This window comes from Pseudomonas fluorescens (genome assembly GCF_000802965.1).
Taxonomy (GTDB): domain Bacteria; phylum Pseudomonadota; class Gammaproteobacteria; order Pseudomonadales; family Pseudomonadaceae; genus Aquipseudomonas; species Aquipseudomonas fluorescens_A.
Genome location: NZ_JSAK01000010.1, coordinates 1 through 113,063, shown reverse-complemented (window position 1 = coordinate 113,063; position 113,063 = coordinate 1). Strand labels below are relative to the sequence as shown.

The following is a 113,063-nucleotide window of genomic DNA, read 5'->3' as shown; positions in this document are numbered from 1 at the left end:
GGAGTGATCTTACGGACGCCGGTCTGCCTGATCCGGGCGACAAGCGCGCTGAAGAGCTAGTTGAGGCCCAGTACTCGGATATTGCCAGTTTCAGAAAACTCAACGGTGGTGCATTGCAAGTACCAGTGATGATTAACGGCGATATAACCGCTTTTGGTCATGGCTCTGAACGCTCTTATATGAAGTCGGTCTTTGAGGAGAAGCTGGAAGGGGTTTATGACTACGGATTGGGTAATCATGATTACGAAAATAATATAGATGATTGCAAGTTTCCGGAAAACAGTTGTGCGGCCGGCAGCATCATGGAGTTGAAGGAACGGTACTGGGGGAAAGTCGATATGGATCTGTTCGCGCGCATCGAGGGTGGGGTGAAGATCTTTTATGGCAGTCTTGCTTACTCTAAAACGGTGGGCGATGTTCATCTCATTCAATTGAATAATGAACCGACTTACTCGGTAAATTTTTCTTCAGGTTTCCCGTTGAACAGGATCGCATTCGAAATTGCCGACGCGCTGGACTGGCTGGAACGCGATCTGCGGCGTGCGCATAGCCAGGGCAAAATCATCATTTTGAACATGCACAAGCCCGAGCGATGGAAGGGTAGTGACGAGCAGATAGCCCGCTTCAGGGCAATGATCGAGCGATACAAGGTCAGTGCGATATTTGCCGGTCATTTTCACACGGAGCCGGGTCTTTACCAGGGTTGGAACCGCCGCGACTACTTCGGTGACGTGCCGGTGTTTCTCAGTGGCGGTGCTTCCAATCAGACTTACCTGATTGCTGACATTGCTCTGGATCGCAAGACGCTGAAGGTGCACCAGGTTAATGGCAATAATTGGCCGAATCGTCGGGAAATCGCCAGCCTCGCTGTTCGATGACCTTTTTTCAATGTGTAAAAAGGCCCTGTCAGGTGACAGAGCCTTTTTCGTTGTCATCCGCATGCCGCTAAGCACAGGATTCTGCTCCCAGGAATTCAGACCAGTCGAGAAAGGCCTTTCACCTGTTTCCAGACCTCGTCATCGCCTATGCGTGATCGGTACGACAGACCAAAGACTGGCACGTCTATCATCACTTTGTTACCCGGCGCCCCGGTATTGTAAGTTTGCACCTCGAAGTTACCGCCATAGAGCAGTGCTTGCTGCAGCAGTCGCTGGTGGTCATCTGTCAGCGGACTGCCGGGAGCAAGCTCGCTGTTTTGATGCAAAGCTACCGCCTCGCGTTTCAACTCAACATCCAGCATGCCGGTTCTATCCTTGCCGCTCTTGCAGTTCCAGCAAGGCACTGCGCCAATTTCGAACGCCAGCATCGCTACACGCTGCGCTGCTTTGTAAGGTTCGCCACCATCACGGTTATATGTCTTGGCAGCCCAGATATCCTTCAACTGGCGGCTCAGCAACTCCACTCGATTGGCGTTCATGGGACTCGGATCGCGTTGCAAATACTCTCCCACCCAGCCCCCCGGCGCGGCAGAACGCCTCAGATCACACCCAAGTAGTTTTCGAAATGCAGTGACGTTGTAACCATCAGATTGTGTGCTGCCGACGGGAAACTTAAGCGCAAATTCATTGACTCCAAAATTAAATGCCGCGACCTCCAGGTTGACGCGGACATCGCATTGCTTGTCATCACCCGTAATCAGGGGCAAGACCAACGGCCGCGTCTGACAAAGCTCCCGCCACGCCCTTATTTGATCGTTCAGCATTTCACCTTCCCCACATAGCCCGCCGGTCAACAGCGATGTTGATACCAGCTGCAGCGGGATCACATCCCCCGCTAGCGCCAACTGTAGTAAGTCGGGACGCGCAAACAGCGATGCAGTCACCACCTCGAGCGCCCGCGACTGCGCGCCTAAGCGCCGCTGCTCACTTCTTTCCTCCAGCCCAAAGGGCGATAGAGTGCCGTGACGGACGCCCTTGAAAAGTGTTTGTTCCTGACCGTCGTGCCCCTGCGCCCGGATTTCCGACGTCCACAAATTGGTGGCGTGTGTAATCTCGCGGGTGGATTTCGAAGTAACGCCACAGCCACGGTAGGAAACCGGAAAAATATCCTTGTCACCCAGCTTCATCTGCGCCGCAGGCGTCATCGTGCAGGCATAGTGTTGGGTATTGTGTTGGAAACCGGTTTCCACCTTGTTCCATGCTTTGCCGTTTAGCACCGCTTGCCTGGCGCTGATAAACGCCGTCTTTGCCTCCCGCATCACCGTTTTGGAAGTTATGCCCGGCCGCTGCAAGTGGCTTGCGATGAACGCAATCATGTCCTTGTCCAGACGCTCGGTCGCCTTCAGTTCAGCCTTGGTTGCCGCTCTGTTGTCTTTGAAGGAAGAGGCTTCCAGCTGGTCAGAAATATGTTTGAGTACCGTTGTGTCTTTGCCCTGTTGGCTGAGTGCGAGCGCTGCCGCTTCCACACTGTATTTTTGAAGTACGAACAAGGTTTGAATAGAAAGCGGGGACGTCGAAGAAGGCTTTGCCAACCTGGACTGCAACGTCATTTCATCGCCAGGTAAACTCTTGACGTTGATCGGAGCCTTAGCCAGCGTCAGTGGCACATTACCGCAATGCTTGATTGCGGTTGCAACGCGGCCACAAGATACTTCCCCAGGGCGCGGGGTGGTCACGTGATGCGTTGTCGTAATCGAGAAGGGCATCCTTGCTTCTTGTTTGAATATGAGTGAATGACGAGCAGGGTATGAGCTTTTTATCTGGACAGCTTGTAGAAACCTATCATTGCAACTGATCCCGGCGGCAATGAGGTCGTAACAATCGATGTCCCGTAGGGCTAAACAAAAACGGCCCCGTCGAATGACGGAGCCGTTTTTTATTGCATAAAGCGTTTGCCTTACTGGGCGTCTGCCGTCGGAGCTTTCTCGCCGTGAGACAAGCTGTAGACGTAGGCGGCCAGCAGGTGAACCTTGTCGTTACCCTGCATGGCTTCTTGCGCAGGCATCTGCCCCTGACGGCCGTAACGGATGGTCTGCTGCAGTTGCGCGAAGCTTGAACCGTAGATGAACGCGGCCGGGTGAGTCAGGTTAGGGGCGCCCATCGCTGGTGTGCCTTTACCATCCGGGCCGTGGCAAGCCACGCAGTTGGCGGCGAACAGTTTTTGCCCGGCAACCGGGTCAGCCTTGGTGCCTTCCGGCAGCTTGCGGCCATCGAGGTTGGTCAGGACGAATGCAGCAACGTCCGCCACGCCTTGCTCGCCGATCACTTCAGCCCACGCCGGCATGACCGCGTGACGGCCGCCCATGATGGTGGTCTTGATGGTTTCCGCTTCGCCGCCCCAGCGCCAGTCGGCGTCGGTCAGGTTAGGGAAGCCATAAGCGCCTTTGGCGTCGGAACCGTGGCAAACCGAGCAGTTGGAGGCGAACAGGCGGCCGCCCATCTTCAGGGCTTGCGGGTCCTTGGCGACTTCTTCGATCGGCATGGAAGCAAACTTGGCGAAGATCGGGCCGAACTTGGCGTCCGAACGGGCCATTTCCTTTTCCCACTCGTGAACGCCGGTCCAGCCGGTCTGGCCGTTGGCGAACGCGGTCTGCTTTTCGTTATCCAGGTAGTTGTAACCTGGCAGCAGGCCTTTCCAGTTGCCCAGGCCCGGGTACAGCACCAGGTAACCCAGGGCGAAAATGATGGTGCCCACGAACAGCATGAACCACCATTTCGGCAGCGGGTTGTCGTACTCCTCGATCCCGTCGAAGGAGTGCCCTACAGTCTCTTCGGTGGCTTCGCTGCGCTGGCCCTTGCGGGTCGACAGCAACAGCCAGGTCAGGGAAAAGATCGTACCGAGACTGAGGACTGTGACGTACAGACTCCAGAATGTAGTCATTCTTTGTTACTCCTAGAAGCTTGCTCGACGTGCTTGATGGCTTCGGGATCATCCGCGAAAGGCAGCAAGGTTGCGTCTTCAAACTCCGACTTGCGCTTGGGGCTGAATACCCACAACGCCAAACCGATGAAGGCCACCATCACGACAACAGTGCCCAGGCCACGAATCATCCCGATATCCATCTAGATCACCGTTTGCTTTTGATGATGGTGCCCAGGCCTTGCAGATAGGCCACCAGCGCGTCCATTTCGGTTTTGCCCTTCACAGCATCCTTGGCGCCGGCGATGTCTTCGTCGGTGTAAGGGACGCCGAGCGTGCGCAAGACTTCCATTTTCTTGGCGGTGTCTTTGCCGTCGAGCTTGTTTTCCACGAGGAACGGGTAGGCCGGCATTTTCGACTCGGGCACTACGTTGCGCGGGTTGTACAAGTGCGCACGCTGCCAGTCATCGGAGTAACGACCGCCGACACGGGCCAGGTCCGGACCGGTACGCTTGGAACCCCACAGGAACGGGTGATCCCAGACGCTTTCACCGGCGACCGAGTAGTGGCCGTAGCGTTCGGTTTCAGCACGGAACGGGCGGATCATCTGCGAGTGGCAGCTGACGCATCCGTTGGCGATGTAGATATCGCGGCCTTCCAGTTCAAGGGCGGAGCGAGGCTTCATGCCTTCGACCGGCTTGTTGGTAACGTCCTGGAAAAACAGCGGAACGATCTGGGTCAGGCCGCCGACGCTGACGGCGATAACCATGAAGAAGGCCAGCAGGCCAATGTTCTTCTCGACTGCTTCATGCTTCATCAGTGAGCTCCAACTACAGCGATCTGTTCGGCGGCTTTGGCTTCTACCGGGTTCGAGGCGCGTACGGTACGGAATACGTTGTAGGCCATGAACAGCATGCCGGCGGCGAAGAATGCACCGCCCAGGGCGCGAACGATAAAGCCCGGGTGGCTGGCTTGCAGCGCTTCGACGAACGAGTAGGTGAGGGTGCCGTCATCGTTGATGGCACGCCACATCAGACCCTGGGTGATGCCGTTGACCCACATCGAAGCGATGTACAGAACGGTACCGATGGTCGCGAGCCAGAAGTGCGCGTTGATCAGGCCGATGCTGTGCATCTGCGCACGACCGAACAGTTTCGGGATCATGTGGTAGATCGCGCCGATCGAGATCATCGCCACCCAGCCAAGCGCGCCGGCGTGTACGTGGCCGATGGTCCAGTCGGTGTAGTGAGACAGCGAGTTCACGGTCTTGATGGCCATCATCGGGCCTTCGAAGGTGGACATGCCGTAGAACGCCAGGGACACGACCAGGAAACGCAGGATCGGGTCGGTGCGCAGCTTATGCCAGGCGCCCGACAGGGTCATCATGCCGTTGATCATGCCGCCCCAGCTCGGAGCCAGCAGGATGATCGACATCGCCATGCCCAGGGACTGGGCCCAGTCCGGCAGTGCGGTGTAGTGCAAGTGGTGCGGACCGGCCCAGATGTACAGGGTGATCAGCGCCCAGAAGTGCACGATCGACAGGCGATAGGAGTAGATCGGACGCTCGGCCTGTTTCGGCACGAAGTAGTACATCATGCCCAGGAAGCCGGTGGTCAGGAAGAAACCTACGGCGTTGTGGCCGTACCACCACTGGATCATCGCGTCCGTCGCGCCCGAGTAGGCCGAGTAGGACTTGAATAAGTTCACCGGCAGGGAAGCGTGGTTGACGATGTGCAGCATCGCGGTCACGACGATGAAGGCACCGTAGAACCAGTTGCCCACATAGATGTGCTTGGTTTTGCGCTTGACGATGGTGCCGAAGAACACCAGACCGTAGGTGACCCAGACAATGGCCAGCAGAATAGCGATCGGCCATTCGAGCTCAGCGTATTCCTTGGTGGTGGTGTAACCCAGCGGCAAGGTAACGATGGCGCCGACGATCACCGCTTGCCAACCCCAGAAGGTGAAGGCCGCAAGGCTGTCGGAAATCAGTCGCGTTTGGCAGGTTCGCTGCACGACGTAATAAGAAGTGGCAAACAGTGCACATCCACCGAAGGCGAAAATCACCAGGTTGGTGTGCAACGGGCGCAAGCGTCCAAAGCTCGTCCAGGGCAGACCGAAATTCAATTCCGGCCAGACCAGTTGCGAGGCGATGAAGACACCGAGCCCCATGCCAAGGATCCCCCAGACCACCGTCATGATGGCGAACTGGCGGACTACCTTATAGTTATAAGCAGTCGGACTGATTGCTGTGCTCATTCTAAGGTTCCACGGTTTGGGTGTTTTATTAGGATTAAAAATCGGCCGCAAGTATGTAGAAAGCGGGGGGTCATTGCAACGCGCCATGACCTGGGTCAATGCTTTCAAATGCTGATTCTGCGGCCTTTCCATGCGCCGCGTAAGGGTAAAATTACCCATGGACAAATCGTCCCGGCGGAGAGATCAAGCGAGGGGGTCAGGTCGGGTGTAACAGGGTGTGTTCAAACGCAACGAATGAGTGACCGAAGGCAATTGGCGCGACAGCCGGTATCTACCAGCCTTTGCGGCTTGTCATCGGGCAGATTCGTCGAACACATCGTTCAGGGTCGACCTGGAACCAGCACTGGCCAGTCCGCATCGGGGGAAGCTTAGACCCGAATCTGGCGATCCGAAAGGAAGACTGAAGGAGGGTGCGACAATGGGTCGCAAAGGGGCAGGGAACTGCCGCATTCCGGAGAGTGCGGCAGTAGAGCGCTCAAGATTTATTTGCCTTTGCTTTCGGCCTGCAAACGCTCGGCGCCGGCAGAGTGCGACAGACTGTACACATAAGCGGCCAGCAGCTGAACCTTATCGTTGCCGAGCAGTTCGTTCTGCGCCGGCATATGCCCCTGGCGACCATGGCGGATGGTTTGTTGCAGTTGCGCCAGGCTTGTACCGTAGATAAAACCGGCCGGGTGCGTCAGGTTCGGCGCGCCCATGGCTTCAGTGCCCTGGCCGTTTGCCCCGTGACAAGCAGTGCAGGTCGTGCTGAACGCTTGTTGGCCGGCTTGCAGGTCGGCATCGCTGTCGGCAGGCAGTGGCAGGCCGGCCAGTTCATGGCGCACATAGGCCGCGACGTTCTTCACGCCGGCGTCGCCGAGGATTTCGCCCCAGGCCGGCATCGCCGCCATACGCCCGCCCATGATGGTGGTCTTGATGGTTTCGGCATGGCCGCCCCAGCGCCAGTCGCTGTCCGCCAGGTTGGGGAAGCCGAACGCGCCCTTGGCATCCGAGCCGTGGCACACCGAGCAATTGGAGGCAAACAGGCGACCGCCCATTTTCAACGCTTGCGGGTCCTTGGCCACTTCTTCCACCGGCATCGCAGCGAATTTGGCGAAGATCGGTCCGAACTTGGCATCAGCCTTGTCCATCTCCTTTTCCCACTCGTGCACGCCGGTCCAACCGTTGGTGTAACCGGGCAGGATGCCTTTCCAGTTGCCCAGGCCCGGATAAAGGATCAAGTAGCCGACGGCAAACACCAGGGTGCCGGCGAACAACATGAACCACCATTGCGGCAACGGGTTGTCGTACTCCTCGATGCCGTCGAAGCTGTGGCCCATGGTCTGGTCGACACTGCCCTTGGTTTCACCCTTGCGGGTGCCGATCAGCAGCCAGGTCAGGCCGATCAGGCTGCCGATGGTCAGTACGCAGATCCACGTACTCCAGAAGGTGGTCATGGCCGGGTACTCCTTGTTGCGGGTTCTTGGGTGATGTCGGATTGTGATTCGTCGGCGAACGGCAGCAGGCGCGCCTCGGCGAACTCAGGATTGCGCTTGCTGTTGAACACCCACAGCGTCAGGCCGACGAAGGCCACGAACACCACGACCGTGCCCAGGCCGCGGATCATTCCACTGCTCATTTCAAAGACCATGGCTCACCTCTTGCTCTTGATCGCAGTGCCGAGCACTTGCAGGTAGGCGACCAGTGCGTCCATTTCGGTCTTGCCCTTGAGCGACTCGACGCTGCTGGCGATGTCGTCGTCGGTGTACGGCACGCCGAGCGTGCGCATCGCCTTGACCTTGCTTTCGGTGTGACTGCTGTCGAGCTGGTTGGCCACCAGCCACGGGTACGCCGGCATTTTCGATTCCGGCACGACGTTGCGCGGGTTGTACAAGTGCGCGCGATGCCAATCATCCGAATAGCGCGCGCCGACCCGGGCCAGGTCCGGCCCGGTGCGTTTCGAGCCCCACAGGAACGGGTGATCCCAGACGCTTTCACCGGCCACCGAGTAGTGCCCGTAGCGCTCGGTCTCGGCGCGGAACGGGCGGATCATCTGCGAGTGGCAGCCGACACATCCTTCGCGGATATAAATGTCACGGCCTTCGAGTTGCAGCGCGGTGTAGGGCTTCATGCCTTCCACCGGTTTGTTGGTCACATCCTGGAAGAACAGCGGGACGATTTGGGTCAGGCCGCCGATGCTCACGGCCAGGATCATCAGCAGCAGCAACAGGCCGACGTTTTTCTCGATTGTTTCGTGTTTCATGGCGGACTCCTCAGGCCATCTGCGCGGCAGCGGCGGCTTCGGCAGGCTGTGAGGCCCGCACGGTGCGCCAGGTGTTGTAAGCCATCAGGAACATGCCGCTGAGGAAGATCGCACCACCCACCAACCGCACGACGAAGCCTGGGTGGCTGGCCACCAGGGTTTCGACGAAGGAGTAGGTCAGCGTGCCGTCCTCGTTTACCGCACGCCACATCAGGCCCTGGGCGATGCCGTTGACCCACATCGAGGCGATGTACAAAACGGTGCCGATGGTGGCAAGCCAGAAGTGCGCGTTGATCAGGCCGATGCTGTGCATCTGCTCGCGTCCGAAGACTTTCGGGATCATGTGGTACAGCGCGCCGATGGAAATCATCGCCACCCAGCCGAGCGCGCCGGCGTGGACGTGGCCGATGGTCCAGTCGGTGTAGTGGGAGAGGGCGTTGACGGTCTTGATCGCCATCATCGGCCCTTCGAAGGTCGACATGCCATAGAACGCCAGCGACACCACCAGGAAACGCAGGATCGGGTCGCTGCGCAACTTATGCCAGGCGCCCGACAGGGTCATCATGCCGTTGATCATCCCGCCCCAACTCGGCGCCAGCAGGATCAGCGACATCACCATGCCCAGCGACTGCGCCCAGTCCGGCAATGCGGTGTAGTGCAAGTGGTGCGGACCGGCCCAGATGTACAGGGTGATCAGCGCCCAGAAGTGCACGATCGACAGGCGATAGGAATACACCGGACGCTCGGCCTGTTTCGGCACGAAGTAATACATCATCCCGAGAAAACCGGCGGTGAGGAAAAAGCCCACGGCGTTGTGCCCGTACCACCACTGCACCATCGCGTCTGTTGCGCCGGAGTACAGCGAGTAGGACTTGGTGAAACTCACCGGCAGCTCAAGGTTGTTGACGATGTGCAGAATCGCCACAGTGATGATGAACGCACCGAAGAACCAGTTACCGACATAAATGTGCTTGGTCTTGCGCTGCATGATCGTGCCGAAAAACACCACGGCGTAGGCGACCCAGACAATGGTGATCAGGATGTCGATCGGCCATTCCAGCTCGGCGTATTCCTTGGAGCTGGTGTAGCCCAGCGGCAGGCTGATGGCCGCCAACAGGATCACCAGCTGCCAGCCCCAGAAGCAGAACGCGGCGATTTTCGGTGCGAACAATTGCGCCTGGCAGGTGCGTTGCACCGAGTAAAACGAACTGGCGAACAAGGCGCAGCCGCCGAAGGCGAAGATCACCGCGTTGGTGTGCAGCGGGCGCAAGCGGCCGAAGCTGGTCCACGGCAAATTGAAGTTGAGTTCGGGCCAGACCAACTGGGCGGCGAGAAAAACCCCGAGCCCCATACCGACGATGCCCCACACCACCGTCATAATGGCGAATTGGCGGACCACCTTGTAGTTGTAGGCGGTACTGATAGAAGTGTTCATGGTTCCCCATCCACGGTTCAGCCGAAGGAAGCGCAAGCGGCGCGCCCTTCGGCCGGAGTTATAGGCAGACTAAAAGCGAGGCAAGCATGGACAAAGGGCACAAGGCCGGTATTGACGGGGATCAATGGGCGCAGTGTGTGCGGGAACATGGATGGTTGTGGGACGCCGCCGTGGCGCCGGCATCGACGACGCTGATCCTGGCCCACGGCGCCGGCGCGCCGATGGACAGCGACTGGATGAACAACATGGCTGCGCGCCTTGCCGCACGTGGCGTCAACGTGTTGCGCTTCGAATTTCCGTACATGGCGCAACGGCGTGTCGACGGCGGCAAGCGGCCGCCCAATCCAGCGCCGAAGCTGCTGGAATGCTGGCGCGAGGTGTATGCCGTAGTGCGACGCCATGTCGCTGGGTCGCTGGCCATTGGCGGCAAGTCCATGGGCGGGCGGATGGCGAGTTTATTGGCGGATGAGTTGGGTGCGGATGCGTTGGTGTGTCTGGGCTATCCGTTTTATGCCGTGGGCAAACCGGAGAAGCCGCGGGTCGAGCATTTGGCGGCGTTGAAGACGCGGACGTTGATCGTGCAGGGCGAGCGGGATGCGTTGGGTAATCGCGAGGCGGTCGAGGGCTATGCCTTGTCACCGAATATCGAGGTGTTCTGGCTGGTGGCGGGGGATCATGATTTGAAACCGTTGAAGGCTTCGGGGTTTAGTCATGAGCAGCATTTGGCGGTTGCGGCAGATAAGGTAGCGGGGTTTTTGTGAGGAGCAAGATCAAAAGATCGCAGCCTTCGGCAGCTCCTACAGGGGAATGTGATCCCTGTAGGAGCTGGCGCAGCCTGCGATCTTTTTAGCGGTTAAACCGCTCCACCAACGAATACTGGGTATTCGCCGTCTTGGTCAGCTCTTTACTCAGCAACGCCGAGTTCTGCGCCTGTTCCGAAGTCTGGTCAGCCAGGTGCGAGATGTTGCTGATGTTGCGGCTGATCTCTTCGGCGACCGCGCTTTGCTCTTCGGTCGCAGCGGCGATCTGGGTGGTCATGTCGGTGATGTTGGCCACCGCTTCGCTGATCCCCACCAGCGCCTGGTCCGCTTCCAGCACCCGCGCCACGCCTTCTTCTGCCTGGCGATGCCCGGCTTCCATGGTTTGCACCGCCGTGCCTGCAGTCTGCTGGAGCTTGGCGATCAGGGCGTGAATCTGCCCGGTGGATTCGCTGGTGCGTTGCGCCAGTTGCCGCACTTCATCGGCCACCACCGCAAAGCCACGGCCCATCTCGCCGGCACGGGCCGCTTCGATGGCCGCGTTCAGTGCCAACAGGTTGGTCTGGTCGGCGATGCCTTTGATCACATCGACCACACCGCCAATTTCATCGCTGTCCTTGGCCAATTGAGTCACGGTCAGGCCGGTTTCGCCAACCACCACCGACAGGCGTTGAATGGCTTCGCGGGTTTCCCCGGCGATTTCGCGCCCGCGACCGGTCAGCAAATTGGCTTGCTGGGTAGCGTCGGCAGTGCGCTGCACGTGGCTGGCGACTTCCTGCGTGGTGGCAGCCATCTGGTTGACGGCGGTGGCCACTTGCTCGGTTTCGACGCGCTGACGTTCCAGGCCGGTAGAGCTGCTGTGGGCCAGGTTGTCGGACTGCTTCGCTTGATCGGTCAGGTGCTCGGCGGTGTCCTGCAGACGGGTCAGGCAGGTTTTCAGGCGCGCTTCCTGGCTGAGGATCGACATCTCCAGGCGTGCCTGGGCGCCACGGCTGTCGGTGTACATCTGGGCGATCAGCGGGTCGGAGGTGGTCTGCTCGGCCAGGCGCAGCAAGCGCTTGAGCCCGCGTTGTTGCCAGCTCAGGCCCATCAAGCCCAACGGCACCGAAAGCCCGGCAGCCAGGGCAAAGCCCCAGTGGGAGTTGAGCGAGGCGCCGATCATGAAGCTCAGCTGGCTGACCAGAATGAAAGGCAGCCAGTCCTGCAGGACCGGTAGCCATTTATCGGTCGAAGGAATGGCCGACTTGCCCTGATTGATGCGTTGGTAGAGCGCTTCGGCGCGGCGGATCTGCTCGGCGGTGGGCTTGACCCGCACCGACTCGTAACCGATCACCTGATTGCCTTCGAAGATCGGCGTCACATAGGCGTTGACCCAATAGTGATCACCGCTCTTGCAGCGATTCTTGACAATGCCCATCCATGGCAAGCCTTGTTTCAATGTCGCCCACATGTGCGCGAAAACCGCGGCCGGAACGTCTGGGTGACGCACCAGGTTGTGCGGCGCGCGGATCAGTTCTTCACGAGAAAACCCGCTGATCTCGACGAAGTCGTCGTTGCAGTAGGTGATCATGCCCTTGGCATCGGTGGTGGAAATCAACCGTTGCTGAGCCGGAAAGGTCCGTTCGCGTTGTGTAATTGGCTGGTTGTTACGCATGGCTTATTAATCCGCAAGGCTATCAAGTGCTGTATCGGCGTCGGCGGGGATTTGTTGAGGTTATTTTTTGATAATCAGTGGTGCGTCGCAAAATGAGCCTTGCGTCAGCTGGGAGGTATCGGATACGTGAACAACTCAAAGCGAATCTGCGGGTAGCCTCAGTCCTTGTGGGAGCGGGCTTGCCCGCGATGGGGCCGGCACATTCAACATATGTGCTGCTAGACACTCCGCTATCGCGGGCAAGCCCGCTCCCACAGAAAAAAGTTTGACCAGAGGCAGGCGATTGTATTGGTGGCGTCCCAAATAAAAACACCGCCCGAAGGCGGTGTCTGTGTCAGCAAGCGCTTACGACGCAATCAACTGTCGCAACACGTAATGCAAAATCCCTCCGGACTTGAAGTACTCCACCTCATTCAATGTATCGATCCGGCACAACACCTCGATTTTCTCGCGGCTGCCGTTTTCACGGGTGATGACCAGGGTCAGGTTCATTCGCGGGGTCAGCTCTACGCCGGTCAGGCCAAGAATATCCAAGGTTTCCTTGCCGGTCAGGTTCAGGCTCTTGCGGTTCTGATCGAGCTTGAACTGCAACGGCAGCACACCCATGCCCACCAGGTTGGAACGGTGAATCCGTTCAAAGCTCTCGGCGATGACTGCTTTCACTCCGAGCAAATTAGTGCCCTTGGCGGCCCAGTCACGGCTCGATCCGGTGCCGTATTCCTGGCCGGCGATCACCACCAACGGCGTGCCCGCGGCTTGATAACGCATGGCTGCGTCGTAGATCGGCATTTTCTCCATGGTCGGAATGTAGAACGTGTTGCCGCCTTCCTCACCGCTGAGCATCTCGTTACGGATGCGGATGTTGGCAAAGGTGCCGCGCATCATCACTTCATGGTTGCCGCGCCGGGAGCCGTAGGAGTTGAAGTCCCGCGGTTCCACACCTTTGTCGCGCAGATACTGGCCTGCCGGACTGTCAGCCTTGATGTTGCCGGCCGGGGAGATGTGGTCGGTGGTCACCGAGTCGCCGAGCAGCGCAAGGATTCTGGCCCCCGCCACGTCCTTGACCACCGGTGGCGGACCGCCGATGTCATCGAAAAATGGTGGATGCTGGATGTAGGTCGAATCCGCTTGCCAGACATAGGTAGCCGCTTGCGGGACCTGGATCGCCTGCCACTGCTCGTCGCCGGCAAAAACCTCGGCGTATTCCTTGTGGAACATCGCGGTGTTGACCTGACTCACTGCGTCAGCGATTTCCTTGCTGCTCGGCCAGATATCCCGCAGGTACACGGGATTGCCATCGCGGTCTTCGCCCAGAGGCTCGCTGCTGATATCGATGCGCACCGTACCGGCTAGCGCAAACGCGACCACCAGCGGAGGCGAGGCCAGCCAGTTGGTTTTCACCAGCGGATGGACCCGGCCTTCGAAGTTGCGGTTGCCCGACAGCACCGAAGCCACGGTCAGGTCGGCTTTCTGAATGGCTTTTTCGATCGGTTCCGGCAACGGCCCTGAGTTGCCGATGCAAGTAGTGCAGCCATACCCGACCAACGCAAAACCCAATTCATCGAGGTACTGGGTGAGGCCCGCCGCTTCGTAATAGTCGGTGACGACTTTCGAGCCGGGCGCCAGCGAGCTTTTCACCCACGGCTTGCGCTTCAAGCCTTTTTCCACAGCCTTTTTCGCCACCAGCCCGGCGGCCATCATCACGCTCGGGTTGGAAGTGTTGGTGCACGAGGTGATCGCAGCAATCACCACGGCGCCGTTTTTCAGCCGATAGGTCTGACCTTCGGACTCGTAGTCCGCTTCGCCGGCCAGATCGGCATTGCCGACCGCGACGCCGCCACCGCCTTCACTTTCCAGTCGACCTTCTTCCTTGCTGGTGGGTTTGAATTGCAGGTCGGTGAAGTCACTGAACGCTTGCGCGACGTTGGGCAGCGAGACCCGATCCTGTGGACGCTTCGGTCCGGCGAGGCTGGCTTCGACGGTGGCCATGTCCAGCGCCAGGCTGTCAGTGAACACCGGCTCCTGACCGGGCAGGCGCCACAAGCCCTGAGCCTTGCTGTAGGCCTCGACCAGTTTCACGGTCTCAACGGGGCGGCCGGACAGGCGCAGGTAATCCAGCGTCACGTCATCCACCGGGAAAAAGCCGCAGGTGGCGCCGTATTCCGGGGCCATGTTGGCGATGGTCGCGCGGTCGGCCAGCGGTAGATCGGCGAGGCCATCACCGTAAAACTCGACGAATTTGCCGACCACGCCTTTCTTGCGCAGCATCTGGGTGACGGTCAGCACCAGGTCGGTGGCGGTGATGCCTTCGCGGAGTTTGCCGGTGAGTTTGAAGCCGATGACTTCCGGGATCAGCATCGACACCGGTTGCCCGAGCATCGCCGCTTCTGCTTCGATGCCGCCAACACCCCAGCCGAGCACACCGAGGCCATTGATCATGGTGGTGTGGGAATCGGTGCCGACCAGCGTGTCGGGGAAGGCGTAGGTGCGGCCGTCCTCGTCCTTGGTCCAGACGGTGCGGCCGAGGTATTCCAGGTTCACCTGGTGGCAGATGCCGGTGCCCGGTGGCACCACGCTGAAGTTGTCGAAGGCGCTCTGGCCCCAGCGCAGGAACGCGTAGCGCTCACCATTGCGCTGCATTTCGATGTCGACGTTCTGTTCGAAGGCGTTGCTGGTGGCGAACTTGTCGACCATCACCGAGTGGTCGATCACCAGATCCACCGGCGACAACGGGTTGATTCGCTGCGGATCGCCGCCGGCCTTGGCCATCGCCGCCCGCATGGCAGCAAGGTCAACCACGGCGGGCACGCCGGTGAAATCCTGCATCAATACCCGCGCCGGGCGGTACTGGATTTCACGGTCGGAGCGGCGCTCCTTGAGCCAGGCGGCAATCGCCTTGAGGTCGGCGCCGGTGACGGTTTTTTCGTCTTCCCAGCGCAGCAGGTTTTCCAGCAGCACCTTCAGCGACATCGGCAGCTTATCCAGATCGCCCAGGCTCTTGGCGGCTTCCGGCAGGCTGAAATAGTGGTAGGTCTTGTCATCGACTTGCAGGGTTTTGAGGGTGTTCAAGCTATCAAGGGACGGCATTACGATCACTCCTTTGAGTCCGCACGGCTACGGACTGAGGGGACGGGCAGAGCATTAAACCTAGCCCTGTTTTCAGTAGCTGGCTAATAACTGGACTCTATGGGCAAGTCCGAGGTTCCGAAGTCAGCTATCATGCGCCGGTTTTCGTGACAGGCTTTGCTACAGGGCAAGTTTGCGCATTAATTCCTTGCCGATTGCCCAGGAGATTCAATGAACACCCTCTTTATGCATTGCCGGCCGGGCTTCGAAGGTGAAGTCTGTTCCGAGATTTCCGACCTCGCCGCACGGCTGAATGTGGCTGGTTATGCCAAGGCCAAGACCGCCAGCGCCTGCGCCGAATTTGTCTGCACCGAAGAAGACGGCGCCGAGCGCCTGATGCGCGGTCAGCGTTTCGATCAACTGATTTTCCCGCGCCAATGGGCCCGCGGGATTTTCATTGATTTGCCGGAAACCGACCGCATCAGCGTGATCCTCGCCCACATGGCGGACTTTCCGCTGTGCGGCAGCCTGTGGCTGGAGATGGTCGATACCAACGACGGCAAGGAGCTGTCGAACTTCTGCAAGAAATTCGAAGTTCACTTGCGCAAGGCGCTGATGGCCGCCGGCAAGCTGGTGGAAGACGCCCACAAGCCGCGCTTGCTGCTGACCTTCAAGAGCGGCCGTGAAGTATTCATGGGCCTGGCGGAGTCGAACAACTCGGCGATGTGGCCGATGGGCATCCCGCGTTTGAAGTTCCCCCGTGAGGCACCCAGCCGTTCGACCCTGAAACTGGAAGAGGCGTGGCACCACTTCATCCCCCGCGACCAATGGGACGAGCGCCTGCATGGCGATATGACCGGCGTCGACCTGGGCGCCGCACCCGGCGGCTGGACCTGGCAACTGGTCAATCGCGGCATGCTGGTGACCGCCATCGACAACGGCCCGATGGCCGAAAGCTTGATGGACACGGGGCTGGTGCAGCACTTGATGGCCGACGGTTTCACCTTCAAGCCCAAGCAACCGGTGGACTGGATGGTTTGCGACATCGTCGAGAAACCGGCGCGCAACGCCGCGATGCTGGAAGAGTGGATTGGCGAGGGCCATTGCCGCGAAGCCGTGGTCAACCTCAAGTTGCCGATGAAACAGCGTTACGCGGAAGTGAAGCGCCTGTTGGAACGCATCGCCGACGGCTTCAAAGCGCGGGGCATCAAGGTCGAGATCGGCTGCAAACAGCTGTACCACGACCGTGAAGAAGTAACCTGCCACCTGCGCCGGCTCGACGTGAAAAAAACAAAATCCCGTTAAGTTACACGGCCCCTGTAGGAGCTGCCGAAGGCTGCGATCTTTTGACTTGGCTTTTCAAGATCAACATCAAAAGATCGCAGCCTGCGGCAGCTCCTACAGGGGGGCGGCGTAATGTCACAGATGACCGAACACCCGGCAATGCGCGACAATGCCGGCAAGTTTCAGGAGCCAATCATGAGTGAAATGATCGATACGCCGGTAGACGGCACCCTCGACGCCACCGGCCTCAACTGCCCGGAACCGGTGATGATGCTGCACCAGCACATCCGCGACCTGGTGCCTGGCGGCCTGCTGAAAGTGATCGCCACCGACCCGTCGACCCGTCGCGACATCCCTAAATTCTGCGTGTTTCTCGACCACGAATTGGTCGGTCAACACGAAGACGCCGGTACCTATTTGTACTGGATCCGCAAAAAACTCGATTAACCAACAACGGTTATCCCTGTAGGAGCTGGCTTGCCAGCGATAGCGATTTGGCAGGCGACAACGATGTTGATCAATCCGCCGCCATCGCCAGCAAGCCGGCTCCTACAGGTTCGAATTACCTCGCTGAATGGCTCAAACGCGATTAACACCGAGCCCTGTAGGAGCTGGCTTGCCAGCGATAGCGATTTGGCAGGCGAGACCGATGTTGATCAATCTGCCGCCATCGCCGGCAAGCCGGCTCCTACAGGTTCGAATTACCCCGCCGAATGGCTCAAACGCGATTAACACCGAGCCCTGTAGGAGCTGGCTTGCCAGCGATGGCGATATGGCAGGCGACAACGATGTTGATCAATCCGCCGCCATCGCCAGCAAGCCGGCTCCTGCAGGTTCGAATTACCCTGCCGAATGGCTCAAACGCGATTAACACCGAGCCCTGTAGGAGTTGGCTCGCCAGCGATAGCGATATGGCAGGCGACAACGATGTTGATCGATTTGCCGCCATCGCCAGCAAGCCGGCTCCTACAGGTTCGAATTACCCTGCCGAATGGCTGATACGGATCCGCTTGCGCGCGCTGCGCGTAAGGCGGATCGACAACATCAGTGCCGCGCAACTCAGGCCGACGATCAATCCTTGCCACAGACCGCTCGGGCCACGCGGCTCGCCGAGCCAGTCTGTCAGGCCGAGGGCGTAACCCACCGGCAAGCCGATGCCCCAGTAGGCAAACAGGGTCAGGATCATCGTCACCCGAGTGTCCTGATAACCGCGCAACGCGCCGGCCGCCGTGACCTGGATCGCGTCGGAAAACTGGAACAGCGCCGAATACACAATCAGCATCGCCGCGATATGGATCACTGACGGGTCTGCGGTGTAGATCGCAGCGATGGGCTCGCGCAGCAGCAACATCATGCTCGCCGAAAGGCAGGCGTATGCCAGTGCAGTACCCATGCCGACTCCCGCGGCAAAACGCGCTTCGCGCGGCTCCTCACGGCCCAGCGCCTGACCGACGCGCACCGTGACGGCCATGCCCAGGGAGTAGGGGATCATGAACACCAGCGAACTGACGTTCAGGGCAATCTGATGCCCGGCCACCACCGTGGCGCCGAGGCTGCCGATCAGCAGGGCGATCACGGCAAAGATGCTCGACTCGGCGAACACCGCGATCCCGATCGGCAAACCGATGCCCAGCAAGCGCTTTATCACTGACCATTGTGGCCAGTCGAAACGGCTGAACAACTCGCTCGACCGATAAGCCGGCGCCCAACGCTCCCAACCGGCCATGCCCAGCGCCATCACCCACATCACGATCGCCGTGGCCCAGCCGCAGCCAACACCGCCCATGGCCGGCACGCCGAAGTGGCCATAAATGAACACGTAGTTCAGCGGGATGTTCAGCGCCAGGCCGCACAGCCCCAGCACCATCGCCGGACGGGTACGCCCGATGCCGTCACTGAAGCAACGCAGCACATGGTAGAAAGCCACGGCGGGCAATCCGCTGGCGATGCCGTGCAGATACTGCATGCACGGGCCGATCAGTTCGGGGTCGACCTTCATCAGGTGCAAGATCGGCTCGGCGCTGAACAGCATGCCGGTCGCGATCAATCCGACCACCAGTGCCAGCCACAACGCCTGACGCACGATCGGCCCGATTTCGCTGTGGGTGCCGGCGCCGAAGCGCTGGGCGACTTTCGGCGTGGTGGCCAGCAGGGTGCCGGTCATCAGCAGAAACACCGGGACCCAGATCGAGTTGCCCAGCGCCACCGCTGCCAGATCGCGCGGCCCGACCCGGCCGGCCATCACCGCATCGACGAAGCCCATCGCGGTGGTCGCCAGTTGCGCGATCATGATCGGTAGCGCCAGGGCGAGCAGATTTTTCAGCTCCAGGCGAACCCGGGCCGGGCGGGTGAGGGAGATAGCAGCGGGGCGGTCAGTCACGGAATTCAAGGGCAAAACGTCCAAAAGATTTTGATGCGCAGGCGCGCATTCTACGCGTTGACGCATCGGTCAGGAAAAGACCTGTGTTGGGGATTTGTAATCACCGGTTCTTTTGTAGGAGCTGCCGAAGGCTGCGATCTTTTGACTTTGCTTTTTAAAAACAAGATCAAAAGATCGTAGCCTTCGGCAGCTCCTACAGGGGTATAGGCGGTGGAGGTCATCTGCGCCTACACTGCCGATCCGCCAAAGGAGCCTGCCATGCTGATTGTTGCCGACGAAAATATCCCCCTGCTTGACGCCTTCTTCGAAGGCTTCGGTGAAATCCGCCGGGTTCCGGGGCGTTCCATCGACCGCGCCACCGTCGAACAGGCCGATGTGTTGCTGGTGCGTTCGGTGACGAACGTCAACCGCGCGTTACTTGAGGGCAGCAAGGTGCGCTTTGTCGGCACCTGCACCATCGGCACCGATCACCTGGACCTGGATTACTTTCAACAGGCCGGCATCACCTGGTCCAGCGCGCCGGGTTGCAATGCCCGGGGCGTGGTTGACTACGTGCTCGGCAGCTTGCTGACCCTCGCCGAAATCGAAGGCGCGGACCTGACCCAGCGCACTTACGGCGTGATCGGTGCGGGCGAAGTCGGCGGACGGCTGGTCAAGGTCCTGCAAGGGTTGGGCTGGAACGTGCTGGTCTGCGATCCACCGCGACAAGCCGCTGAAGGTGGCGACTACGTCAGCCTTGAGCAGATCATCGAGCAGTGCGACGTCATCAGCCTGCACACGCCGCTGACTAAACAGGGCGCTCAGTCAACCTGGCACCTGTTCGACAAAAAACACCTGAACCAACTCACGCCGGGCACATGGCTGATCAATGCCAGTCGCGGTCCGGTGGTGAACAACGCCGCACTGCGCGATGTGTTGCTGGAGCGTGAGGACCTGCAAGCGGTGCTTGACGTCTGGGAAGGCGAGCCGGAAGTCGACGTGGCGCTGGCCGAACTCTGCGTGCTGGCAACCCCGCACATTGCCGGTTACAGCCTGGACGGCAAACAACGCGGGACGGCGCAGATCTATCAGGCGTTCTGCGATTTCCTCGGTCAACCGGCCCGCGTCAGCTTGAGCGATTTGCTGCCGGCCCCGTGGCTGTCGCAAGTGACCTTGAGTGCCCAGACGGACCCGGCCTGGGCGCTGGCGATGTTGTGCCGTGGCGTATACGACCCGCGCCGTGACGACGCGGATTTCCGCCGCAGCCTTGTAGGCAGCGTGAGCGAGCAGCGTGGGGCGTTCGATGTGTTGCGCAAGAACTACCCATCGCGGCGTGAAATCGACGGGTTGCAGGTGCGGATCGACGGCGATGCGCCTGAGTTGCAGAAGATTGTCGCGGCGCTGGGCGCAACCATAATCTAAAGATCAACCACGCGCCCCTGTAGGAGCTGCCGAAGGCTGCGATCTTTTGATCTTGTTTTTTTAAGAAAAATCAAAAGATCGCAGCCTCCGATAGCTCCTACAAAAGCATGATTCTGCAGGCATAAAAAACCCGGCCAACAGGGGCCGGGTCAAGAAGACGGTGGCTACATCACTTTTGTTCGGCAGGCTTGACCAATCGCTTCTCCAGCTCGCTGCACGCTTGCTGGATCATGTTTTCAGTGATCGGTACTTCGTGGCCCTGTTCATCGATAATCGAGCAACCCAGAGACTGGTCTGGCTGCGTACGGATCACCTGAATCTTGTCATCGCTGCTGTTTTGCAAGGACATGGCCTGTCTCCTCATCAGGTTATATGCCTAGTGTAAAACCGCCAGGTGACCAGGCTGTGACAACTCCCTGCGATCTCTCCAAAGCGGCAACCACAGTCCACCAGAAATAACGCAACGTTGCCACCCGGACTTTAGACCAATAGCGTCTAGGGCCTAGGCTTGGCGGTCATAATTAACCTGACTCATTGTGATTTACCAAGTTCCACTCCGTAGCGCGGTGTACGCTGGAACTTATCAAACGCTCCGCCATGGATGATGCCAATGCTCACAGTTCGTCACCGCCGTGCGATTCGCCTGGCCAGCCGTTTTATCGCGCCTTATCGCTGGCATGCGCTCGGCGCGCTGTTGGCTTTGATCGTAACCGCAGGCATTACCTTATCCATGGGGCAGGGTATCCGCCTGCTGGTGGATCAGGGCTTCATGACCCAATCACCGCACTTGCTCAACCAGTCCATCGGTTTGTTCATGTTGCTGGTGTTCGGTCTGGCGGTTGGCACCTTTGCGCGTTTTTACCTGGTGTCGTGGATCGGTGAACGCTGTGTCGCCGACATCCGCCGCCGAGTATTCAACCACCTTATCTATTTGCATCCGGGCTTCTACGAGAACAACCGCAGCTCCGAGATCCAGTCCCGGCTGACCGCCGACACCACGCTGCTGCAATCGGTGATCGGCTCATCACTGTCGCTGTTTTTGCGCAACCTGCTGATGGTGATCGGCGGGATCGTCCTGCTGTTCATCACCAACCCCAAGCTCACCAGTATCGTGGTGGTTGCCTTGCCGTTGGTGATCGCGCCGATCCTGATCTTCGGCCGCCGGGTTCGCAGCCTGTCGCGGCTGAGCCAGGACCGGATCGCCGATATCGGCAGCTATGTGTCCGAAACCCTGGGCCAGATCAAAACCGTGCAGGCCTACAACCATCAGGCGCAAGACGAACAGCGCTTTGCCGTGACCGTGGAAGAAGCCTTCAACACCGCCCGCAAACGCATTTTCCAGCGGGCGTGGCTGATTACTCTGGTGATTGTGCTGGTGCTGGGCGCGGTTGGCGTGATGCTTTGGGTTGGCGGCATGGACGTGATTGCCGGGCGAATTTCCGCGGGCGAACTGGCGGCGTTTGTCTTCTATAGCCTGATCGTCGGCAGTGCGTTCGGCACCTTGAGTGAAGTGATCGGCGAGTTGCAGCGCGCGGCGGGCGCAGCGGAGCGGATCGCCGAGTTGCTGCGCTCGGAAAACATCATCCAGCCTCCAACCTCAGGCCTTGTGTCCTTGCCCGAGCGAGTGCGAGGCGATTTGCTGCTGCATGACGTGCGCTTTTCCTACCCGTCGCGCCCCGAAAGCTATGCCGTCGATGGTTTGAATCTGGCTATCAAGGCCGGTGAAACGCTGGCGTTGGTCGGGCCGTCCGGGGCCGGTAAATCAACGGTATATGACCTGCTGCTGCGTTTCTACGATCCCGCAGAAGGACGCATCCTGCTTGATGGTGTACCCCTGACAAGTCTTGATCCACTGGATCTGCGACGCTGCTTCGCCCTGGTCTCGCAAACCCCGGCGCTTTTTTTCGGCAGCATCGAAGAGAACATCCGCTACGGCAACCCGACGGCGACGCTGGCCGAGGTTCAGGAAGCCGCGAAAATCGCCTACGCCCACGATTTCATCGAGGCCATGCCCAACGGCTACCAGACGCATCTGGGTGATGGCGGACTCGGTCTGTCCGGCGGCCAACGCCAACGCCTGGCCATCGCCCGCGCGCTGTTGGTCGACGCGCCGATCCTGCTACTCGACGAAGCTACCAGCGCCCTTGATGCGCAAAGTGAGCACCTGATCCAGCAAGCCCTGCCAAGCCTGATGAAAAACCGCACGACCCTGGTCATCGCCCATCGCCTGGCCACGGTGAAAAACGCGGACCGGATCGCGGTGATGGACCAAGGAAAACTGGTCGCCGTAGGAACACATCAGGAATTGATTGCCAACAATGCGCTATACGCGCGGTTGGCGGCGTTGCAGTTCAATGATGGCAAGGCCGAACTCGACCTCCACCTGTAGGAGCTGCCGCAGGCTGCGATCTTTTGATCTGGCTTTCAAAAAAATGCCCACATCGATGTGGGCATTTTTCTATTGCGAAGAAACCAGGATCAAAAGATCGTCCGAACGCGGCCCGAACCTTCGCCAGCTCCTACAGGGGCATTATTGATCGTCGAAGTAGCGTTCGTGCCAATCCACCAGCGGTTGTGGTGAGTTGAGCTTCTGGCCGTAGATCACCGAATACGACAGAACGTTCTGCACGTACTGACGGGTTTCGTCGAACGGGATGCTTTCCACCCACACGTCGAAACTCAAGTGATCAGCGCCGCGCAGCCACTGCCGTACGCGGCCTGGGCCGGCGTTGTAGGCGGCGGAGGCGAGAACGCGGTTGCCGTTGAACTGACTGTGGACCTGGCTCAGATAGGCTGCGCCGAGCTGGATATTCTTGTCCGGTTCGAACAACTGCTGCGGCGACGAATAGGGAATGCTGAACTTGCGTGCGGTTTCCTTGGCGGTGGCCGGCATCAGTTGCATCAGGCCGGACGCACCGACACCGGAGCGGGCATCGTCCATGAAGGCGCTTTCCTGACGGGTGATGGCAAACACCCAGCTCGAATGCAGGCCGCGGTTTTTGGCTTCACGGACCAGGGTTTCGCGATGCGCCATCGGGAAGCGAATGTCCAGGTCATCCCAATATTGTGCCTGGCTGATGGTGCGGATCGCCGGGAAATACCATCTCAGGTCGTAAGCCAGTTTGGCTTGGGCGACCATTTCGTCTCGGCTGAAGTGGCGGCTGACGTGATACCACTCGCGGCGACCGTCGACGATCTGCCCGCGGGCATGGAATTCCAGGGCGCGACGTATGCCCGGCGTGTTGCGAACCTTGTTCATCAGTGCCTGGCTGATCACCAGCGGCTTGTTATTCAGTGAATAGGACGATTGCGAACGGTCTGCGGCGAGGAAGCCGTAGAAGTCACGTTCACGGGCCAGATTTTTATAAAGGCTTTGCGGTTCCGCGCTCTGCGGCTGTGCCAGCTCCAGGCTGCGGGCCTGCCAGTATCGCCAGCGGCTGGTGGTGGCGAGGTCTTGCGGCAGTCGGCGGGTCAGCTCATAGGCATCGTTCCAGCGAGCCAGTCGCAGCAGCAGGCGCATGCGCCATTCGGACACGGTGTTGTCGCGCAGCTCCGGGTCGTATTTGGTCATCATGTCCAGCGCGCGGCTGTCGAAACGGCGTGCGAGGGTCAGGCCGATTTCCCGGGCAATCGCCACTTTTTCATCGCGGGAAAAATGCATGCTGCTGGCATAGCTATCGAGCAGCGCCATGGCCTTGTCCGGGTCCTGGCGGGCGAGGCGACGCAGGCCAAGGCTGACGATGTCCGACATCGGTTCGTCAGCCGGGGTGAAGCGCGATGGCTGGTTGAGCAGCTCGGGTTTTTGCGCCACATCAATCAGCAAACGACCGCGAGGGGCGAGGGTGGTCAGGCCGTTGACCAGGCTGTTGGCCAGCGCGTAATTGCGTGCCTGCGCGGCAAGTTTGGTGCGCTCCCAGCGTTTTTGTTCGGTCAACTGACCGTCGGCGGCCCACATGCCGAACAGCACGTCGCAAGCTTCGGGTTGGGATTTACCGGTCAGCCAGAGCTTGTTGGCGTTGGCGTAACCTTCGGTCTTGAGGTTGTGGCTGATCTGATACTGCGCGTTCAGGCAGTCCAGTTCTGTGAAGTTGAGTTTGGGGTCGTAATATTTGACGAACGTCGCCCAGTCGCCGCGATCGGCCAGCCAGCGCAGCCAGCGCAGCTTCATCCAGTTGGCCTGGGGCAGGTCACCGTGTTCGGCGAGGAATTTTTCGATTTCGGCGTTGCTAGCGCTTTTCAGGCGTGCGGTCAGCTCGTCATACGCCAGATAAGGCTCCAGCGGATAGTCGGCCAGCGCCTGGCTGTAACGGAAATACGGCCCGGTATCACCCTTGGCCAAGGCGCGCTTGGCTTCATCGTAATACTGGCGTTGGGTGGACAGGTCCACCGCCTGGGCGGATTGAACAGCAGCGGCAGACAGTAAAAAACAGGATAAAAGCTTGAAGAGGCGACTGCGCATGAGACGTCCGGGCAGAGAAATCATGACAAGTGCGGGCGATGACCACACTGAATTGACTGTAGCTTAGCCTTTTGCCAGCAACGGGCGAAAGCTTTGCGGGCCTGTCTGCATCAGTTCGCAACATTTGTTGTGCAGAGTGCTTCGACAGTGAAATTGCCGGCCTTCTGGAGCCTCAAGTCAGGTAGAATGCGCGCCCGGTTTTTGGAGAAGCTCATGACCCTGCTCAAATTCAGCGATGTGTCCCTTGCTTTCGGCGCTATGCCGTTGTTGGACAAGGTGTCCTGGCAGATCGCCCGTGGTGAGCGGGTGTGCATCATCGGCCGCAACGGCACTGGCAAGTCCAGCATGATGAAGCTCGTCAAGGGCGACCAGAAGCCCGATGACGGCTCCGTTTGGCGTGCGCCCGGGCTCAAGATCGGCGAATTGCCGCAAGAATTGCCGGTAGCCGACGAGCGGACCGTGTTCGACGTGGTCGCCGAAGGCCTGGACGGCGTGGGCGCATTGCTCGCCGAGTATCACCACCTGAGCCAGAACATCGTCACCGATGCTGACCTGGACAAGTTGATGCACGTCCAGCATGACCTCGAAGCCCGCGACGGCTGGCGCTTGCAGACCCTGGTCGACAGCACCCTGAGCCGCTTGCAGTTGCCGGCCGACAAGACCCTCGCCGAATTGTCCGGCGGCTGGCGTCGCCGCGTCCTGCTGGCCCAGGCGCTGGTTTCCGAACCGGACCTGTTGCTGCTCGACGAACCCACCAACCACCTGGACATCGGTGCGATCGCCTGGCTCGAAGAAGCGCTGAAGGATTTCCAGGGCGCCGTGCTGTTCATCACGCACGACCGTTCTTTCCTGCAAAACCTCGCGACCCGCATTCTTGAACTGGATCGCGGCGGCCTGATCGACTGGAACGGCGACTACGCCAGTTTCCTCGTGCATAAAGAAGCCGAGCTGGCGGCTGAAGCCACGGCCAACGCGCTGTTCGACAAGCGTCTGGCCCAGGAAGAAGTCTGGATCCGTCAAGGCATCAAGGCGCGTCGTACCCGTAACGAAGGGCGCGTGCGCGCACTCAAGGCCTTGCGCGTCGAGCGCAGCGAGCGTCGTGAACGCACCGGCAAGGCCAACATTCAGCTGGAAACCGCCGACAAGTCTGGCAAGCAGGTGATGGTCCTCGAGAATGTGAGCTTCGCTCATCCGGGCGGCCCATTCCTGATCAAGGATTTCTCGATGGTGTTGCAGCGCGGCGACCGCATCGGCCTGCTCGGCGCCAACGGTACCGGCAAGACCACGTTGCTGAAGCTGATGCTTAGCGGTTTGCAGCCCACCAGCGGCAAGGTGGAAGAGGGCACGAAGATCGATGTTGCCTACTTCGACCAACTGCGCCATCAGCTGGATCTGGAAAAAACCGTGATCGATAACGTCGCCGAAGGTCGCGACTTCATCGATATCGACGGCCAGAGCCGCCACGTGCTGAGCTACCTCGGCGACTTCCTGTTCAGCCCGCAGCGTGCCCGCACGCCGGTCAAGGCGCTGTCCGGTGGCGAGCGTGCCCGTCTGTTGCTGGCCAAACTGTTCAGCAAGCCGGCGAACCTGTTGGTACTCGACGAACCGACCAACGATCTCGACGTCGAAACCCTCGAACTGCTTGAAGAGGTCTTGCTGACCTTCAACGGCACCGTGCTGATGGTCAGCCACGACCGGGCATTCCTCGACAACGTGGTCACCAGCACTCTGGTCTTCGAAGGTGAAGGCAAGGTTCGAGAGTATGTCGGTGGTTATCAGGACTGGCTGCGTCAGGGCGGCTCGCCGCGCCTGCTGGGCGTGACTGAAAGCAAATCCGGCAAGGCCGACCTGAATTCAGCTGTAGTGAAGGCCGAGCCTGCGCCTGTCGCGGCAGCGGTCGAAGCGCCAGCGAAGAAAAAACTCAGCTACAAATTGCAGCGCGAGCTGGAAGCGTTGCCGGGGCAGATCGAGGCCATGGAGCAGCAGATCGCTGCTGTTGAGGCTCAGATGGCCGATGCTGGCTTCTATCTGCGTCCGGCTGCGGAAACTGCTGCGGTGATCGCTCAGTTGTCGCAGTTGCAGGCTGAGCTCGACGTAATGGTCGAGCGCTGGGCTGAGCTGGATGCCTGATTGATCTTGCAATAAAAAAGCCCGACTTCGGTAACTCGACTGTCGGGCTTTTCGTATGGAATGCCATCCCCCTGCAGGAACTGGCTTGTTAGCGATGGCATCACAACGGTGCATCAGGCAGTCCGTGTGGCCCGCATCGCCAGCAAGCCGGCTCCTACAGGTAATTGGCTGTCAGCTTTTGTTTTGCAGGCGCACCGCCAGCACATCGCAAGGCGCACCGTGCAGGACGTCATTGGCAGTGGAGCCCAGCAGCAGTGCCAGGCCATGCCGCCCATGACTGCCCACCACGATCATGTCGCACCCTTGCTCCTTGGCCAGGTGGTGAATCTCCTGGCGTGGCTGGCCGTAAGTCAGGTGGCTGTATTCCTTGGACAGTTCCGGGTATTTCAGGATCAACCGGTCGAGGCGTTCCTTGGCCTGATCGAACTGCTGTTGTTGCAGTTGTGACAGGTCCATCGGCACGTCACCGCCAAAGGCCATGGCCATGGGTTCGACGATATGCACCAGGGACAACTTCGCACCATTGCTAACCGAGAGCTCGCGAGCCCGGTGGATTACAGGATCGCACTCTTCGGTTAGATCTACAGCGACCAGAATGTGGTTGTAGGGCATGAGGTGCTCCTCCTGAGGATTGCAATATTGGTAAGTATGGCTGGTTTCAAGCGCATTGGTTTCAAAGTGACTGAATGCGCTCATCAAGAATCGGGAGTACAGATATGACGGTCTGGATAGTGGTGTCAATCCTGCTGGTGGTACTTAGTCCACTGGCCTGGCTGCGACCGTCCCGCCATCAGAGCGGCCGCATGGCCTTGCGCATGGAGGCTCGACGCATCGGGCTGGCCATGCAGCTGGCGCCTCAGGAGTGGCCGCACTGGCTCGGCCAGGAACCGCCAAACCCTTGCGCGCAGTACCATCGGCCGCGACGGGGCAATCAACCGAAGTGCTGGAGTTACTGGCAAAAATCACCGGGTTTGTGGGTCAACCAGTGGCAGGAAACCTGTGAGGATCCTGCGCTGCTCAATCATTTCGAAAAATTGCCGGGCAATGTCTACAAAGTCGAGGCCGACAAGCAAATGATCGCTCTGTACTGGGGCGAGAAGGGCGAGGCCGAGGTTTTGCAGCACATTGACGCCACGCTCAAGGCGCTCGCCTGAAGTCCGCCCCTAAAATCGCTTGCCTTGATTTTTTACCCCTGTAGGAGCTGTCGAAGGCTGCGATCTTTTGATCTTTGTATTTAAAATCAAGATCAAAAGATCGCAGCCTTCGACAGCTCCTACAGGGGGGCAATTTGGTGGGCAATAAAAAGCCCGACAGGATCATCGGGCGGGGTTGGCCAGGCAGGCCGGTAAATTCGGTGTGGGCTGATCTTACGCTGTGCATTCGCACCAGCGTTCACATTTTTTCCCAGATTCCGCCAGCTTAGCCTGTTAAACAAAGGCTGCCGGGAATTAGGGCGACTTTTCTAACGATTAATCCTATGAATGGATCCACATCCATCTGCTTGTTGAAGGTCTTCGCAGTACGGAAATGACCGCAAAGTCGTGTTTCAACCCAATGTTTCAGGCGATTGACAATTGTCGGAAATTCCGTGAAGGTGACGTACCCAAATCAAACGGGCGTATGAAATGAGCGTTTGTCCGACAAACTGCTCCTACAGAATCCCGACTATCGCGTTGGCGGGTGTGCCGGGTTGAGAGGCGTAGCATCGACGTTTAACGTCCCTGCCGAACCATTCACCTGCGTCCGACGTGTACTGTTCAGCTTCCATATCGTGGAGATCAGTTGATGATTTACGAAGGTAAAGCCATCACGGTTAAGGCTCTTGAAAGTGGCATCGTCGAACTGAAGTTCGACCTCAAGGGTGAGTCCGTCAACAAGTTCAACCGTCTAACCCTGAACGAACTGCGTCAGGCTGTGGACGCTATCAAGGCAGATGCTTCGATCAAGGGTGTGATCGTCAGCAGTGGCAAGGACGTGTTCATCGTCGGCGCCGACATCACCGAATTTGTCGACAACTTCAAGCTGCCGGATGCTGAGCTTGTTGCTGGCAACCTCGAAGCCAACAAGATTTTCAGCGATTTCGAAGACCTCAACGTCCCGACCGTCGCCGCGATCAACGGCATCGCTCTGGGTGGCGGTCTGGAAATGTGCCTGGCAGCGGACTACCGCGTCATGTCGACCAAGGCCAAGATCGGTCTGCCGGAAGTCAAGCTGGGCATCTACCCGGGCTTCGGTGGTACCGTGCGTCTGCCGCGCCTGATCGGTGCCGACAACGCCATCGAGTGGATTGCCTCCGGCAAGGAAAACCGTCCTGAAGACGCCTTGAAAGTCGGCGCCGTGGACGCTGTGGTTGCTCCTGAGAAGCTGCAGGAAGCCGCGCTGGAACTGATCAAGCGCGCCATTTCCGGCGAGTTCGATTACAAGGCCAAGCGCCAGCCGAAGCTTGAAAAACTCAAGCTGAACGCGATCGAACAAATGATGGCGTTCGAAACCGCCAAAGGTTTCGTGGCCGGTCAGGCTGGCCCGAACTACCCGGCGCCGGTTGAGGCGATCAAGACCATCCAGAAAGCCGCGAACTTCGGTCGCGACAAGGCGCTGGAAGTCGAAGCAGCCGGTTTCGTCAAACTGGCCAAGACCTCTGCCGCGCAGAGCCTGGTCGGTCTGTTCCTGAACGATCAGGAACTGAAGAAAAAGGCCAAGGCCTACGACGAAATCGCCAAGGACGTGAAGCAGGCAGCCGTACTGGGCGCCGGCATCATGGGCGGCGGTATCGCCTATCAGTCGGCCTCCAAAGGCACGCCGATCCTGATGAAGGACATCAACGAGCACGGTATCGAGCAGGGCCTGGCCGAAGCCGCCAAACTGCTGGTTGGCCGCGTTGATAAAGGTCGCATGACCGCCGCGAAGATGGCTGAAGTGCTCAACGGCATTCGTCCGACCCTGTCCTACGGTGATTTCGGTCACGTGGACCTGGTGGTTGAAGCCGTCGTCGAGAACCCTAAGGTCAAGCAAGTTGTTCTGGCTGAAGTTGAAGGCCAGGTTAAAGAGGACACCATTCTGGCGTCCAACACCTCGACCATTTCCATCACCTTGCTGGCCAAGGCCCTCAAGCGTCCGGAAAACTTTGTCGGCATGCACTTCTTCAACCCGGTGCACATGATGCCGCTGGTCGAAGTGATCCGTGGCGAGAAGTCCAGCGAGCTGGCCATTGCCACCACCGTTGCCTACGCCAAGAAAATGGGCAAGAACCCGATCGTCGTCAATGACTGCCCGGGCTTCCTGGTCAACCGCGTGCTGTTCCCGTACTTCGGCGGTTTCGCCAAGCTGGTCAGCGCCGGTGTGGACTTCGTCCGTATCGACAAGATCATGGAAAAATTCGGCTGGCCAATGGGCCCGGCCTACCTGATGGACGTGGTCGGCATCGACACTGGCCACCACGGTCGTGACGTGATGGCTGAAGGCTTCCCGGACCGCATGAAAGACGACCGTCGCTCGGCCGTTGACGTGCTCTACGAAGCCAAGCGCCTGGGCCAGAAGAACGGCAAGGGCTTCTACGCCTACGAGACCGACAAGAAGGGCAAGCAGAAGAAAGTGGCCGATCCGTCGGTACTGGAAGTGCTCAAGCCAATCGTCTACGAGCAGCGCGAAGTCACCGACGAAGACATCATCAACTGGATGATGATCCCGCTGTGCCTGGAAACCGTGCGTTGCCTGGAAGACGGCATTGTCGAAACCGCTGCCGAAGCCGACATGGGTCTGGTCTACGGTATTGGTTTCCCTCCATTCCGTGGCGGTGCGCTGCGCTACATCGACTCGATCGGTGTTGCCGAGTTCGTTGCCCTGGCTGACCAGTACGCTGATTTGGGCGCGCTGTACCACCCGACCGCGAAGCTGCGCGAAATGGCCAAAAACGGCCAGAGCTTCTTCGGTTAAGCGCCCCCAACTAGAGTGAGAGTGAACTTATGAGCTTGAATCCTAGAGACGTCGTGATTGTCGACTTCGGTCGTACTCCGATGGGCCGCTCCAAGGGCGGCATGCACCGCAACACCCGCGCCGAAGACATGTCGGCGCACCTGATCAGCAAACTGCTGGAACGCAACGTCAAGGTTGACCCGAGCGAAGTCGAAGACGTGATCTGGGGCTGTGTGAACCAGACCCTGGAGCAGGGCTGGAACATCGCGCGCATGGCGTCGCTGATGACCCAGATCCCGCACACTTCGGCCGGCCAGACCGTCAGCCGTCTGTGTGGCTCGTCCATGAGCGCGCTGCACACCGCTGCACAAGCGATCATGACCGGCAACGGTGACGTGTTCGTGGTTGGTGGCGTCGAGCACATGGGCCACGTGAGCATGATGCACGGTGTCGATCCGAACCCGCACATGTCCCTGTACGCGGCAAAAGCCTCGGGCATGATGGGCCTGACCGCTGAAATGCTGGGCAAGATGCACGGCATCACTCGCGAACAACAGGACGCTTTCGGCGTGCGCTCCCACCAACTCGCCCACAAGGCGACCGTGGAAGGCAAGTTCAAAGACGAAATCATCCCGATGCAAGGTTACGACGAGAACGGTTTCCTGAAACTGTTCGACTACGACGAAACCATTCGTCCGGAAACCACCCTGGAAAGCCTGGCAGCATTGAAGCCAGCGTTTAACCCGAAGGGCGGCACCGTGACAGCGGGTACTTCGTCGCAGATCACCGATGGTGCCTCGTGCATGATCGTGATGTCGGCGCAGCGTGCACAGGACCTGGGCATCCAGCCTCTGGCGGTGATTCGCTCGATGGCAGTGGCAGGTGTGGATCCGGCAATCATGGGCTATGGTCCAGTACCGGCCACACAAAAAGCACTGAAGCGCGCGGGCCTTGGCATCAACGATATCGACTTCTTCGAGCTCAACGAAGCTTTCGCCGCACAGGCACTGCCAGTGCTGAAAGATCTGAAAGTGCTCGACAAGATGAACGAGAAGGTTAACCTGCACGGCGGCGCGATCGCCCTGGGTCACCCGTTCGGTTGCTCCGGTGCGCGTATCTCCGGCACTTTGCTTAATGTGATGAAGCAAAATGGCGGCACCTTCGGGGTAGCCACCATGTGCATTGGTCTCGGCCAAGGCATCTCCACCGTCTTCGAACGCGTTTAAGCGTTTCGCTGACGGAAGCCGGGGCCAAGTGCCCCGGTTTTTGTTTTTCCGGATTTATTTTTATTTTTATTTTGAAAAAATTTGAGTGAGGGCCGAAGCATGCCGATACAACCTGGGCTCTATCAACATTACAAGGGTCCGCAGTACCGTGTATTCAGCGTTGCGCGGCATTCGGAAACCGAAGAAGAAGTGGTCTTCTACCAAGCCCTGTATGGCGATTACGGCTTTTGGGTACGTCCCTTGAGCATGTTCCTGGAGTCGGTCGAAGTTGACGGGGAGCAGGTGCCACGCTTTGCTTTGGTGCAAGCTGAACCGAGTGTTTTTTCCAAGCCATAAGCTGAGTGCGCGCAATACCCTGCGCTTGACCTCACCTTGTAGCCACTATATATAGCGGTGCCGCGTCAGGCGCCAACCGCCTTTCACTTCTAGAATTCAGGAATTTTCTGATCCATGGGCAAATCGCTGGTCATTGTGGAATCCCCGGCTAAGGCCAAGACCATCAACAAGTATTTGGGCAACGAATACGTGGTGAAGTCGAGTATCGGCCATATCCGAGACCTGCCCACCAGCGGTTCGGCTAGCGCCAGCAAAGAGCCAGCCGCCAAGCGCGGCAAGGCCGCTGCGGGTGAAGCGCCGGCCTTGTCGCCGAAAGAAAAGGCGCGCAAGCAGCTGGTCGCTCGCATGGGGGTCGATCCCGATCATGGCTGGAAAGCCAAGTACGAGATCCTTCCAGGCAAGGAAAAGGTCATCGAAGAGCTGCGCCGGCTCGCCAAAGATGCTGACACCATCTATCTCGCAACCGACTTGGACCGCGAGGGGGAAGCCATTGCCTGGCACCTGCGCGAAGCCATCGGTGGTGACGACACCCGCTACAAGCGCGTGGTGTTCAACGAAATCACCAAGAAGGCGATTCAGGAAGCCTTCTCCAAGCCGGGCGAGCTGGACATCGACCGTGTAAATGCCCAACAGGCGCGTCGTTTCCTCGACCGCGTTGTGGGCTACATGGTTTCCCCGCTGCTGTGGGCCAAAATTGCCCGTGGCCTGTCCGCCGGTCGTGTGCAATCGGTTGCGGTGAAGCTGGTCGTTGAACGTGAGCGCGAGATACGTGCGTTCATCCCGGAAGAGTACTGGGAAGTTCACGCCGACCTCGGCACAGCCAAAGGCGCTACCGTACGTTTCGACGTCGCTCGCGAGAAAGGCGAAGCCTTCAAACCGCTCAACGAAGCCCAGGCCATGGCCGCGCTGGAGAAGCTCAAGGCTTCCAGCTACAGCATCGTCAAGCGTGAAGACAAGCCGACCAGCAGCAAGCCGTCGGCACCGTTCATCACTTCCACCCTGCAGCAGGCCGCGAGCAACCGCCTGGGCTTCGGTGTGAAGAAAACCATGATGATGGCTCAGCGTCTGTATGAAGCCGGCTACATCACTTACATGCGTACCGACTCGACCAATCTCTCGGTTGATGCCGTGGCAATGGCGCGTACTTATATTGAAGGTGAGTTCGGCAAGAAATACCTGCCGGAAACCCCGAACGTCTACAGCAGCAAGGAAGGCGCACAGGAAGCTCACGAAGCGATTCGTCCATCCGACGCCAACACCGAGCCTAGCAAGCTGTCGGGCATGGAGCGGGACGCTGAGCGCCTCTACGAGTTGATCTGGCGCCAGTTCCTCGCCTGCCAGATGCTGCCGGCGCAATACCTGTCGACCACGGTCACCGTCGGTGCCGGCGACTTCGAGCTGCGCGCCAAGGGCCGCATCCTGAAGTTCGACGGTTACACCCGCGTCATGCCGCAAATCGCCAAGCCGGGCGATGACGACGTACTGCCGGACATGGCCCAGGGTGACGCGATGAAGCTGATCAAGCTTGATCCGACCCAGCACTTCACCAAGCCGCCGGCGCGTTACTCGGAGGCCAGCCTGGTAAAAGAAATGGAAAAACGCGGTATCGGTCGTCCTTCGACCTACGCAGCAATCATTTCGACTATCCAGGATCGTGGCTACGTCGCGCTGCACAACCGTCGTTTCTATTCCGAAAAGATGGGTGACATCGTTACCGAACGTCTGGCCGAAAGCTTCTCCAACTTGATGGACTACGGCTTTACCGCCGGCATGGAAGAGCACCTCGATGACGTGGCTCAGGGCGAGCGCGACTGGAAAAACGTGCTCGACGAGTTCTACGGTGACTTCAAGAAAAAACTCGAAGTAGCCGAAAGCCCGGAAAACGGTATGCGTGCCAACCAGCCGGTGATGACCGATATTCCGTGTACCACCTGCGGTCGTCCGATGCAGATTCGTACCGCGTCGACCGGTGTGTTCCTCGGTTGTTCGGGTTACAGCCTGCCGCCGAAAGAACGCTGCAAGGCCACCGTCAATCTTGTACCGGGCGATGAAATCGCTGCGGACGACGAGGGTGAATCGGAATCGCTGGTACTGCGTGGCAAGCATCGCTGCCCGATCTGCAGCACAGCGATGGATGCTTACCTACTCGACGAAAAGCGCAAGCTGCACATCTGCGGTAACAATCCGGATTGCAATGGCTACGAAATCGAAGAGGGCACCTATCGAATCAAGGGCTACGAAGGTCCGAGCCTGGAGTGCGACAAGTGCGGCAGCGAGATGCAGCTCAAGACCGGTCGTTTCGGCAAGTTCTTCGGATGCACCAACCCGACGTGCAAGAACACTCGCAAACTGCTGAAAAGCGGTGATGCGGCGCCGCCGAAGATGGATCCGGTGAAGATGCCTGAGCTGAAATGCGAAAAGGTCAACGACACCTACATCCTGCGCGACGGTGCGTCCGGCCTGTTCCTGGCGGCCAGCCAGTTCCCGAAAAACCGCGAGACCCGCGCTCCGCTGGTTGTGGAAATCGTGCCGCACAAGGATGAGATCGATCCGAAGTACCACTTCCTTTGTGAAGCGCCGAAGAAAGATCCGGATGGTCTGCCAGCCGTGATTCGCTACAGCCGCAAGACCAAGGAACAGTACGTCCAGACAGAAGTCGACGGTAAGCCGACTGGCTGGAAGGCGTTCTACGACGGCGGTAAGTGGAAGGTTGAAGACAAGCGTCCAGCAGCGAAGGCTTAAGCGCGCAGGCTGATAATGGGCCGACTTCGTCGGCCAATGGGAGCAAGCTCTCTCGCCACAAACAAAAGGCCGCATGACAACCCTTGGGTTTTCATGCGGCCTTTTTGTTTTGAGCTTGCGGTCAGCTTGGCTGATCCACGACACTGTGCGACCTGCGTGAAGCAATTATTTCGTTGTGGAGACTGCCGTCATGGCCCACGAACTCTATACCCGTACTAACCAGAAGATTTATTTCGCCGGTCTTTCGCTGGAAGCACTCGCCAAGGCAGAAGAGGGGCGGGCGATGAACTCCCTGGCGCTGATTCAGGCTGGGCGCGAATCGGCGTTGTTTCATCTGTACGGAGCGCTGCTGGGGCTGTGCCACGAAATCGCCGGTTTCTATCGCTTGCCTCAGGCCAATGCACCTCGGGCGGAGCTGCTGCTGACCCGCGAGGTGCTGGAGTCCATCGCCATTCCTGAAATGGCCGAGATGGTCGAACTGGCCAACAATCCGGAAACCTGGCTGGCCAAGCTTCTGTCGGCCCATGCAACCTTGTTCCAGCCGCCTCGGGCGCCGCACAAGCCAAAAGGCGATGTGACCCAGCCGCTGATCCTGGCGGTAAACCTGGATGAAGAAGAGGCGCCTCAAGAACTGAGTCGTGAGGAGCTGGAGAGCTGGCGTCAAAACCTTAAAAGCCTGGCGCTCCGTTTTCGCGAAGGCTTGAACGAGTGCTGAAGGATTGAGCGGATGACGGATAGCTTCAAGAGCTTTCCGTTCAGGGATGATTGCTAATAGATGTTTCTTTGCGATGGCATCTGGTCAAGATCCCGAGCGAAGCCTGGCTGATGCCTATATAATCCCTGCCTTTCGTGGAGAACACACCTTTATGCCAACGTCCTTTCTAGAAATTGTCGAGTTACCAGACGGCCGTATTGAGCTGCGCAGAGCTGAGGACGAGGGTTCTCTGGTTACTTTGGATTTCTCCGAGGACGCCAAAGCGTTCCTGCAAGGCCAGCACGTTGAAGTCGCCAAGGCGATGTTGAGCGTCGGCGTTCAGATGGCGGGGCGCATGGTTGAAGGCGAATTCGAGAAGGACGAGGGGTCGCGGGTCCTTCATTGATCCCGCCCGTCGGTTTTTTCGGGTACAGCTTTGTATCGGCTTCTCTCTCCTTAGAGAAGCCTTGCACAGATCAATGTGCGCAGTGTTTGTCAGTTAACCCAATTTAATGTTCAGGCTTTGTGCGTCCCCGGTTCGGGCGGCGCTGATTAACTGTTGGCGAGCGTTTGTGCTCAGTGGGTTGAGCCAGCTGACGACCGTGTGGCTGCGACCAAGACGAAGGGCTTCGCATGTCAACTGCTGGGCGCTCTGGGTGCCGCGCGGTTGCAGCAGCAGAATGCGTTCGCGGTTGAGGCCGGCGTCCCGCAACCAGGCCTGAGTCAGGCTGGCGGGTGGGGCGATGAGTGTCAGCCAGCGCGCATCCTGATCCTGACTTAATTCCCTGAGGATCGGTGCCAGAAGGTTCAGGCAGTTCCCGGCTGCACCACGCAGAGACAATTCACTGAAGACCTCTGGCTCGGCGCTCCACGGCGACTCGACCACTTCCTTCAGGATCGGCGCCAATGGCGGGGCCATGAATGCCTCGAACAGCGGCAGTTGAGCTTGCTGTGATGTATGTGGGAACTGCATAAAGCCTCCTTTAGCGGCGAATGACGCCGACACTCAAGCCTTCGATCACCAGTTCCTGATCTTTAAGGTTCACTTCAATTGGAGCGAATTCAGGGTTTTCGGCAATCAACCAGACCTTGCTGCCATCACGCTTGAAGCGCTTGACGGTCACTTCGTCGCCGATTCGTGCTACCACGATCTGGCCATTGCGGGCTTCACGGGTGGTGTGGACGGCCAACAGGTCGCCGTCGAAAATGCCAACGTCCTTCATGCTCATGCCATGGACGCGCAGCAGGTAGTCGGCGCGCGGATGGAAGAAAGCAGGGTTGATGTTGCAGGACTCTTCGACATGCTGTTGCGCAAGGATCGGTGCGCCAGCGGCAACACGGCCAATGATCGGCAGGCTGGAGTCATCGGCCTTGGCTTCGAAGCCGGGAATGCGAATGCCGCGCGAAGCCCCGGGAGTCATCTCGATCGCGCCTTTGCGGGCAAGTGCCTTGAGATGCTCTTCTGCAGCGTTGGGCGATTTGAACCCCAGTTCCTGAGCGATTTCCGCGCGGGTCGGCGGGTACCCATTGTCTTCCAGGCAGCGTTTGATGAAGGCCAGAATCTCTGCTTGGCGTGGCGTCAGCTTTAGCATATTGATCGCTCTGTCTTTTTATACAGTGACTGGGATTATATACAGTGAATCGGTCTTGGCAATGCCCCTTTTTTTGCACGCCGCTAGACGGTCGTTCGGCCTGCTGATTGAAGCTTTGCGGTTGTGTGGTTAAATGGCTGACCGACCATTCCCAAAAAGAACTGCCAGACTTGACAATACACAAGCTGAAACGTATGTTTCAAACAAGTGTTTGTCAGGCGGAGTAGCCATGGCCCAGTCGGAAACCGTTGAACGCATTCTCGATGCTGCCGAGCAGTTGTTCGCGGAAAAAGGTTTCGCTGAAACCTCGTTGCGTCTGATCACCAGCAAGGCCGGTGTCAATCTGGCAGCGGTGAATTATCACTTCGGCTCGAAAAAGGCGCTGATTCAGGCGGTCTTCTCGCGTTTTCTCGGGCCATTCTGCATCAGCCTCGATAAAGAGCTGGAGCGTCGACAGTCCAAGCCAGAGAACAAGGCCACGCTCGAGGAGCTGCTGGAGATCCTCGTCGAGCAAGCCCTTGTGGTTCAACCGCGTAGTGGTAACGATCTGTCTATCTTCATGCGCTTGCTGGGGCTGGCCTTCAGTCAGAGCCAAGGACATTTGCGTCGTTATCTGGAAGACATGTACGGGAAAGTGTTCCGCCGTTACATGATGCTGGTCAACGAAGCCGCGCCGCGTATCCCGCCGATCGAACTGTTCTGGCGCGTGCACTTCATGCTAGGTGCAGCGGCGTTCAGCATGTCCGGTATCAAGGCCTTGCGCGCCATCGCCGAAACCGACTTCGGAGTGAATACCTCGATCGAGCAAGTCATGCGTCTGATGGTGCCGTTCCTGGCAGCTGGCATGCGTGCCGAATCCGGTGTCACCGACACGGTCATGGCCGCCGCGCAGTTGCGTCCGCGCAGCAAGTCGACACCGGTTGCCGCCAAGGTTTAACCGCACACAGGTGGGCGCGGCAGCTGACATCCGCTAAGCTAGCCGCCCATGTCGACTCTCGTTCTGAATCCGCTCCCAATTTTTATCGCCGACCTGCCGGGCATCGCCCATGGCGGCGAATTCGTGCGAGCCGGGTTCTTCGTTATCAAGGAATCTCTATGACTGCTGGCCTGCAAGGCTCGTTGATGGTGGACGTCGCCGGTACCTGGCTGACGGCTGAAGATCGCCAATTGCTGCGTCAACCCGAAGTAGGCGGTCTGATCATTTTCGCCCGCAACATTGAAAACCCGCGTCAGGTCCGCGAATTGAGCGCTTCGATTCGCGCCATTCGTCCTGATCTGCTGCTGGCGGTGGATCAGGAGGGCGGGCGGGTGCAGCGTCTGCGTCAGGGCTTCGTGCGATTGCCCGCCATGCGTGCCATTGCCGATAACCACAATGCCGAGTATCTGGCTGAGCAGTGTGGCTGGATCATGGCGACCGAAGTGTTGGCCGTAGGCCTGGATCTGAGTTTTGCCCCGGTGCTGGATCTCGATTACCAGCGCAGCGCCGTAGTTGGTACCCGCTCGTTCGAAGGTGACCCGGAGCGCGCAGCCCTGCTGGCAGGCGCATTTATCCGCGGTATGAACAGCGCCGGCATGGCCGCGACCGGCAAGCATTTCCCCGGTCACGGTTGGGCTGAAGCGGATTCCCACGTCGCAATCCCCAACGATGAGCGCAGCCTCGACCAGATTCGCGCCAATGACCTGGTGCCTTTCGCCAAATTGAGCAAGCAGCTGGCTGCGGTCATGCCGGCGCACGTTATTTACCCGCAAGTCGATTCCCAGCCAGCCGGTTTTTCCCGTCGTTGGTTGCAGGATATCCTGCGCGGTGAGTTGCAATTCGACGGTGTGATTTTCAGTGACGACTTGTCCATGGCCGGCGCCCACGTAGTAGGCGATGCTGCCAGCCGCATTGAAGCAGCGTTAACCGCCGGATGCGACATGGGCCTGGTGTGCAACGATCGCGCTGCCGCCGAACTGGCGCTGAGCGCGGCCCAGCGCCTGAAGGTCAAGCCTTCCGAGCGCATTGCGCGCATGCGTGGTCAGTCGTTTGCGAGCACTGAATACCGTCAAGACCCGCGTTGGCTGGCAGCCGTCGGCGCGCTCAAAGAAGCTCAATTGATTGATTAAGGACTGTTCGTTATGACGGTTTACGCGATTATCGGTGGCACCGGCCTGACTCAACTCGAAGGCCTGAGCATTCGTCAGTCATTGGCGGTGGACACCCCTTACGGCGCGCCTTCCGCCGAAGTGCAGATCGGCGAGTACGCTGGCAAGGAAGTGCTGTTCCTCGCCCGTCACGGTCACCCGCACCGTTTTCCGCCCCATCAGGTGAATTACCGCGCCAATCTCTGGGCGCTGAAGCAAGCCGGGGCCGAGGCAATTCTCGCGGTCAACGCGGTGGGTGGAATTCATTCTGCGATGGGGACCGGGCATTTCTGCGTCCCGCATCAGTTGATCGACTACACCAGCGGTCGCGAGCACACCTATTTCGCCGATGACCTGGAGCAGGTCACCCACATCGACTTCAGCTACCCGTACAGCGAGCCGCTGCGTCAGCAATTGATCGCGGCGCTGGCGGCTGAAGGCGTTGGCTACAGCAGTCATGGTGTGTATGCCTGCACCCAGGGCCCACGGCTGGAAACCGTCGCTGAAATCGCCAGGCTGGAGCGTGACGGTTGTGACATCGTCGGCATGACCGGCATGCCGGAAGCGGCCCTCGCTCGTGAGCTGGAACTGGATTACGCGTGTCTGGCGCTGGTGGTGAACCCGGCAGCGGGCAAGTCGACGGCGGTGATTACCATGGCCGAGATCGAGCAGGCCTTGCATGACGGGATGGGCAAGGTGAAGTCGACGTTGGCGCGAGTGCTCAAGGGTTGAGTCAGACTACAGCACCGAGTTGAACCTATCGCTGGCAAGCCAGCTCCCACAGGTATCGAGTCGATCACAGAATTTGTGACCAGCACCGACCCTGTAGGAGCGTGGCTCGCCCTCGATAGCGATTTGTCAGGCGCTGAACTCAGCGCTTCTCCAGCTTATCCGGCAACGGCGCAAACAACGCCTCAATGTCATCATTCTGCATTTTCCAGTCCCCCGCCTGACGCCCATCCAGCACGCCCGCCGCAAGGTCGGATTTTTCCTTTTGCAGGTGCTGAATTTTTTCTTCAACCGTGCCGCGCGCAATCAATTTGTAAACAAACACCGGTTTCTCTTGCCCGATGCGGTAGGCCCGGTCGGTCGCCTGATTTTCCGTCGCCGGATTCCACCACGGATCGTAATGAATCACCGTGTCTGCTTCCGTCAGGTTCAAACCTACGCCACCAGCCTTCAAGCTGATCAGAAAAATCTGACGCTTGCCGCTCTGGAAGTCTTTCACCGGCGAACGTCGGTCCCGGGTCTGCCCAGTCAGCAAGGCGTATTCAACACCGCGCTTCTTCAGTTCGACCTCGATCAGCGCCAGCATCGACGTGAACTGCGAGAACAGCAGAATCCGCCGGCCTTCCTCGAACAGCTCTTCGAGCATTTCCATCAAGCTATCGAGCTTGCCCGACGTACTGCCGCGAGCCGGCGGGGTGGCGTCGTTGACCAGGCGTAAGTCGCAGCACACCTGGCGCAATTTCAGCAGCGCTTCAAGAATGATGATCTGACTGCGTGCCACGCCTTTGCGGGTGATCTCGTCGCGGACTTTCTTGTCCATGGCCAGGCGCATGGTTTCGTACACGTCGCGTTGCGCTTCATTGAGTTCGACCCAATGGATGATCTCGGTTTTTGGCGGCAACTCGGTGGCGACCTGTTCCTTGGTGCGACGCAGCAGGAAGGGTTTGATCCGACCATTGAGGTGCTGAAGTCTGACTTCGCTGGTGCGCTTTTCAATCGGCACGCGGTAGTCGCGGTTGAAGCTTTTTACATCGCCAAGCCAACCGGGCAGCAAGAAGTGAAACAGCGACCACAGTTCGCCCAGGTGGTTTTCCAGAGGTGTGCCACTCAGGCACAGTCGCTGACGGGCATTCAGCTCGCGCGCAGCCTGGGCGGCCTTACTGTTCGGGTTCTTGATGTACTGCGCTTCATCCAGCACCAATATGTGCAACGGCTGCGCCGCCAGGCGTTCGACGTCTTTGGGCAGCAATGCGTAGGTGGTCAGGATCAGGTCGTAATCGGCCAGATGCTCGAAATGTTTTTTGCGACTGGCGCCGTAGAGCGCCAGCACTTTGAGTTGCGGTGTGAAATGCGCTGCTTCGTCGAGCCAGTTGGGGATCAAACTGGTAGGCATCACCACCATGCACGGCCGGTCGAGGCGTCCGGCGTTTTTTTCGGTAAGAACGTGCGCCAGGGTTTGTAGGGTTTTACCCAGGCCCATGTCATCCGCAAGGATCCCGCCGACTTCCAGCTGCCGCAGCGACTGCATCCAGCTCAGGCCTTCCAGCTGATACGGGCGCAGCGTCGCATTCAAGCCTTCCGGCACTGTGGCGGTGTAGTCCTTGATGTCCCGCAGGCGCTGGGCAAAGCTGCGAATCTGTTCGCCGCCTTCCCACAGCAGCGGCAGGTCTTCCAACGGATTCAGACGCGTGGCATCAGCCTTGCTCAAGCGTAAGGTGGTTTCGCCGGGCTCTTGCAGATAGAACTCGCCGAGTGTCGCCAGCACCGGTTTCAAACGGCCGAAGGGCAGGGCGACTTGCAGAGGTCCGTACTCGGAGTTCGGTCGGTTGGGAATGTTCACCAGAATCAGCTCGTCGTCGCGCCGCCGGGCGAGGCGTTCCGGGTTGAGGATTTCGGTGTGAGAGCGCATCAAATTCAGCAGGATCGGCAGCAGACTCAGCCGTTCGCCGTTGACGATGATGCCAAGCTCCAGGTCAAACCAGTCGCGCTCCGGCGCCTGTTCGACGGTGGCGTACCAGTCGTCGACGGCGGTCAGGTCGAAACCGAAGTCCTCGTTGATTTGCAGCTCCCAGCCCTGGGTGCGCAGCTTCGGCAGCTCGTTGAGGGTGAAGGTCAGCCAGGCGCTGTCGTTGACCATCTCAAACAGTTCGCCAGCACTTTCCGGCAAGGCTTTGCTTTGGCGGGTGGCGATTTTGAAGCCGAGGATTCGCAGCTGTTCCCTGTAGGACTGTTCCACTTCCGGGTGACGTTTTATCCGCAGTGTCTGTGTCTCCTGACGAATCAGGATGTCAGTGTTTTTCTGCCCGGAAACGTATTCATCCAGATAGCTGAAGGACAGCGCCGCACGGTGCTGGATGTAGCGTTGCATCCTGCCATTGCGCGGTTCGAAAGCGCTGAACTCGATACTCGCCAGCCACAGGCGCGGTACCGGTTGCACGTTATCCACCAGCACTTGCGGCGGCGCTTTCGGATTTCGGTTTTCCAATACGGCCTGGAGTTTTTCCAGAAGCTCGGCGTCTTTGGCGGCGGCGGGGTAATCGAGGGTTTCCTGCACCTGGAGCAATACCGCCGCACAGTGTTTGCAGTTGCTGTGGACCGGGCAAGAGCAGGTGGCGTCGACCATCAGCAAAGTGCCTTTAGCCGACTCGCGCAGGCGAATGGTCTGACGGTAAACGTTACCGCCAGAGCCTTCGCAAGCCGCGATGATGGTGGCGTCGCCGGCCTCGACGATCCTGACGCGGTTCTCCAGAGCGTAGCGGCGGCCACGCTCCAGGCTCTGTTCTTTGAATCGGCTGACCCAGGATGGTGCCAGGGGTTTGCTCAGGGTCGCTGACATAAGAGTCAATCAGTCCGGAATTTCTTCGGGAGCTGCTCGGGGTGCAGGGGCGGTCAGCGAGGTGATCTTGATCAGCAGGCCGAGGTGGCCGTTGTCGAGGAAGTTCAACTGGCCGTTCTTGGTGTGGCTTTCCTGCTTCAGGCGTTCGCTAGCGGTGACCATACCGTTGACGTCGATTTGGTTGACCCAGAAATCCGCATCGACGTCGGTGAAGCGCCCCAGTTTCATGCTCAGCGTACCCTCGATCGGGAACTGACCATATTGTTCCTTGCCGTCGCTGATCGCGACTTTGGTGGCTTCCTCGCCGAGGTTTTGTTGCCAGGCTTTGTGCAGTAGCACGGTGTATTCATTGCTGGCGGTCAGCTTTTCCACTTCGCCATTGAGGCTCGGCGTTCGCAGGCTGTCGGGGCTGACGGCTTGCGCGCCAGCGGCCCAGTCTTCCGGCGCGGCACGGCTGACAATCGCCGGCACGGCATTCTGCCGCACCAGAATCATTTCAATCTGATACAGATCATCGGCAAATACCGAGGGTGCGACCAACGTCATCAATAAGGTCAGTGAGCGAAACAGGCGCATGCGGCGTCCTTCAAGCAGTTTTCGGAATGAGGCGCTCGAACAGCGCCTCTACAGTATTAAAGCGCTCTTCCGGGCGCTCCATCGGAACCTGGAACTTAAACATCGTGGCCCCTTCGAATTTGTAGCGTTTTGGCTGGCTCTGGATCAGCTTGATCAGCGTCAGCGGGTCGACCGGCGTCTGCGTCGCAAACTCGATTCGACCACCCTGCGGGCCGCCATCGACTTTCTTGATGCCCAGCAACTCCGCCTGCAATTTCAGCGCAGTGATGCGCATCAGATTCTTGGTCGGCTCCGGCAACAGGCCGAAACGGTCGATCATCTCCACTTGCAGATCCTTGAGGCCTTCCTCATCGCTGGCCGAGGCGATGCGCTTGTAGAGAATCAGCCGTGCGTGAACGTCCGGCAGATAGTCTTCGGGAATCAACGCCGGTACGCGCAAGTTGACTTCCGGACCCCCGCCCAGCGGTTGATCGAGGTTCGGTTGCTCGCCCTTGCGGATAGACTTCACCGCGCGCTCGAGCATTTCCATGTACAGAGTGAATCCAACGGCCTGGATCTGCCCGCTCTGACCATCACCGAGCAGTTCGCCGGCACCACGGATTTCCAGGTCGTTGGTGGCAAGCACGAAGCCCGCGCCAAGGTCCTGGGTGTTGGCAATCGCTTCCAGGCGTTTTTCCGCGTCCGCAGTGATTTGCTGGCGCGGTGGCGTCAGCAGGTAGGCGTACGCCTGGTGGTGGCTGCGTCCAACGCGGCCGCGCAACTGGTGCAGCTGTGCCAGGCCGAATTTGTCGGCACGCTCGATGATGATGGTGTTGGCGCTCGGCACGTCGATGCCGGTCTCGATGATGGTCGAGGCGATCAACACGTTGAAGCGCTTGTGGTAGAAGTCGCTCATCACCTGTTCGAGTTCGCGTTCGCGCATCTGCCCGTGGCCGATGCCGATCCGTGCTTCCGGCACCAGTTCGGCGAGGTCGGCGGCGCATTTCTCGATGGTCTTCACGTCGTTGTGCAGGTAATAAACCTGGCCGCCACGCAGCAGCTCACGGAGCAAGGCCTCTTTGACCGTGCTCTTGTTCTGCTCCATGACGAAGGTCCGCACCGACAGGCGTCGGGCCGGTGGCGTGGCGATGATCGACAGGTCGCGCATGCCCGACACGGCCATGTTCAGCGTGCGCGGAATCGGCGTGGCGGTCAGGGTCAGGATGTCGACTTCACTGCGCAGGGCCTTGAGCTGTTCTTTCTGACGCACACCGAAACGGTGTTCCTCGTCGATGATCACCAGGCCGAGGTTTTTGATCTTCACGTCGTCCTGCAGCAGCTTGTGCGTACCGATGACGATGTCGATCTTGCCTTCGGCGAGATCGGCGACGGCAGCGTTCACTTCCTTGGTCGACTTGAAGCGACTCATCACTTCCACGGTCACCGGCCAGTCGGCGAAGCGGTCGCGGAAGCTGTTGTAGTGTTGTTGGGCGAGCAGGGTGGTCGGCACCAGAATCGCTACCTGGCGGCCGCCGTGCACGGCAATGAATGCAGCGCGCATGGCCACTTCGGTCTTGCCGAAGCCGACGTCGCCGCACACCAGGCGATCCATCGGCTTGGGCGCGAGCATGTCTTCGCGCACGGCTTCGATGGTGGTTTGCTGGTCCGGGGTTTCTTCGAACGGAAAACCGGCGCTGAACGTGGCGTAATCGGCTTTCGGGTCGGCGAAGGCATAGCCTTCACGGGCGGCGCGGCGGGCATAGATGTCGAGCAACTCGGCCGCGACGTCGCGCACCTGTTCGGCGGCTTTGCGCTTGGCTTTCTGCCAGGTCTCGGAACCGAGGCGGTGCAGCGGGGCGAGTGCATCGTCGCTGCCGGTGTAGCGGGCGATCAAATGCAGGTTGGCCACCGGCACGTAGAGCTTGGCGCCCTCGGCGTATTCCAGGGCGAGGAATTCGGCGGTCTGGCTGTCGATCTCCAAAGTCGCGAGACCGAGGTAGCGACCGACGCCGTGATCGATGTGCACCACCGGTGCGCCTTCGCGCAGCTCGGTAAGGTTCTTGATGACCGCGTCGTTATTGGCGTCGGCACGTTTTTCGCGGCGACGGCGCTGCATCACGCGCTGCCCGAACAATGGACTTTCGGCAACCAGCGCCAGGGCCGGATCGTCCAGCACCAGACCTTCATCCAGTGGCGCGATGGTGATCGCCAGGCGCTCTTTGCCGGCAACAAAGTCAGGCCAGCTGTCGACGGTTTTCGGTCGCAGTTTCAAGCGTTCCAGCAGTTCCAGCAGCACTTCGCGTCGGCCCGCGGACTCGGCGGTGAACAGCACGCGACCGGGGAACTCGTCGAGGAAACCGGCCAGTGCCGCCAATGGCTGGGTGGCCTTGGCTTCGATGGCCAGGTTCGGCAGTTCGCGCGCGGGGAAGCGTTCGCGGCCGGCGCCGCTTTCCAAGTCCTGCTGGCTCGCCACCACCCGCGGCCAGTTTTTCAGGCGCGCGAAGCAGTCTTCTACCGGCAGGAACAGTTCGGCGGGCGGCAATAAAGGACGGGCCGGATCAACACGCCGCTCTTCATAGCGATTGCGCACGTCGTTCCAGAAGTTCTCGGCGGCCTGTTCGATGCCTGGCAGCGAGAACACTTGCGTGTCCTGGGGCAGGTAATCGAACAGGGTCGAGGTTTCTTCGAAGAACAGCGGCAAGTAGTACTCGATACCGGCCGGGGTAATCCCGCTGCTCAAGTCCTGAAAGATCGGGCAGCGACGGAAGTCGACATCGAACCGCTCGCGGAACCGCGCCTTGAAACGGGTGACCGCTTCTTTCTGCAGCGGGAATTCCTTGGCCGGCAGCAGCTTGACCGAGTCGACCTTGTCGATGGAGCGCTGGTTTTCCGGGTCAAAGGTGCGCAGGGTTTCGATTTCGTCGTCGAACAGGTCGATCCGGTATGGCAGTTTGCTGCCCATCGGAAACAGATCGATCAGCGAGCCGCGCACGGTGAATTCGCCATGTTCATATACGGTATCGACGTAGCGATAACCGGTGGCTTCGAGGCGGGTGCGCATTTGCTCGACGTCGAGCTTCTGGCCGACATCCAGCACCAGGCTGCTGCCGAGCAAAAACTTGGTCGGCGCCAGACGGTGCAGGGCGGTGGTGATCGGCACCACCAGCACGCCATGACTCAGCTCCGGCAATCTATAAAGTGCCGAGATACGCTGGGAAATGATGTCCTGGTGCGGCGAGAACAGGTCGTAGGGCAGGGTTTCCCAGTCGGGGAAATGCAGTACAGGCAAATCCGGGGCGAAGAAACTCAGCTCCTGTTCCAGCCGTTCGGCGCTTTGGCTGTCGGCGGTCAGCAGCAGGGTAAAGCGCTTGGCAGCGCTGGCGGCCTCGGCAATGGCCAGGCTCAGGGCGGCACCGGGCAGGTTGCCCCAGTGCTGTTTACCTGCCGCGGCAGGGAGAAGCGGTAGACGCAGAACGGGCACGGAAGGTTGAGCTCCAAGCGTTGCGACAAAGTCGGTAATTGTAGCGGCCTCGGGTGCCGGCTGTCAGTTGCAGATGTGTCTATTACGCGGGTAAGGCGAAATGTAGTGGTAAAGACAAAATCGCGGCGTTTTTTAGTGAAATCTGGCGAATATGTAGTGGCAAAAACAACCAGTGTTACGGATGGTTACGGACAAGGTTGCGCTGTCCCCAAAAAATTGACGATGCTGGAGGCCGCGGTTTTATTGGGCTTCAGCGAGGCGTAATTTTTTTGATCGGGATTTTGTTACGGGAAGAGCGACAAGCGCGCATTGCTACACGAGTCACTCGGCGGCATAATGTAGCCCCTTTTTTCTGCCCCTACATGTGGAAGGTTCCCGTGACTCAGAAGCCCGACCAGTGTCTTGGTGAATGGATCGACCGTGAAGCACTCGCAGAAGCGATGATTCCGCTTATCGGTCAGCTCTACCGCAATAACAACGTGGTGAGCTCGATCTATGGCCGCAGCCTGATCAATCGTTCAGTCATTGCGATTCTCAAAGCTCACCGCTTTGCTCGTCACCGTCAGTCCGACGACAGCGAGCTGTCCGTCCACGAAACATTCCCGCTGCTCAAAGCGATGAGCGAGCTCAAGCTCGGCGCCGCTTCGGTAGACCTGGGCAAGCTGGCCTCCAAATTCAAGGCTGAAGCCAATGGCCGTACTGCCGAGCAGTTCGTCCGTGATGAAATGGCCGACGTGGTTGGCCAGCAGAACGCTTCCGCCCGCAAAGGCACCGACGTTGTCCTGTACGGCTTCGGTCGTATCGGCCGTCTGCTGGCGCGCATCCTGATCGAGAAAACCGGTGGTGGCGACGGCCTGCGTCTGCGCGCCATCGTTGTCCGCAAGGGCGCCGAGAACGATCTGGTCAAACGTGCCAGCCTGCTGCGTCGTGACTCGGTGCATGGTCCGTTCGACGGCACCATCACCATCGATGAAGCCAACAACACCATCACCGCCAACGGCAACCTGATCCAGGTTATCTACGCCAAGAGCCCGGCTGAAGTCGACTACACCCAGTACGGCATCGAAAACGCTCTGATCGTCGACAACACCGGTGTATGGCGCGACGCCGACGGTCTGGGTCAGCACCTGGCCTGCCCGGGCGCTGCCCGCGTGATCCTCACCGCACCTGGTAAAGGCGCGCTGAAGAACATCGTTCACGGCATCAACCATGGCGACATCACCCCGGAAGACAAGATCATCTCGGCCGCTTCCTGCACCACCAACGCCATCGTGCCGGTGCTGAAAGCGGTGAATGACAAGTACGGCATCGTCAACGGCCACGTTGAAACCGTTCACTCGTTCACCAACGACCAGAACCTGATCGACAACTTCCACAAGGGCAGCCGTCGTGGCCGCGCCGCGCCGCTGAACATGGTCATCACCGAAACCGGTGCCGCCACCGCAGCCGCCAAGGCACTGCCAGTGTTGAAGGGCAAGCTGACCGGCAACGCGATTCGCGTTCCTACGCCGAACGTGTCGATGGCCATCCTGAACCTGAACCTGGAAAAGGCCACCACCCGCGAAGAGATCAACGAGTACCTGCGCCAGATGGCCATGCACTCCGATCTGCATAAGCAAATCGACTACGTCAATTCGCAGGAAGTGGTTTCCACTGACTTCGTTGGCTCGCGCCATGCTGGTGTTGTGGACGCAGAGGCGACCATCACCCAGGATAACCGCGTTGTTCTGTACGTCTGGTACGACAACGAATTCGGTTACAGCTGCCAGGTGGTTCGCGTGATGGAAGACATGGCCGGTGTAAACCCGCCAGCATTCCCTCGCTAAGCCTTAGCTGCACATGAAAACGCCCCGACTTAGGTCGGGGCGTTTTTGTTTGTGCGCCTTTCAGACTTTTCTTCCCGAATAACTCAACCTTGGAAACACTCTTGTAGGAAAAGGATTGTTTCTTTTGACGAAACTTCTTAATCGTCTTTTTGACCTCGCTGTGGGAGTCGCAACGCTGTCAGCGTCCATTGCATCATTTCTGAACACCTTCCAGGAATAGGGAGTTTGAAATGAATGCACTCTTGCAGCCCTCGTATACCAACGATATTTCTCCAGAGTATCTGCGCAGTCTGGACAAACCTCATTTCACTGAACAGCGAATTGCGCAATTCAGTGAACAGGCCCGGGCGGTTGTTTGTGAGCAGCAGGCTTACATCGACACCCATCCCGCTATCGCCATTTTCCGGTGCGCCACAGAGGGTAGCCACACTCGTAACGGCGGTGTGATCCAGCAAGGGACGGGGCCGCTGGAATTCAAACTGGAAGATGGGCGGGCGGTGCGCGCAGCGCGCAAAGGCGACTACGTCCTGTATGCCGATGGCAGTACGGCGCAGATCATCACGGGCGCCGGGCAAGGCAACAATGATGTGGCGCTGGTCGGCAGCGTACTCAGCAATGGCGACGAGATCATCAATACGCTGCAAGACGGCTTCTTGTTTATCGCGCGTGAAGGTGTGTCGACCGCCGAAGATTTTCTGCCTCTATCGCGGACTGAGCGATGAAGCCACGCAGTTGCCTACTTGAATGATCAGGCAGCTGACGGTCACAACCCAAGGTCGTAAACCTTCGGCCGGACTTCATGGAGAAGAAATTCAATGAGAGAAGGACATTTCATCGGTTTGAATGACCGAACTACCTGTGGTGGCAAGGTTCTCGATGGTGACACCCGGATCATGATGTATGGCATTGCCCACACCCGCGATGGTGATCGCGTCACCTGTGGAAAAGACGGGAAGACCTATCGGATTGTCGGTGGCGTTTCGCATATGATCAGTCATGGAAAGGCCATGGCTGGTACGCTGGACAGTTACAGCAATTGCCCCTGTAGAGCCCGACTGATCCCCGCGGTGCTCACGGCCACCTATGAAAGCAATGAAGCCTCTGCGCAGCCGGCCACCGGGGTCGCAAGCTCACCCGCGACCCCGGTTGCTAACAGCTTTACAACCAGGCCCCAGGTGGTGGATCCGAAGCTGGCAGATAAAGTCGCTTCCCCACTCGGCGACCTTGGTGCAAGTAAAGTCTGTAACCATCCAGACCAAATGGAAGCGCTGGCCAGCTACATCGCTGGTGAGATGAATCGGAACATCAAGCATCCGGCCGTGTTGAAAATGAAAGAGCTGTTGAGCTACGACAGCAGCGCAGAAGCCAGGAAGTTTCGGTCGTTACCCTGGCACGCCAGGCTGGCCGGACCACCGAATTTTCAATGGCATAGAATGGACACAAAAGCTTCAGGCGATGGCGATCTGGACTAAGCAAGTGGGTCAAAATATGGAGTGGGATCACAAGCCGAAGCTGAGGGCGATGTACGACGATGACGTCAGGCACAAGCAGGGCCTATACGAGTATTACTACGATATTTGGTCGAACATCCATTATGGATACGTCGGTATAGCAGGTGGGCTTTCAGAAAGCGTATTGTTGGATGGTGCTGGAGTTGAACAAATTGGCTCGGACACAAAACGGTGGATTGAAGACAGTAAGAAGTACCCAGGTCCGCATTTAACTGCGAATCTATTTGATGGGATGCGGGCATTTGACGATATAGCTGATAGGGTGGCAATAAGTATCGGTGTGAAACTCGCCAGTCGATACGCTAGCGGCGGGGTAACAGCTCAGATCATTATGAGCGAAGTGCTGGCAGTTGCACCTGAAAACTGGGGGGATGGAGTACGTGTTCACTCCTGTACGTAAAAGAGGTAGATCTCTCAAAAAGTGGTTGTGGATTCCAGTTGTGTATCTGGCCATCAGTCATTGGGATATTGCATTACCTACGGTAACTATCCACTATCCTGAGAGTGGAAAGGAGGAGCTCAGATATATTTGGAATGTCCAGGATCGGGTATACAAAGGAGGAATGCAGCCCGGCGGAGGCACAGTCGATAACGGCCATCTATTTCCGGATGATAAATTTTTTATGGAAATCTCCTGGTGGAGTAAAAATGTTCGCGCCCATTGCGTAAACATAACTCCGAAGTGGCCTAATACGGATATCTATCTTGATGCCAATGGCGATATTGATCTCAGCGAAACCAGCGGCACTGATTTGAATCGCTTGAAACAATGTATCACGGATACCGCGCGCCCCTGATAGGCGCCAAAATTGGCTTCTGACAATAGCGTTGATCATCATGAATGAAGTGTTGGGAATTGCTCGATAAAATTGGGGGGTGGAGTCCGTGTCCACCTCAGCAAGTAAATCCAGTTTACGTTACATTCGGTGGCTATGGATTCTGCTGCTACCGCTATTAATTCCCCTGCTGCTGTTTTTGATGATTGTCCTCTGGCGAATTATTGTGCTGCCTGCTGCAACGGTCCATTACTCCAAGAACGGCGTGGATGAACTGCGGTTCATCTGGAATGTACAGCACCGGATTTACAAAGGGCGCCTTCCCCCAGGCAGCAGTACACGGGATTATGGGTTCTTGTTTCCAGATGAGAAGTTTTTCATGGAGATCTCTTGGTGGAATGATAAGGATCTCCGGCACTGCGTCAATATATCCCCGAAATGGTCCACTACGCACATCTATCTTGATTCAAATGGCGATATTGATCTCAGCGAAGGCATCGTTACTGATTCGGATCGCTTGAAACAATGCAGCACGGATAGCGCGAGCCCTTGAAAGATGCCAAAGCATGAGTGAAGCCCGTCCCCCCAGCCCGACTGTGGGTGACTTATATCAATTTAATCTTTCTAGTCGTAATTTAAGAATTATCTAAAATTCGATACAAAGTTCAATTCTCAATTAAAAATATAAACCTCCAGAAAAAATAACAGGTTGCAGAGCAATTCGGCTTGAACACATGACGTGGATCCAATCATCAAGCCGCTACATATTTGACGCCATTTAATTGTTTCATTCGAATGCTTGACACCCCAAAGCACTGAATCTAGTGTCGCCCATGACACCGCCCGCTCTGCCTCGGGCAACACAAAAGTAGTGCTACACAGCAACTCTCCAAAAAGACGGGAATCCCATTCCCGCTCACATCACAATAAAAATCACATAATCAGCGTCGGCTTAATTGCCGTGCAAAGATCAATTGCGTTTTGCTCACCCTGCCAAAAGTGTTTTCGCAGTCACGGCTCCTTATTGCCTGGCTGATATGCGGTTGGTCTTTAGGGAGAGTCAAACATGGCAGAAGAACGCTCGAAGTTATTGTCGCTGTTGCCCCGCCTGGTGGGTTTGGGTGTCCTTGGTTTCATCATCTGGCTGTTATTGTCGACCTTGCTCATGCCACTGGTGTCGGCTTCTGCTACCCGGGCGATTCTGAATGCGCCGGTGATTCTGTTGACCACTCCGATCGATGGCGTGGTGAGTTCCCTGGCGGTCAAGCCGGGTGTGACGTTCAGTCAGGGCCAGAAAATCGCCGTGGTGGAAAACCCCCGGGCGAACCAGGAAACGTTACTCACCCTGCAAACCCGGCGCCTGACTCTGGAGCAGCAGCTGTCGTCTTCAGCCAGTCAGGCCGAGCACGATCAGCGTTATTACCAGGAGCTGGAGAAAACCAGTCAGCAATACCAGGCCGCATTTCACACCCGCCAGCTCTTCACCCAAAAAGCCCTCAAAGCCGAGAACAGTGCCGCCAGCGCGCGATTGATCGATGCCCAGGAAACCGTCGAACGTAATCTGGAGTTGTTCGTCCAGGGGGCGGTGAGTGGCGCGGTGGTCGCTTCGTCGAAAGCTCAGTTGGCTTCGTTGCAAGGTGCCGCCGAATCGGTGCGTTCGCAGTTGCGGATCACTGATGGTGACGTCAGTGCGGCGAACAAACAGGTCTACCTCGATCCCGATCAACTGCGCATGTTCGATCTCAGTGCGCAAATGACCACGCTCAAACTCAGCCTTGAAAATCAGGCGCGCAACCGGGCGACCTATCAACAGGAACTCGACAACCTCAATCAACTGATCGAAACCGAACAAAACCGGGTCAAGTTGATGGCCGGCTACGACGTCGTGGCTTATTCCCCCGGCACCGTCCAGGAGTTGCTGGCGCCTCAGGGCACGCTGGTGCAAGCCGGCTCGACGTTGCTGCGCGCCACCGATTGCGGGCAGAGCTATGTGATTGCGGTGTTCCCTGAGCGCATGGCCAGCAAGATCGATCGCGACAGCGTGCTCACGGTGAAGATTCGAGGCCTGGATCAACCGCTCAAAGCCAGTGTGGTGCAGTTGCTGTCCAGCACGTCGGACATTCGCGCCAACACCTACAGTGTGCCGTTCCCCTATGCCGAGCAGAACTCGGTGTACGTGGTCGGCACGTTTGCCGCGGACCTGACAGATAGCCAGCGAGCCATGACCTGCAATCCCGGGTTGTGGGCCAGCGCCGAGGTATCGCGCCCATGAACATGTTTTTGCGCGGAGTATTGGGCGTGATGCTGATCACCAATGGAGCGCCCGCCATGGCGGCGCAAGCACGGCCGCAACTGGCGGCGGTGACCTGTGCCGCGCTGGATCAAGCAGTGACCTCTTTGCCGGCGGGGCCGGTGCTGGTGGCCAGTTACCCGCCGCAGGATGGTCATCCGGCGCCGATCCTGGCCTTGCGCGGCGTGGCGTTCACCTACGACAACGCACTGGCGAGCATTGCCTTGTTTGCCTGCGGCAAGCCTGAGTCGGCGCGGCGGATTGCCGATGCATTGGCGTTCGCCACGCTGCACGATCCTGAGTATCAGGACGGACGCCTGCGCAATGCCTATGCCGCCGGGGCCGTGGGCGCGCCGTCGATGAAGTTGCCGGGTTACTGGAGTGTCGAGCGCAACGCCTGGAATCAGGACGCTTATCAAGTCAGCAGCGCCACCGGCAATCAGGCGTGGGCGGCGTTGGCGTTGCTGGAGGCGTATCGCCAGAGCGGTGAGGCGTCTTACCTGGAGGCCGCGCGAAAAGTCCTGCACTGGTCGCAGCAAAAAACCTACGACGGCCAATCGCCCGCCGGTTTCAGCGGTGGCTACTACGGGTACTTTTCCAAGCAGATCCAGCAGAACTGGAAATCCACCGAGCACAATGTTGACCTCGCCGCTGCCTGGTCGGCCCTCGATGCAGTGGCGCCGAATCAGGATTCGGCTAAACAGGCCCGGATTGCCCGGCAGTTTGTTTCGAGCCAATGGGACGAAGGGGAAGGGCGCTTCCTGATCGGCACTGGCGAGGATGGCCAGACTTCGGATCGCGTGCGCTCGGGGCTCGACGCGCAGATCTGGCCCCTGATCGCCTTGCATGATCCACCCAAGGATTGGCGGCGGGTCTTCGCCTTCATCGATCACGCTCACCGCGCCGGCGAAGGTTACGGTTTCAACCGCGACCCCGATGGCTTGTGGACCGAGGGCACTGCACAAGCCGCTGCGGTGGCGCGCTTGAGTGGCCTGAGTGACAAAGCCCAGCCGTTGTGGAGCGTGCTGCTGGCCCAGCAGGCCGGTAACGGCTGGCTATTCGCAACGCCGGCCCCGCGCATTAGTACCGGGCTGGCCATAGGCCCGGACTCGGTCACCAACGATTTTTTCTATTACCACTTGCCTCACTTGGGCGCCACAGCGTGGGCAGCGATTGCAGCCACCGGCGTCAATCCCTTTACCGGTTCGCAAGAGGCTGACTGACATGCTGGCACTGGACTCGCTGCAACTGCTGCAAATCAATTTCTGGACGCTGGCGGCGGTGATTCTGTTCACCTGCCTGACCCACCGTGATCAATGGGCCGCGCGGGCCGGGTTCGGTGCCGTCACTGCGTTGTTGCTGGTCAACTATGCGGCCTGGCGGATTCGCGACACCTTGCCCGACGGGCATTCCGGATTTGCCACGGTTTGGGCCTATGCCTTCTTGTTCTTCGAGATGTTAGCGATTGGTTACACACTCTTTTCCATCGTGGTGATGCTCTGTCGCACGGATCACCGCAAAGAGGCCGATGCCGGCGAGCGACGTCTGCGAGCGCAAGGCAATGCGGTGCCGGCGGTGGATATTTTCATCGCCACCTACAACGAAGGCCTCGAAATCCTCGAAAAAACCATAATCGCCGCGCAGGCCATCGACTACCCGAACTTCACTATTTGGGTGCTCGACGATACCCGGCGCGACTGGTTGCGTGACTACTGTGCCAAGGTCGGCGTGCAGTACGCGCGACGTCCGGACAATTCCCACGCCAAGGCCGGCAACCTCAACAACGGTTTGCAGCAGTCGGCAGCCCTGAGCAATGCGCCGTACATCCTGGTGCTCGACGCCGACTTTGCGCCGCAGCAGCCGATCCTCTTGCGCACCTTGGGACTGTTTGACGACCCCAGGGTTGGCCTGGTGCAAACGCCGCAGTTCTACTACAACCCCGATCCGATTCAGCACAACCTCGGGACGTCGGCTTGTTGGGTGGATGAACAGCGGGTGTTCTTCGACGTGTTTCAACCGGCCAAGGACGGTTGGGACGCGGCGTTTTGTGTCGGCACTTCCTTCGTGGTGCGGCGCGATTTGATTACCGAAGTCGGCGGTTTTCCTACAGGCTCGGTCTGCGAAGACATCTACACGACCTACCGTTTGCTGCAAAAAGGCTACGTCACGCGCTGGTTGAACGAGCGTCTGTCCATCGGTTTGTCCGCCGAAGGTTTGACCGAATACATCAATCAGCGCGGGCGCTGGTGCCTGGGCACGATCCAGGTAGCGCTGCTCAAGGATGGGCCGTTGCGCGGCAGCGGCTACACGCTTAATGACCGGCTGCACTATGTCCACGGCCTGATGCATTGGTTTTCCAAGCCGTTCATTTTGATGATGCTGGTGTCGCCAGTGCTGTACTGGTACTTCGGCATCGCGGGTTTCTACGCCAACCCGGTGGATTTCCTGGCGTTCGGCATGCCGGCGTTGATTGCCTTTTGGGGCTACGGGACGTGGGTGACGGACCGGCGAACCTTGCCGATTTTTACCGAGGTCACGCAGATTGTTGCCTCGTTGGCGGTTACGGCGACCATCGCCAGCGCCATGATTCGCCCGTTCGGGCGACCGTTCAAAGTCACCGCCAAGGGCCTCGACCGAACGAAAACGATGGTCCACTGGAAGCTGTTCGGGTTTTTCCTGGCCTTGACGCTGCTGTCGCAGTTTGGCGCTTACATCGCGATCAGCACGGCGGCTTCGTTCGACGGCAACATGCTGTTCAACCTGTGCTGGACGGTGGTTGCGCTGGTGTACAACCTGGCAACCCTGGTGGCCTGCGTCGATCGCCCACGGTTGCACGGTGAAGAGCGTTTCCCGTTCGACAAACCCACTGGATTCCGTTTCGGCGGCAAAGTCCTGCCGGGGCGTCTGGTGGATATTTCCCTCAGCGGCGCGTCGCTGAACTGCGCCTTCGCCTCCTCGATCAAGCCGGGGCTGTGCGGGCAGATGTGGATCGACAAACTGGGTTGGCTCGACGTTGAAGTCATGCGCAATCACGGCGAGGACCAATTGGGCTTGAGGTTTGCCGACCTCGATGAAGGGCTGCGGCGGCAGTTGATTGCGCGGCTGTTCAGCGACGCCACGATCAACGTCGTCAGCAAGGCGGAACCGGGTCAGGCGTTCGGCACCTTGCTGCAGCGCTCGTTAATCGGCGAGAAACGTCTGGCGCCGCGTTCCGCCAAACCGTTCAAGACGCCGACCTACGTCTCGCCAACCCGGTGGCGGCCGGTCAGCGCTCGTTCGCGTAAACAGGCGCTGCCGCACATGAGTGTCGGCCGGTCGGGTCTGTGGTCTGTGCTTCTTTCTCCCTTGCGAGCTTTGCTCGGCCAACGTTTTTAGGTGCGCGCCATGAACAGCTGCTTGCCCACTTCATGTTTCATGACATTGTTTTTGCTCGGCGGTTGTTCGCTGGAGCCGACTTACGAGAAACCCGACGCACCGATTGATCAGCAATGGCCGGCCAATACCGCCGGTGAATGTTGCAGCGGCAAGCAGGCCTTCGATAAGGATTGGCGCGGTTTTGTGGTCGATGAGCGACTGCGCCAATTGATCGATATGGCCTTGGCAAACAACCGTAGCCTGCGTCAATTTGCGGCGAGTGTCGAAGAGGCGCGGGCAGGGTACGACAGTGCGCGTTCCGGGCTTTTTCCTACGATCGGCATCGACACTTACGCCGGTCGCAGCAAGTTGCCGCCGTTGGTGCGCACACCCGGGGGTGGCGATACGGCTGGCAGCATCGCCAACACCTATCAGGCAACGGCCGGCTTCACGTCCTACGAACTGGATCTGTTTGGTCGGATTCGCAGCCAGCGCAATGCCGCCGGGGCGCGGTTCGAAGCGTCCGAGGCGGACTATCAAACGGCGCGGCTGGCGCTGATCGGCGAAGTCGCCAGCACTTGGTTGAGCCTCAAGGCCAACCAGCATTTGCTCGACCTCGCACAGAACACCTACCAATCCCAGGATCGCTACGGCCAGTTGTTGCGCAAGAGTTATAACCTCGGCTCCAGTGCGCGAATCGACGTGCACCAGGCGGATGCGCAAACCAACACGGCGGCGGTGCAGGTCAACACCTACCGCATGCAAGTAGCGCAGAACATGAATGCGTTGCGGGTACTGGTGGGGCAGCCGGTGCCGGTGGGTTTGCTGCCGACTGGCGCGCTGGGTGAGCAGTTGGCGACGCTCGATGTGCCGGCGGATTTGCCCTCGGCGCTGGTTGAGCGGCGGCCCGACATCATGTCCGCCGAGGCGCAGTTGCGAGCCGCCAATGCGGATATCGGCGCGGCTCGCACGGCGTACTTCCCGACGATTTCCCTGACGTCGGCGCTGGGCAGCCTGACCGGGGAATTCTCCGAGTTGCTCACGGGTCCGGCGGAGTTCTGGTCGCTGGCGCTGGCGGGCTCGTTACCCTTGATCGACGGCGGCAGGCGACGGGCGCAGGTGGATGCCAGTCATGCCCGCTTCAACGGGCAGGCAGCGGCCTATGAAGCCACGGTGCAGAATGCTTTTCGCGAAGCGGCCGACGCCCTGAATGCCCGGCAGGAAATGCTCACGCAAGTCGAGTTCCAGAAAAAACTGGTAGGGGATTATCAGGAAGCGTACCGCCAGTCTCGCCTGCGATTCGAGTCGGGGCTGGACAGCTATTTCTCCACCATGGATGCGCAGCGGTCGTTGTTTGATGCGCAGCAGAAATGGGCGCAACTGGAGTTGGCACGGGAGATTAATCAGGTGACGTTGTACAAGGCACTGGGGGGAGGGTGGAGCCAGTCGTTAAAGATGGCGGAGCGTTGAGTCTCTAGCGCCTGGTCGGGCCTCATCGCGGGCAAGCCCGCTCCCACAAGATTTGTGGTTTGTCTGTAATCTTTGGCATCACACAAATCACTGTGGGAGCGGGCTTGCCCGCGATAGCGGAGTGCCAGTCGAAACGGATATGCCTGACACACCGCTATCGCGAGCAGGCTCGCTCCCACAGTTCTATCGCATAATGATTGGCCCTGGCGTTGTGTCAGGGGTAATCAGGGGATGCGGGAATTGTTGACGTGGCAGCGGTTTGCTCTAGTGGTGCTGATGGGCATGTTGTCCGCCTGCGGCAATGGCGATTCCCTGGAAAGCATCGATGGCCCGACCATGGGCAGCACGTACTCGATCAAATACGTGCGTCACGCCGATCTTCCCGCCCCGGCGGATGTTCAAGTCGAGGTCGAAAAAATCCTGACTGAAGTCGACCAGCAAATGTCGACCTACCGCAGCGACTCCGACATCGGGCGCTTCAACGCCTTGCCCGCCAACCGTTGTCAGAAAATGCCCGCGCCGATCCTCGAATTGGTCCGTGTCGGCGAGCAGCTCTCAGTGCAAAGCGAAGGCTCCTTCGATTTGACGGTGGAGCCGCTGCTCAATCTCTGGGGTTTCGGCCCGCAGGCTCGTGAAGAAAAGGTCCCAACGGCCCAAGCGCAGGCCGACGTGCGGCAACGCGTCGGTCACGGGCATTTGCGCATTGACGGCGATCAACTGTGCAAGGACGCCGCCGTCGAGGTCGACTTCAACAGCATCGCCGCCGGTTACGCTGTCGACAGGATCGCCGCACGACTCGAAGCCTTGGGCATCTACAATTACCTTGCCGAAGCCACCGGCGAACTCAAAGCGGCGGGCCGCAAACTCGACGGTTCACCATGGCGCATCGCGCTGGAAGAACCCCGCGACGATCAACAAGTGGCTGAGCGCATCATCGCCGTCGACGGTTATGGTTTGTCCACGTCCGGCGACTACCGGAATTATTTCGTACAGGGCGGCCAGCGTTTTTCCCACACATTCGATGCCCGCACTGGTGCGCCGGTCTCACACACCCTGGCGTCCGTCACGGTGATTCATCCTTCCGCGTTGATGGCCGATGGCCTATCGACGCTGTTGCTGATTCTCGGCCCGGAGCGCGGTTGGGACTACGCGGAAAAACATGATATCGGCGCATTTTTTGTGATTCGTGCCGATACAGGTTTCGTCACACGCAGCAGTCACGCTTTTGAACGTCTCAGCGCTGGGAAAAGCGAATGATTGCGGCGATTCAAGCGCTGAAAAGTGGCGTTGTAGTGCAGGCAAAACTAGCCTACGACGCGACCAAGGGTTAATGTGCCCGGCGTTGACGCTTCTATAGACTGTGTCCGGGTTCTGCACTGGCCCCAAATTGTTCCTTCATGCCACAGATTGGCGTGATTTAGCCGCAGGCGCCGATGGCGCCACGGCCTGTTCTGAGGAGTACGCATGGCTGTCTACAACTACGACGTGGTGGTGTTGGGTTCCGGCCCGGCGGGGGAAGGCGCGGCAATGAACGCCGCCAAGGCAGGACGCAAGGTGGCGATGGTCGACAGCCGTCGCCAGGTCGGCGGCAACTGCACTCACTTGGGCACCATCCCGTCCAAGGCACTGCGTCACTCGGTCCGGCAGATCATGCAGTTCAACACCAACCCGATGTTCCGGGCGATTGGTGAGCCGCGCTGGTTTTCGTTCCCGGACGTGCTGAAAAGCGCCGAGAAAGTCATCTCCAAACAAGTCGCTTCGCGCACTGGCTACTACGCCCGTAACCGCGTCGACGTGTTCTTCGGCACCGGCAGCTTCGCCGACGAGCAAACCATCGAAGTGGTCTGCGCCAACGGCGTGGTCGAAAAACTGGTGGCCAAGCACATCATCATCGCCACCGGCTCGCGCCCGTATCGCCCGGCCGACATCGATTTCCATCACCCGCGTATCTACGATAGCGACACCATCCTCAGCCTCGGCCACACCCCGCGCAAACTCATCGTTTACGGCGCCGGCGTGATCGGTTGCGAATACGCGTCGATCTTCAGTGGCCTGGGTGTATTGGTTGAGCTGGTGGACAACCGCGGTCAGTTGCTGAGCTTCCTCGACTCGGAAATTTCCCAGGCGTTGAGCTACCACTTCAGCAACAACAACATCACGGTTCGCCACAACGAAGACTACGACCGCGTCGAAGGCGTGGACAACGGCGTGATCCTGCATCTGAAATCCGGCAAGAAGATCAAGGCCGACGCTTTGCTCTGGTGCAACGGCCGGACCGGCAACACCGATCAACTGGGTCTGGAAAACATCGGCGTCAAGGTCAACAGCCGTGGCCAGATCGAAGTCGACGAAAACTACCGCACCGGCATCCAGAACATCTATGGCGCCGGTGACGTGATTGGCTGGCCAAGCCTTGCCAGTGCCGCCCACGACCAGGGCCGTTCGGCTGCTGGCAGCATCGTCGACAACGGTAGCTGGCGCTTTGTGAATGACGTGCCGACCGGCATCTACACCATTCCGGAGATCAGCTCGATCGGCAAGAACGAACAGGAGCTGACCCAGGCCAAAGTGCCGTACGAAGTGGGCAAGGCGTTCTTCAAGAGCATGGCGCGTGCGCAGATCGCCGGCGAGCCGCAAGGCATGCTGAAGATCCTGTTCCACCGTGAAACCCTGGAAGTGCTGGGCGTTCACTGCTTCGGTTATCAGGCATCGGAGATCGTCCACATCGGTCAGGCGATCATGAATCAGCCGGGCGAACTGAACACGCTGAAGTACTTCGTCAACACCACGTTCAACTACCCGACCATGGCCGAAGCCTATCGGGTAGCGGCGTACGACGGCCTCAACCGGCTTTTTTGAGCGGCTCCGGCCGGTGGCCTGAGCCGGCCGGGGAGACCGATTTCAGCAATTCTCGAGCGTGGCAGTGGCCAAACCGGGAAAGTCTGTAATCAGGCTGTCAACGCCGAAGTCGGCGAGTCTGCGCATCAGCGCGGGCTCGTTGACTGTCCATACAGACACATGCAACCCCTGACGCTGCGCCTTCTCCAGGCGTTCCGGCGTGCACAGGGTCCAGTTCAGCGCCAGAATCTCACAGCCATAGCTTGCCGCGACCTTCAATGGGTCGAGCCAGGCGTATTCGGCCACCAATCCGCGGGACACGTCCGGCACCAGGTCCAGCGCGGCTTTCAGCACTTCACGCGAACTCGACGTGATCGTCACCTTGTCCAGCAGGCCATGGCGTTGCGCCATTTCGCGAATCCCCAACACGGTGGTCGCAGCGCGGGTGCGTGAGGCGCTTTTGACTTCCAGTTGCCAGTGATCGAAGTCGCATTGCTCGAACAATTGTTCCAGCGTCGGGATCGGGCACGGCTTGATCCAGCCCGGGCCACCCTTGCGTGCGTCGTAGGTCACCAATTCTGCTGCGGTGTGTTCGGCGACCTTGCCGCGACGGTCGGTGGTGCGCTTGAGAGTCGGGTCGTGGATGACCATCAGCTCGCCGTCCATGGACAGGTGCAAGTCCAGTTCGCAACGGCGCACGCCGTGTTTGAGACATTCCTGAAAACTGGTCAGGGTGTTTTCCGGTGCTTCGCCCTTGGCGCCGCGATGGCCGTAGATGAGGGTCACGGTTCTTCCTTAATTTAAATGCCTGATTCGAGTTGGTCGCGGGCCAGGCGTCGCTCCTGGGCCTGCTTCTGCAAGATGTAGCGGGCCAGCAGTTGCCGCTGCGCGTCGGTCGGGTGTTCGAACTCGGTGCCGACGTCGTAACCATCGCCCTTGCGGTCGCAATGAATCACCCGAGCCCGCAGCAAAAGGCCCAGGGCTTGCGGCATCAACACCAGTTTGACCGACAGGTGAGCCCCGGCGGCAAAAGGCGTTGGATGCTGAAACTCGATACCGCCTTCGGAGATGATCACCGGCTGCGGCTCGCCGATCTGCCCGAGCACGGTGATGGCGATCACCTGGCTCAGCAGATCGATTCGTTTATTCTGGGATTTCAGGAACGATGCGAGGTTCCGGTCGCGCTCGCTGATCTGGCGCAGCAGGTGTTGCGACTCGAATTCGCTCAGGTGCAATTCGCTGAGCACGTTGAAGAGTGGGGAAGCATCCTGCAACACTTCCTGGCCTGCGGCTTCGGGAGCGGACAGGGGCCGAATTTCCAGTGCGATCGTGTCCTCGATACGGTAGTATTCGCGGCGATCTTCTTCATCTAATGTCGACATGGCGAACCCATGGTAGCGGCGGTGGTCTGAGTGTAAAGCTGGTTATCGACCCCCGCCACAAGGACGTTCCTTTTCCCTCCGAACAAGCCCCGACATGTTCAGACCTCTCTTCGTATTTATCGGCACGCGTTATACCCGTGCAAAGCGTCGCAATCATTTTGTGTCATTCATTTCCCTGACTTCGATGATCGGGCTCGCCCTTGGCGTGGTCGTGATGATCGTCGTGCTGTCGGTCATGAACGGCTTCGATCATGAGATGCGTACCCGTGTGCTGGGCATGGTGCCCCACGCGACCATCGAGGCCGGCGAGCCGATCAGTGATTGGCAAAGCCTCGCCACCAAGGTCAAACAGAATCCGCAGGTGACAGCCGTTGCGCCGTTCACGCAAATGCAGGGTTTGCTGACCAATAACGGCAAAGTCTCGAAAGTTCTGCTCAATGCCATCGACCCGGCGCAAGAACGCCAGGTGTCGATCATTGATAACTTCATGCAGCAGGGCAAACTCGACGACCTGGTGCCGGGCGAATTTGGCATCGTCATCGGCGACAAGGCGGCCGCCAAACTCGGCGCGGCCATCGGCGACAAGCTGACCTTCGTCGCGCCGGAAGTCACTGTGACCCCGGCCGGGATGTTCCCGCGCATGAAGCGCTTCACCGTGGTCGGCATCTTCCACGTCGGCGCCGGCGAGCTCGACGGTTACCTCGGCATCACCAATCTGCAGGACCTGGCGCGCTTGCATCGCTGGAAACCCGATCAGGTCCAGGGCATTCGCCTGAAGTTCGACGACCTGTTCCAGGCGCCACGCACGGCATGGAGTATCGCTCGCGAACTCGGCGAAGATCGTTATTACGCCCGCGACTGGACCCGCACCCACGGCAACCTGTATCAGGCAATCCGCATGGAAAAAGCCATGATCGGCCTGCTGTTGCTGCTGATCGTTGCCGTCGCCGCGTTCAACATCATTTCGACGCTGGTGATGGTGGTGAACGACAAGAAGGGCGACATCGCGATCCTGCGCACCCTCGGCGCCACGCCCGGCACGATCATGCGCACGTTCATGGTCCAGGGCACGGTGATCGGTGTGGTCGGTACGGCCATCGGTGCCGTGGTCGGGATCTTCGCCGCGCTGAATGTCAGTGCCGCAATCTCGGCCCTCGAAGGTCTGATCGGGCACAAATTCCTCAACGCCGACGTGTACTTCATCGATTACCTGCCGTCGCAAGTGCAGAGCCAGGACGTTGTGATGGTCTGCTCTGCGGCGTTGGTCCTGAGTTTCCTCGCCACCCTGTATCCAGCCTGGCGTGCCGCGCGCACCCAGCCTGCGGAGGCGCTACGTTATGAGTGAGTCGGGCATGAGTGATAAAGCAATCTTGAGCTGCCGCAGCCTGGGCAAATCCTACGAGGAAGGCCCGGAATCGGTGGAAGTGTTGGCCGGTCTGCAACTGGAGTTGCACCCCGGTGAGCGTGTGGCGATTGTCGGCAAGTCGGGCTCGGGCAAAAGCACTTTGCTCAACTTGCTCGGCGGCCTTGATACGCCGACCCAGGGCAGCGTCTGGCTCGACGGTGAAGAACTCTCGGCGCTGAGCGAGAAGAAACGCGGCCTGCTGCGTAACCGCGCCCTCGGCTTCGTGTACCAGTTCCACCACTTGCTGCCGGAATTCACCGCGCTGGAAAACGTCTGCATGCCGCTGTTGATCGGCAAGACTGCGATCCCGGAAGCGCGCAAGCGTGCAACGGCGCTGCTGGAGCGGGTAGGGCTGGGCCATCGTTTGGAGCACAAACCGGCGGAATTGTCCGGTGGCGAGCGTCAGCGCGTGGCCATTGCCCGTGCTCTGGTGAACAATCCAGGCCTGGTGATGCTCGACGAGCCGACCGGCAACCTCGACTCCCACACCGCCCAGGGCATTCAGGATCTGATGCTGGAACTCAGCACCTCGATGCGCACGGCGTTCCTGGTGGTGACCCACGACATGAACCTGGCCCGCCAGATGGACCGCGTCCTGCATTTGCAGGAAGGTTGCCTGACGCCTATCTGATTAGCCGAAACCCGACGCGACTGAAAAGTCCGTCGGGTCTTTTATTTTTATACGGTGCCCCAGCGAATGTTCAGACCGTTATCGATCTTTATCGGCACGCGCTATACCCGCGCCAAGCGTCGCAATCGCTTTGTTTCCTTCATATCGATGACCTCGATGATCGGCCTCGCCCTCGGCGTGTTGGCAATGATCGTGGTGTTGTCGGTGATGAACGGTTTCCAGCGTGAAATGAGCTCGCGAATTCTCGGCATGGTGCCGCACGCGACCATCGTCGGCGTTAACCCGATCAGTGACTGGCAGCCCGTTGCGGCGGCCGCGATGAAAAATCCGCAAGTGACGGCGGCCGTGCCGTTCACCGAGATGGAAGGCATGCTGTCCTATAAAGGCACCATGCAGCCGATCCAGGTCAGCGGCGTTGATCCGGCGCTGGAAGGCCAGGTGTCGATCGTCGCCAAGCACATCGTCCAGGGGCGTCTCGATGCCTTGAAACCGGGCGAGTTTGGCGTGGTGATCGGCGAGATCACGGCGCGGCGCTTCCGCTTGAACGTCGGCGACAAGATCACCCTGATCGTGCCGGAAGTCAGCACCGCGCCGGGCGGGATTACCCCGCGCATGCAGCGCTTGAACGTGGTCGGTGTGTTCAAGGTCGGCGCCGAGCTGGACGGGTCGATGGCGTTGATCCACGTTGCCGATGCCGCGCAGATGCAGCATTGGGAGCCGAACCAGGTGCAGAGCGTGCGTCTGGCGGTGAAGGACTTGTATGCCGCACCGCAAGTGTCGAGCGACATCGCCACCGGCCTGGGCGGCGCCTACAAGGCTGACGACTGGACTCACACTCAGGGCAGTCTGTTCAGCGCAATGAAAATGGAAAAAACCATGATCGGCCTGCTGTTGCTGATGATCGTCGCGGTGGCGGCGTTCAACATCATCGCGACCCTGATCATGGTGGTGAACGACAAAGGCGCGGACATCGCGATCCTGCGTACCATCGGCGCCACGCCACGGCAGATCATGGCGATCTTCATGGTGCAGGGCACGGTGATCGGGATTGTCGGCACCTTGATCGGCGGCGTACTCGGCGTGATTGCCGCACTGAACGTCAGCCAGATCGTGGGCTGGATCGAGCGGGTCAGCGGGCAGCACATCTTCAGTTCCGACGTGTATTTCGTCAGCAACTTGCCGTCTGAATTGCAGGGTGCGGATGTGGCGTTGATTTGTTCGGCGGGGTTTGTGTTGAGTTTCCTGGCGACGGTTTACCCGGCGTGGCGAGCGGCGAAGATCGAGCCGGCTCATGCGCTGAGATATTCGTAACCTTTAGGCCGCTATCGCTGGCAAGCCAGCTCCTACAGGGTTTTCAGTCGCTCACACATGGGTGATTCAACCCGGACATTGTGGGAGCTGGCTTGCCAGCGATGAGGCCGGACCTGCCGGCCTCAATCTCCTTTTGGCAACTCAATCACAAACCTGGTCCATCCATCCGCCGATTCGCAATGAATCCGCCCTCCATGGGCGCGGACAATCGACTGGGTAATCGCCAGCCCCAAACCCGCATGCTCACTGCTGCCTTCATGGCGTGCCGGATCGGCCCGGTAGAAGCGATCGAACAGGCGTGGCAACAACTCTGCGGAAATCCCGGCCCCACTATTTTCAACCGTCAGCTTCAACCCTTTGGGCTGATCGACGATCCGCACCCGAACCTCACCTTTGGTGGGCGTAAACCGCATTGCATTGTCCAGCAAATTGGACAACGCCCGCCGCAACATGCTGCGGTCGCCCTCGACGCGTGCCTTTCCCTCGCGGCTCAAAGTCACTTGAGCGTCCTCAGCCAACGGCGCAAAAAACTCCAGCAACACGTCCGCTTCTTCTGCCAGTTCCAGCCATTCGCGTTTGGGCATCAGCAACCCGTGGTCAGCCTTGGCCAGATACAGCATGTCGTTGACCAGTTGTGCCATCCACTGCAGTTCTTCGAGGTTGCTGTGCAGCGCTTCGCGGTAATCCTCAATGGCGCGTGGGCGGGTGAGAGTGACTTGGGTGTGGGTCAGCAAATTCGAGAGCGGCGTGCGCAGTTCATGGGCAATGTCGGCAGAGAACGCCGAGAGCCGCTGAAAAGAGTCGTCGAGGCGTCCGAGCATGGCGTTGAAGTGGTGGGCCATTTCCGCAAGCTCCGGCGGCATGTCCGCTTCGGGCAGGCGGGCGTTGAGTGATTGCGCCGAAACGCCGCTGGCAATCGCACTCATGCGCCGCAACGGCCGCAACCCGCTGCGCGCCGCCCAGGCACCGAGCAGGGCGGTGGCCAGGGCCGACAGGCCGACCGTCAGCCAGATCAGGTGCTGCATGCGTTGCAGGAAGTGCTGGTGATGGGTGATGTCCAGCAGCAGGGTCAATTGCGGGGAGTCAGGCTTGTCGACAAACAGCGGTGCATTCAGGACGCGGTAGTCGGTGCCGTCGTCGTTGAGGGTCGACAGGCCAGACTGTTGTGGGAGCTGATCGGGCAAGCTTGCGGAGCTGTCATACCAGCGCTGGCCGTCGCTGCCGGTGATTCGCAAGGAGAGATCCGCTTGCCGGCTCAATTCGTCGGCCAGTTTGACTTGGCTTTCGCTCGACTGGATGTCGTGAAGCGCCCGGCGCAGGCCAATCAACTTGCCATTCAGCAGTTGCTGATCGAGTTCTATGAAGTGCGCCTCGCTGGCGCGACTGAACAGCACCCCGGCGAACAACGACACCACCGCCGTGCAGGCGGCAAACAGCAGCGCCAGACGAGTGCTTAACGAAAGGCGCGGCATTAGGCAGGGCGCTCTTCGAGGACATAACCCATGCCGCGCACGGTGTGGATTAGCTTGTTGGGGAATTCGTCGTCGATCTTCAGGCGCAAACGGCGGATCGCCACTTCGATGACGTTGGTGTCGCTGTCGAAATTCATGTCCCAGACCTGGGAGGCTATCAGCGATTTGGGTAGCACTTCGCCCTGGCGACGCAGGAGCATTTCCAGCAAGGCGAATTCCTTGGCGGTCAGGTCGATGCGCTGGCCGCTGCGTTCCACCCGGCGGCGGATCAGGTCCAGGCGCAGGTCGGCCAGTTGCAGGCTGGTTTCCTGAGGTGTGGTGCTGCCACGACGCAACAGGCTGCGAACCCGGGCCAGCAGTTCGGAGAAGGCGAATGGCTTGACCAGATAGTCGTCGGCACCCAGTTCCAGGCCGTGAACCCTGTCCTCCACGGCATCTTTTGCGGTAAGAAACAGTACCGGCGTGTCCAGACCGGCACTGCGCACCGCTTGCAGGATCTGCCAGCCATCGCGTCCGGGCAGCATCACATCGAGAATCAACAGCGCGTAATCGCCGCTCAAGGCCAAGTGCTGGCCGGTGCTGCCATCGGCCACCAGTTCGGTGTTGAAACCGGCCTCGGTCAAGCCCTGGCGCAGGTAGTGGCCGGTTTTCGGTTGGTCTTCGACGATCAGCAATTTCATGGGCGACTCGGCTCAATGGAACGACAGCTTTATACCGTGGGCGACGACGGTACAGGCCAACCTGACAAAGTTGTAATCTGCCTGTCAGGTTGCGGGCAGTGGCGCCAGTTTAGAGTTTTCCGCAGGCTGAACCTTATCTTGTTGGAGTAGGACGATGTTTTTGCGCAAATCTTTGCTTGGGGTGGCTTGTTCGTTGGTGTTGAGTTCGCCGGTGTGGGCCGCCCCGGCGCATACCTACGATTTCGGCCAACCCGCTGCGGCGGCCAAGGCGACTCGCAGTGTTGAAGTGGTGATGGGCGACATGTCATTCACCCCGAAGGCCATTGATATCAAGGCCGGTGAGACGATTCGTTTTGTGCTGGTGAATAAAGGCCAGTTGCTGCACGAATTCAACCTCGGTGACGCAGCGATGCATGCCAAACACCAGCAGGAAATGTTGCAGATGCAACAAAGCGGCATGCTGACGCCTACAGGCGTGAAGGAAATGGACCACGGCTCCATGGCTGGCATGGATCACGGTTCCATGGCCCATGGCATGAAGCACGACGACCCCAATAGCGTGTTGGTGGCGCCGGGCAAAACCGCTGAGTTGACCTGGACCTTCAGCAAGGCCACCAACCTGGAGTTTGCCTGCAACATTCCCGGCCATTACCAGGCAGGCATGGTCGGCAAATTGACTGTCAGTCAGTAAGCACTCAAAGGCGGGAGCAAAGGCTGATAGAATCCGCTGATTCTTCAGTCAGGTTTCCGCCATGCATCCCGCAGCCGAACATTCGCCGCTGGGCAAATCCAGCGAATACATCGCCACTTACACGCCGTCTCTGCTGTTCCCGATCCCGCGTACCGCGAAGTGGGCCGAGCTGGGTCTGACGGCTGAAACACTGCCTTACAAAGGCGTGGACTTCTGGAACTGCTTCGAACTGTCGTGGCTGTTGCCGTCGGGCAAGCCGGTGGTGGCGATCGGCGAATTCAGCATTCCGGCGGATTCGCCGAACATCATCGAATCGAAGTCGTTCAAGCTGTACCTCAACTCCTTGAACCAGACGCCATTTGCCGACACCGCGAGCCTCGAAGCGACGCTGGTGAAAGACCTGTCGGCCGCCGCCGGCAAACCGGTCGGCGTGCGCATCCGCAGCCTGAAAGATGTCGAAGCCGAAGGCGTCGTGGCATTGCCTGGCGTGTGCATCGATGAATTGGATATCAGCGTCAGCAACTACGAACACCCGCGTCCGGAACTGCTGCGTTGCGATGATTCGCGGATTGTCGAAGAGAGCGTGCACAGCCATTTGCTCAAATCCAATTGCCCGGTCACCAGTCAGCCGGACTGGGGCAGCGTGGCGGTGGAGTACCGCGGCGCGGCGCTGGATCATGCGAGTTTGCTGGAGTACATCGTCAGCTTCCGCCAGCATTCGGACTTCCATGAACAATGCGTGGAGCGGATTTTCCTCGATCTGCAGCGGTTGCTGAAACCGGAGAAACTGACGGTTTATGCGCGTTATGTGCGGCGCGGCGGGTTGGATATCAATCCGTATCGCAGTACTGAAGAAGTGCAGCTGCCGAACCATCGTCTGGTTCGTCAATAGGATCAAAATCAAAAGATCGCAGCCTTCGGCAGCTCCTACATTGGAATGTGTTTCCCTGTAGGAACTGCCGCAGGCTGCGATCTTGGCGATTTACCAAACACTCAATGAAAAGCCCTGCTATCACTAGCAGGGCTTTTTTGTATCCGATGGTTCAGATTCCCATGCTGTGCAGGGCCGTGCCAATCCGGCGCAGGGCGTCGGCGAGGGTCGGGTGTTCGAGTTCGAAGCGTTCGACGGCCAGATTGACGTTATCGGCGAGGTTGGTGTCCTGGATCTTGGTTTCGAGCTCAAGCTCAAGTTCGATCTGTTGCATCAGCGTGTGCAGGTCTTCGCGCTCGGATTCGGACAGCGGAGGATTCTGTTCCAATTGCTCGCGCAGGGCATTGAGCTGTTCTTGCAGTTCGCGGGCAGGCATGGCGTTCTTCCTTTTATCGATAGGCACTGGCATAGACCGCGGCGGCGCGCCAAAGATCTATGGCTTACCTAAGATTAATCCACTCCCGCGTAACCTGCATGATCTCCATCAGGGCTTTTCGCCTTTGAGTCGGCGCAGTTGAATATCGGCCAGGCAGTTGTCGAGTTCACCAAGGTGATCGATCACCGAGTGCACGCCCAGGCCGAATAGCTTGACCGTTGCCTTGCCGCGCTTGAGGTCGCGTTCCTGTTGGGTTAATGCCTGCCATTCGCCGGGCGACAGGCCGCAGAGCGAGCCGCAGGACGCCAATCCGATCGTCCACAACCCGGCGTTGAGCCCCGATTGCAGCAAGAGCGGCTCACCGCTGACCAGCACGCAGCCGTCCAAGCGCTCGACGTTCAGCGCCATCAGCGCTTGCCAGCATGCATTCGGTGCTGGCCACGGATTGATTGTTGCAAGGTGTTGCGAAGGTTTGATCCATTCCGGCAAGGCAGAAGCGAGGGAATGGCTAAGGTCCGGCGCAAGATCATCGAGCCAGGCGCACGGGATCTGCTGGCGCTGCAAACTGTGCAGGGTATCCAGGGCGCCAGGAGTGACCTCGCCGTGGTCGGTCGACTGGCCGCCGTGCAAACGCGCTCGTGCACCGAAATCCACCAGGCAACCACTGAGGCCGAACAGCACGGCAGTCAGGTTCGGGGCGGTTTGAGGCAAGGCTTCGGCGTGCGGCATATCAACGTCCTTGAAATAGGCTCGAGGCTAAAGGGGCAGGGTGACAGTTGAATGACACGGATGTGAATCGCTCACATTCAACGAGAATCCTCCGCAGGGCTACCCGGGCGATGCTGCCTAAAGCGGCGTTTCCGTCTTATACTAGCGGTCTTTGCGCCCGGCCGAGTGCCTGGCGACGGTACATTCCAAGGAGTTTTTTTATGCGCTGGAGCAATGATCTGGCTCGGTTTTGTGTATGCGCCAGCGTACTGCTGGTTCCGTTCGCTGCTCAGGCAGCATCGGAAGATGATCCTTGGGAAAGCGTCAACCGCCCGATCTACAAGTTCAACGACGTGATCGACACCTATGCGCTGAAGCCTTTGGCCCAGGGCTACCAGTTTGTGACGCCGCAGTTTCTTGAAGACGGTATCCACAACATGTTCCGCAACGTCGGCGACGTGACCAACCTCGCCAACGATATATTGCAGGCCAAACCTGCTGCGGCAGGCGTCGACACCGCGCGTTTGATCTTCAACACTACCTTCGGCCTGCTGGGCTTCTTCGATGTGGGCACCAAAATGGGCCTGCAACGCAATGATGAAGACTTCGGCCAGACTCTCGGTTACTGGGGGGTCGGCAGCGGCCCGTACTTAATGCTGCCACTGCTTGGTCCAAGCACCTTGCGTGATGCGCCTTCGAAATTCGTCGACGGTTACACCGGCCCGTATCGCTATATCAACGATGTGCCGGTGCGTAACTCGATTTTCGGCCTGAACATTGTCGATACCCGCGCCAACCTGCTGTCTTCCGAGAAGCTGATCACCGGCGACAAATACATCTTCATTCGCAACGCTTACCTGCAGAACCGCGAATTCAAGGTGAAAGATGGCCAGGTAGAAGACGATTTTTAAATCCTGACCGGTATAACGAAAAAAAGCGGCCATTGAGCCGCTTTTTTCGTTTGAGGCAGGGTTAATTCATCTTCAAGATTGTAAGGCCGAGTTTCTGAATTCCACCGACTTGTTCCTTCACCCACACCACTTCGGTGTCGGCTTCGAGCCCCTTGAGCGCAGCGTATTCGGATTCGATACGCACGCTGAGTCGGTTACCGACCTCAAACAAACGCGGTGCCTGCAGCTGCATGCCACTGCTGGAAAGGTCGATGCAGACGGCTGCAACCTCATCTCCTTGATGAATCAGCGACACATCGGCATCAACCCGCATGCGGATGAAATCGCGCTTTTCACTGTAGTCCCGATCGGTTCGGCTCATGGGTTTGATCCTTCCATTGGGTTACGGTTTTGATTGTTCTTATAACTCCCGGTGCTTTGACAAGTGTAGACGTCAAGCGACCATCGGCGTGAGCTTGAAACGCCTCGCGGATGGGAGTACCGTCTGCGCCTTAGAAGGGCACCTCTGGTGTACGTGTGTGTAGGGCAAATGCTCGAAAGCGGTGCGACAGAGAGGCTAGAAAGCGAATCCAGTAGTGTGAGCCGGGCCAAAGCCCGAGCCGCTACGCCAACCTAATTCTGGCGCCGTTTGCCCACATGCCAAAAACCAGTGCCACGCTGCTGATAATCGATGATGACGAAGTAGTGCGCGCGAGCCTCGCCGCCTATTTGGAAGACAGTGGTTTCAGCGTCTTGCAGGCCAGCAATGGTCAGCAGGGTCTTCAGGTATTCGAGCAAGAGAAGCCCGACTTGGTCATCTGCGATCTGCGCATGCCGCAGATGGGTGGGCTCGAACTCATTCGCCAGGTCACCGAGCGGTCCCCGCAAACGCCTGTGATTGTGGTGTCGGGTGCCGGCGTGATGAACGACGCGGTCGAGGCGCTGCGCCTGGGCGCGGCGGACTACCTGATCAAGCCTCTCGAAGATCTGGCGGTGCTCGAGCACTCTGTGCGTCGGGCCCTGGATCGTGCGCGCCTGCTGCTGGAAAACCAGCGCTACCGCGAGAAGCTGGAAAAGGCCAACCGCGAGCTCGCCGCCAGCCTGAACCTGCTCCAGGAAGACCAGAACGCCGGTCGCCAGGTGCAGATGAACATGTTGCCGGTCAGTCCTTGGGCTATCGATGATTTCAAATTTGCCCACCAGATCATCCCGTCGCTGTATTTGTCGGGTGATTTTGTCGATTACTTCCGCGTCGACGAGCGCCGGGTAGCGTTCTACCTGGCGGACGTTTCCGGGCATGGCGCTTCTTCAGCCTTCGTCACTGTGCTGCTGAAATTCATGACCACGCGCTTGCTGTTCGAGTCCAAGCGCAGCGGTACATTGCCGGAATTCAAGCCTTCAGAGGTTCTTGGTCATATCAACCGGGGCCTGATCAGTTGTAAGCTGGGCAAACACGTCACAATGGTCGGTGGTGTCATCGACGAGGAGACAGGTTTGTTGACCTATAGCATCGGTGGTCATTTGCCGTTGCCAGTGTTGTACACACCCGACAGTGTTCGTTATCTGGAAGGGCGTGGTCTGCCGGTGGGCCTCTTCAACGAAGCCACCTATGAAGACCACGTGCTGGAGCTGCCGCCGACGTTCAGCCTGACGCTGATGTCTGATGGCATTCTGGACCTTTTGCCAGAGCCCACACTCAAAGAAAAAGAAGCTGCGTTGCCCCAACGGGTCAAGGCAGCGGGCGGCAGCCTGGATGGTCTGCGGCAGGTTTTTGGATTGGCCACGCTAGGGGAGATGCCGGATGATATCGCCCTGTTGGTGTTGAGCAGGAATCTTTAATGAGTACCGGTAGAATCCAGTTCGCCGAGCAGGACGGCACCTTTGTCCTCAAGTTCGTCGGTGAAGTTCGCCTGACCCTGTGTTCGGCGTTGGATGCGACTATTGAGAAAATCTTCACCGCGATGAATTTCAACGCGATCGTGATTGATTTGACCGAAACCCGCAGCATCGACAGCACCACCCTCGGCCTGCTGGCCAAACTGTCGATCCTGTCGCGGCAAAAGGTCGGCCTGTTGCCGACCGTCGTCACCACCCACGACGATATCACTCGTCTGTTGCAGTCCATGGGTTTCGAGCAAGTCTTCAACATCGTAGACAAGCCAATCCCGTGCCCGGAATGCCTGGACGACTTGCCAGATCAGGATCAGTCGGAAGAAGTGGTGCGGATCAAAGTGCTTGAAGCGCACAAGATCCTCATGGGCCTGAACGATTCCAATCGTGAAGCGTTTCATGACCTGGTGAATGCCCTCGAGCGGCACTGATCCCTTGATCCGATGGTGCCTGTCCAGGTGCCATCGCCAGCAAGCCCAGAGATTTGATGTTCGACGCAGACCATTGCAGGAGCCGGCTTGCTGGCGATAGCGGCCATTCAGCCACCGAAGAACCGCCGCGAAGCCAACACAGCCTGGCAGACACAAAAAAGGGCGAACCCACCAAGGTTCGCCCTTTTTGCATTACACCAACTCAGATCACAGCTTGGCTTGCAACAACGCCTCGAGCTTCTCCTGATCGCGAGCAAACTGACGAATCCCCTCAGCCAGTTTCTCGGTCGCCATGGCGTCTTCGTTCGACAACCAGCGGAACTGCGCTTCGTTCAAGCTCAAACGCGCTTCACCGGCATGACCTGGCGCCAGTTTACGTTCCAGCTTGCCAGTATCAGCGGCCAGCTTGTCGATCAGATCCGGGCTGATGGTCAGGCGGTCGCAACCGGCCAAGTGCTCGATCTGGCTCAAGTTGCGGAAGCTCGCGCCCATTACCACGGTCTTGTAGTCATTGGCCTTGTAGTAGTTGTAGATGCGCGTCACCGACTGCACGCCCGGATCATCCGCGCCGGTGTAGTCGTTGCCGTTGGCTTTCTTGTACCAGTCGTAGATACGGCCCACGAACGGCGAAATCAGGAACACCCCGGCGTCGGCACAAGCGGCAGCCTGAGCGAAGGAGAACAGCAGGGTCAGGTTGGTCTGGATGCCTTCCTTCTCCAGGATTTCGGCAGCGCGGATGCCTTCCCAAGTGGAGGCGATCTTGATCAGCACGCGGTCGCGGCCAATGCCGGCCTTTTCATACAGCTCGATCAGACGGTGCGCACGCTTCAATACGGCGTCAGTGTCGAACGACAGGCGCGCATCCACTTCAGTGGAAATACGCCCAGGGATCACTTTCAGAATTTCTTGCCCCACCGCGACGCCGAAACGGTCGCTGGCCAGGCCCACATCGCCCTTGCAGTCGCTGACGCAAGCGTTCAACAACTCGGCGTAAGCAGGAATGGCGGCTGCCTTGAGTAGCAGGGAGGGGTTGGTGGTTGCGTCCACCGGTTTAACGCGAGCGATCGCTTCGAAGTCGCCAGTGTCGGCAACGACGGTGGTCATTTGTTTAAGTTGTTCCAGCATGGAAGTCATGGGCGTGCTCTGTCCTGTGGGTCTGATGACATTACCCGAGCGCTGACAGCCACTCAAGGGTACGAACGTGTATCGATGGTCCCAGCGGCAACAACCTGAAAACGGCTGTTTGAAAGGCGGGGCGCGGTATCGGTAAATACGATGCCAAAACAGACCACAGGTTCAAAGCAACTGACCGTCAGCGCCCTTCAAGCAACTCCGCCGCCTGATCCAGCAACACCAATGGCTCTTTGGCCTTGTGGATATCCACCGACAACAACTGCCGAAACTTGCGCGCCCCCGGGAAACCGGTGCCCAGCCCCAGCACATGACGGGTGATGTGGTGCATCGAACCGCCCGCCTCAATGTGCGCAGCAATGTAAGGCCGCAATTGCGCCAGCGCCTCGGCGCGAGTGATCACCGGCGCCGTGCTGCCGAACAACTGTTGATCCACTTCAGCCATCACATAAGGGTTGTGATACGCCTCGCGACCGAGCATCACACCGTCAAACGTCTGCAAATGCTCGTGACAGGCTTCCAGCGTCTTGATCCCGCCGTTAAGAATGATCTCCAACTCCGGAAAATCCGCCTTCAACCGCGCCGCCACGTCATACCGCAGGGGCGGAATGTCGCGGTTCTCCTTCGGCGACAACCCCTCCAGAATCGCAATCCGCGCATGCACGGTAAAACTCGTGCACCCGGCATCCCGCACCGTACCGACGAAATCACACAACTCCTCGTAACTGTCCCGGCCATTGATGCCGATGCGATGCTTCACCGTCACCGGAATCGACACCGCATCCCGCATCGCCTTCACACAATCGGCCACCAGCTGCGGATGCCCCATCAGGCACGCACCGATCATGTTGTTCTGCACCCGATCACTTGGGCAGCCGACGTTCAGATTCACCTCATCGTAACCGTGGTCCTGAGCCATGCGCGCGCAGGCCGCCAAGTCCAGCGGGACGCTACCGCCGAGTTGAAGCGCGAGTGGGTGTTCGGCTTCGTTGTGGCGCAGGAAACGTTCGTGGTCGCCGTTGAGCAAAGCGCCGGTGGTGACCATTTCGGTGTAGAGCAGGGCGTTTTTTGAAAGTAGGCGCAGGAAGAAACGGCAGTGGCGGTCAGTCCAGTCCATCATCGGGGCGACGGAGAAGCGGCGGGAGAGCGGGGCGGGGGTTGTCGCGGTCATCAGGGGCATTGGCGTTCTGGGATGGGTGAGGCTGAGAGGGATGGGAGTTTATCAGGAATGGAAGTGGAGAGGGTCTAAGGGGCGTCCGTGCAGGGCGCCCCTTTTTGGCGTCAGGACGGTTCAGCATCCATGCGTCGCGCTATGACATCCAGCACATCGCAGCCATCGCGTAGAGGGATGGAGCACAGCAATGCGAAGTCGCTGAGGATGACGGAGTCGGTGCTGATTTCGCCGCGCATGGCGAGGTTTTCGAGAACCTGCGTCACGGCGCTGATTCGGTAGCTGGCGCTGCTGAGCAGTGAGTGCAGGGGTTGTGTGGTGTTGACGTAAAAGGAGGGGAGATCGTCGGCGTTGCTGGTTAAAGCCATAAATTCTTTCATGAGTGATTCCTTGTATTGAGGTGAACTACCACTCAGTGTCGCCAAACAAGGGGTGGCAGCTGTACGCAGGTTGGCGAACCGGGACAAGGTAAACCGGCAGACCCGAGGGTCTCCCACGCACAGCCACCAAAAAGAGGTAACCAAGTGCGTTCCGAAACACTCCGAGATAGCTGGGAGGTTCCTCTACTTTGTCATCGAGTCGCCAAACCCGATGCGCCAATGGGGCGCGTTCGGACTATAGGCCTCGTGACAAAAACGCAGCAACAGCGAAGTGTACGGACAATTCCTATCGTCGTGTAGGACCGTGCTGTTTTTGCACAAATACCTCGATCTTCAAAAAATACGCCACACCTGAACCAACGCTGTCACCGATCAAAGTTTCACGATCCCCGTTTCGTCAGCAGCCTAGGATGAACGCACAAGACCCAGCCACCGCGCACCCACCCACAGGAACTAAAAAAATGACCTCAAACCTGATCAAAGTCTCGCTAATCGCCGGTGCTTTGCTGTTGAGCGCCTGTTCGGGTGTGAGTTCTCATAGCAATTACTCAGCGCAATCCGTTCCCTCCGCCGGATTTGGCCCGGGGCCAACCAACACCAGCCCGAACAAAATGAATTTCCATGGCAGTGCGCTGGGCAACAGCTTCGGCGAGTACAGCTCAGGGTTGCTGCACGACGATTGAGTTTGATGGGCGTGTGACGTCTGTAGGAGCCGGCTTGCTGGCGATTGCGGTGGCTCAGCCAACATCGGTGTCAACCGCCAAATCGCGATCGCCAGCAAGCCGGCTCCTACAGGTTTGCGTTCGCAATTCGCACGCCTGAGCGTTATTTCGCGTCAGGCACTGCCACCCATTGCCCCAGAATCTTCTGGTAATTACCCGTCACCTTGGCCAGATGCAGCCACTGATCGACGTACAACTTCCAGGTCATGTCATCACGCGGCAGCAGATAAGCCTTTTCACCGTATTGCATATATTGCGTTGGGTTGACCGCGCACAGTCCCGGTTTGAGTTTCTGCTGGTACATCGCTTCCGAAGCGTCGGTGATCATCACGTCTGCCTTCTTGTTCAGCAGCTCCTGGAAGATGGTCACGTTGTCGTGAAGGCTCAATTGCGCCTTGGGCAGGAAGGCGTGAACGAAAGCTTCGTTGGTGCCGCCAGCGGGTTCAACCAGGCGAACCGAAGGCTGGTTGATCTGCTCGACGGTTTGATACAACGCCTGATCTTCGCAGCGCACCAGCGGGATTTTGCCGTCGACGTCCAGCGTAGTGCTGAAGAAGGCTTTTTTCTGTCGTTCGAGGGTGACCGAAATGCCGCCCATGCCAATGTCGCATTTGCCCGCGAGCATGTCGGGCATCAGGGTTTTCCAGGTGGTGGGCACCCACTCGACCTTGACGCCCAGGCTGTCGGCCAGTGAGCGGGCCATCGCGATATCGATGCCCGAGTATTCGCCGTCTTCGGCCTTGGAGGTATAGGGTTTGTAGTCGCCCGTCGTGCAGACGCGCAGTTGGCCTTGTTGAATGACGCTATCCAGATGCGAGGGGACTTCCTGTGCCTGCGTGCCAAAAGATAAAGCGAACAGGCCACCGAGCAGCATTACGCTTGTGCTGTTTTTCATTGTTATCGGGCTTTTGTGATGGGTGGTTGAGAGGGGAGTGTAGTGAAACAAGTTCTCAACCGTCATCACACGCGTTACTGGCGTTTAGTAATCTTTTCCGACGATGCCACCGTACCGCTCCCACAATTGATGTAGGAAGAAGACTTCAGCCAACGCTGATCCGGATAGTAGGAAAACAGCAATTGCCCGTCCTTCATCGAGTCAATCAGGCGGTGGGCAATTGCTGGCCTGACTGCCGGACAACCCAGGCTTCTGCCGATCCGGCCGTTGGCGCGTGCCAGGACGGGGCTGACGTACGGTGCGCCGTGAATGACGATTGCCCGGTCAAACGCGTTATCGTTGAAGCCGGGCTCCAAGCCTTCCATGCGCAACGAGTAGCCGTTCTGGCCGCGGTAGCTTTCCTGGGTGCGGAAGAGTCCAAGGCTGGTGGCGTAGCTTTCGTTCTGGTTGGAGAACAGGGTGGCCATGTTTTCGCCGCTGTTGCGGCCATGTGCGACAAGTTCGTGGAAAAGTAATTTGCGCTTTTTCAAATCGAATACCCACAGACGTTGTTCAGTCGAGGGCAGGGAGTAATCGATCACTGCTAATCTCTGCGCCGGGGCTGCGCCTTGGGCGCGGGTGCACTGTGTTGCGCGCACTGCCAGGGCGATAACCTTGGCATTTGCATTCGGAGCGGCTTTGGCCAGAGCGATTTCCAGCGATTCGGCGTAGGCTGATGGCAGATAAGCCGACGTCGACAGCAGGGCTGTGAACAGGAAGCCAAAGCGGTGTAGCGCCATAAATGTGTCTCAACAGGAATAATTCGAGTCTAGCAGCGAATGGAACGCTAGCCTTTTGATTTGCGGGAGATTAAGGATTATCTATGGTGCAATTAACAAGGTTATTCGTCATAAGCCGCGTTTTTTTAATGGTCTTTCTGATCAGCGGCACTGCGATGGGTGAAACGTCGCCGATCGTGCCGGTAACTCCGGCAGTCAATGAGCTGAGCGCGGCGCCCGATGATGTTGTCGGCCAGGCGATTCAGGCGACGCTGGAACCTCTTCAATCGGCGTTTCCACCGTTGCTCACCTCACGCAAGCATCAGCGGGTGGATGTGAGCCGGGTGGTCATGGATTTCTATTCGCATCGCAACTACCGCGCAGCCTGGACGGATGGACGCGATGTCTCGCAATTGCTGAAAAGCCTGAATGACACTCAGATCGACGGCCTGGTCCCGGAAGATTTCCGCATTGCTGAGTTGGCTCAGGCGCAATTGTCCTTACAAGCCACTGCGCCGTCACCGGCTCAATTGGCGGCATTCGATCTCGCGGCAACCCGCACCTACATCACCGCCCTGTTGCAGTTGCGGCGGGGCAAAGTCGATCCGTCACGTCTGGATTTTCACTGGAACTTCGACCCGGTCGGTGTTGACCCCCGTGAGGATGTGAACAACTTCTTCGCCGCGCTCGATGCTCATGACGTTGCCAGCGGGTTTGCTCAGGCGCCGCCGCAAGAAACGGTCTATCGCAACATGCGTGATGGCCTGGCGCAGTTGCGTCGGGTTCGGGATGCGGGTGGCTGGCCGAAGATCGCCGAAGGGCAATCGCTCAAGCCTGGAATGGACGGTGCGGCAGTCGCGCAGTTGCGCGCCCGATTAGTGGCCGGTGGTTACCTGACGCCGAGCAAAACCAAGCGAACCGATTACGATGCCAGCGTCATCGCCGCCGTGAAAAAATATCAAACCGAACAATACCTGGGCGCGGATGGCGTGGCAGGGAAGACAACGCTGGAAGCACTCAATGTGCCCGTCGAGGCGCGGATCGATCAGGTCCGGGTGAACATGGAGCGGGCGCGTTGGTTGCTCTATAAGCTGCAAGGTACGTTTGTCGTCGTTGACATTGCCGGGTACAAAGTTGCGCTGTACCGCGACGGTAAGCCGATCTGGCGATCCCGGGTGCAGGTCGGCAAGCCGTTTCGCAGCACGCCGGTGTTCCAGTCGGAAATTACCTACATCACCTTTAACCCCACCTGGACCGTGCCGCCGACGATTCTGGTCAAGGATATGCTGCCCAAAATTCAACAGAATCCGGATTACCTGGCGGCGAACCGGATCCGGGCGCTCGATCGACAAGGCAATGAGCTTAATCCGTCGACGGTCGATTGGTACAACGCACGCGGGATCACATTGCGCCAGGATGCCGGCCCGGAAAACTCCCTGGGTCAGGTGGTGATTCGCTTCCCCAACGACTATGCGATTTACCTGCATGACACGCCGCACCGCGAGTTGTTCGCCAAGTCGATGCGCGCCACCAGTTCCGGATGCATTCGGGTGGAGAATCCGCTGCAGTTGGTCGAGCTGTTGTTCAACGACCCGGTGCGCTGGAACAGTGAGGGCATCCAGAAGCAGTTGGCCAAGGGTAAAACCGAAAACATCAGCCTGCCCGTGAAGGTGCCGGTGCTGTTGGCTTACTGGACCGTGGACTTGAGCAATGAGGGGCGGGTGACGTTCAAACCGGACGTTTACGGCTACGATTCTCCGGTACTGCGCCAGTTGAACCTGCCGTCGAAACTGCCCGCGCTGGACTTGCCGCAGGCCGAAACGGTGCTGATGGTGACGGGGCAAGGCAAGCAGTAGCCAGTGATTGAAATGTACTTTGTGGCGAGGGAGCTAGCTCCCGCTGGGGTGCGAAGCGCCCCCAAAAAATGGGACTGCTGCGCAGTCCAACGGGAGCAAGCTCCCTCGCCACGTGTCGCTTTCCCCTAAAGCTCCAACCCTTCCTGCACCACTGCAAGCAAGTTGTTTTCAGTCAATGCGACCGCATCGGTTTGCGGTGTAGGTTGCTCAATCCCTTGCAGCCACCAGTGGGTTACGCCGTGCTCGTCCACCGTGCGCAACAGGGCGAGTTCGTTGCTTTTGGAATGAATCTCGATGCGCCCCGCGCCATCCGCCGTGAAGCGTGCGACGGGATCGAAGGTGATGCTGTGCTTATTACCTTCGATCAGCAATTGGTCGATGGCGTAATCGTAAGTTTCGTCCGTGGTGCTCTCGGACACATGAGTAGAGTTGCGCCGCAGAACCAGGCCCACTGCCGTAATGGGCGCCAGCCAGGTCTCTATCTGCTGATACAGCTCGTAAACCTGACCTGCCCAGCTATCAATCGCCTGATCAGTGCCGGTGTCCCGGGTGTGTTTCAGTTTCGCCGCGAGCTCGTCTGCCTTACTCATTTCGATTCTCTGTCTTGATGTAAGACTAATCGTAGCTCGTTGAACGGGATGCGCCCTTTGCGCTGCGTCATGTCTGTCATGCAAGCGTGACAAATCATTTCCCTGAGGGGCAACGGAACCACTTGGCAAGTGGTCTCCATTTATCCCTGATAACCCCGTAGACTGCGCGCACAAAAAATAAGGGCTTTTGGGCAGGTGCCCATGCATTGCCCTTAAAGGACGAGTTTTTTTGCCCACACGCTTCCTTGACCGGCATCACACTCCCGGCGTCGCCTTCAAACGCGCACCGCTGCGCAAAGCTGCTGTGCTATTTGTAGCCACGGTGTGCCTGTGCCTGTGCGGTTTGCTTTATCTGCAACTGGAACAATCCCGGCGCCACGACCTGAGCCAGGCCCAGGTTGCGTCGTCGAACCTGACGCGGGCCATGGCGCAGCAGGCCGAAGACACGTTCATGAAGGCCGACCTGGTGCTGACCAGTCTGGTGGACTGGATTCAAGTGGACGGTTTCGGTCCGCCGCTCAGGCCACGCTTGCAGAAAACTTTCGCCCGACGCGTGCAGGCGCTGGAACAATTGCACGGCATCTTGCTGTTCGACCAGAAGGGCCAGTGGGTCGTCACTTCCTTTGAAAGTCTGCCTCGCGGCCCCGGCGTGGCGGATCGCGAATACTTCAAATTCCATCAGCAAAACGTGACTTCCGTGGCGCACATCGGTGCGGCGATTCGCAGCCGTGAAAATGGCGAGTGGATCATCCCGATTTCAAAGCGGATCAACGACAAGAACGGCCAGTTCCAAGGCGTGTTGTTGGCCGGGATCAAGATGTCGTACTTCGACCAGTTCTTCAAAAGCTTCAGCATCGACGACAACGGCTCGATGTTCGTGGCGTTGACCGATGGAACATTGCTGGCGCGCCGGCCCTTTGTGGAGTCGCAGATCGGCACCTCTTTAGCCCAGAGCGAAATCTTTCAAAAACTCCTGCCGCAAGCGCCGTCGGGTAATGCGATGCTCACCTCGATGGTGGACGGCATTGTCCGCTTGTCTGGTTATCGGCAGTTGGAGGCTTACCCGCTGGTGGTGTCGGCGGCCTCGTCGAAGGATTCGATTCTTGCGGGCTGGTACGACACCGCGTTTCGCTCCGGCCTGATCGTCGCGCTGGTGATGTTGGGCGTGGCGCTGTTCGGATGGGTGTTCATCCGGCAAGTGCGCGTTGGTGAACGGGTCGAGGCGGATTTGCGCAAGGCCCAGGAAGCGTTGGAGTTGATCGCGACGCATGACAGCCTGACCGGCCTGGCCAACCGCCGATTGTTCGAGCGAGCGTTGGACATCGAGTTCGGGCGTGGCGCGCGGAAGAGCAGTTCGTTGAGCCTGATCATGCTCGATATCGATTACTTCAAATGCTACAACGATACCTATGGTCATGTGGTGGGGGACCACTGCCTGGCGCAAGTGGCCCGGGCGGTCAAAGATTGCTGCCACCGCAAGGCGGACCTGGCCGTGCGTTACGGCGGGGAAGAGTTTGCGGTGTTGCTGCCCGACACCGACATCCACGGCGCCATGACCATTGCCGAGCAAATTCGCCGCAGCGTCATGGACAAAAACATCAGCCATACCGGCTCACCCACCGGGTATGTCACGGTCAGCCTCGGTTGTTATTCGTTTGTGCCGACGGGGCGTGACAGCATGGAGGTGTTCATCCAGCGGGCTGACGCGGCGCTGTATCAAGCCAAGAACGCGGGGCGCAATCGCTCGGCGGTGTTGTCGATGGAGGGTAGTGTCGAGGCGCTGATGCGTTCTGACCGATAAGTGGGTTTGTTTCAAACTCGAACCATCTCGACCAACCGGCGGTCCGCCTGTCGGGGATTGTTCAATTGATCGTCTAGAGTTCCGTTAGCTCTGCCGAATCCGGCAGATCTCCCCAACGCACGGACGATCGCCATCATGTTGATTACTCAAGCATTGACAGCCGTTGCCATGACCGTTGCCGCCGCAGCCATGTTTCCGCTGGCGAGTCAGGCTCAATCGAAAATCACTCCTGAAGAGGCTCATGCCATTGGCGTTGAGGCCTACGTTTATTTCTACCCGTTGTTGACCATGGACATCACCCGCAAGCAGTTCACCAACATCGAACCCGGCAAGGCGTTCGGCAAAGGTCCGATGAACATGTTTGTGAGCGTGCCGCAGTATCCGCCCGCGGATTTCAAAGGCGTGGTGCGCTCGAATTTCGACACCTTGTATTCCATCGCCTGGCTCGACTTGACCAAGGAACCGTTGGTCATCGCTGCGCCGGACACTGCCGGGCGCTTCTATTTGCTGCCGATGCTCGACATGTGGAGCGACGTTTTCGCCTCACCGGGCTGGCGCACCACGGGCACCGAAGCCGCGCAATTTCTGGTGACGCCACCGGGCTGGACCGGCACGGTGCCGGCCGGGCTCAATCATCTGCCGGCGCCGACGCCTTTTGTCTGGGTCATCGGCCGGACCAAAACCGACGGCGCGGCGGACTATGCGGCCGTACACAAGATCCAGGCCGGCTACACCGTGACGCCATTATCGCGACTGGGCAAAGAGGCCGAGCCTGTCAGCGTCAAAATCGATTCGTCGGTCGACATGAAAACGCCGCCGAAGATCCAGGTCGACTCGCTGTCGGCGGCTGACTACTTCGCCTACGCCGCCGAATTGCTCAAAGTGCATCCGGCCCACAGCACGGATCAGCCGATGCTGGCGCAGATCAAACGCATTGGTATCGAGGCCGGCAAGTCGTTCGACATGGGCGCGCTGGAACCTGAAGTCAAAGCTGCGCTCGACACCGTGCCCGCAGAAGCGCAGAGCCTGATGAAGTGGAAGGTGGAAACCCTGGCGCGCGTCGTCAACGGCTGGTCGATGAATACCGACACCATGGGCGTCTACGGCAACTACTACCTTAAACGCGCGATCGTCGCCCAGGTCGGGCTCGGCGCCAATTTGCCCGAGGATGCGATTTATCCATTGAACATGGGCGATGCGGCCGGCAAGCCGCTCGACGGTACGAACAAGTACGTGTTGCATTTTGATAAGGGTGAAACGCCGCCGGTGAATGCTTTTTGGTCGATCACGCTGTACGACCCTGAAGGCTTCCAGGTTGGTAATGGACTGAATCGTTTTGCGGTCAGTAGCTGGATGCCGTTCAAGAACAACGCCGACGGCTCGCTGGACCTTTACTTCCAGAACGAAAGCCCCGGCAAAGACCTTGAAGCCAATTGGCTGCCCGCGCCCAAAGGGCCATTCAACCTGACGATGCGTTTGTACGGCCCCAAGGCCGAAGCGTTGAATGGCAAGTGGAACCCGCCAGCGGTCAGGCAGATGTAGATCACAGGCATAGAAGCAACCGACGGTGGCTCACCATCGGTTGCCTTTACGCGTTCAGCTGCCCGTCCCGCCGCCAGCGCCACCGGTGCCACCGCCGGCCGATCCGGTACCACCACCGGCGCCCGATCCCGAGCCCGAACCGCTGGCGCTACCGGCACTGCCACTCGATGAGCCCGTCGCACCACCGTCACCGGCGTTGCCACCTGATGGCGCGCTGGGGGTGTTGTCGGGCGGCATGACAGGGCCGCTGGTTGCGCCGGATTTAGTGCCCGTCGCATCGGCGCCATCGCCGGAGGCTGCGAAGCTTGCGATGGAAGCCATAGAGAGCAATCCGGCCAAAAGCAGCGAAGTACATTTGATGTTGATCATGGTCCTTCTCCACAAATGAGTCGTTACCTGATGTTGGTGTAAAGGGCAGGGTGGTTGGTGCCGGTTGGATGACGAGCGGCAGTCAGTGATCATCTTTCGAGGGTCTGCCGATATCCCTGTGGGAGCGAGGTGTTGGGTGTTTTCGTCGGCGATTATTACGCGGCAGACCGGCCAGCCGACGCAACCACCGGCCAGTCTGCGAGGTCACAGCCAGGACAGCCAGGCATATGGAGCGTTGGTCATGAAAAAATTGCGCATCGCAACCTTCAATGTCAACGGCATGCGCGCCCGGTTGCCGAACCTGTTGGCCTGGCTTGAGCGCGAGAAACCGGACATTGCCTGTTTGCAGGAGCTGAAGTCGGTGGACAGCGCATTCCCTGCCGCCGAGCTCGAGGCGATCGGCTACGGTGCGATCTGGCAAGGGCAGGCGTCGTGGAACGGGGTGGCGATTCTGGCGCGGGATGCGCAGCCGCTGGAAAGTCGCCGAGGGCTGCCGGGCGATGACAGCGACAGTCACAGTCGCTATCTGGAAGCCGCCGTGCATGGGGTTTTGGTGGGCTGCCTGTACCTGCCCAATGGCAACCCGCAGCCGGGGCCGAAATTCGATTACAAACTGGCGTGGTTCGAGCGGCTGATCAATTACGCGCAGGCACTTCAGAGCAGTGAACATCCGGTGGTGCTGGCCGGCGACTATAACGTGGTGCCCACCGACCTCGACATCTACAACCCGCGTTCCTGGCTCAAGGATGCGTTGCTGCAACCGGAGAGCCGCGAGTGTTATCAGCGGCTGCTGGATCAAGGCTGGACCGACTCCCTGCGACATCTTTATCCGGAAGATCGGCTCTACACCTTCTGGGATTATTTTCGCCAGCACTGGCAGAAGAACTCCGGGTTGCGCATCGATCATCTGCTGCTCAATCCGGCCTTGAGTCCTTATCTGCTAGAGGCCGGTGTCGATGCCTGGGTGCGCAACGAAGCGCATGCCAGCGACCATGCACCAACGTGGATTCAATTGGGCTCGCGCAAGCGTCGTTGAGATTGCGAACGGGGCGATTGGCTAAATCAATTGTCGGCGGCAGCACTTCATCCCTTATACATAGCGCCCACTGGCGGAGCGATCCGCAGCCTCCGTGCATAAGGACTGAACGATGAGCGAGCCACGCCTGAAAAACCGTGCGTCATACCTGCAACGTCTAGGCTTCGATGCGCCCCCGGCGCCGACCCTGGAGACCCTGCGTCAACTTCAATTGCGCCACACTGGCGCCTTCCCGTTTGAAAACCTCACCACGCTATCCGGCGAACCGGTGCTGATCGACCTGCCATCGATTGAGCAGAAAGTCCTGCACGAGAGGCGCGGCGGCTACTGCTACGAATTGAACAACCTGTACCTGGCCTTGCTCCAGGAGCTGGGTTTCGATGCGCGAGGCATCAGTGGTCGTGTGGTCATGGGCCAGCCTGAAGGCGCCTGGACTGCTCGCACACACCGCTTGAGCCTGGTGACGCTGGACGGCGTGCGCTACATCAGCGACGTTGGCTTCGGCGGCATGGTGCCCACCGCGCCGCTGTTGCTCGATACCGCGGATGAACAGTCCACGCCTCACGAGTCCTATCGCATCGAACAACACGTCGATGGCTATACCCTACGCGCCCAGGTCGCCGGTGAATGGCGCGCGATGTACATCTTCGATCTGCAACGCCAGGAAGACATCGATTACACCGTTGGCAACTGGTACGTCTCGACCCACCCCGAATCATCGTTCGCCAAACAGCTGATGGTGGCGCGAACCGGGGAAGGGTGGCGACGTACCCTCAACAACGGCAGCTTTGCGATTCATCGCCTTGGGCATGACAGCGAACGCCGGCAAGTGACCGATGTGCAGGCGTTGCTGAGCTTGCTGGAAAGCGAGTTCGGCATTCGGGTGCCCGAGCATGAGACGCTGGTGCGTACACTTGAGCGCCTGATCGCGCCGCAATAGGCGAGTCATCGTGCACACAAAAAAGGGGCAGACTGGATCAGTCTGCCCCTTTTTTGCGCGTATTCATGGCTGAGCTTCAGGCTCCATCACCCGTCGAATTTCGCTAAGGGCCTCTGACAGTTTCTTCTCCAGGCTTTTCAGCTCAGAGCTGGTGATCCCCTTTTTCAGGTGCTTGGCAGTGCTGGGCTCTGCTTTGTCCTGCTCGGACAGCAACGCCCGGCGCAGGGTGTTGTTGATCGCGGTCTGGTAGCCATAGCCCTCGCTTTCCGCGAGCGTGCGTGCCGCCTCGATAACGACGTCATCGAGCATGATGGTGATGCGGGTCTTGCCTTTGCTGGGGGCAACGGCCCCACGCTTGGCATGGCTGAAGTCGTACTCGTCTTTCATCGGTCAAGCCTCCAGGTACTGACGGCGCTCGTGTTTGGTGGCGAGGCGCGCTGAAATGATTCGTACGAAATTCGGGTCACGGTAGGTGTACGCAACGACCAGCAAACGACCTTTGCCGTCCAGCCCCATGATGATCCAGCGTTGCTCACTGTGATGATCGTCCTCAAAGGTCAGAGCACGTTCATCATGGAACACCGGCTCTGTGTCAGCGAGGCTGATGCCATGGTGCTTGAGTTTGTTGGCTGCGTTCTTTGCCTTGTGATACTGAATTTCGAATGACTTCATTATGCATACTTTATATGTATATGAAAGAGGGCGATCGAGACCGATGGTCGCCAGGAATTCAAAAGACTAGTGGGCGCAGGAGAATGGGCCGGATGGATGTATTTCAAGGTTTTTTTCGATTTGCCGCTTGGTGGCACACAGTCTGCATGACCGACCGTTCATAATTTGAATGGCAAGTTGTATACAACTCTATAGACATTTGTCCTAAGTCTTGAATACAGTGTGCGCATAACAAAAACCAGGGAACCCCCTAACATGAAAACGCCCCATGTTTCACACCAACGGCCCGAAGACGAAAATCTCGGGGTCGGCGCGAATATGGCTTACGGCCTGCAACATGTTCTGACCATGTACGGTGGCATCGTCGCGGTGCCTTTGATCATTGGTCAGGCTGCCGGCCTCTCGCCGGCGGACATTGGTTTGTTGATTGCTGCTTCATTGTTTGCGGGGGGGCTGGCCACGTTGCTGCAAACCCTGGGTCTGCCGTTTTTCGGTTGTCAGTTGCCGCTGGTACAGGGCGTGTCGTTTTCCGGCGTCGCGACCATGGTGGCGATTGTCAGTAGCGGAGGCGAGGGCGGGTTTCAGTCGATTCTGGGAGCGGTGATTGCGGCGTCCCTGATCGGATTGCTGATCACCCCGGTGTTCTCGCGAATCACCAAGTTCTTCCCGCCGCTGGTAACGGGCATCGTGATCACCACCATCGGCCTGACGCTGATGCCGGTGGCGGCGCGTTGGGCCATGGGCGGTAACAGCCATTCCCCAGAGTTCGGCAGCATGGCCAACATCGGTCTCGCCGCAATGACGTTGGTGTTGGTGCTGTTGCTCAGCAAGATCGGCAGCGCGACCATCTCCCGTCTCTCGATCCTGCTGGCAATGGTCATCGGTACGATCGTCGCGGTGTTCCTGGGCATGGCGGATTTTTCATCCGTCGGCGCAGGTCCGATGTTCGGCTTCCCGACCCCGTTCCACTTCGGCATGCCGACCTTCCACTTCGCGGCGATCCTGTCGATGTGCATCGTGGTCATGGTGACCCTGGTGGAAACCTCGGCGGACATCCTGGCGGTCGGTGAAATCATCGACACCAAGGTGGACTCCAAGCGTCTGGGCAATGGTCTGCGTGCTGACATGCTGTCGAGCATGATCGCGCCGATCTTCGGTTCCTTCACCCAAAGCGCCTTCGCCCAGAACGTCGGTCTGGTGGCGGTGACCGGGATCAAGAGCCGCTACGTGGTCGCCACCGGCGGTCTGTTCCTGGTGCTCCTCGGCCTGTTGCCGTTCATGGGCCGTGTCATCGCCGCCGTACCGACCTCCGTTCTCGGTGGCGCCGGTATCGTGCTGTTCGGCACCGTAGCCGCCAGCGGCATTCGGACGCTGTCCAAGGTCGACTACCGCAACAACGTCAACCTGATCATCGTTGCGACCTCGATCGGCTTTGGCATGATCCCGATCGCTGCACCGAACTTCTACGACCACTTCCCAAGCTGGTTCGCCACGATCTTCCATTCGGGCATCAGCTCTTCGGCGATCATGGCCATTGTGCTCAACCTGACCTTCAACCACCTCACGGCCGGTAATTCCGACCAGCAATCGGTGTTTGCGGCAGGTACTGAACGGGTGCTGCGTTATCAGGATCTGGCGGCGTTGCGCGAAGGGGACTACTTCAGCGACGGCAAACTGCATGACTGTGATGGCAAGGAAATTCCGGTGGTCGAGGTGGACCACGGGCATGGCGAGCCACGGGCGGCGCATGCGAAAACCAGTGAGCATGTCTGACGTTTGAGTGAATGAAAAAAGGCCGATCTGTTGAATGACAGATCGGCCTTTTTCATTGCCGGTTTCTATTGCCCGCTTTGCGTCCAGCGGCCCATCAACGTATTGGACGGCAGTTGTTCATCCAGGAGCTTTCTCGCCGTTTCCACACCTGCCACCGGCAGCCCTTCAGGGTTCAACAAGCCGATTTGCACCAGCACGCTGGCCTGGTCCCAGTAGATATGCTCGTGATACAGCTTGTCCCCTCGGAACTTGATCACCCCCAGCATCGGAATCTCCACGTACTTCCCGGTCGGTGCCACGTTGGGCAGCATCCAGTCGATTTCGGTGCTGTGGGTGAAGCACATGATGAACTCGTCGACGATCTGCAACGCGCCGATGGTGCGGGAGATGGGGATGAGCTTCATGTCCGGCGGATTGCCGTGGACAAAATGGTGCTGGTAGAAGCGGCTGAGTTCCTTGGCGCCGACGCCGCCGGTCATGGTCGGGATATGGTTGACGTAGGGTTCGGCGACCATGGTCGCCATGGTGGCGGGCACGTCGCGGGTGTCGAACTCGTGGCGGATGTGTTCTTCCCACAGCGCGGACAGATTGAAGTGGGGGCCGATCTCGCGCTTGAGTGCGGCGATGCTGCGTTCATGGGCCATCAGCGAGGCCGACTTGTCGAAGTGTGAGCTCCCGGCCCGGGCGAATGCGTGGTCGACACCTGGGTACAGGTAGATTTCCGCTTTGTCGTTGCCGGCGAGGTGTTCGCTGATCTGGGCACGAGCGCTGGCGTCGCAGAAGCCATCGTTTTCGGCAAAGTGCAGGACCAACCGACCCTTGAGGTTTTCCGATTCGTGCAACAGGTGTTCGATGCCCATGCCGTAGTAGCCGACGGCGCAGGCCACATCGGTGCGCGTGGCGGTCAGCCAGGCCAGTTTGCCGCCCATGCAGAAGCCGACGTAACCCAGGCCCGGGCCTTCCACTTCCGGCAATGCACGCAGGGCTTTGAAGCTGGCATCGATGTCGCTGACGGCTTTGTCCACGTCCAGGCGCTGGAACAGGTCGATGGCCACGGCGAAATCCGCTTCGGTGTAACCCAGGTCAACGCCCGGTTGCAGGCGCCAGAACAGGTCCGGCACCAGCGCCACATAGCCTTCCTCGGCATAGAAATCGGCCACCGCGCGCATGTTGGCGTTGACCCCGAAAATCTCCTGGCCGATCACCACGCCGGGACCCTTGCCGCTGGCCGGCAGGGCCAGGTAACCGCTGAACGTGGCGCTGCTGTCCGTTGCCCGGATCTCAATCATCTTGCCCATGTCATCTTCCTCATTCGGTTATCAGGATTTATTGGCTGTCACGGTATTGCTGGAACCACACGCGCGGCGACACGCCACGGTCGGGCCCGAGAATCGAAAAGCCGCCATCCACCGGCACATCGACACCGGTCATCCAGCCTGCACCGGTGCTGCAGAGAAAGGCCACCACGCTGCCGATTTCATGGCCACGGCCGATGCGTCCGAGCGGGTGAAAGGGTGCCCCGACCCGATCGGCCAGTTGCGGGTCGTTGTCGCTGAAGTCGGCGACGCTGGGCGACCAGGTCCAGGCCGGGGACACGCTCAGCACACGGATTTGTTCCGGGGCCAGGGTCATGGCGAGGTTTTTCGTCAGTTGCAGGATGCCGGCCTTGGAGGCGGGGTAGAGCGCGCGCCCGGCCGCGCCGAACTTGCCGCCGGTGCTGCCGATGTTGATCACCACGCCGCCGCTGGGCAGATGCACCGCGGCCTTCTGGGTGAAGATCGCCGCCGACACCAGGTTGACGTTCAGGGTTTTCAGCCACTGCGCGCGGTCCGAGGCCAGCCCCTGATCGGCATACAGGCAGGCGTTGTTGACCAGTATGTCGAGCCTGCCGAAGCGGGACAGCGTGGCGGCGATGCACGCGTCGATGTCTTCGTCGCGCTCCACGTCGCACGCTGAAAACCCGCAATCCAATTCTTGCGCCAACGCCTGGCCACTCTCGGCGTTGCGCCCCACCAGCATCACCCGTGCGCCCTCGATCAACAGCTGCCGGGCGATGTCCAGGCCCAGCCCCTGGGTACTGCCGGTCACAATGGCCACTTTGCCTTCGAGCATCATGCGAAATCCTCCAGTGCTTCCTCGACGTGGCTGATACGGGCGATCAACGCCATGCTCGCCAGCGAGGCCGTGTGTGTGCCGCTGTCCGCGCTGGCGCAGGCATCTGCCGCCACCGTCACTTCGAAACCGCAGTCCACGGCATGACGCACCGTGCTTTCCACCACCGAGTGGGTCGCCACGCCCGCGATCAACAAGTGCGAAGGATTGAACTGGCGAACCAGGCTTTCCAGCGGTGAGCCATAAAAGGCATTGATCCGGTTATGGGTGACGACGAACTCGTGGCGACTGACCTTCGGCGCCAGCGCACTGTAGAACTCCGCGCCCCAACTGCCTTCCCGGACGGCGCCAAGGCTGGCGACAGCGCGCAAGATCGGCGCGTTCTGGATCAGGTCGGCGTAGTCCGGGCGGAACGCCACGCGCACGTGGATGATCGGCCAGCCCTTGGCCCGTGCGCCGGCTAGCAGTCGGCCGGCAGCGTCGAGCAGCGCGGCACGCATGCCGTCATCAGCCCCCAGCCCGACCCGAATCTTGCCCTCGGGGTGCAACACGTCGTTCTGATAGTGCAGGGCGATCAGCACCGGCGCGCGCATCACACGAATACCTCAAGGTTGGCGAACACGTCGTTGCAATTGATGAGGTCCACGCGTTTGAGCTGGATCTGCCAGCCACCGCTTTCCTGCGCGGCTAATTTGTAGGTGTAGCGCCCGGCGAGTTGGCGTTGCTCCAGGCGCCATTCGCTGTACTGGAAGCTGGCGCTGACCACCAGCAAGCCGTGGGCGTCGAGGCCCTCGACCATCACGTTACCGACCAGATGCGCGGTTTGGGTCTGCGGTTGCTGGGACCAGTTGCGGGCGTTTTCCACCCGACGGATCCGCACCTCGCGCAGCATGCGGTTTTCCCAGAACAGCGAGATATGGTCGAACGGGTTGGCTTGCTCGTGCTTGTGCGGCACCCAGTACATGCCGGTGTCGGTGAAGAGTTTGTCCCACTCCCAGAACCGCCGCTCATCCAGCAGGCGCGCCTCCTGGTAAAGAAACTGTTCGATCTGGCGCAGGGTTTCGACGGGAACCTGGGCGGGCGTCAGCTGGCGGGTGTCGACGTCGATTCGGCGGTCAAGCAGCATGGGTGCTCTCCTTGGCGATCAGAGTGGCGGTCATGAACTGTTTCCAGGCGGCGAACTGGTTGCGCATCGGTAGTTCGCTGGTGCCGTTGGTGGACACCGCGCCGTCTTCCAGCGGCTTATCGGTACCGACGTAGCGGTGCATGCTGATCCACTCGCCACCGCGGGTCATGTTGCCTTCCTGGCAACGAGCATAGACTTCGACATCGTCGGGCATCACGTTGGAGGAGGGCGAGTTGATGACGTTGGCGTAGGTCAGCGCGCGGTCGAACACGGCGTCCGGCGCGCCTTTGCAGCGGAAGGTCTGGATCTCGACCATGGTCTGGTCCACGGCGATGGGGCGGATCACCCGGAACTGCATGAACACGGTGTGCGGCGAACCGCTGCCGTAGATCACCGTGTTATGGCGGTTCATGCCGAGAATTTCCTTGGCGCGCTGGTCGCCGTATGCCTGGCTCAGGCATTCGAAGTGCGCGCGGGAGACCTCGTCGCGCTCGGCGGCGGCCGGGTCGAAGATCGCTTCCATGTAGCCGTGGCCGTTGTGGTAGGCGCGCAGTTCGAGTTTTTCCCAGAAGTCATAGGGCTCGCCGTTGCCGTCCATGATCAGCAGTTCAAAGGGCATTTCACCAATGGCCTGGGCTTCGTCACGCGCAGCGTCTACCGACGATTCGTGGGTCACGCGGGCATGCATGGTGTCGTGCAGGTTCTCGTAGAACACTTTCCAGTTGGAGCGCTGCTGAACGCGGAAGATGCCGCCTGCCACCTCCACTTCACCAACCGGCGAGCGGTCGCAGAGGTTGTCGATGGAGGTGATAACGCCGCCCAGAAATGCTTTCAGGTCCGGCCCGAACGCTGCCTGGCTGGCAAATACAAAGCCGCGATAGGCCTCGACGCGGGCCACGCTGACCATGGAAAAATCCGGGTGCTTGGGGTCGTAGCAGGTGCCTTCGAAACCGCTCTTGAGCGGCGCTGACAAATGCTGGCCGTCGAGCTTGAAGGTCCAGGCGTGATACGGGCAGCGGAAGAATTTGCCGACACTGCCGTCGCCGTCAGCCACCAGTTTGGCGCCTTTGTGCGGGCAGCGGTTGTACAGCACGCTGACCTGCTGGTTGGCGCCGCGCACCATGATCACGTCCTGATCGCCGATGCGCGTGGTGTGGTAGTCGCCGGGGTTCTTGACCTGGCTTTCATGGCCGACGTAGATCCAGGCGTTGCCGTAGATGCGTTCCATCTCCAGCTTGAACAGGGTCGGGTCGGTGTAGACGCTCTTGTGAACACTGTCCTCGCGGATCAAGGCAGCGATTTGCTCGTTGGTCGGTATCACGGGATGTCCTCGGCTTGTCACAGATCGAGTACCAGCAGCGCGCTGCTGGCACGGGAGACACAGGTGCAGAAACTGCCGCTGGCGCGGTCGCGCTCCGACAGGCAGATGTCGCGATGGTCGGGCTGACCGTCGATGACCTGGGTGACGCACACGCCGCAGTCACCCCGTCGGCAGTCGAACATCGGGTCCAGGCCGGCCTGGAGCATGGCGTCCAGTACGGTTTGCCCGGCGGCCACTTGCAGGTTCACGCCGCTTTCGCGCAGGTGCACCTCAAAGCCTTGATCGCCGGCCACTTCCAGCGCGCCGCTGAATAGTTCGTAATGCAGATGATCTTCTGCCCAACCCTGTTCGCGAGCGCAGGCCAGCACGCTGTTGAGCATGGCGGTCGGGCCGCAGATGTAGAGGTGCAGGCCGGGTTTTGGCGCGCCGAGGATCGCGGCGGCAGGCAAGCGTTTTTGCGGGTCGCCGCCGCTGATCCAGCAATGATTGTCGAGGCAGGCGCGGGCTTCTGGCAGGTAGGCCATCTGCGCTTCGTCGCGACCGGCGTAGTGCAGGGTGAAAGACTTGCCCGCCGCTTGCAGTGACCGGACCATGCTCAGCATGGGTGTGATGCCGATGCCACCGGCGATCAGCAGCGCATGTTCGGTGTTTTCACAGAGTGGGAAGTGGTTGCGTGGCGCATCGGCCAGCAGTTCATCGCCGACCTTGAGCGAATGCACCCAGCGCGATCCACCGGTGCTCGCTTCTTCGAGCTGGACGGCGATTTCGTAGTGTTCGCCGTCGGGCAGGTTGACCAGCGAATAGGCACGGCGTTGAGCGCGACTGCCAGGCACATGCAACTCAAGGTGCGCTCCGGCGGTGAAGCCGGGTAGTGGCTGGAGGCCGCTGGACACCAGCAGCACGCGGCGGATTCTGGGGGTCAGAGGCTCGATCTGTTTGACCCTGAGCGAGAGGCTGGACATACGCAATTCCTGTCTGAATTCGTAGCCACTGTATGAATCCTGAGAGGGTCAAAAAAGCCGCAAACGGCAAACTGGTATCCACTTCTGGCGAGAGTGAATTGCAGGAGCGGGCGCTCCTGCAGGCAGGCTAACGTTTGAGGTGGGCAAGCAGGGCCCGCAAGTGTTCACCATCCACCCTGGCCAGGTCGTCCAGCACCGCAAAGTGATGACACCCTGCAAGCTCGACAAGGCTCACGACCTGCCCAGCCTCGCGACAGGCACTGGCGTACTCGCGCGAATGGCGGATCAACTCCGGCAACTCATCGCCGCCCACGGTCACCAACAACGGTGCGCCATCGCCGATCAGCCGTTGCGGGCTATAGCGCTGGATATCCTCTGCGCTCAGTTGCAGCTTGTCGTTCAGCCAGCAGCGACTGATGGGGTCAAGCTCCATCAGGCCGCTGATCGGCATGGCCAGGGTCACCAGCGGATGCCGGCGATACAGCGCGGTCAGATGGCCGCCCGCCGAGTGCCCGCACAGCACCACCTGTTGACCGATGTTGAAGGATTCGCGATGCGCCAGCAGATAATCCAGCGCCTTGCCGATCTGTCCGACGATGGTGCCCATGCTCGCTTCGGGCGCCAGGGTGTACTCCAGCAACCCGACATTGCAGCCGGCCTCGATCAGGCCCTCGGCGATAAAGGCGTAGTCGTCCTTGTCCGAGGCCTGCCAGTAACCGCCATGAATGAACAGCAGCGTCGGCGCCCCGACATTCGGCTGGGCGTACCAGTCGAAACGCTCGCGCATGGCATTGCCATACGCCACGTCACGTTGCCAGGCGTGGTTGGCGTAGGTCTGGGCGCTGCGTTGGCGAAAGCGCTGCATGATCTGCGGAAAATTGCCCACGGCTGCGACGTTGTTGTAAGCCTGATCGAGGTCCATGTGCGCTCACACTCCCAGGTAGCGTTGCGACAGTTCGGGTTGAGCCGCCAGCTCCACCGGTGTGCCATCCCAGACCTGGCGCCCCTTCTCGATGATGTGGTGACGGTCGACCACTCGCGCCATTTCCTTGAGGTTCTTGTCGATCACCAGAATCGTCTCGCCCTCGGCCTTGAGGGTGGCCAGGCAACTCCAGATCTGCTCGCGAATGATTGGCGCCAGGCCTTCAGTGGCCTCGTCGAGAATCAGCAGGCTGGGGTTGGTCAACAGTGCGCGGCCGACCACCAGCATCTGCTGCTCGCCGCCCGAGAGGGTGCGTGACAGTTGGTCTTGGCGCTCCAGCAAGCGCGGGAACAGTTCATAGACCCGCGCCAGATCCCACTTGCCCCGCGTGGCGGTGGCCAGCAGATTTTCCCGCACGCTCAAAGTGCCGAAAGCGCGTCGGCCTTCCGGCACCAACCCCAGACCAGCCTTGGCGATGCGATAGGGCGCAGCGCCACGCATTTCCGTGCCGTTGATGCGGATGCTGCCGGCGCTGGGCTTGAGCAAGCCCATGATCGATTTGACCGTGGTGGTCTTGCCCATGCCGTTGCGGCCGATCAGCGATACCACCTGGCCCTGCTCGATGCTCAGGTGCATGTCGAACAGCACCTGGCTCAAGCCATAACCCGCTTTCAAACCTTGAACCTCAAGCATGTTCTTCTCCCAGGTATGCGGCCCGCACTTGCGGATCGTTGCGCACTTGTTCGACGCTGCCGGTCAGCACCGTCTGGCCGTACACCAGCACGGTGATGCGGTCGGCGAGGGCGAATACCGCGTCCATGTCATGCTCGACCAGCAGGATCGCGTAACGGCCCTTGAGGCTGTGCAGCAGCTCGGTCATGCGCGCGGATTCGTCGGCGCCCATCCCGGCCATCGGCTCATCGAGCAACAGCACCGAAGCTTCCTGCGCCAGGGCCAGGGCGATCTCCAGTTGCCGCCGTTCGCCATGGGAAAGTTCGTGGACCGGGTCTTGCGCGCGAAGGCCCAGGCCCACCTGCTGCAAGTAGCCCAGCGCCGGTTCCAGCAGGCGGGTGTCGCGGCTCAGCGGACGCCACATGCCGAACGCCTTGCCGTCGCGGGCGGCGATGGCCAGGGCGACGTTTTCCAGCAGGGTAAATTCGGTATACAGCTGACTGACCTGGAAGGCCCGCGCCAATCCCAGGCGCGGCCGCTGCCACGCGGGTACGCGGGTGATGTCCTGGCCGTTGAGGTGAATCTGGCCGCGGTCGGGGAAAATTTCCCCGGCGATCTGCGCGATCAGCGTGGATTTGCCGGCGCCGTTGGGACCGATGATGGCGTGCAACTCGCCCTTGGCCAGTTCGAGGCTGGCGCCGTTGGTGGCTTTCACCGCACCGAAGGCCTTGTGCAGATCCCGAATTGATAGCTGTGCACTCATGGGCGTGCCTCCACGGCGGCGTTCGGTTTGATGGCAAGCACCTTCGGTTTGCGTTTCAGCAGGCTGAGCAGCAATCCGTAGACGCCTTTCTTGCCGAACAGCACCACCAGCAACAGCAGGGGGCCGAAGATCAGCATCCAGTGCTCGGTCCACTGACTCAGCACCTGTTCAAGTCCCAGGTAAGTGGCCGCGCCCAGCAGTGGGCCGAGCAGGGTGCCGACGCCGCCGAGAATCACCATCGCCATCAACTCGCCGGACTTGTGCCAGGCGCCCATGTCGGGGCTGACAAACAGCGCGTAGTTGGCCCACAGAATCCCCGCAAGGCCACCGCCGGTGCCGGCGATCACAAACGCCGTCAGGCGATAGCGCAAGGGTTTGAGGCCCAGGCTGACGCTGCGCCGCTCGCTCTGCTTGAGCCCGCGCAGGACAAAACCGAAGCGCGAATTGACCAGCCGCCGGCACAGCAGCAACCAGCCCGCCAGCAAGACCACGCACAGGTAGTAGAAGTGGTTGGCGTCAGCCAGATCCAATGCGCCGAGGGTATTGCGCTCGTTGAGCAATATGCCGTCGTCACCGCCGTACAACGACAGCGAGCCGAGCACGAAGTAGAGCATCTGGCCGAACGCCAATGTGATCATGATGAACTGCACGCCGCTGGTGCGCAGCGACAGATAACCCACCAGCAGCGAAAGCAGCGCGCACGCCAGCAAGGCCAGAGGCCACACCACCAGCGCGTTGTTACTGCCTTCCCAGCCCCACAACGGCATGCCTTGCGAGGTGTGAAAGGCAACGATGCCGACGATGTAACCGCCCAGACTGAAGAACGCGGCGTGGCCGAAACTGACCATGGCGCCATTGCCGATCAGCAGGTCCAAACTGATGGCCGCCATTCCGTAGATGGCGAGGCGGGTAAAGAAGCTGACCAGGTAAGGCTCGTGCAGCCAGTGGGCCAGCAGCGGCATGCAGGCGAAAGTCGCCAGGCACGCAAGGTCGATGATGAGGCGTGGTGACATAGGGTTCTCCTCAGGCGCGGGCCGGCAGCAGGCCGCGCGGGCGCACCAGCAGCACCAGGGCCATGACGATGTAGGCGCTGGCGGAAATCAGCCCGGCGCTCAGGGTGCCGCTGGTTTCGCTGGGCAGCAGTTGATCCAGCAGCGGCGGAATGTAGGCACGGCCCAGGCTGTCGACCATGCCGATCAGCAAGGCTCCCACCAACGCGCCGCGCACCGAGCCGACACCGCCGACGACGATGACCACGAAGGTGGTGATCAGGATCTTTTCACCCATGCCGATCTCCACCGACAGCAGCGGTGCCGCCATGAAACCGGCCAGGCCGCACAGCACGCAGCCGAACACGAAGACCAGGGTGTACAGCCGGGCGATGTTGACCCCCAGCGCGCCGACCATTTCATGGTCATCGGCACCGGCGCGGATCAGCATGCCCAGGCGCGTGTGGTTGATCAGCAGCCACATGCCGACCGCCACGATCAGCCCTGCGGCGATGAACAGCAGGCGGCTGACCGGGTACATCAATCCCGGCAGCACTTCGACAAAGCTGGAATACCACTCGGGCGTGGGCATCGCCGGTGGGCTGCGGCCGAAGATCAGGGTCAGCAGTTCGTTGCTGAAAAACACCACGGCCAACGTCGCCAGCACCTGATCCAGGTGATCGCGATTGTAGAGGCGGCGCATGATCGCGGTTTCAATCAGCGCGCCGTAACAGGCCGAGCCGATCAGCGCGGCCAGGCCACCCAGCCAGAACGACCCGGTGGCCATGGCGGTGTAGGCGGCACAGAACGCGCCGACCATGTAGAAGGCGCCGTGGGCCAGGTTGATCACGCCCATGATGCCGAAAATCAGGGTCAGGCCTGAGGCCAGCAAAAACAGCAGGGCGCTGTATTGCAGGCCGTTGAGAATTTGTTCGAGCAATAACATGACTGCGTTCCTCACGAAAACGCCCCGCAGCGGTGCTGCAGGGCGAGGACAGGGCTCAGGTGCCGGTCAGATCGAGCATTGAGCGGCGTAGCTGTCGACGTGGCGGGTCGCCAGGGTCCTGATCGGCACTTCGACCAGCTTGCCGTCGGCGCCGGTCTGCACTTGCAGCAGGTACCAGTCGATCACCGGGTGCTGGTTCTGGGCGAAGCTGAAGTCACCGCGAATGGAATCGAACTGGACGTTTTTCATCGCCGCACGGAAGGCCGGTTGGTCTTTCAGGTTGCCTTGGGAGGTTTTCAGGGCGGCACCGATCAGCCGTGCCGTGTCGTAGGTCTGGGCGGCATACACCGTCGGGGCGCGCTTGTATTTTTCGGTGAAGGCTTTGACGAAGGCCTGGTTGGCCGGGTTGTCCGATTGCGGGTTCCAGAGGGTGACGACGTTGGTGCCCTTGGCCACATCGCCGACGGCGGCGAGCATGCGTTCATCCATGGAGAACACTGGCACCACCATCGGGATTTGCGCCGACAGGCCCGAGCCGCCGTATTGCTTGGCAAAGTTGATGCCGCCGCCACCCGGGTGAAACTGGAAGATCGCATCCGGTGTCAGTGAACGAACGCGCGCCAGTTCCACCGAGAAATCCAGCTGGTTGAGTTTGGTGTAGATCTCAGTCACCTCGCCCTTGAAGGTGCGCTTGAACCCGGCCAGTGCGTCACGACCGCCCTGATAGTTGGGCGCCAGGATCACCATCTTCTTGTAGCCCAGCTCGTTGGCCGCAACACCGGCCATTTCGTGCGGCGTGTCGTTTTGGTAGGAGCCGACAAAATAGTTGGCCATGCACTTTTCACCGGCCAGGGTCGAGGGCGCTGTGTTGTTGCTGACGTAGAAACCGTCCTTGGTGGCGGTGTTGATCACGGCCGCCAGCACGTTGGAAAAAATCACCCCGGTGTACAGCGAGATGCCGTCCAGGCTCATGCGGTCGGCGATCTGCTTGGCCTTGGCCGGTTGCAGGCCATCATCTTCCACAATGAGTTGCACCGGCACGCCGCCGAGCTTGCCGCCTTCCTGATCGATCGCCAGCTGAAAGCCGTCACGCGAGTCTTCGCCGAGGTAGCCGGCGGGGGTGGAGAGGGTGGTGATGAAGCCGATTCGGACAGGCTCCACGGCCTGGGCAGCCGTCGCTGCGCAGAGGGAGGTTGCCAGACATGCACGCAATACCAGGTTTTTCATGAGGCGGCCTATGAAGTAGGTCGTGCCAACGCACGGTAGATGTCGATGAGGGCAGTGATTCAGTGTTCGGACGGGCCGATTGATTGTTGTTATGGGGTGCTGCGTCAGCTGTTGCTCTCGGTGAACTTCTCCAGATAAAGGCGGCTTTGCTCCAGGCCATGCTGCTGGCGCCAGTCCTTGATCGACTCGACCATTGGCGGCGGGCCGCACAGGTACAGGTCGAACGGCTGGTCGCGCATTTCGGCCAATTCGAGGTGTTCGGCGATGTAGCCGGTCTTGCCCGGCCAGTCGGGGTTGGGGTTGCTGACCACGGGCGTGAAACGGAACCCCGGGATCCGTGCGGCATAGGCCTCGATGCGCGAAACCTCGCACAGGTCTGCGGCCTCGCGCACGCCGTAATACAGGTGCACCGGATGACCGCAGCCTTGCTGCTCGGCTATCTGATCGAGCATGCCGAGGAACGCCGACAACCCGGTGCCGCCGGCCACCATCACCAGCGGCCGGTCGATATGGCGCAGGTAGAAAGCGCCCAACGGCGCTTCCATGTGGATCACGTCGCCGACCTGGCAGCGATCGCGCACGTAGTCGGTCATCACGCCGCTGGGCAGCAGGCGAATCAGAAACTGCAGGTTGCTACTGCCCGGCGCGCAGGCAAAGGAATAGGAGCGCCGATGTTCGGTGCCCGGTACTTTCAGGCGAGCGTACTGCCCCGGCAGATAGTCCAGCGCCGCGCCCGCTGCGCCGACTTCCACGTGCACGATGGCGGTGGTCGGGGAGACTTGCCGTACTTCGCTCACAGTGCCCTGCAGGCTGCTCGGGCCGTTGCTGCCGCAGAGGCTGGAATCGAAGTCGAAGTAGAAGGCAGCGTCGGACTGCACGCGTGTCTGGCAGGTCAGCACCTTGCGCTCGGCCAGGTCGCTGGCCGACAAGGCTTCATCGTCCACGTAGTCCTGGGTGTACTGCCCGGATTCACAGCGGCCCTGGCAGGTCGCGCAAACCCCTTCGCGGCAGTCCAACGGAATCTTGATCCCGCTGCGCAGGGCCGCGTCGAGCAGGATTTCATTGTTCTGCACGTTGCAGAAGAGTGTTTTGCCGTCGGCGAAACTGAAGGCGACCTTGTACGTCATGAGCGTTAATCCGCAGGGTTCAGAGATGGTAGAAATCGAGCACGGAGTTGATCGTGTCGTTGAGCAGAACTACGTGTTTGCGGGCGATTTTCCAGCTCTCGCCGTCGGGGCGCAGACGGTACGTGGCGCGGCCGAAGAACTGCTCGGCGGTTTGCATGCGGTAGTAGAGGGTGCTCCAGTTGACGCGCACCTCCAGTTCATCGTCCTGCAGCGGCGCGATGCGCACGTTGCTGATCAGATGCAGGGTGCGCGGCATCGGAATGGTCGACGCCGCCTTGCCGGTGCGAATGCGAAACACCCGGTCTTCGAGGCCGCCGCGGTTGGGGTAATAGATCAGCGACATGCCTTTTTTCGGGTCGGTGGTGTAGACGTGCTCCGAGTCCCATTGCGGCAGGTGAAATTCGCTGTCGTCGCTGAACATGTCCAGGTAGGTGTCCCAGTCCTGGGCATCACAGGCCTCGGCTTTGCGGTAAAGAAATTGCTCGACGCGGTATTGCAGTTGCGAATTCATGTTCACACCTCACGCAGTTTCAACGGTTGTTGTTCGGCCGCTTTGCGCGCCAGGCCTTCAAGCAAAAAGCGCTGCCAGTTGGCGTGCTGGTTGACGTACAGGCCTTCATGGGTGAACTCGGTGCCGGTCAGGGCCGGGGCGATGCCAATGGTCTCGCTGTTGCGGGTCGGGCCTTCGACCCACTTGCCCTGGCCGCGGGAAATATCGCTCCAGCGCTCCAGGCGAGCCTGGAAGCCGCGCTGGGCTTCACGGAACTCCACCAGGTCATCGGGGGTGCCCATGCCGGACACGTTGAAGAAGTCTTCGAACTGACGAATGCGGTTTTCCCGATCCGCGTCCGACTCGCCGACCACGCCCAGGCAGAAGCTGTTGATCTCGGTCTTGTTCCAGGCCAGCGGGCGGATGATCCGCAGCTGCGAGCTGATCTGGTCGAGGAAGAACATGCTCGGGTAGACGTTGAGGTTGCGCAGGCGGTGCATCATCCACTCGGCCTTGCCCTGGCCGTGTTCCTCGACCAGGCGCGGCATGATGCTGGCGTAGCCCGGGCGCACGGCAGGGTTGGGCATATCGCTGAACAGCACGCTGTGACCGTTGTGGAAGGCAAACCAGCCGTCATCGGTTTCCTTGTCGCCCGCGCCCAGCTTGCTGTAGTCGAGGGTGTCGCTGGCGGTCAGGCCTTTCTCGGCATTGACCTGCTGGCGATGCTGAACGGTGGCCACGTAGTTGTAGTGGACGGTGCTGACGTGATAACCGTCCAGACCGTTCTCGTTTTGCAGTTTCCAGTTGCCGTCGTAGGTGTAGGCCGATTTGCCCGGCAGCACTTCGAGCTGGCCGGTCGGCGACTGCGCCACCATCATGTCGAAGAACACCTTGGCGTCACCGAGGAAGTCTTCCAGGGTGTCGGTGCCTTCCACGTTGAGGCTGACGAACACAAAGCCGTTGTAGCTTTCGATACGGGCCTTTTTCAGGCCGCGAGTGGCCTTGTCGAAACCTTCGGGGTATTCCCCCGGCGCCTTGACCTTCACCAGGCGGCCGTCGCTTTTGTAGCACCAGGCATGGAAGGGGCAGGTGAAGGTCGACTGGTTACCCTTGCCGACGCGGGTGAGGGTGGTGCCGCGGTGCTGGCAGGCGTTGATCAGGGCGTTGAGACGACCTTCACCGTCGCGCGTGATGATCAGCGGCTGGCGGCCGGCGCGCATCGTCATGAAGTCGTGATTGTTGGCGATCTCGCTTTCGTGGCAGGCGTAGATCCAGTTCTTCTCGAAGATCAGTTCCATTTCCAGATCGAACAGTTCCGGGTCGGTAAACATGTCGCGGGCAATGCGATAAATACCGTCTTCTGGGCGGAAGTCCAGGCAACTTTCTATATAACTTTTCCACTGTTCGACACTTCGTGCAGTTGTCATTTCCCAGTCCTCGGCCAATGGGCTAATTCACGCCTTCATTAAATGCCGTGGTAGCCGACAGGGTCTATCCGCTTATTAGTGGAAACTCATCCGGAAAATAGGCCGTGAACCTCATTTGTTAGCGACAGACCCCCGTAAATACTGATTTTTGTCGCGCCTGGCGGCTGAGCAAGTGGCTATTTGTCATTCAGTAACGGGATAGCCGCTGACGAACTAGTTGCGGCTTAATTTCAATCGAAGCACCACCAGAGTGTCTCGCTTCAGGTCACTAAAAACTGCCATTACTCATGGCCCAGGGTTCTGTACCCGAAGTGCCTTCTATTCATGCGCTGCTCAATAAGCGGCAGGGGGAAGAAATAATATGTTGCATAAGTCGTGGCTAGTTCGGGGAGTTCAAACAGTTGGCTTGTTGACACCATTGTTGGCGCAGGCGGATGTCGTCAGTGACAGCAAGCTGACCCTGGGCACCCGTAACTTTTACATTGATCGGGACTTCAAGGGGGACAACCCGCCCCATTCGCGAGTGGGCAGCTGGACCCAGGGTTTCGACCTGCGTTTCGCCTCTGGCTACACCGAAGGCCCGGTGCAGTTCGGCGTGGATGCGGAGGTGCAATACGCCTATCGACTGGACGGCGGTGGCGGGCGTGGCGATGACACCATCATCCCCTACAGCCAAAGCCGTCAGGAACAGGCCGATGAATACGGCCGCGGCGGTGCCACGTTTAAAATGCGCTATTCGAAAACCGAGTTGAAAGTCGGTGAGCTGCGACCGTTTTTGCCGGTGGTGATCATTGATGACTCTCGCCAATTGGTCACGACCTATCGCGGCGGCTTGCTCGAATCCAAGGAAATCGACGGCCTGACGTTGACTGCCGGGCGGCTGACGGAAATCGGTGCGCGTAACTCTTCCAACTACGAAAAGTTGTACCTGCAGACGGGTTCCGGCGTGCGCCACGGCAGTGACGGCCTCAATCTCGGCGGTGCCAGCTATGCCTTCAGCCCGACGCTGACCGGCACCTACTTCTACGCGCAACTCGAAGATATCTACCAGCAGCACTACCTGGGCATCACCCATCTGGCAGACCTGGGTAACGGTTATGGCCTGAAGACCGACCTGCGTTACTTCAACAACAACGAAGATGGCGACGCCCTTTACGGCGTCATCGACAACCGCTCATACGGCGCCATGACCACGCTGAAAAAGGGCGGGCACCGGTTCGGCGTGGGCTACCAGCGCATGCTCGGCGACAGCAACTTCCCGACCTTGGGCGGTTATGTACCGCAGCCGTTCCTGGTGAACTGGTCGCGGGTTGGGTTCATCAAGCCCAACGAAAAATCCTGGCAGGTCCGTTATGACTACGACTTTGCCGCCATGGGCGTACCAGGCCTGAATTTCATGACCCGCTACTTCAAGGGGACGTCGGTGGACCGTGGCGACAACCTCAGCCAGGCGGCGGAGCAGGAGCGCGACCTGGTGCTGTCGTATGTCGTGCAAAGCGGCCCGCTCAAAGGCGTGGGCGTGGAGGCCGGCAACGTCGTTTCCAAATTCAGCCACGGTAATGACTGGGTGGAGAACCGCCTGATCACCACCTACACATGGAAATTTTGGTAACGTCCTGCCCTGAAATGGTAAGCCGTTGTGCGCTGAAGTGACGCCTTGGGTAGCGCTTTACCCGAGGCGTCGACCACTTTTGGCACCCTGGCTGTGCGCATCAACGCCGCGCAACGCCTTCAATATCCGGAAAGTTTCCGATTGCTAGCCGAAAAGTGCGGATTTCGCCTGTTCGCACCGGCTGGGCATAGCCCTTGCAAACCCAATGAGAATACGCGCCGAAGAGCGTGTCGATGTCCATTGCCGTGGGTGTACTGACATGACCGAACCAAATGTTGTTCAGTTTCGAGATATCCGCATAGATCGCTACGACCTGGCCGGTGCCCGTGCGTGGATGGCCGGCATTTGCGGCCCGCATGAACTGCAGACCAGCCAGCCGAACCGGATTCAGTTTCACCACAAGGCCAATGTCTTCAAATCCATGTCCACGACCCTGGGCCGCATGGAATACGGCACCGACGTGACCATCGGCGTCGAGGACGCCGAACACCTTAATTGCTACAGTCTCAGCCTGCCGATTCGCGGCGAGCAGGAGCTGATCAAGGATGGCCGCCGGCTGCATTCCAACCAGGACCAGGGGCTGATCGTGACGCCCCACGAAACCCAATCACTGAGCATGGCCGGTGACTGCCACAAGATATCCGTGGTGATCACCCGCATGGCCATGCGCCAGACCCTCGAAGGCATGCTGCAACGTCCGCTGGAAATGCCGGTGAAGTTCGAGCCGGTGATGGACGCGGTCAACGGCGCCTCTGCCTCCTGGTGGCGGCTGGCACGTTATTACATCGATGAGATGGAGCGCGGGCATGACCTGTTCAATCAGGTGTTCTTCACCCGCGATATCGAAAGTGCGCTGATCAAGGGCCTGATCCTTTCGCAACCCAACAACTACAGCGCAGAACTGCGTGAGCAACTGGGCGTCAAGTTGCCGTATTACCTGGTGCGCGCCAAGGACTTCATCGAAAGCAACGCCCGCGAGGACATTCACCTGGAAGACATCGAAGCCGCGGCAGGCGTGTCGCGCTTCAAACTGTTCGAAGGGTTTCGCAAGCACCTGGGCGTGTCGCCCATGGCTTACCTGAAGAAGTATCGCCTCGGCGCCGTGCGCCAGGAAATCCTCGAAGACGCCTCGGTGCGCAACATCTCCGTGATCGCCATGTGCTGGGGCTTCTCGCACCTGGGCCGGTTCGCCAGCGAGTACCGCAAGCTGTTCAACGAAACGCCCAGCGCCACCCTGCAACGCAGCGAAGCCCGTCGCAACCGGTCGCTTTGAAATGACGACTCTACAAGCGGCTACCGCCAACAGCGTAGGCCTGAACCTGTCGCTGATGTGCCGCGAGCCGGTCTTCACCAGCCGCTCGGCGCAGGAAACCCAGCGCTTGATGAGGCAAGTGCTGGTGGAGCATGAGCTGGATTGGCCGCGGGGCGGTGTCGATACGGCGTTCTATCGCGGCCAGGTCGCCAGTTGCGAACTGTATGCGCTGCGCTACGGCGGACAGGTAGAAATCCGCCCGCAGCCTTTCGAAGATTTCGTGCTGGTGCAGATGCCACTGCGCGGTAGCGCCACCCTGGAGTCCGACGGCATGAGCTATGGCGTCAGCCCTGGCGAAGTGGCGATCCTGTCCCCGCGTGAGCAGGCGCGCGTGGTGTGGGAGGAGGGCTGCGAGCAACTGATCCTCAAACTGCCGCGGGCATTGCTCGATGCCAGCCAGGACGCGCTGGGCGATGACTTACCATCGGGCTTTACGCTGGCGCCAGTCAGCCGTCTGCAACGGCCACTGGCGATGCGCTGGTTTCGATTGGTCAGCGAGTTGTTGGAGCATTTGCCCGAGGGCGAAGCGAGCGCAACGCCTTCGCGCTGGTTGCAGCACCTGGAGCAAAGCCTGCCGATGTTTCTGCTCAGCCATTGTGGCGTTGCGCAACAAGACTCGCTGTCGCCACGACAGCCCACCCGCCAACTGCAAAAAATCGACGCGTGTATGCGCGAGCACCTTGTCCAGGGCATTACCCTGGCGGAACTGGCGGTCGCCGCCGGGGTGAGCATTCGCAGCCTGAACACCTTGTGCCAGCGCGAATACGCTCAAAGCCCGATGGACCGCCTGCGCGGATTACGTCTTGAAGCGGCCCGGGAGTTCTTGCTGGCGAAGCCGCATTCCAGCGTGACTGAAGTGGCGCTGGAGTTCGGGTTCGGGCATGTGGGGCGGTTTGCCAATTACTATCGGCAGCGGTTTGGAGAGTTGCCGAAGCAGACGATGAAGTCCCAGGCGTGAGGAGTGGTTCAGCTGAATCCCGGTCGACAAAGCCAGGACGAAAAAAAACCCGCCATCAGGCGGGTTTTTTTGTGGTCAGAGATTTTGAAACCCCCTCTGAACCTTGTCTGGCTCCACGACCTGGACTCGAACATGGTACCTGTAGGCCGCATAAATACAGGGAAACTCCCAAATTAAAACAGCGGCGTACCCCTTCACGTACCCCTAAATAAGAAACCACTGCGAGGCGACGAACGGTCACCTAGAACCTAGGCATTCGCAGCATGCTCTTCATCCTAAACCCAATGGTCCCCTTCAGTATCTGCTCCGCCAGCTCAGCATCAGCGATGCAGGTCTGTCCGCTTTCCGTCACGCCGAAAATTGATTCAGGAATTCGACCCTGATTGCGCGCCTGAATGATGGCGGCTTTTGATATGCCGACGCGTCGGGCGATCTCAGTGATGGTGCATCGCATGACACTTCACCTCGCGGCTACTTTCTGGAAGCGTATCTCAGATGGTAGCTTTTTCGTATTGCGAGACTTGGCGCGACTAAGTCCTAACTAACTTCAATGAAATAGTCCCTAACATATTAGGCCATCCGTGAGCGGCAGCAGCCCAGTCATAGTTGCCGGTCAGCATCGGCTGAAATTGGCCGATTGTTGCCTGTCGCTTAGGGCCGCAGTCGACCCATTGCAGCCCTTCATTGGTGCACCTGAATGAGTAAGAAGGGACGTTTTCGTCCCTTGGTTTCAAAAGGTGAAGCCTTTACTCAATAACCGGTGAAGCCTCGACCGAACCCTCATTGGCGGTGTATGAGCCGGGCCAGGCTTGGACAGCAGGAAGAATCTCAGCGGGCTTGGGCAGCTCAACTCATTCAACGCAATCAATTGTCCATTGAATGCATCAAGAGCGTGAATCGCCGGATTCCAGAGTGCGATGCCCAATCCTGAGCGGGCGGCTTCGATTGCCTGCGCGTAATCACCCATCACCCTGTCGATGGGCTTCGAAGTCAGGCGTTTGCCATGATGGCTCATCCACGCTCGCCACAGTGTCGTGTCACCGGTGTGTAGCAGCGGAGTGTCCTTTATCAAGGACAACGGCTGTTCGTTCATGGCGAGGACTCCGGGTGACGCCACGGGGCAAAGTGACTCCTCGAATAGTGGCTCCTCGTCTCCGTCATTCCATTGCCCGCGCCCGTATCTGATGGCCAGATCGACCTCGCCTGAGGAGAGGCTGGCATTGAGCGCAGAGGTGACCAGTTCGATACGTAAATCCTGAATCGTACCTTCCAGTTCGGTCAGGCGCGGGATCAACCAGAAACGCGCGAAGGATGACGTCGTGGCCAATTTGACGACGGGCAAGATTTGGCCGAAGGGCCGGGGCTGTCGCGCTTGTTTAAGTTGTTCGAAGGCATGGGCGACTTTGGCCAGCGCGATTTGTCCCGTGGCCGTAATAGTCACACCGCGCGCATGGCGGTTGAACAAGGAGCATTGAAACCATTTTTCAGCCATTTCCACACGTCGGCTGATGGTCGCATGGGTAACTTCCAGTTCCGCTGCCGCAGCAGTGAAGGAGCCGGTTCGGGCGGCGGCAAGGGCAGCTTGCAGCGCTTCGAAGGGAGGGAAAATATCGTCTGAGCTGTACGTCATATGCACAGCTTATGAATAAGCAGTGCTATAGGTCAACAGCTCAGAGCTTTCTATGCTGCACTGCCTTATTCATTGAGATAGCAGCATGTCGTGTTTGAAAGCGCTCATTTGGCCATTGGTGTTCATCGCTCAAGTGGCAGGGCTTTGGGCAGGCAATTATTGTTACGCCGCCACCAGCTTGGAAAGGCCGATCGTACGAGGTTACGAAGGGAATGGAGGTGTCACCGTTGAACTGGTCATGTCTGGCTCACCTGGAAAAGAATGGGCATTGCTCAGGATTCGAGGAACGGAAACGGAAGCGGGGGCCGTGGTACATCAAGCAAGCGTTCAGCGCTCACCGGTTTCGACATCCTTTGTAGAGAGAATCAATGGGGTTTCACGGACAATTTTTGAGGTCCGGATGCATCAGGGTTTTATTCCGCGTCAAGATCAGGAGCCTTACGTAGTGGGAGAAAGCGCCCGCTTGGAGAGACTGAGAAATATTGGCCTGGAGCTAAAGAGGTTTGGAACTGAGGAATTTGCCGCTCATCAAGCTGGGACACAGACCGCGCTATCCGAAGATTTGACCGAAAGCCGTCCTTGATCAAACGGTTCTTCTCGGCAGATCGGTGCCTGTAAAAAAGTGCAAAGTGCGATCTATAGCTGTCCGTGTCCATTGGATAAATCCGAATAGATCAATCTATCGAACTTACCCAAAAATGACATGAGCGCTGCTGCGCTCATATCACGGCAGTTGCATTTATCGTTACTGCTTCTGCAGGTCCCCAGGCTTCCAGGTCTTGTCGAAAAACGCCTTGGTCGGACCATACAGGCGCAGGATCACGAAGAAGCCTTTGCCCGGCAGGGTGCGAATCCAGTTCTTGCCCTCACCTGGTGACTGCGGCCCGAAGTGCACGTCAATCGAACCGTCGGCGTTCACCAGGGGTTTGTCCATGGTGTTCAACGACGGGAATGGCTGGCCGTTGTCCACGCCAGAAGCCGTGATGGAGTCATACACCGTCACCGACCAGAACAACGCCGCCGGGATGCCTTTGGGCAGGTTCAGCGTGTAGGCGTTGCTGCCCGAGAGGAACTCGCCCTTGGCGTCGACGAAGGTGGCCGGGTACTTGGCGCCGACGTTCTCCATGTTTACCGCCATACCCGGGCTTGCCGAGTAGGCATTGGTGAAGAAGCCGGTACGCGGGTCGATGTAGTTGAAGGTGTCGGCGGTGAACGTGGCATTGCCCGGGAAGACGTTCAGCCACTTGCGGTCCGGATACCAGGTGCCATTGCTGACGATGGTTTGTGGTGTGTAAGAAGTGGCGTGCCCCATTTTACTCGCGGTTTTCGCGGCCTTGTCGAGCAGGTCGCGGGTCGCTGCATCCGCCCGGAAAGGCTGGCCCTTGATAATGCCCAGGGCGGCAAGCATGCCGCGCATTTCCATGTCTTGCGGATCGACATATTCATGGTCAATGAACCGTGAAAGCATGTCGAACGCGCTGCCATCGGTGGGGTAGAGCATGTTGATCGGAGTTTGCGAGGCGTTGGGGAACTCCATCTTTTTCGCCGTGGCTTCTTTGCCCAGCGGATAGATGCGCGTCTGCTCCATGAGCTTGACCGGTGCCTGCAGCTGTTTCGGGTCCTTGAAGAAGCCGCGCCAGAACACAAACACGTTGTAAGTGCGCGAACGGTAGGTCAGGTAACCGGGTGGCACCTCACCTTTGTAATCCGGTGGCAGCACCAGGTATTTGGCACCCTTGCCTTTGTCAGGGCCGGGCAGGCCGACGTCGCCGCACCATTGGCGGCCTTCGATCTGGCCTTCCGAGCAGATCGGGCGCTGGAAGAAGTCGTCGAGAATGCCCTGCATGCCCGGCGGTACTTCGATCACCATCGGCCCGTCCTGCTGCAGGTCCAGGTAGCCCATGGCATAGATCACGTCGGAGTTCGGCGTGGTCACCAGGGTCTTGGCGTTGAGCCGGTCCTTCCAGATTGGCAACACGTTGTAGCCGGCGCCGAAGGTTTTCTCCGAGGCTTCCTTCATGGCGTACATGTTCAGTGCCGGCAGTGCCCAGATGTAGGACTGCACGGCGCGCTGGAACAGCAACTCATTCTTGAGCTGAGCCACGCCTTCAAGGGTTGGATAACCGCCAGCGAAGGGCAGATCCGCGAGTTGTTCATAGTGCGTGGCCGCCTGGGCGCCGAGGCTGACCGAAACGGCCAATGCCAGTGCGGTCAGTGTTTGGCTGGCTACGTTCATCTTGGAAGTCCTTTTCAATTGGTTTTCACCACCGCCGGTGGGGTCCAGCTACCGTCGAGGGCGTCGGCTTGCGGCCAGTAGGCGCGGATGTACAGCGAGAAGTCGGCACCTTCAGGTGAGGGCAGCCAGTTGCTTTCCTTGTCCTTGCCCGGTGACTGGCTTTGCACGTAGAGGGTCAGCGAGCCGTCAGGATTGGTTTGCAGGGATTTGTTCTTGGTGCCGATGGAGTAACGCTTGAGCTCGTTCGGCGAGAAGAAATGCTGTTCGTTGTACAGCGTCAGTGACCAGAACCCCTTGACCGGCGGCAGCTTGCCCTTGGCGAACGTCACGCTGTAGCTGTGCTGGCCATTGAGGCGCTGACCGGACTGATCCAGGTCCTGATAGAAGTATTTGGTTTCTTTCTGCTGGTTCACGAAGATATTCGAGCGTGCCACGGCGGTGCGGCTGAAATAGTCGGTGCCGAACGCGGCGCCGTTGCTCACGGTGCTCCAGTGATCCGGAAGTTGCAGGCCATAGTTACGGAACTGCAACAACGGATCGATCACTTCGCTGTCGGCCTTTTTCGCCTCGTCGATCATCGCGGCACGAAGCTGCGGGTCAGCCTTGGCGATGGCAGCCAGCGCGGCCATTTGCGCATAACGGGCTTCTTCGCCCGGCAATGGCTTGGCATCCTTGAGCAGGCCCGGCAGTTCGTCGAAGAACTTCTCGGGGATCACCCACTTGGTTTCGGCTTTGCCATCCGAGGCCTGGGCCGGGAATTTCGGCAGTTTGGCCCAGTCGCGCTTTTTGACCTTGCCGTCATATTGGGACAAGGGGTACATGTCGATACCGGCCAAGGCCGGTTGCACGGCCTGGCGATCGGCGGGCGTGTCGTCCTGGAATACCCGTGGAATGACGAAACCGGTGTTGGTGCGTGCACGGAATACCTTGGTGATGCCGGCGGGCACCTTGCCGTTCCAGTCCGGGCCGACCAGCAGGTAGAAACCTGGTTGGGTGTCATACATTTTGCCCAGCTCGGCGAAGCTGTCGGAACGCAGGTCGACCACCTGGTACACCCAGAAACGGCCATTGAAGTCGGGCACTTGCAACACCACCGGCTCAAGGTCCAGGGCGATGCTGCCGGCGCCGTACACCACGTCCTGGTTCGGGCAGGCAACCAGCCGTTCGGCCGGGTCGATGTAGTCGCTGAGCAGCGACAATCGGTTGATCGGGGCTACCGGCACGATGCCCCCCATCAAGCCAGGTTCGGGCAGGTCCTTGAAGGCCTGGCGACGATTGAAAATATTGGCCATCGGCCAGCCCCAGAAATATGCCTCGCGCGCCATCATGCGCACGTAGGGTTCGGTCACTTTAGTATCGGCGACAGGCCCCGCGATGGTGGCAGGGACATCAGGGCTCTGGGCTGCCAACGCGGAGGTTGCGGCGAGTGTACTGACGAGCGCCAGTGCGAAGAAGGCGTGGCGATGGGGCAATAGATTCATAGAGCATCCTTACTTGAGGACCTTCACCTGATGCAGGTGATTCGGCTGACAAGATAACCCAACTTCCTCGCGTAATCATGACTCTCTCGAACGACTGTATTTGCTGTGAAGCACCTCCTGCGAAGGACCGCTTTTGGCCGATTCTGTTGAAAAAGTAG

General features: G+C 59.3%; 104 protein-coding genes (1 of these 104 running past the window's edge). 49 read left to right on the top strand and 55 right to left on the bottom strand.

The window, feature by feature from the left end:
* Positions 1-878, top strand: partial view of a metallophosphoesterase family protein gene (locus NL64_RS09755; RefSeq protein ID WP_034148013.1) — the 3' portion only. 130 nt of this gene lie to the left of the window's left edge; the window shows 878 of its 1,008 coding nt (coding positions 131-1,008); the start codon falls outside the window, past its left edge; the stop codon is at positions 876-878.
* Positions 879-973: 95 nt separating this feature from the next.
* Here NL64_RS09755 and NL64_RS09750 read toward each other — a convergent pair whose 3' ends face one another.
* The 9 genes from NL64_RS09750 to ccoN (NL64_RS09710) all read right to left on the bottom strand — a co-directional run bounded on the left by NL64_RS09750 (position 974) and on the right by ccoN (NL64_RS09710) (position 9,734).
* A complete protein-coding gene (locus NL64_RS09750) occupies positions 974-2,644 on the bottom strand; it encodes an inositol phosphate phosphatase SopB (protein WP_155292743.1) in 1,671 nt (556 codons plus the stop codon).
* A gap of 191 nt (positions 2,645-2,835) precedes the next feature.
* On the bottom strand, positions 2,836-3,819 hold the full coding sequence (ccoP, locus tag NL64_RS09745; RefSeq protein ID WP_034147920.1) for a cytochrome-c oxidase, cbb3-type subunit III: 984 nt from the start codon (positions 3,817-3,819) through the stop codon (positions 2,836-2,838).
* Positions 3,816-4,001, bottom strand: a complete 186-nt coding sequence (locus tag NL64_RS09740) for a CcoQ/FixQ family Cbb3-type cytochrome c oxidase assembly chaperone (RefSeq protein WP_003175465.1) — start codon at positions 3,999-4,001, stop codon at positions 3,816-3,818. The genes ccoP (NL64_RS09745) and NL64_RS09740 overlap by 4 nt, the downstream gene beginning before the upstream one ends.
* Positions 4,002-4,006: 5 nt before the next feature.
* The gene (gene ccoO / locus NL64_RS09735) at positions 4,007-4,615 is read right to left on the bottom strand and encodes a cytochrome-c oxidase, cbb3-type subunit II (RefSeq protein ID WP_034147919.1); all 609 of its coding nucleotides are present in this window, start codon (positions 4,613-4,615) and stop codon (positions 4,007-4,009) included.
* Positions 4,615-6,057, bottom strand: a complete 1,443-nt coding sequence (ccoN, locus tag NL64_RS09730) for a cytochrome-c oxidase, cbb3-type subunit I (protein WP_034147918.1) — start codon at positions 6,055-6,057, stop codon at positions 4,615-4,617. The genes ccoO (NL64_RS09735) and ccoN (NL64_RS09730) overlap by 1 nt, the downstream gene beginning before the upstream one ends.
* A 482-nt stretch (positions 6,058-6,539) precedes the next feature.
* A complete protein-coding gene (ccoP, locus tag NL64_RS09725; protein WP_034147917.1) occupies positions 6,540-7,493 on the bottom strand; it encodes a cytochrome-c oxidase, cbb3-type subunit III in 954 nt (317 codons plus the stop codon).
* A complete protein-coding gene (locus tag NL64_RS09720) occupies positions 7,490-7,687 on the bottom strand; it encodes a cbb3-type cytochrome oxidase subunit 3 (protein ID WP_034147916.1) in 198 nt (65 codons plus the stop codon). The genes ccoP (NL64_RS09725) and NL64_RS09720 overlap by 4 nt, the downstream gene beginning before the upstream one ends.
* A 3-nt stretch (positions 7,688-7,690) precedes the next feature.
* Entirely contained in the window at positions 7,691-8,299 is a 609-nt protein-coding gene (ccoO, locus tag NL64_RS09715; RefSeq protein WP_034147915.1) for a cytochrome-c oxidase, cbb3-type subunit II, read from the bottom strand.
* A 10-nt stretch (positions 8,300-8,309) separates the two neighbouring features.
* The gene (gene ccoN / locus NL64_RS09710) at positions 8,310-9,734 is read right to left on the bottom strand and encodes a cytochrome-c oxidase, cbb3-type subunit I (RefSeq protein ID WP_034147914.1); all 1,425 of its coding nucleotides are present in this window, start codon (positions 9,732-9,734) and stop codon (positions 8,310-8,312) included.
* Between the two features lie 86 nt (positions 9,735-9,820).
* Between ccoN (NL64_RS09710) and NL64_RS09705 the strand changes: the two genes are divergently transcribed.
* A complete protein-coding gene (locus NL64_RS09705; protein WP_034147913.1) occupies positions 9,821-10,495 on the top strand; it encodes an alpha/beta family hydrolase in 675 nt (224 codons plus the stop codon).
* 85 nt (positions 10,496-10,580) lie between these two features.
* Here the strand turns inward: NL64_RS09705 and NL64_RS09700 are convergent, their stop codons facing one another.
* Positions 10,581-12,146, bottom strand: a complete 1,566-nt coding sequence (locus tag NL64_RS09700) for a methyl-accepting chemotaxis protein (RefSeq protein ID WP_034147912.1) — start codon at positions 12,144-12,146, stop codon at positions 10,581-10,583.
* A 345-nt stretch (positions 12,147-12,491) separates the two neighbouring features.
* On the bottom strand, positions 12,492-15,233 hold the full coding sequence (gene acnA, locus NL64_RS09695) for an aconitate hydratase AcnA (protein WP_034147911.1): 2,742 nt from the start codon (positions 15,231-15,233) through the stop codon (positions 12,492-12,494).
* A gap of 210 nt (positions 15,234-15,443) precedes the next feature.
* Between acnA and rlmM the strand changes: the two genes are divergently transcribed.
* The 3 genes from rlmM to NL64_RS30090 all read left to right on the top strand — a co-directional run bounded on the left by rlmM (position 15,444) and on the right by NL64_RS30090 (position 17,367).
* Complete coding sequence (rlmM, locus tag NL64_RS09690) at positions 15,444-16,517, top strand: 23S rRNA (cytidine(2498)-2'-O)-methyltransferase RlmM (protein ID WP_034147910.1); 1,074 nt, start codon at positions 15,444-15,446, stop codon at positions 16,515-16,517.
* 174 nt (positions 16,518-16,691) lie between these two features.
* Positions 16,692-16,943 (top strand): sulfurtransferase TusA, encoded by a 252-nt coding sequence (gene tusA, locus NL64_RS09685; RefSeq protein WP_034148011.1) that lies wholly within the window; start codon positions 16,692-16,694, stop codon positions 16,941-16,943.
* Between the two features lie 202 nt (positions 16,944-17,145).
* Positions 17,146-17,367: a hypothetical protein gene (locus NL64_RS30090; RefSeq protein ID WP_155292742.1), complete on the top strand. Its 222-nt coding sequence runs from the start codon at positions 17,146-17,148 to the stop codon at positions 17,365-17,367.
* A 108-nt stretch (positions 17,368-17,475) separates the two neighbouring features.
* On the opposite strand, the gene NL64_RS09680 is transcribed toward NL64_RS30090, so the two are convergent.
* The gene (locus NL64_RS09680) at positions 17,476-18,885 is read right to left on the bottom strand and encodes an MATE family efflux transporter (RefSeq protein WP_034147909.1); all 1,410 of its coding nucleotides are present in this window, start codon (positions 18,883-18,885) and stop codon (positions 17,476-17,478) included.
* A 249-nt stretch (positions 18,886-19,134) separates the two neighbouring features.
* On the opposite strand from NL64_RS09680, the gene pdxB reads away from it, so the two are divergent.
* Positions 19,135-20,277 (top strand): 4-phosphoerythronate dehydrogenase PdxB, encoded by a 1,143-nt coding sequence (pdxB, locus tag NL64_RS09675; protein ID WP_034147908.1) that lies wholly within the window; start codon positions 19,135-19,137, stop codon positions 20,275-20,277.
* A 169-nt stretch (positions 20,278-20,446) separates the two neighbouring features.
* On the opposite strand, the gene NL64_RS09670 is transcribed toward pdxB, so the two are convergent.
* Positions 20,447-20,626, bottom strand: coding sequence for a PA1571 family protein (locus NL64_RS09670; protein ID WP_034147907.1), 180 nt, complete (start codon positions 20,624-20,626; stop codon positions 20,447-20,449).
* Between the two features lie 261 nt (positions 20,627-20,887).
* Here NL64_RS09670 and NL64_RS09665 point away from each other — a divergent pair, with 261 nt between their 5' ends.
* On the top strand, positions 20,888-22,666 hold the full coding sequence (locus tag NL64_RS09665) for an ABC transporter transmembrane domain-containing protein (protein ID WP_034147906.1): 1,779 nt from the start codon (positions 20,888-20,890) through the stop codon (positions 22,664-22,666).
* A gap of 141 nt (positions 22,667-22,807) precedes the next feature.
* On the opposite strand, the gene NL64_RS09660 is transcribed toward NL64_RS09665, so the two are convergent.
* Entirely contained in the window at positions 22,808-24,736 is a 1,929-nt protein-coding gene (locus NL64_RS09660) for a transglycosylase SLT domain-containing protein (RefSeq protein ID WP_034147905.1), read from the bottom strand.
* Positions 24,737-24,949: 213 nt separating this feature from the next.
* On the opposite strand from NL64_RS09660, the gene NL64_RS09655 reads away from it, so the two are divergent.
* Entirely contained in the window at positions 24,950-26,866 is a 1,917-nt protein-coding gene (locus NL64_RS09655; RefSeq protein ID WP_034148010.1) for an ATP-binding cassette domain-containing protein, read from the top strand.
* A gap of 171 nt (positions 26,867-27,037) precedes the next feature.
* On the opposite strand, the gene NL64_RS09650 is transcribed toward NL64_RS09655, so the two are convergent.
* Positions 27,038-27,478 (bottom strand): universal stress protein, encoded by a 441-nt coding sequence (locus NL64_RS09650; RefSeq protein ID WP_034147904.1) that lies wholly within the window; start codon positions 27,476-27,478, stop codon positions 27,038-27,040.
* 104 nt (positions 27,479-27,582) lie between these two features.
* Between NL64_RS09650 and NL64_RS09645 the strand changes: the two genes are divergently transcribed.
* The 7 genes from NL64_RS09645 to NL64_RS09615 all read left to right on the top strand — a co-directional run bounded on the left by NL64_RS09645 (position 27,583) and on the right by NL64_RS09615 (position 36,182).
* Complete coding sequence (locus NL64_RS09645; protein ID WP_034147903.1) at positions 27,583-28,020, top strand: hypothetical protein; 438 nt, start codon at positions 27,583-27,585, stop codon at positions 28,018-28,020.
* Positions 28,021-28,651: 631 nt separating this feature from the next.
* Positions 28,652-30,799, top strand: coding sequence for a fatty acid oxidation complex subunit alpha FadB (gene fadB / locus NL64_RS09640; RefSeq protein WP_034147902.1), 2,148 nt, complete (start codon positions 28,652-28,654; stop codon positions 30,797-30,799).
* A gap of 29 nt (positions 30,800-30,828) precedes the next feature.
* Positions 30,829-32,004 (top strand): acetyl-CoA C-acyltransferase FadA, encoded by a 1,176-nt coding sequence (fadA, locus tag NL64_RS09635; protein ID WP_007933190.1) that lies wholly within the window; start codon positions 30,829-30,831, stop codon positions 32,002-32,004.
* A 99-nt stretch (positions 32,005-32,103) separates the two neighbouring features.
* Complete coding sequence (locus tag NL64_RS09630; RefSeq protein ID WP_034147901.1) at positions 32,104-32,340, top strand: DUF1653 domain-containing protein; 237 nt, start codon at positions 32,104-32,106, stop codon at positions 32,338-32,340.
* Positions 32,341-32,454: 114 nt separating this feature from the next.
* A complete protein-coding gene (gene topA / locus NL64_RS09625; protein WP_034147900.1) occupies positions 32,455-35,082 on the top strand; it encodes a type I DNA topoisomerase in 2,628 nt (875 codons plus the stop codon).
* Between the two features lie 190 nt (positions 35,083-35,272).
* Positions 35,273-35,797: a DUF6586 family protein gene (locus NL64_RS09620; protein WP_034147899.1), complete on the top strand. Its 525-nt coding sequence runs from the start codon at positions 35,273-35,275 to the stop codon at positions 35,795-35,797.
* Positions 35,798-35,948: 151 nt separating this feature from the next.
* Positions 35,949-36,182: a hypothetical protein gene (locus NL64_RS09615; protein ID WP_034148009.1), complete on the top strand. Its 234-nt coding sequence runs from the start codon at positions 35,949-35,951 to the stop codon at positions 36,180-36,182.
* Between the two features lie 93 nt (positions 36,183-36,275).
* On the opposite strand, the gene sulA is transcribed toward NL64_RS09615, so the two are convergent.
* Both sulA and lexA read right to left on the bottom strand, forming a co-directional pair.
* On the bottom strand, positions 36,276-36,749 hold the full coding sequence (sulA, locus tag NL64_RS09610) for an SOS-induced cell division inhibitor SulA (protein WP_034147898.1): 474 nt from the start codon (positions 36,747-36,749) through the stop codon (positions 36,276-36,278).
* Between the two features lie 10 nt (positions 36,750-36,759).
* Positions 36,760-37,368, bottom strand: coding sequence for a transcriptional repressor LexA (gene lexA, locus NL64_RS09605; protein WP_034147897.1), 609 nt, complete (start codon positions 37,366-37,368; stop codon positions 36,760-36,762).
* 229 nt (positions 37,369-37,597) lie between these two features.
* On the opposite strand from lexA, the gene NL64_RS09600 reads away from it, so the two are divergent.
* From NL64_RS09600 to NL64_RS09590, 3 genes are all read left to right on the top strand, one after another.
* Positions 37,598-38,305 (top strand): TetR/AcrR family transcriptional regulator, encoded by a 708-nt coding sequence (locus NL64_RS09600; RefSeq protein WP_034147896.1) that lies wholly within the window; start codon positions 37,598-37,600, stop codon positions 38,303-38,305.
* Positions 38,306-38,463: 158 nt separating this feature from the next.
* On the top strand, positions 38,464-39,474 hold the full coding sequence (gene nagZ / locus NL64_RS09595; RefSeq protein ID WP_034147895.1) for a beta-N-acetylhexosaminidase: 1,011 nt from the start codon (positions 38,464-38,466) through the stop codon (positions 39,472-39,474).
* Positions 39,475-39,486: 12 nt separating this feature from the next.
* Positions 39,487-40,224, top strand: coding sequence for an S-methyl-5'-thioinosine phosphorylase (locus NL64_RS09590; protein ID WP_034147894.1), 738 nt, complete (start codon positions 39,487-39,489; stop codon positions 40,222-40,224).
* Positions 40,225-40,363: 139 nt separating this feature from the next.
* Here NL64_RS09590 and NL64_RS09585 read toward each other — a convergent pair whose 3' ends face one another.
* The 3 genes from NL64_RS09585 to mfd are packed head-to-tail and all read right to left on the bottom strand — an operon-like array spanning position 40,364 to position 47,093.
* Entirely contained in the window at positions 40,364-43,057 is a 2,694-nt protein-coding gene (locus tag NL64_RS09585) for a DEAD/DEAH box helicase (protein WP_034147893.1), read from the bottom strand.
* 9 nt (positions 43,058-43,066) lie between these two features.
* The gene (locus tag NL64_RS09580; protein ID WP_034147892.1) at positions 43,067-43,633 is read right to left on the bottom strand and encodes a CsiV family protein; all 567 of its coding nucleotides are present in this window, start codon (positions 43,631-43,633) and stop codon (positions 43,067-43,069) included.
* A 10-nt stretch (positions 43,634-43,643) separates the two neighbouring features.
* Positions 43,644-47,093, bottom strand: coding sequence for a transcription-repair coupling factor (gene mfd, locus NL64_RS09575; RefSeq protein WP_034147891.1), 3,450 nt, complete (start codon positions 47,091-47,093; stop codon positions 43,644-43,646).
* 362 nt (positions 47,094-47,455) lie between these two features.
* Between mfd and NL64_RS09570 the strand changes: the two genes are divergently transcribed.
* The 12 genes from NL64_RS09570 to sthA all read left to right on the top strand — a co-directional run bounded on the left by NL64_RS09570 (position 47,456) and on the right by sthA (position 61,179).
* On the top strand, positions 47,456-48,919 hold the full coding sequence (locus NL64_RS09570; protein ID WP_034147890.1) for a glyceraldehyde-3-phosphate dehydrogenase: 1,464 nt from the start codon (positions 47,456-47,458) through the stop codon (positions 48,917-48,919).
* 230 nt (positions 48,920-49,149) lie between these two features.
* Positions 49,150-49,641 (top strand): hypothetical protein, encoded by a 492-nt coding sequence (locus tag NL64_RS09565; RefSeq protein ID WP_052321231.1) that lies wholly within the window; start codon positions 49,150-49,152, stop codon positions 49,639-49,641.
* A gap of 93 nt (positions 49,642-49,734) precedes the next feature.
* Complete coding sequence (locus NL64_RS30975) at positions 49,735-50,391, top strand: PAAR domain-containing protein (RefSeq protein WP_367379615.1); 657 nt, start codon at positions 49,735-49,737, stop codon at positions 50,389-50,391.
* Positions 50,375-50,830: a polymorphic toxin type 44 domain-containing protein gene (locus NL64_RS30080; protein ID WP_253277077.1), complete on the top strand. Its 456-nt coding sequence runs from the start codon at positions 50,375-50,377 to the stop codon at positions 50,828-50,830. The genes NL64_RS30975 and NL64_RS30080 overlap by 17 nt, the downstream gene beginning before the upstream one ends.
* Positions 50,831-50,870: 40 nt before the next feature.
* Positions 50,871-51,227 (top strand): hypothetical protein, encoded by a 357-nt coding sequence (locus NL64_RS29500; protein ID WP_080757935.1) that lies wholly within the window; start codon positions 50,871-50,873, stop codon positions 51,225-51,227.
* Positions 51,228-51,315: 88 nt separating this feature from the next.
* Entirely contained in the window at positions 51,316-51,759 is a 444-nt protein-coding gene (locus tag NL64_RS09545) for a hypothetical protein (protein WP_253277076.1), read from the top strand.
* Positions 51,760-52,272: 513 nt separating this feature from the next.
* The gene (locus tag NL64_RS09540) at positions 52,273-53,478 is read left to right on the top strand and encodes an HlyD family secretion protein (protein WP_034147888.1); all 1,206 of its coding nucleotides are present in this window, start codon (positions 52,273-52,275) and stop codon (positions 53,476-53,478) included.
* Positions 53,475-54,719, top strand: coding sequence for a hypothetical protein (locus tag NL64_RS09535; protein WP_034147887.1), 1,245 nt, complete (start codon positions 53,475-53,477; stop codon positions 54,717-54,719). The genes NL64_RS09540 and NL64_RS09535 overlap by 4 nt, the downstream gene beginning before the upstream one ends.
* Before the next feature lies 1 nt (position 54,720).
* Positions 54,721-56,871 (top strand): glycosyltransferase family 2 protein, encoded by a 2,151-nt coding sequence (locus NL64_RS09530; protein ID WP_034147886.1) that lies wholly within the window; start codon positions 54,721-54,723, stop codon positions 56,869-56,871.
* Positions 56,872-56,880: 9 nt separating this feature from the next.
* On the top strand, positions 56,881-58,320 hold the full coding sequence (locus tag NL64_RS09525) for an efflux transporter outer membrane subunit (RefSeq protein WP_052321230.1): 1,440 nt from the start codon (positions 56,881-56,883) through the stop codon (positions 58,318-58,320).
* 231 nt (positions 58,321-58,551) lie between these two features.
* A complete protein-coding gene (locus NL64_RS09520; RefSeq protein WP_052321229.1) occupies positions 58,552-59,577 on the top strand; it encodes an FAD:protein FMN transferase in 1,026 nt (341 codons plus the stop codon).
* Positions 59,578-59,784: 207 nt separating this feature from the next.
* On the top strand, positions 59,785-61,179 hold the full coding sequence (gene sthA / locus NL64_RS09515) for a Si-specific NAD(P)(+) transhydrogenase (protein ID WP_034147884.1): 1,395 nt from the start codon (positions 59,785-59,787) through the stop codon (positions 61,177-61,179).
* Between the two features lie 42 nt (positions 61,180-61,221).
* On the opposite strand, the gene NL64_RS09510 is transcribed toward sthA, so the two are convergent.
* Complete coding sequence (locus NL64_RS09510; RefSeq protein ID WP_034147883.1) at positions 61,222-61,944, bottom strand: glycerophosphodiester phosphodiesterase; 723 nt, start codon at positions 61,942-61,944, stop codon at positions 61,222-61,224.
* A gap of 14 nt (positions 61,945-61,958) precedes the next feature.
* Positions 61,959-62,540 carry a PilZ domain-containing protein gene (locus NL64_RS09505; RefSeq protein ID WP_034147882.1) on the bottom strand — a complete coding sequence of 194 codons (582 nt, stop codon included), beginning with the start codon at positions 62,538-62,540 and terminating at the stop codon, positions 61,959-61,961.
* Between the two features lie 94 nt (positions 62,541-62,634).
* Between NL64_RS09505 and NL64_RS09500 the strand changes: the two genes are divergently transcribed.
* The 3 genes from NL64_RS09500 to NL64_RS09490 all read left to right on the top strand — a co-directional run bounded on the left by NL64_RS09500 (position 62,635) and on the right by NL64_RS09490 (position 65,887).
* Positions 62,635-63,885 carry a lipoprotein-releasing ABC transporter permease subunit gene (locus NL64_RS09500; RefSeq protein WP_034147881.1) on the top strand — a complete coding sequence of 417 codons (1,251 nt, stop codon included), beginning with the start codon at positions 62,635-62,637 and terminating at the stop codon, positions 63,883-63,885.
* 7 nt (positions 63,886-63,892) lie between these two features.
* Positions 63,893-64,576, top strand: coding sequence for a lipoprotein-releasing ABC transporter ATP-binding protein LolD (gene lolD / locus NL64_RS09495; RefSeq protein WP_172435325.1), 684 nt, complete (start codon positions 63,893-63,895; stop codon positions 64,574-64,576).
* A gap of 66 nt (positions 64,577-64,642) precedes the next feature.
* Entirely contained in the window at positions 64,643-65,887 is a 1,245-nt protein-coding gene (locus NL64_RS09490; RefSeq protein ID WP_034147879.1) for a lipoprotein-releasing ABC transporter permease subunit, read from the top strand.
* Between the two features lie 122 nt (positions 65,888-66,009).
* On the opposite strand, the gene NL64_RS09485 is transcribed toward NL64_RS09490, so the two are convergent.
* Both NL64_RS09485 and NL64_RS09480 read right to left on the bottom strand, forming a co-directional pair.
* A complete protein-coding gene (locus NL64_RS09485) occupies positions 66,010-67,359 on the bottom strand; it encodes a heavy metal sensor histidine kinase (protein ID WP_034147878.1) in 1,350 nt (449 codons plus the stop codon).
* Positions 67,359-68,039, bottom strand: a complete 681-nt coding sequence (locus NL64_RS09480) for a heavy metal response regulator transcription factor (RefSeq protein ID WP_034147877.1) — start codon at positions 68,037-68,039, stop codon at positions 67,359-67,361. Before NL64_RS09480 ends, NL64_RS09485 begins: the two co-directional genes overlap by 1 nt.
* 154 nt (positions 68,040-68,193) lie before the next feature.
* Here NL64_RS09480 and copI point away from each other — a divergent pair, with 154 nt between their 5' ends.
* Complete coding sequence (gene copI / locus NL64_RS09475; protein WP_034147876.1) at positions 68,194-68,730, top strand: copper-resistant cuproprotein CopI; 537 nt, start codon at positions 68,194-68,196, stop codon at positions 68,728-68,730.
* A 61-nt stretch (positions 68,731-68,791) separates the two neighbouring features.
* Positions 68,792-69,622, top strand: coding sequence for an NADPH-dependent 7-cyano-7-deazaguanine reductase QueF (queF, locus tag NL64_RS09470; RefSeq protein WP_034147875.1), 831 nt, complete (start codon positions 68,792-68,794; stop codon positions 69,620-69,622).
* A 151-nt stretch (positions 69,623-69,773) separates the two neighbouring features.
* Here the strand turns inward: queF and NL64_RS09465 are convergent, their stop codons facing one another.
* Entirely contained in the window at positions 69,774-70,037 is a 264-nt protein-coding gene (locus NL64_RS09465) for a DUF4404 family protein (protein ID WP_034147874.1), read from the bottom strand.
* A 108-nt stretch (positions 70,038-70,145) separates the two neighbouring features.
* Positions 70,146-70,766, bottom strand: a complete 621-nt coding sequence (locus tag NL64_RS09460) for a hypothetical protein (protein WP_034147873.1) — start codon at positions 70,764-70,766, stop codon at positions 70,146-70,148.
* A 200-nt stretch (positions 70,767-70,966) separates the two neighbouring features.
* Here NL64_RS09460 and NL64_RS09455 point away from each other — a divergent pair, with 200 nt between their 5' ends.
* Positions 70,967-71,656, top strand: a complete 690-nt coding sequence (locus NL64_RS09455; protein WP_034147872.1) for an MlaA family lipoprotein — start codon at positions 70,967-70,969, stop codon at positions 71,654-71,656.
* A 61-nt stretch (positions 71,657-71,717) separates the two neighbouring features.
* Here NL64_RS09455 and NL64_RS09450 read toward each other — a convergent pair whose 3' ends face one another.
* Positions 71,718-72,017, bottom strand: coding sequence for a PilZ domain-containing protein (locus tag NL64_RS09450; protein WP_034147871.1), 300 nt, complete (start codon positions 72,015-72,017; stop codon positions 71,718-71,720).
* 275 nt (positions 72,018-72,292) lie between these two features.
* Here NL64_RS09450 and rssB point away from each other — a divergent pair, with 275 nt between their 5' ends.
* Both rssB and rssC read left to right on the top strand, forming a co-directional pair.
* Positions 72,293-73,474, top strand: a complete 1,182-nt coding sequence (rssB, locus tag NL64_RS09445; RefSeq protein ID WP_034147870.1) for a two-component system response regulator RssB — start codon at positions 72,293-72,295, stop codon at positions 73,472-73,474.
* Positions 73,474-73,956 carry an anti-sigma factor antagonist RssC gene (gene rssC / locus NL64_RS09440; RefSeq protein ID WP_034147869.1) on the top strand — a complete coding sequence of 161 codons (483 nt, stop codon included), beginning with the start codon at positions 73,474-73,476 and terminating at the stop codon, positions 73,954-73,956. Before rssB ends, rssC begins: the two co-directional genes overlap by 1 nt.
* Before the next feature lie 207 nt (positions 73,957-74,163).
* Here the strand turns inward: rssC and tal are convergent, their stop codons facing one another.
* The 3 genes from tal to NL64_RS09425 all read right to left on the bottom strand — a co-directional run bounded on the left by tal (position 74,164) and on the right by NL64_RS09425 (position 76,638).
* Entirely contained in the window at positions 74,164-75,090 is a 927-nt protein-coding gene (gene tal / locus NL64_RS09435; protein WP_034147868.1) for a transaldolase, read from the bottom strand.
* Positions 75,091-75,268: 178 nt separating this feature from the next.
* Positions 75,269-76,267 carry a tRNA dihydrouridine(20/20a) synthase DusA gene (gene dusA / locus NL64_RS09430; RefSeq protein WP_034147867.1) on the bottom strand — a complete coding sequence of 333 codons (999 nt, stop codon included), beginning with the start codon at positions 76,265-76,267 and terminating at the stop codon, positions 75,269-75,271.
* Positions 76,268-76,368: 101 nt separating this feature from the next.
* Positions 76,369-76,638, bottom strand: a complete 270-nt coding sequence (locus tag NL64_RS09425) for a hypothetical protein (RefSeq protein WP_034147866.1) — start codon at positions 76,636-76,638, stop codon at positions 76,369-76,371.
* A 461-nt stretch (positions 76,639-77,099) separates the two neighbouring features.
* On the opposite strand from NL64_RS09425, the gene NL64_RS09420 reads away from it, so the two are divergent.
* Positions 77,100-77,321: a hypothetical protein gene (locus NL64_RS09420; protein WP_034147865.1), complete on the top strand. Its 222-nt coding sequence runs from the start codon at positions 77,100-77,102 to the stop codon at positions 77,319-77,321.
* Positions 77,322-77,463: 142 nt separating this feature from the next.
* Here the strand turns inward: NL64_RS09420 and NL64_RS09415 are convergent, their stop codons facing one another.
* Positions 77,464-78,255, bottom strand: coding sequence for a transporter substrate-binding domain-containing protein (locus NL64_RS09415; RefSeq protein ID WP_034147864.1), 792 nt, complete (start codon positions 78,253-78,255; stop codon positions 77,464-77,466).
* A 74-nt stretch (positions 78,256-78,329) separates the two neighbouring features.
* Entirely contained in the window at positions 78,330-79,034 is a 705-nt protein-coding gene (locus NL64_RS09410; RefSeq protein ID WP_034147863.1) for a murein L,D-transpeptidase catalytic domain family protein, read from the bottom strand.
* Between the two features lie 83 nt (positions 79,035-79,117).
* On the opposite strand from NL64_RS09410, the gene NL64_RS09405 reads away from it, so the two are divergent.
* Positions 79,118-80,869: a L,D-transpeptidase family protein gene (locus tag NL64_RS09405; RefSeq protein WP_034147862.1), complete on the top strand. Its 1,752-nt coding sequence runs from the start codon at positions 79,118-79,120 to the stop codon at positions 80,867-80,869.
* A gap of 125 nt (positions 80,870-80,994) precedes the next feature.
* On the opposite strand, the gene NL64_RS09400 is transcribed toward NL64_RS09405, so the two are convergent.
* Complete coding sequence (locus NL64_RS09400) at positions 80,995-81,459, bottom strand: hypothetical protein (RefSeq protein WP_034147861.1); 465 nt, start codon at positions 81,457-81,459, stop codon at positions 80,995-80,997.
* Between the two features lie 229 nt (positions 81,460-81,688).
* Here NL64_RS09400 and NL64_RS09395 point away from each other — a divergent pair, with 229 nt between their 5' ends.
* Positions 81,689-83,260 (top strand): sensor domain-containing diguanylate cyclase, encoded by a 1,572-nt coding sequence (locus NL64_RS09395; RefSeq protein ID WP_034147860.1) that lies wholly within the window; start codon positions 81,689-81,691, stop codon positions 83,258-83,260.
* 135 nt (positions 83,261-83,395) lie between these two features.
* The gene (locus NL64_RS09390; RefSeq protein WP_034147859.1) at positions 83,396-84,802 is read left to right on the top strand and encodes a DUF1254 domain-containing protein; all 1,407 of its coding nucleotides are present in this window, start codon (positions 83,396-83,398) and stop codon (positions 84,800-84,802) included.
* Positions 84,803-84,856: 54 nt separating this feature from the next.
* Here NL64_RS09390 and NL64_RS09385 read toward each other — a convergent pair whose 3' ends face one another.
* Positions 84,857-85,171 carry a hypothetical protein gene (locus NL64_RS09385; protein WP_034147858.1) on the bottom strand — a complete coding sequence of 105 codons (315 nt, stop codon included), beginning with the start codon at positions 85,169-85,171 and terminating at the stop codon, positions 84,857-84,859.
* Positions 85,172-85,412: 241 nt separating this feature from the next.
* Here NL64_RS09385 and NL64_RS09380 point away from each other — a divergent pair, with 241 nt between their 5' ends.
* Positions 85,413-86,207: an exodeoxyribonuclease III gene (locus NL64_RS09380; protein WP_034147857.1), complete on the top strand. Its 795-nt coding sequence runs from the start codon at positions 85,413-85,415 to the stop codon at positions 86,205-86,207.
* Between the two features lie 112 nt (positions 86,208-86,319).
* Positions 86,320-87,147 carry an arylamine N-acetyltransferase family protein gene (locus tag NL64_RS09375; protein WP_034147856.1) on the top strand — a complete coding sequence of 276 codons (828 nt, stop codon included), beginning with the start codon at positions 86,320-86,322 and terminating at the stop codon, positions 87,145-87,147.
* A 63-nt stretch (positions 87,148-87,210) separates the two neighbouring features.
* On the opposite strand, the gene NL64_RS09370 is transcribed toward NL64_RS09375, so the two are convergent.
* Both NL64_RS09370 and NL64_RS09365 read right to left on the bottom strand, forming a co-directional pair.
* Positions 87,211-87,534, bottom strand: coding sequence for a BrnA antitoxin family protein (locus NL64_RS09370; protein WP_034147855.1), 324 nt, complete (start codon positions 87,532-87,534; stop codon positions 87,211-87,213).
* 3 nt (positions 87,535-87,537) lie between these two features.
* Positions 87,538-87,819 carry a BrnT family toxin gene (locus tag NL64_RS09365; RefSeq protein WP_034147854.1) on the bottom strand — a complete coding sequence of 94 codons (282 nt, stop codon included), beginning with the start codon at positions 87,817-87,819 and terminating at the stop codon, positions 87,538-87,540.
* A 255-nt stretch (positions 87,820-88,074) separates the two neighbouring features.
* On the opposite strand from NL64_RS09365, the gene NL64_RS09360 reads away from it, so the two are divergent.
* Positions 88,075-89,592, top strand: a complete 1,518-nt coding sequence (locus NL64_RS09360; protein WP_034147853.1) for a nucleobase:cation symporter-2 family protein — start codon at positions 88,075-88,077, stop codon at positions 89,590-89,592.
* Positions 89,593-89,657: 65 nt separating this feature from the next.
* On the opposite strand, the gene NL64_RS09355 is transcribed toward NL64_RS09360, so the two are convergent.
* The 15 genes from NL64_RS09355 to antA form a co-directional block, all read right to left on the bottom strand.
* A complete protein-coding gene (locus NL64_RS09355) occupies positions 89,658-90,890 on the bottom strand; it encodes a dienelactone hydrolase family protein (RefSeq protein ID WP_034147852.1) in 1,233 nt (410 codons plus the stop codon).
* A gap of 28 nt (positions 90,891-90,918) precedes the next feature.
* Positions 90,919-91,707, bottom strand: coding sequence for an SDR family oxidoreductase (locus NL64_RS09350; RefSeq protein WP_034147851.1), 789 nt, complete (start codon positions 91,705-91,707; stop codon positions 90,919-90,921).
* Entirely contained in the window at positions 91,704-92,297 is a 594-nt protein-coding gene (locus NL64_RS09345; protein ID WP_034147850.1) for a cysteine hydrolase family protein, read from the bottom strand. Before NL64_RS09345 ends, NL64_RS09350 begins: the two co-directional genes overlap by 4 nt.
* Positions 92,297-92,830, bottom strand: a complete 534-nt coding sequence (locus tag NL64_RS09340; protein ID WP_034147849.1) for an aromatic-ring-hydroxylating dioxygenase subunit beta — start codon at positions 92,828-92,830, stop codon at positions 92,297-92,299. The genes NL64_RS09345 and NL64_RS09340 overlap by 1 nt, the downstream gene beginning before the upstream one ends.
* Positions 92,820-94,151, bottom strand: coding sequence for an aromatic ring-hydroxylating dioxygenase subunit alpha (locus NL64_RS09335; protein ID WP_034147848.1), 1,332 nt, complete (start codon positions 94,149-94,151; stop codon positions 92,820-92,822). Before NL64_RS09335 ends, NL64_RS09340 begins: the two co-directional genes overlap by 11 nt.
* A gap of 17 nt (positions 94,152-94,168) precedes the next feature.
* The gene (locus tag NL64_RS09330; RefSeq protein ID WP_034147847.1) at positions 94,169-95,113 is read right to left on the bottom strand and encodes a PDR/VanB family oxidoreductase; all 945 of its coding nucleotides are present in this window, start codon (positions 95,111-95,113) and stop codon (positions 94,169-94,171) included.
* Positions 95,114-95,240: 127 nt separating this feature from the next.
* On the bottom strand, positions 95,241-96,035 hold the full coding sequence (locus NL64_RS09325; RefSeq protein WP_034147846.1) for an alpha/beta hydrolase: 795 nt from the start codon (positions 96,033-96,035) through the stop codon (positions 95,241-95,243).
* Between the two features lie 6 nt (positions 96,036-96,041).
* Positions 96,042-96,728 carry an ABC transporter ATP-binding protein gene (locus tag NL64_RS09320; RefSeq protein ID WP_034147845.1) on the bottom strand — a complete coding sequence of 229 codons (687 nt, stop codon included), beginning with the start codon at positions 96,726-96,728 and terminating at the stop codon, positions 96,042-96,044.
* The gene (locus tag NL64_RS09315) at positions 96,721-97,470 is read right to left on the bottom strand and encodes an ABC transporter ATP-binding protein (RefSeq protein ID WP_034147844.1); all 750 of its coding nucleotides are present in this window, start codon (positions 97,468-97,470) and stop codon (positions 96,721-96,723) included. The genes NL64_RS09320 and NL64_RS09315 overlap by 8 nt, the downstream gene beginning before the upstream one ends.
* Positions 97,467-98,483 (bottom strand): branched-chain amino acid ABC transporter permease, encoded by a 1,017-nt coding sequence (locus tag NL64_RS09310; RefSeq protein WP_034147843.1) that lies wholly within the window; start codon positions 98,481-98,483, stop codon positions 97,467-97,469. Before NL64_RS09310 ends, NL64_RS09315 begins: the two co-directional genes overlap by 4 nt.
* Positions 98,484-98,493: 10 nt before the next feature.
* The gene (locus NL64_RS09305) at positions 98,494-99,405 is read right to left on the bottom strand and encodes a branched-chain amino acid ABC transporter permease (protein WP_034147842.1); all 912 of its coding nucleotides are present in this window, start codon (positions 99,403-99,405) and stop codon (positions 98,494-98,496) included.
* 66 nt (positions 99,406-99,471) lie between these two features.
* On the bottom strand, positions 99,472-100,632 hold the full coding sequence (locus NL64_RS09300; RefSeq protein ID WP_034147841.1) for an ABC transporter substrate-binding protein: 1,161 nt from the start codon (positions 100,630-100,632) through the stop codon (positions 99,472-99,474).
* A 104-nt stretch (positions 100,633-100,736) separates the two neighbouring features.
* A complete protein-coding gene (antC, locus tag NL64_RS09295; RefSeq protein WP_034147840.1) occupies positions 100,737-101,759 on the bottom strand; it encodes an anthranilate 1,2-dioxygenase electron transfer component AntC in 1,023 nt (340 codons plus the stop codon).
* Positions 101,760-101,778: 19 nt separating this feature from the next.
* On the bottom strand, positions 101,779-102,270 hold the full coding sequence (gene antB, locus NL64_RS09290) for an anthranilate 1,2-dioxygenase small subunit (protein WP_034147839.1): 492 nt from the start codon (positions 102,268-102,270) through the stop codon (positions 101,779-101,781).
* A 2-nt stretch (positions 102,271-102,272) separates the two neighbouring features.
* Positions 102,273-103,676, bottom strand: coding sequence for an anthranilate 1,2-dioxygenase large subunit (antA, locus tag NL64_RS09285; RefSeq protein ID WP_034147838.1), 1,404 nt, complete (start codon positions 103,674-103,676; stop codon positions 102,273-102,275).
* Between the two features lie 361 nt (positions 103,677-104,037).
* Between antA and NL64_RS09280 the strand changes: the two genes are divergently transcribed.
* The 3 genes from NL64_RS09280 to NL64_RS09270 all read left to right on the top strand — a co-directional run bounded on the left by NL64_RS09280 (position 104,038) and on the right by NL64_RS09270 (position 107,558).
* A complete protein-coding gene (locus NL64_RS09280) occupies positions 104,038-105,288 on the top strand; it encodes an OprD family porin (RefSeq protein ID WP_034147837.1) in 1,251 nt (416 codons plus the stop codon).
* A 259-nt stretch (positions 105,289-105,547) separates the two neighbouring features.
* Positions 105,548-106,561 (top strand): AraC family transcriptional regulator, encoded by a 1,014-nt coding sequence (locus NL64_RS09275; protein ID WP_034147836.1) that lies wholly within the window; start codon positions 105,548-105,550, stop codon positions 106,559-106,561.
* A gap of 1 nt (position 106,562) precedes the next feature.
* Entirely contained in the window at positions 106,563-107,558 is a 996-nt protein-coding gene (locus NL64_RS09270) for an AraC family transcriptional regulator (protein ID WP_034147835.1), read from the top strand.
* Between the two features lie 241 nt (positions 107,559-107,799).
* Here NL64_RS09270 and NL64_RS09265 read toward each other — a convergent pair whose 3' ends face one another.
* Together NL64_RS09265 and NL64_RS09260 are read right to left on the bottom strand one after the other, a co-directional pair.
* The gene (locus tag NL64_RS09265) at positions 107,800-108,012 is read right to left on the bottom strand and encodes a hypothetical protein (protein WP_034147834.1); all 213 of its coding nucleotides are present in this window, start codon (positions 108,010-108,012) and stop codon (positions 107,800-107,802) included.
* A 276-nt stretch (positions 108,013-108,288) separates the two neighbouring features.
* Positions 108,289-109,188 (bottom strand): LysR substrate-binding domain-containing protein, encoded by a 900-nt coding sequence (locus NL64_RS09260; protein WP_052321228.1) that lies wholly within the window; start codon positions 109,186-109,188, stop codon positions 108,289-108,291.
* A gap of 85 nt (positions 109,189-109,273) precedes the next feature.
* On the opposite strand from NL64_RS09260, the gene NL64_RS09255 reads away from it, so the two are divergent.
* Positions 109,274-109,771 (top strand): hypothetical protein, encoded by a 498-nt coding sequence (locus tag NL64_RS09255; RefSeq protein WP_034147833.1) that lies wholly within the window; start codon positions 109,274-109,276, stop codon positions 109,769-109,771.
* Positions 109,772-109,933: 162 nt separating this feature from the next.
* On the opposite strand, the gene NL64_RS09250 is transcribed toward NL64_RS09255, so the two are convergent.
* Both NL64_RS09250 and NL64_RS09245 read right to left on the bottom strand, forming a co-directional pair.
* Positions 109,934-111,424: a DUF1254 domain-containing protein gene (locus NL64_RS09250; protein WP_034147832.1), complete on the bottom strand. Its 1,491-nt coding sequence runs from the start codon at positions 111,422-111,424 to the stop codon at positions 109,934-109,936.
* A 14-nt stretch (positions 111,425-111,438) separates the two neighbouring features.
* Positions 111,439-112,905, bottom strand: a complete 1,467-nt coding sequence (locus NL64_RS09245; RefSeq protein ID WP_034147831.1) for a DUF1254 domain-containing protein — start codon at positions 112,903-112,905, stop codon at positions 111,439-111,441.
* Between the last annotated feature and the right edge of the window lie 158 nt (positions 112,906-113,063).

What these genes read in the sequence shown, in the direction of transcription:
- NL64_RS09275 (WP_034147836.1), top strand. Translation starts at nt 105,548, where the DNA reads ATGACCGAACCAAATGTTGTTCAGTTTCGAGATATCCGCATAGATCGC.
- fadA (WP_007933190.1), top strand. Translation starts at nt 30,829, where the DNA reads ATGAGCTTGAATCCTAGAGACGTCGTGATTGTCGACTTCGGTCGTACT.
- tal (WP_034147868.1), bottom strand. Translation starts at nt 75,090, where the DNA reads ATGACTTCCATGCTGGAACAACTTAAACAAATGACCACCGTCGTTGCC.
- NL64_RS09655 (WP_034148010.1), top strand. Translation starts at nt 24,950, where the DNA reads ATGACCCTGCTCAAATTCAGCGATGTGTCCCTTGCTTTCGGCGCTATG.
- NL64_RS09250 (WP_034147832.1), bottom strand. Translation starts at nt 111,424, where the DNA reads ATGAACGTAGCCAGCCAAACACTGACCGCACTGGCATTGGCCGTTTCG.
- rlmM (WP_034147910.1), top strand. Translation starts at nt 15,444, where the DNA reads ATGAACACCCTCTTTATGCATTGCCGGCCGGGCTTCGAAGGTGAAGTC.
- NL64_RS09405 (WP_034147862.1), top strand. Translation starts at nt 79,118, where the DNA reads ATGGTGCAATTAACAAGGTTATTCGTCATAAGCCGCGTTTTTTTAATG.
- NL64_RS09320 (WP_034147845.1), bottom strand. Translation starts at nt 96,728, where the DNA reads ATGCTTGAGGTTCAAGGTTTGAAAGCGGGTTATGGCTTGAGCCAGGTG.
- antB (WP_034147839.1), bottom strand. Translation starts at nt 102,270, where the DNA reads ATGAATTCGCAACTGCAATACCGCGTCGAGCAATTTCTTTACCGCAAA.
- NL64_RS09330 (WP_034147847.1), bottom strand. Translation starts at nt 95,113, where the DNA reads ATGTCCAGCCTCTCGCTCAGGGTCAAACAGATCGAGCCTCTGACCCCC.
- NL64_RS09415 (WP_034147864.1), bottom strand. Translation starts at nt 78,255, where the DNA reads ATGAAAAACAGCACAAGCGTAATGCTGCTCGGTGGCCTGTTCGCTTTA.
- NL64_RS09455 (WP_034147872.1), top strand. Translation starts at nt 70,967, where the DNA reads ATGCGCTGGAGCAATGATCTGGCTCGGTTTTGTGTATGCGCCAGCGTA.
- NL64_RS09660 (WP_034147905.1), bottom strand. Translation starts at nt 24,736, where the DNA reads ATGCGCAGTCGCCTCTTCAAGCTTTTATCCTGTTTTTTACTGTCTGCC.
- ccoP (WP_034147920.1), bottom strand. Translation starts at nt 3,819, where the DNA reads ATGACTACATTCTGGAGTCTGTACGTCACAGTCCTCAGTCTCGGTACG.
- NL64_RS09390 (WP_034147859.1), top strand. Translation starts at nt 83,396, where the DNA reads ATGTTGATTACTCAAGCATTGACAGCCGTTGCCATGACCGTTGCCGCC.
- NL64_RS09375 (WP_034147856.1), top strand. Translation starts at nt 86,320, where the DNA reads ATGAGCGAGCCACGCCTGAAAAACCGTGCGTCATACCTGCAACGTCTA.
- NL64_RS30090 (WP_155292742.1), top strand. Translation starts at nt 17,146, where the DNA reads ATGTTGATCAATCTGCCGCCATCGCCGGCAAGCCGGCTCCTACAGGTT.
- NL64_RS09370 (WP_034147855.1), bottom strand. Translation starts at nt 87,534, where the DNA reads ATGAAAGACGAGTACGACTTCAGCCATGCCAAGCGTGGGGCCGTTGCC.
- NL64_RS09300 (WP_034147841.1), bottom strand. Translation starts at nt 100,632, where the DNA reads ATGAAAAACCTGGTATTGCGTGCATGTCTGGCAACCTCCCTCTGCGCA.
- topA (WP_034147900.1), top strand. Translation starts at nt 32,455, where the DNA reads ATGGGCAAATCGCTGGTCATTGTGGAATCCCCGGCTAAGGCCAAGACC.
- nagZ (WP_034147895.1), top strand. Translation starts at nt 38,464, where the DNA reads ATGACTGCTGGCCTGCAAGGCTCGTTGATGGTGGACGTCGCCGGTACC.
- lolD (WP_172435325.1), top strand. Translation starts at nt 63,893, where the DNA reads ATGAGTGATAAAGCAATCTTGAGCTGCCGCAGCCTGGGCAAATCCTAC.
- NL64_RS09500 (WP_034147881.1), top strand. Translation starts at nt 62,635, where the DNA reads ATGTTCAGACCTCTCTTCGTATTTATCGGCACGCGTTATACCCGTGCA.
- NL64_RS09535 (WP_034147887.1), top strand. Translation starts at nt 53,475, where the DNA reads ATGAACATGTTTTTGCGCGGAGTATTGGGCGTGATGCTGATCACCAAT.
- rssC (WP_034147869.1), top strand. Translation starts at nt 73,474, where the DNA reads ATGAGTACCGGTAGAATCCAGTTCGCCGAGCAGGACGGCACCTTTGTC.
- NL64_RS09425 (WP_034147866.1), bottom strand. Translation starts at nt 76,638, where the DNA reads ATGAAAGAATTTATGGCTTTAACCAGCAACGCCGACGATCTCCCCTCC.
- NL64_RS09245 (WP_034147831.1), bottom strand. Translation starts at nt 112,905, where the DNA reads ATGAATCTATTGCCCCATCGCCACGCCTTCTTCGCACTGGCGCTCGTC.
- NL64_RS09665 (WP_034147906.1), top strand. Translation starts at nt 20,888, where the DNA reads ATGCTCACAGTTCGTCACCGCCGTGCGATTCGCCTGGCCAGCCGTTTT.
- NL64_RS09650 (WP_034147904.1), bottom strand. Translation starts at nt 27,478, where the DNA reads ATGCCCTACAACCACATTCTGGTCGCTGTAGATCTAACCGAAGAGTGC.
- NL64_RS09365 (WP_034147854.1), bottom strand. Translation starts at nt 87,819, where the DNA reads ATGAAGTCATTCGAAATTCAGTATCACAAGGCAAAGAACGCAGCCAAC.
- NL64_RS09255 (WP_034147833.1), top strand. Translation starts at nt 109,274, where the DNA reads ATGTCGTGTTTGAAAGCGCTCATTTGGCCATTGGTGTTCATCGCTCAA.
- ccoN (WP_034147918.1), bottom strand. Translation starts at nt 6,057, where the DNA reads ATGAGCACAGCAATCAGTCCGACTGCTTATAACTATAAGGTAGTCCGC.
- queF (WP_034147875.1), top strand. Translation starts at nt 68,792, where the DNA reads ATGCATCCCGCAGCCGAACATTCGCCGCTGGGCAAATCCAGCGAATAC.
- NL64_RS09265 (WP_034147834.1), bottom strand. Translation starts at nt 108,012, where the DNA reads ATGCGATGCACCATCACTGAGATCGCCCGACGCGTCGGCATATCAAAA.
- NL64_RS09340 (WP_034147849.1), bottom strand. Translation starts at nt 92,830, where the DNA reads ATGCTGCTTGACCGCCGAATCGACGTCGACACCCGCCAGCTGACGCCC.
- NL64_RS09360 (WP_034147853.1), top strand. Translation starts at nt 88,075, where the DNA reads ATGAAAACGCCCCATGTTTCACACCAACGGCCCGAAGACGAAAATCTC.
- NL64_RS09305 (WP_034147842.1), bottom strand. Translation starts at nt 99,405, where the DNA reads ATGTTATTGCTCGAACAAATTCTCAACGGCCTGCAATACAGCGCCCTG.
- NL64_RS09465 (WP_034147874.1), bottom strand. Translation starts at nt 70,037, where the DNA reads ATGCCTGCCCGCGAACTGCAAGAACAGCTCAATGCCCTGCGCGAGCAA.
- NL64_RS09505 (WP_034147882.1), bottom strand. Translation starts at nt 62,540, where the DNA reads ATGTCGACATTAGATGAAGAAGATCGCCGCGAATACTACCGTATCGAG.
- NL64_RS09565 (WP_052321231.1), top strand. Translation starts at nt 49,150, where the DNA reads ATGAATGCACTCTTGCAGCCCTCGTATACCAACGATATTTCTCCAGAG.
- NL64_RS09325 (WP_034147846.1), bottom strand. Translation starts at nt 96,035, where the DNA reads ATGGACCTCGATCAGGCTTACAACAACGTCGCAGCCGTGGGCAATTTT.
- NL64_RS09540 (WP_034147888.1), top strand. Translation starts at nt 52,273, where the DNA reads ATGGCAGAAGAACGCTCGAAGTTATTGTCGCTGTTGCCCCGCCTGGTG.
- NL64_RS09355 (WP_034147852.1), bottom strand. Translation starts at nt 90,890, where the DNA reads ATGGGCAAGATGATTGAGATCCGGGCAACGGACAGCAGCGCCACGTTC.
- NL64_RS09420 (WP_034147865.1), top strand. Translation starts at nt 77,100, where the DNA reads ATGACCTCAAACCTGATCAAAGTCTCGCTAATCGCCGGTGCTTTGCTG.
- NL64_RS09400 (WP_034147861.1), bottom strand. Translation starts at nt 81,459, where the DNA reads ATGAGTAAGGCAGACGAGCTCGCGGCGAAACTGAAACACACCCGGGAC.
- dusA (WP_034147867.1), bottom strand. Translation starts at nt 76,267, where the DNA reads ATGCCCCTGATGACCGCGACAACCCCCGCCCCGCTCTCCCGCCGCTTC.
- acnA (WP_034147911.1), bottom strand. Translation starts at nt 15,233, where the DNA reads ATGCCGTCCCTTGATAGCTTGAACACCCTCAAAACCCTGCAAGTCGAT.
- NL64_RS09485 (WP_034147878.1), bottom strand. Translation starts at nt 67,359, where the DNA reads ATGCCGCGCCTTTCGTTAAGCACTCGTCTGGCGCTGCTGTTTGCCGCC.
- lexA (WP_034147897.1), bottom strand. Translation starts at nt 37,368, where the DNA reads ATGCTAAAGCTGACGCCACGCCAAGCAGAGATTCTGGCCTTCATCAAA.
- NL64_RS09570 (WP_034147890.1), top strand. Translation starts at nt 47,456, where the DNA reads ATGTGGAAGGTTCCCGTGACTCAGAAGCCCGACCAGTGTCTTGGTGAA.
- antA (WP_034147838.1), bottom strand. Translation starts at nt 103,676, where the DNA reads ATGACAACTGCACGAAGTGTCGAACAGTGGAAAAGTTATATAGAAAGT.
- copI (WP_034147876.1), top strand. Translation starts at nt 68,194, where the DNA reads ATGTTTTTGCGCAAATCTTTGCTTGGGGTGGCTTGTTCGTTGGTGTTG.
- NL64_RS30080 (WP_253277077.1), top strand. Translation starts at nt 50,375, where the DNA reads ATGGCGATCTGGACTAAGCAAGTGGGTCAAAATATGGAGTGGGATCAC.
- NL64_RS09525 (WP_052321230.1), top strand. Translation starts at nt 56,881, where the DNA reads ATGAACAGCTGCTTGCCCACTTCATGTTTCATGACATTGTTTTTGCTC.
- NL64_RS09460 (WP_034147873.1), bottom strand. Translation starts at nt 70,766, where the DNA reads ATGCCGCACGCCGAAGCCTTGCCTCAAACCGCCCCGAACCTGACTGCC.
- NL64_RS09750 (WP_155292743.1), bottom strand. Translation starts at nt 2,644, where the DNA reads ATGCCCTTCTCGATTACGACAACGCATCACGTGACCACCCCGCGCCCT.
- NL64_RS09260 (WP_052321228.1), bottom strand. Translation starts at nt 109,188, where the DNA reads ATGACGTACAGCTCAGACGATATTTTCCCTCCCTTCGAAGCGCTGCAA.
- NL64_RS09345 (WP_034147850.1), bottom strand. Translation starts at nt 92,297, where the DNA reads ATGCGCGCGCCGGTGCTGATCGCCCTGCACTATCAGAACGACGTGTTG.
- NL64_RS09490 (WP_034147879.1), top strand. Translation starts at nt 64,643, where the DNA reads ATGTTCAGACCGTTATCGATCTTTATCGGCACGCGCTATACCCGCGCC.
- NL64_RS09385 (WP_034147858.1), bottom strand. Translation starts at nt 85,171, where the DNA reads ATGATCAACATCAAATGTACTTCGCTGCTTTTGGCCGGATTGCTCTCT.
- NL64_RS09720 (WP_034147916.1), bottom strand. Translation starts at nt 7,687, where the DNA reads ATGGTCTTTGAAATGAGCAGTGGAATGATCCGCGGCCTGGGCACGGTC.
- NL64_RS09615 (WP_034148009.1), top strand. Translation starts at nt 35,949, where the DNA reads ATGCCAACGTCCTTTCTAGAAATTGTCGAGTTACCAGACGGCCGTATT.
- ccoO (WP_034147915.1), bottom strand. Translation starts at nt 8,299, where the DNA reads ATGAAACACGAAACAATCGAGAAAAACGTCGGCCTGTTGCTGCTGCTG.
- NL64_RS09315 (WP_034147844.1), bottom strand. Translation starts at nt 97,470, where the DNA reads ATGAGTGCACAGCTATCAATTCGGGATCTGCACAAGGCCTTCGGTGCG.
- NL64_RS09410 (WP_034147863.1), bottom strand. Translation starts at nt 79,034, where the DNA reads ATGGCGCTACACCGCTTTGGCTTCCTGTTCACAGCCCTGCTGTCGACG.
- NL64_RS09280 (WP_034147837.1), top strand. Translation starts at nt 104,038, where the DNA reads ATGTTGCATAAGTCGTGGCTAGTTCGGGGAGTTCAAACAGTTGGCTTG.
- NL64_RS09450 (WP_034147871.1), bottom strand. Translation starts at nt 72,017, where the DNA reads ATGAGCCGAACCGATCGGGACTACAGTGAAAAGCGCGATTTCATCCGC.
- NL64_RS09630 (WP_034147901.1), top strand. Translation starts at nt 32,104, where the DNA reads ATGCCGATACAACCTGGGCTCTATCAACATTACAAGGGTCCGCAGTAC.
- NL64_RS09585 (WP_034147893.1), bottom strand. Translation starts at nt 43,057, where the DNA reads ATGTCAGCGACCCTGAGCAAACCCCTGGCACCATCCTGGGTCAGCCGA.
- NL64_RS09600 (WP_034147896.1), top strand. Translation starts at nt 37,598, where the DNA reads ATGGCCCAGTCGGAAACCGTTGAACGCATTCTCGATGCTGCCGAGCAG.
- NL64_RS09580 (WP_034147892.1), bottom strand. Translation starts at nt 43,633, where the DNA reads ATGCGCCTGTTTCGCTCACTGACCTTATTGATGACGTTGGTCGCACCC.
- NL64_RS09480 (WP_034147877.1), bottom strand. Translation starts at nt 68,039, where the DNA reads ATGAAATTGCTGATCGTCGAAGACCAACCGAAAACCGGCCACTACCTG.
- NL64_RS09620 (WP_034147899.1), top strand. Translation starts at nt 35,273, where the DNA reads ATGGCCCACGAACTCTATACCCGTACTAACCAGAAGATTTATTTCGCC.
- sthA (WP_034147884.1), top strand. Translation starts at nt 59,785, where the DNA reads ATGGCTGTCTACAACTACGACGTGGTGGTGTTGGGTTCCGGCCCGGCG.
- NL64_RS30975 (WP_367379615.1), top strand. Translation starts at nt 49,735, where the DNA reads ATGAGAGAAGGACATTTCATCGGTTTGAATGACCGAACTACCTGTGGT.
- NL64_RS09700 (WP_034147912.1), bottom strand. Translation starts at nt 12,146, where the DNA reads ATGCGTAACAACCAGCCAATTACACAACGCGAACGGACCTTTCCGGCT.
- NL64_RS09380 (WP_034147857.1), top strand. Translation starts at nt 85,413, where the DNA reads ATGAAAAAATTGCGCATCGCAACCTTCAATGTCAACGGCATGCGCGCC.
- fadB (WP_034147902.1), top strand. Translation starts at nt 28,652, where the DNA reads ATGATTTACGAAGGTAAAGCCATCACGGTTAAGGCTCTTGAAAGTGGC.
- sulA (WP_034147898.1), bottom strand. Translation starts at nt 36,749, where the DNA reads ATGCAGTTCCCACATACATCACAGCAAGCTCAACTGCCGCTGTTCGAG.
- NL64_RS09740 (WP_003175465.1), bottom strand. Translation starts at nt 4,001, where the DNA reads ATGGATATCGGGATGATTCGTGGCCTGGGCACTGTTGTCGTGATGGTG.
- NL64_RS09670 (WP_034147907.1), bottom strand. Translation starts at nt 20,626, where the DNA reads ATGTCCTTGCAAAACAGCAGCGATGACAAGATTCAGGTGATCCGTACG.
- rssB (WP_034147870.1), top strand. Translation starts at nt 72,293, where the DNA reads ATGCCAAAAACCAGTGCCACGCTGCTGATAATCGATGATGACGAAGTA.
- ccoP (WP_034147917.1), bottom strand. Translation starts at nt 7,493, where the DNA reads ATGACCACCTTCTGGAGTACGTGGATCTGCGTACTGACCATCGGCAGC.
- ccoN (WP_034147914.1), bottom strand. Translation starts at nt 9,734, where the DNA reads ATGAACACTTCTATCAGTACCGCCTACAACTACAAGGTGGTCCGCCAA.
- tusA (WP_034148011.1), top strand. Translation starts at nt 16,692, where the DNA reads ATGAGTGAAATGATCGATACGCCGGTAGACGGCACCCTCGACGCCACC.
- NL64_RS09705 (WP_034147913.1), top strand. Translation starts at nt 9,821, where the DNA reads ATGGACAAAGGGCACAAGGCCGGTATTGACGGGGATCAATGGGCGCAG.
- antC (WP_034147840.1), bottom strand. Translation starts at nt 101,759, where the DNA reads ATGACGTACAAGGTCGCCTTCAGTTTCGCCGACGGCAAAACACTCTTC.
- NL64_RS09310 (WP_034147843.1), bottom strand. Translation starts at nt 98,483, where the DNA reads ATGTCACCACGCCTCATCATCGACCTTGCGTGCCTGGCGACTTTCGCC.
- NL64_RS09520 (WP_052321229.1), top strand. Translation starts at nt 58,552, where the DNA reads ATGCGGGAATTGTTGACGTGGCAGCGGTTTGCTCTAGTGGTGCTGATG.
- ccoO (WP_034147919.1), bottom strand. Translation starts at nt 4,615, where the DNA reads ATGAAGCATGAAGCAGTCGAGAAGAACATTGGCCTGCTGGCCTTCTTC.
- NL64_RS09645 (WP_034147903.1), top strand. Translation starts at nt 27,583, where the DNA reads ATGACGGTCTGGATAGTGGTGTCAATCCTGCTGGTGGTACTTAGTCCA.
- NL64_RS09350 (WP_034147851.1), bottom strand. Translation starts at nt 91,707, where the DNA reads ATGATGCTCGAAGGCAAAGTGGCCATTGTGACCGGCAGTACCCAGGGG.
- NL64_RS09530 (WP_034147886.1), top strand. Translation starts at nt 54,721, where the DNA reads ATGCTGGCACTGGACTCGCTGCAACTGCTGCAAATCAATTTCTGGACG.
- NL64_RS09590 (WP_034147894.1), top strand. Translation starts at nt 39,487, where the DNA reads ATGACGGTTTACGCGATTATCGGTGGCACCGGCCTGACTCAACTCGAA.
- pdxB (WP_034147908.1), top strand. Translation starts at nt 19,135, where the DNA reads ATGCTGATTGTTGCCGACGAAAATATCCCCCTGCTTGACGCCTTCTTC.
- NL64_RS09270 (WP_034147835.1), top strand. Translation starts at nt 106,563, where the DNA reads ATGACGACTCTACAAGCGGCTACCGCCAACAGCGTAGGCCTGAACCTG.